General features: G+C 34.6%; 94 protein-coding genes and 4 tRNA genes (1 of these 98 running past the window's edge). 40 read left to right on the top strand and 58 right to left on the bottom strand.

Features of this window, described 5'->3' with window-relative positions; translation table 11 throughout:
- The 3 genes from AC07XU_RS16340 to AC07XU_RS16330 all read left to right on the top strand — a co-directional run.
- Nucleotides 1-81, top strand: the 3' portion of a protein-coding gene (locus AC07XU_RS16340; protein ID WP_494944704.1) for a sodium:solute symporter. It extends 1428 nt beyond the left edge of the window; the window shows 81 of its 1509 coding nt (coding positions 1429-1509); its start codon lies beyond the left edge, outside the window; its stop codon occupies nt 79-81.
- 110 nt (nt 82-191) lie between these two features.
- The gene (locus AC07XU_RS16335) at nt 192-899 is read left to right on the top strand and encodes an LOG family protein (protein WP_131552850.1); all 708 of its coding nucleotides are present in this window, start codon (nt 192-194) and stop codon (nt 897-899) included.
- Nucleotides 900-1052: 153 nt separating this feature from the next.
- Nucleotides 1053-1547, top strand: a complete 495-nt coding sequence (locus tag AC07XU_RS16330) for a hypothetical protein (RefSeq protein WP_494944703.1) — start codon at nt 1053-1055, stop codon at nt 1545-1547.
- Nucleotides 1548-1549: 2 nt separating this feature from the next.
- Here AC07XU_RS16330 and AC07XU_RS16325 read toward each other — a convergent pair whose 3' ends face one another.
- Both AC07XU_RS16325 and AC07XU_RS16320 read right to left on the bottom strand, forming a co-directional pair.
- The gene (locus tag AC07XU_RS16325; protein WP_494944702.1) at nt 1550-2140 is read right to left on the bottom strand and encodes a DUF502 domain-containing protein; all 591 of its coding nucleotides are present in this window, start codon (nt 2138-2140) and stop codon (nt 1550-1552) included.
- A 349-nt stretch (nt 2141-2489) separates the two neighbouring features.
- Nucleotides 2490-4946, bottom strand: coding sequence for a bifunctional UDP-N-acetylmuramoyl-tripeptide:D-alanyl-D-alanine ligase/alanine racemase (locus tag AC07XU_RS16320; protein WP_494944701.1), 2457 nt, complete (start codon nt 4944-4946; stop codon nt 2490-2492).
- A gap of 58 nt (nt 4947-5004) precedes the next feature.
- Here AC07XU_RS16320 and AC07XU_RS16315 point away from each other — a divergent pair, with 58 nt between their 5' ends.
- The 3 genes from AC07XU_RS16315 (at nt 5005) to AC07XU_RS16305 (ending at nt 5829) form a co-directional block, all read left to right on the top strand.
- Nucleotides 5005-5493: a regulatory protein RecX gene (locus AC07XU_RS16315; RefSeq protein ID WP_494944700.1), complete on the top strand. Its 489-nt coding sequence runs from the start codon at nt 5005-5007 to the stop codon at nt 5491-5493.
- Between the two features lie 124 nt (nt 5494-5617).
- A tRNA-Gly gene (locus AC07XU_RS16310) sits at nt 5618-5690 on the top strand.
- Between the two features lie 54 nt (nt 5691-5744).
- Nucleotides 5745-5829: transfer RNA gene (locus tag AC07XU_RS16305), tRNA-Leu, on the top strand.
- A gap of 329 nt (nt 5830-6158) precedes the next feature.
- On the opposite strand, the gene AC07XU_RS16300 is transcribed toward AC07XU_RS16305, so the two are convergent.
- On the bottom strand, nt 6159-6986 hold the full coding sequence (locus tag AC07XU_RS16300; RefSeq protein ID WP_494944699.1) for a hypothetical protein: 828 nt from the start codon (nt 6984-6986) through the stop codon (nt 6159-6161).
- Nucleotides 6987-7318: 332 nt separating this feature from the next.
- On the opposite strand from AC07XU_RS16300, the gene AC07XU_RS16295 reads away from it, so the two are divergent.
- From AC07XU_RS16295 to AC07XU_RS16285, 3 genes are all read left to right on the top strand, one after another.
- A complete protein-coding gene (locus tag AC07XU_RS16295; RefSeq protein ID WP_494944698.1) occupies nt 7319-7447 on the top strand; it encodes a hypothetical protein in 129 nt (42 codons plus the stop codon).
- A gap of 170 nt (nt 7448-7617) precedes the next feature.
- A complete protein-coding gene (locus tag AC07XU_RS16290) occupies nt 7618-9732 on the top strand; it encodes a glycoside hydrolase family 97 protein (RefSeq protein WP_494944697.1) in 2115 nt (704 codons plus the stop codon).
- Nucleotides 9733-10212: 480 nt separating this feature from the next.
- Nucleotides 10213-10626 carry an SRPBCC family protein gene (locus tag AC07XU_RS16285; RefSeq protein WP_494944696.1) on the top strand — a complete coding sequence of 138 codons (414 nt, stop codon included), beginning with the start codon at nt 10213-10215 and terminating at the stop codon, nt 10624-10626.
- 613 nt (nt 10627-11239) lie between these two features.
- Here AC07XU_RS16285 and AC07XU_RS16280 read toward each other — a convergent pair.
- From AC07XU_RS16280 to AC07XU_RS16230, 11 genes are all read right to left on the bottom strand, one after another.
- Nucleotides 11240-11833: a 2OG-Fe(II) oxygenase gene (locus tag AC07XU_RS16280; protein WP_494944695.1), complete on the bottom strand. Its 594-nt coding sequence runs from the start codon at nt 11831-11833 to the stop codon at nt 11240-11242.
- 120 nt (nt 11834-11953) lie between these two features.
- On the bottom strand, nt 11954-13357 hold the full coding sequence (locus tag AC07XU_RS16275; protein ID WP_494944694.1) for an efflux transporter outer membrane subunit: 1404 nt from the start codon (nt 13355-13357) through the stop codon (nt 11954-11956).
- Nucleotides 13358-13368: 11 nt separating this feature from the next.
- Nucleotides 13369-16545 carry an efflux RND transporter permease subunit gene (locus tag AC07XU_RS16270; RefSeq protein ID WP_494944693.1) on the bottom strand — a complete coding sequence of 1059 codons (3177 nt, stop codon included), beginning with the start codon at nt 16543-16545 and terminating at the stop codon, nt 13369-13371.
- 41 nt (nt 16546-16586) lie between these two features.
- Nucleotides 16587-17756 (bottom strand): efflux RND transporter periplasmic adaptor subunit, encoded by a 1170-nt coding sequence (locus AC07XU_RS16265; RefSeq protein ID WP_494944692.1) that lies wholly within the window; start codon nt 17754-17756, stop codon nt 16587-16589.
- A gap of 33 nt (nt 17757-17789) precedes the next feature.
- On the bottom strand, nt 17790-18374 hold the full coding sequence (locus tag AC07XU_RS16260; protein WP_494944691.1) for a TetR/AcrR family transcriptional regulator: 585 nt from the start codon (nt 18372-18374) through the stop codon (nt 17790-17792).
- A 155-nt stretch (nt 18375-18529) separates the two neighbouring features.
- Entirely contained in the window at nt 18530-19108 is a 579-nt protein-coding gene (locus AC07XU_RS16255) for a peroxiredoxin family protein (RefSeq protein WP_494944690.1), read from the bottom strand.
- A gap of 64 nt (nt 19109-19172) precedes the next feature.
- A complete protein-coding gene (locus AC07XU_RS16250) occupies nt 19173-20189 on the bottom strand; it encodes a WD40/YVTN/BNR-like repeat-containing protein (RefSeq protein ID WP_494944689.1) in 1017 nt (338 codons plus the stop codon).
- Between the two features lie 86 nt (nt 20190-20275).
- Entirely contained in the window at nt 20276-20707 is a 432-nt protein-coding gene (locus tag AC07XU_RS16245; protein WP_494944688.1) for a DUF2147 domain-containing protein, read from the bottom strand.
- Between the two features lie 90 nt (nt 20708-20797).
- Nucleotides 20798-21046 (bottom strand): hypothetical protein, encoded by a 249-nt coding sequence (locus AC07XU_RS16240; protein WP_494944687.1) that lies wholly within the window; start codon nt 21044-21046, stop codon nt 20798-20800.
- 56 nt (nt 21047-21102) lie between these two features.
- Nucleotides 21103-21549 (bottom strand): VOC family protein, encoded by a 447-nt coding sequence (locus AC07XU_RS16235; RefSeq protein ID WP_494944686.1) that lies wholly within the window; start codon nt 21547-21549, stop codon nt 21103-21105.
- Nucleotides 21550-21569: 20 nt separating this feature from the next.
- Nucleotides 21570-22064 carry a DinB family protein gene (locus AC07XU_RS16230; protein WP_494944685.1) on the bottom strand — a complete coding sequence of 165 codons (495 nt, stop codon included), beginning with the start codon at nt 22062-22064 and terminating at the stop codon, nt 21570-21572.
- A 120-nt stretch (nt 22065-22184) separates the two neighbouring features.
- On the opposite strand from AC07XU_RS16230, the gene AC07XU_RS16225 reads away from it, so the two are divergent.
- Nucleotides 22185-23153 (top strand): GlxA family transcriptional regulator, encoded by a 969-nt coding sequence (locus AC07XU_RS16225; RefSeq protein ID WP_494944684.1) that lies wholly within the window; start codon nt 22185-22187, stop codon nt 23151-23153.
- Between the two features lie 32 nt (nt 23154-23185).
- Nucleotides 23186-23764, top strand: a complete 579-nt coding sequence (locus AC07XU_RS16220) for a hypothetical protein (RefSeq protein ID WP_494944683.1) — start codon at nt 23186-23188, stop codon at nt 23762-23764.
- 114 nt (nt 23765-23878) lie between these two features.
- Here the strand turns inward: AC07XU_RS16220 and AC07XU_RS16215 are convergent.
- The 4 genes from AC07XU_RS16215 to AC07XU_RS16200 form a co-directional block, all read right to left on the bottom strand.
- Nucleotides 23879-23962: transfer RNA gene (locus AC07XU_RS16215), tRNA-Leu, on the bottom strand.
- A gap of 18 nt (nt 23963-23980) precedes the next feature.
- Nucleotides 23981-24745: an MBL fold metallo-hydrolase gene (locus AC07XU_RS16210; protein ID WP_494944682.1), complete on the bottom strand. Its 765-nt coding sequence runs from the start codon at nt 24743-24745 to the stop codon at nt 23981-23983.
- Between the two features lie 135 nt (nt 24746-24880).
- Nucleotides 24881-25531 carry an outer membrane lipoprotein periplasmic chaperone LolA1 gene (gene lolA1 / locus AC07XU_RS16205; protein ID WP_494944681.1) on the bottom strand — a complete coding sequence of 217 codons (651 nt, stop codon included), beginning with the start codon at nt 25529-25531 and terminating at the stop codon, nt 24881-24883.
- A 35-nt stretch (nt 25532-25566) separates the two neighbouring features.
- Nucleotides 25567-28140 (bottom strand): FtsK/SpoIIIE family DNA translocase, encoded by a 2574-nt coding sequence (locus AC07XU_RS16200; protein WP_494944680.1) that lies wholly within the window; start codon nt 28138-28140, stop codon nt 25567-25569.
- 561 nt (nt 28141-28701) lie between these two features.
- Here AC07XU_RS16200 and AC07XU_RS16195 point away from each other — a divergent pair.
- Nucleotides 28702-29358, top strand: a complete 657-nt coding sequence (locus AC07XU_RS16195) for an ankyrin repeat domain-containing protein (protein ID WP_494944679.1) — start codon at nt 28702-28704, stop codon at nt 29356-29358.
- A gap of 79 nt (nt 29359-29437) precedes the next feature.
- Here AC07XU_RS16195 and AC07XU_RS16190 read toward each other — a convergent pair whose 3' ends face one another.
- From AC07XU_RS16190 to pyrF, 4 genes are all read right to left on the bottom strand, one after another.
- On the bottom strand, nt 29438-29659 hold the full coding sequence (locus AC07XU_RS16190; protein WP_136876389.1) for a PspC domain-containing protein: 222 nt from the start codon (nt 29657-29659) through the stop codon (nt 29438-29440).
- A 3-nt stretch (nt 29660-29662) separates the two neighbouring features.
- The gene (locus AC07XU_RS16185) at nt 29663-30943 is read right to left on the bottom strand and encodes a DUF2851 family protein (RefSeq protein WP_494944678.1); all 1281 of its coding nucleotides are present in this window, start codon (nt 30941-30943) and stop codon (nt 29663-29665) included.
- Between the two features lie 361 nt (nt 30944-31304).
- Nucleotides 31305-32210, bottom strand: a complete 906-nt coding sequence (locus AC07XU_RS16180; protein ID WP_494944677.1) for a DMT family transporter — start codon at nt 32208-32210, stop codon at nt 31305-31307.
- Complete coding sequence (gene pyrF, locus AC07XU_RS16175; protein WP_494944676.1) at nt 32207-33037, bottom strand: orotidine-5'-phosphate decarboxylase; 831 nt, start codon at nt 33035-33037, stop codon at nt 32207-32209. The genes AC07XU_RS16180 and pyrF overlap by 4 nt, the downstream gene beginning before the upstream one ends.
- Nucleotides 33038-33305: 268 nt before the next feature.
- Here pyrF and rho point away from each other — a divergent pair, with 268 nt between their 5' ends.
- Entirely contained in the window at nt 33306-35102 is a 1797-nt protein-coding gene (gene rho, locus AC07XU_RS16170; RefSeq protein ID WP_494944675.1) for a transcription termination factor Rho, read from the top strand.
- Between the two features lie 89 nt (nt 35103-35191).
- The gene (gene pssA / locus AC07XU_RS16165; RefSeq protein ID WP_494944674.1) at nt 35192-35872 is read left to right on the top strand and encodes a CDP-diacylglycerol--serine O-phosphatidyltransferase; all 681 of its coding nucleotides are present in this window, start codon (nt 35192-35194) and stop codon (nt 35870-35872) included.
- A 74-nt stretch (nt 35873-35946) separates the two neighbouring features.
- Here the strand turns inward: pssA and AC07XU_RS16160 are convergent, their stop codons facing one another.
- Nucleotides 35947-36324, bottom strand: coding sequence for an Hpt domain-containing protein (locus AC07XU_RS16160; RefSeq protein WP_494944673.1), 378 nt, complete (start codon nt 36322-36324; stop codon nt 35947-35949).
- A gap of 19 nt (nt 36325-36343) precedes the next feature.
- A complete protein-coding gene (folK, locus tag AC07XU_RS16155) occupies nt 36344-36838 on the bottom strand; it encodes a 2-amino-4-hydroxy-6-hydroxymethyldihydropteridine diphosphokinase (protein ID WP_494944672.1) in 495 nt (164 codons plus the stop codon).
- 117 nt (nt 36839-36955) lie between these two features.
- Between folK and sppA the strand changes: the two genes are divergently transcribed.
- The 8 genes from sppA to AC07XU_RS16115 are packed head-to-tail and all read left to right on the top strand — an operon-like array spanning nt 36956 to nt 44523.
- Nucleotides 36956-38725 (top strand): signal peptide peptidase SppA, encoded by a 1770-nt coding sequence (sppA, locus tag AC07XU_RS16150; protein ID WP_494944671.1) that lies wholly within the window; start codon nt 36956-36958, stop codon nt 38723-38725.
- Nucleotides 38726-38785: 60 nt separating this feature from the next.
- Complete coding sequence (locus AC07XU_RS16145; RefSeq protein WP_494944670.1) at nt 38786-40465, top strand: helix-hairpin-helix domain-containing protein; 1680 nt, start codon at nt 38786-38788, stop codon at nt 40463-40465.
- A gap of 40 nt (nt 40466-40505) precedes the next feature.
- Nucleotides 40506-41492 (top strand): D-glycero-beta-D-manno-heptose-7-phosphate kinase, encoded by a 987-nt coding sequence (gene rfaE1 / locus AC07XU_RS16140; protein ID WP_494944669.1) that lies wholly within the window; start codon nt 40506-40508, stop codon nt 41490-41492.
- A 2-nt stretch (nt 41493-41494) separates the two neighbouring features.
- Complete coding sequence (gene gmhA, locus AC07XU_RS16135) at nt 41495-42049, top strand: D-sedoheptulose 7-phosphate isomerase (RefSeq protein ID WP_494944668.1); 555 nt, start codon at nt 41495-41497, stop codon at nt 42047-42049.
- A gap of 4 nt (nt 42050-42053) precedes the next feature.
- Nucleotides 42054-42548, top strand: a complete 495-nt coding sequence (gene rfaE2, locus AC07XU_RS16130) for a D-glycero-beta-D-manno-heptose 1-phosphate adenylyltransferase (protein ID WP_494944667.1) — start codon at nt 42054-42056, stop codon at nt 42546-42548.
- Between the two features lie 16 nt (nt 42549-42564).
- Nucleotides 42565-43548 carry a glycosyltransferase family 9 protein gene (locus AC07XU_RS16125; RefSeq protein WP_494944666.1) on the top strand — a complete coding sequence of 328 codons (984 nt, stop codon included), beginning with the start codon at nt 42565-42567 and terminating at the stop codon, nt 43546-43548.
- Nucleotides 43549-43550: 2 nt separating this feature from the next.
- Nucleotides 43551-44045 carry a SixA phosphatase family protein gene (locus AC07XU_RS16120; RefSeq protein ID WP_494944665.1) on the top strand — a complete coding sequence of 165 codons (495 nt, stop codon included), beginning with the start codon at nt 43551-43553 and terminating at the stop codon, nt 44043-44045.
- Nucleotides 44017-44523, top strand: a complete 507-nt coding sequence (locus AC07XU_RS16115) for a MepB family protein (RefSeq protein ID WP_494944664.1) — start codon at nt 44017-44019, stop codon at nt 44521-44523. Before AC07XU_RS16120 ends, AC07XU_RS16115 begins: the two co-directional genes overlap by 29 nt.
- Before the next feature lie 98 nt (nt 44524-44621).
- Here the strand turns inward: AC07XU_RS16115 and AC07XU_RS16110 are convergent, their stop codons facing one another.
- The 15 genes from AC07XU_RS16110 to AC07XU_RS16040 form a co-directional block, all read right to left on the bottom strand.
- Nucleotides 44622-45485: an AMP nucleosidase gene (locus tag AC07XU_RS16110; protein ID WP_494944663.1), complete on the bottom strand. Its 864-nt coding sequence runs from the start codon at nt 45483-45485 to the stop codon at nt 44622-44624.
- Nucleotides 45486-45634: 149 nt separating this feature from the next.
- A complete protein-coding gene (gene clpX, locus AC07XU_RS16105; RefSeq protein WP_494944662.1) occupies nt 45635-46873 on the bottom strand; it encodes an ATP-dependent Clp protease ATP-binding subunit ClpX in 1239 nt (412 codons plus the stop codon).
- 70 nt (nt 46874-46943) lie between these two features.
- Complete coding sequence (clpP, locus tag AC07XU_RS16100; RefSeq protein WP_136876355.1) at nt 46944-47633, bottom strand: ATP-dependent Clp endopeptidase proteolytic subunit ClpP; 690 nt, start codon at nt 47631-47633, stop codon at nt 46944-46946.
- A gap of 315 nt (nt 47634-47948) precedes the next feature.
- Nucleotides 47949-49295 carry a trigger factor gene (gene tig / locus AC07XU_RS16095; RefSeq protein WP_494944661.1) on the bottom strand — a complete coding sequence of 449 codons (1347 nt, stop codon included), beginning with the start codon at nt 49293-49295 and terminating at the stop codon, nt 47949-47951.
- Between the two features lie 142 nt (nt 49296-49437).
- Nucleotides 49438-49519: transfer RNA gene (locus AC07XU_RS16090), tRNA-Leu, on the bottom strand.
- Between the two features lie 455 nt (nt 49520-49974).
- The gene (locus AC07XU_RS16085) at nt 49975-50778 is read right to left on the bottom strand and encodes an ABC transporter substrate-binding protein (RefSeq protein WP_494944660.1); all 804 of its coding nucleotides are present in this window, start codon (nt 50776-50778) and stop codon (nt 49975-49977) included.
- Between the two features lie 142 nt (nt 50779-50920).
- Entirely contained in the window at nt 50921-53332 is a 2412-nt protein-coding gene (locus AC07XU_RS16080) for an ABC transporter permease (protein ID WP_494944659.1), read from the bottom strand.
- 128 nt (nt 53333-53460) lie between these two features.
- Nucleotides 53461-54165 (bottom strand): ABC transporter ATP-binding protein, encoded by a 705-nt coding sequence (locus AC07XU_RS16075; RefSeq protein WP_494944658.1) that lies wholly within the window; start codon nt 54163-54165, stop codon nt 53461-53463.
- A gap of 138 nt (nt 54166-54303) precedes the next feature.
- Entirely contained in the window at nt 54304-56700 is a 2397-nt protein-coding gene (locus AC07XU_RS16070; RefSeq protein WP_494944657.1) for an ABC transporter permease, read from the bottom strand.
- Between the two features lie 269 nt (nt 56701-56969).
- Entirely contained in the window at nt 56970-59342 is a 2373-nt protein-coding gene (locus tag AC07XU_RS16065) for an ABC transporter permease (RefSeq protein WP_494944656.1), read from the bottom strand.
- Between the two features lie 117 nt (nt 59343-59459).
- Nucleotides 59460-61853: an ABC transporter permease gene (locus tag AC07XU_RS16060; protein ID WP_494944655.1), complete on the bottom strand. Its 2394-nt coding sequence runs from the start codon at nt 61851-61853 to the stop codon at nt 59460-59462.
- 127 nt (nt 61854-61980) lie between these two features.
- A complete protein-coding gene (locus tag AC07XU_RS16055; protein ID WP_494944654.1) occupies nt 61981-64356 on the bottom strand; it encodes an ABC transporter permease in 2376 nt (791 codons plus the stop codon).
- Nucleotides 64357-64473: 117 nt separating this feature from the next.
- Nucleotides 64474-65172, bottom strand: coding sequence for an ABC transporter ATP-binding protein (locus AC07XU_RS16050; protein ID WP_494944653.1), 699 nt, complete (start codon nt 65170-65172; stop codon nt 64474-64476).
- A 154-nt stretch (nt 65173-65326) separates the two neighbouring features.
- Complete coding sequence (locus tag AC07XU_RS16045) at nt 65327-65716, bottom strand: hypothetical protein (protein WP_494944652.1); 390 nt, start codon at nt 65714-65716, stop codon at nt 65327-65329.
- A gap of 57 nt (nt 65717-65773) precedes the next feature.
- On the bottom strand, nt 65774-67018 hold the full coding sequence (locus AC07XU_RS16040; protein WP_494944651.1) for an efflux RND transporter periplasmic adaptor subunit: 1245 nt from the start codon (nt 67016-67018) through the stop codon (nt 65774-65776).
- Between the two features lie 387 nt (nt 67019-67405).
- Here AC07XU_RS16040 and AC07XU_RS16035 point away from each other — a divergent pair, with 387 nt between their 5' ends.
- The 3 genes from AC07XU_RS16035 to AC07XU_RS16025 all read left to right on the top strand — a co-directional run bounded on the left by AC07XU_RS16035 (nt 67406) and on the right by AC07XU_RS16025 (nt 70848).
- Nucleotides 67406-67891 (top strand): endonuclease domain-containing protein, encoded by a 486-nt coding sequence (locus AC07XU_RS16035; RefSeq protein WP_494944650.1) that lies wholly within the window; start codon nt 67406-67408, stop codon nt 67889-67891.
- Between the two features lie 117 nt (nt 67892-68008).
- Nucleotides 68009-69379, top strand: coding sequence for a sigma-54-dependent transcriptional regulator (locus tag AC07XU_RS16030; protein WP_494944649.1), 1371 nt, complete (start codon nt 68009-68011; stop codon nt 69377-69379).
- Nucleotides 69380-69462: 83 nt separating this feature from the next.
- On the top strand, nt 69463-70848 hold the full coding sequence (locus AC07XU_RS16025; protein WP_494944648.1) for a sensor histidine kinase: 1386 nt from the start codon (nt 69463-69465) through the stop codon (nt 70846-70848).
- 393 nt (nt 70849-71241) lie between these two features.
- On the opposite strand, the gene AC07XU_RS16020 is transcribed toward AC07XU_RS16025, so the two are convergent.
- Nucleotides 71242-72366: a toll/interleukin-1 receptor domain-containing protein gene (locus AC07XU_RS16020; protein WP_494944647.1), complete on the bottom strand. Its 1125-nt coding sequence runs from the start codon at nt 72364-72366 to the stop codon at nt 71242-71244.
- Nucleotides 72367-72818: 452 nt separating this feature from the next.
- Here AC07XU_RS16020 and AC07XU_RS16015 point away from each other — a divergent pair, with 452 nt between their 5' ends.
- Nucleotides 72819-74990, top strand: a complete 2172-nt coding sequence (locus AC07XU_RS16015; protein WP_494944646.1) for a bifunctional alpha,alpha-trehalose-phosphate synthase (UDP-forming)/trehalose-phosphatase — start codon at nt 72819-72821, stop codon at nt 74988-74990.
- A 124-nt stretch (nt 74991-75114) separates the two neighbouring features.
- On the opposite strand, the gene AC07XU_RS16010 is transcribed toward AC07XU_RS16015, so the two are convergent.
- From AC07XU_RS16010 to AC07XU_RS15990, 5 genes are all read right to left on the bottom strand, one after another.
- A complete protein-coding gene (locus AC07XU_RS16010) occupies nt 75115-76902 on the bottom strand; it encodes a glycoside hydrolase family 15 protein (RefSeq protein WP_494944645.1) in 1788 nt (595 codons plus the stop codon).
- A gap of 125 nt (nt 76903-77027) precedes the next feature.
- The gene (locus tag AC07XU_RS16005; RefSeq protein ID WP_494944644.1) at nt 77028-78296 is read right to left on the bottom strand and encodes a glucose-1-phosphate adenylyltransferase; all 1269 of its coding nucleotides are present in this window, start codon (nt 78294-78296) and stop codon (nt 77028-77030) included.
- Nucleotides 78297-78308: 12 nt separating this feature from the next.
- Nucleotides 78309-79715 (bottom strand): glycogen synthase, encoded by a 1407-nt coding sequence (locus AC07XU_RS16000; RefSeq protein WP_494944643.1) that lies wholly within the window; start codon nt 79713-79715, stop codon nt 78309-78311.
- Nucleotides 79716-79908: 193 nt separating this feature from the next.
- A complete protein-coding gene (gene cobA / locus AC07XU_RS15995; RefSeq protein WP_494944642.1) occupies nt 79909-80706 on the bottom strand; it encodes a uroporphyrinogen-III C-methyltransferase in 798 nt (265 codons plus the stop codon).
- Between the two features lie 100 nt (nt 80707-80806).
- Entirely contained in the window at nt 80807-81601 is a 795-nt protein-coding gene (locus AC07XU_RS15990) for a helix-turn-helix transcriptional regulator (protein ID WP_494944641.1), read from the bottom strand.
- A 152-nt stretch (nt 81602-81753) separates the two neighbouring features.
- Here AC07XU_RS15990 and AC07XU_RS15985 point away from each other — a divergent pair, with 152 nt between their 5' ends.
- From AC07XU_RS15985 to AC07XU_RS15945, 9 genes are all read left to right on the top strand, one after another.
- Nucleotides 81754-83943: a tetratricopeptide repeat protein gene (locus tag AC07XU_RS15985; protein WP_494944640.1), complete on the top strand. Its 2190-nt coding sequence runs from the start codon at nt 81754-81756 to the stop codon at nt 83941-83943.
- Between the two features lie 41 nt (nt 83944-83984).
- Complete coding sequence (locus AC07XU_RS15980) at nt 83985-84611, top strand: response regulator (RefSeq protein ID WP_494944639.1); 627 nt, start codon at nt 83985-83987, stop codon at nt 84609-84611.
- A gap of 86 nt (nt 84612-84697) precedes the next feature.
- A complete protein-coding gene (locus AC07XU_RS15975) occupies nt 84698-85441 on the top strand; it encodes a hypothetical protein (RefSeq protein WP_494944638.1) in 744 nt (247 codons plus the stop codon).
- Nucleotides 85442-85452: 11 nt separating this feature from the next.
- The gene (locus tag AC07XU_RS15970) at nt 85453-86766 is read left to right on the top strand and encodes an OmpA family protein (protein WP_494944637.1); all 1314 of its coding nucleotides are present in this window, start codon (nt 85453-85455) and stop codon (nt 86764-86766) included.
- A 10-nt stretch (nt 86767-86776) separates the two neighbouring features.
- Nucleotides 86777-87343: a hypothetical protein gene (locus tag AC07XU_RS15965; protein WP_494944636.1), complete on the top strand. Its 567-nt coding sequence runs from the start codon at nt 86777-86779 to the stop codon at nt 87341-87343.
- A gap of 56 nt (nt 87344-87399) precedes the next feature.
- Nucleotides 87400-88869, top strand: a complete 1470-nt coding sequence (locus AC07XU_RS15960; protein WP_494944635.1) for a hypothetical protein — start codon at nt 87400-87402, stop codon at nt 88867-88869.
- A gap of 3 nt (nt 88870-88872) precedes the next feature.
- Entirely contained in the window at nt 88873-89421 is a 549-nt protein-coding gene (locus AC07XU_RS15955; RefSeq protein ID WP_494944634.1) for a hypothetical protein, read from the top strand.
- Nucleotides 89422-89450: 29 nt separating this feature from the next.
- Nucleotides 89451-90026: a hypothetical protein gene (locus AC07XU_RS15950; protein WP_494944633.1), complete on the top strand. Its 576-nt coding sequence runs from the start codon at nt 89451-89453 to the stop codon at nt 90024-90026.
- A 21-nt stretch (nt 90027-90047) separates the two neighbouring features.
- On the top strand, nt 90048-90605 hold the full coding sequence (locus AC07XU_RS15945; RefSeq protein WP_494944632.1) for a DUF4082 domain-containing protein: 558 nt from the start codon (nt 90048-90050) through the stop codon (nt 90603-90605).
- Nucleotides 90606-90956: 351 nt separating this feature from the next.
- Here the strand turns inward: AC07XU_RS15945 and AC07XU_RS15940 are convergent, their stop codons facing one another.
- From AC07XU_RS15940 to AC07XU_RS15910, 7 genes are all read right to left on the bottom strand, one after another.
- Nucleotides 90957-92207, bottom strand: a complete 1251-nt coding sequence (locus tag AC07XU_RS15940) for a sulfate adenylyltransferase subunit 1 (protein WP_494944631.1) — start codon at nt 92205-92207, stop codon at nt 90957-90959.
- Nucleotides 92208-92348: 141 nt separating this feature from the next.
- Nucleotides 92349-93254, bottom strand: a complete 906-nt coding sequence (cysD, locus tag AC07XU_RS15935; protein WP_494944630.1) for a sulfate adenylyltransferase subunit CysD — start codon at nt 93252-93254, stop codon at nt 92349-92351.
- A 391-nt stretch (nt 93255-93645) separates the two neighbouring features.
- Nucleotides 93646-94371, bottom strand: a complete 726-nt coding sequence (locus AC07XU_RS15930; protein WP_494944629.1) for a phosphoadenylyl-sulfate reductase — start codon at nt 94369-94371, stop codon at nt 93646-93648.
- Nucleotides 94372-95883, bottom strand: a complete 1512-nt coding sequence (locus tag AC07XU_RS15925) for a TSUP family transporter (protein ID WP_494944628.1) — start codon at nt 95881-95883, stop codon at nt 94372-94374.
- Nucleotides 95867-96643 carry a uroporphyrinogen-III C-methyltransferase gene (gene cobA, locus AC07XU_RS15920; protein ID WP_494944627.1) on the bottom strand — a complete coding sequence of 259 codons (777 nt, stop codon included), beginning with the start codon at nt 96641-96643 and terminating at the stop codon, nt 95867-95869. The genes AC07XU_RS15925 and cobA (AC07XU_RS15920) overlap by 17 nt, the downstream gene beginning before the upstream one ends.
- Nucleotides 96643-98727 carry a ferredoxin-like domain-containing protein gene (locus tag AC07XU_RS15915; protein WP_494944626.1) on the bottom strand — a complete coding sequence of 695 codons (2085 nt, stop codon included), beginning with the start codon at nt 98725-98727 and terminating at the stop codon, nt 96643-96645. Before AC07XU_RS15915 ends, cobA (AC07XU_RS15920) begins: the two co-directional genes overlap by 1 nt.
- A gap of 1062 nt (nt 98728-99789) precedes the next feature.
- Nucleotides 99790-100233 carry an RrF2 family transcriptional regulator gene (locus tag AC07XU_RS15910; RefSeq protein ID WP_494944625.1) on the bottom strand — a complete coding sequence of 148 codons (444 nt, stop codon included), beginning with the start codon at nt 100231-100233 and terminating at the stop codon, nt 99790-99792.
- 91 nt (nt 100234-100324) lie between these two features.
- On the opposite strand from AC07XU_RS15910, the gene AC07XU_RS15905 reads away from it, so the two are divergent.
- A complete protein-coding gene (locus AC07XU_RS15905; protein WP_494944624.1) occupies nt 100325-102100 on the top strand; it encodes an aminopeptidase P family protein in 1776 nt (591 codons plus the stop codon).
- Nucleotides 102101-102472: 372 nt separating this feature from the next.
- On the top strand, nt 102473-102790 hold the full coding sequence (locus tag AC07XU_RS15900) for an HPF/RaiA family ribosome-associated protein (protein WP_494944623.1): 318 nt from the start codon (nt 102473-102475) through the stop codon (nt 102788-102790).
- A 455-nt stretch (nt 102791-103245) separates the two neighbouring features.
- Here the strand turns inward: AC07XU_RS15900 and AC07XU_RS15895 are convergent, their stop codons facing one another.
- Both AC07XU_RS15895 and AC07XU_RS15890 read right to left on the bottom strand, forming a co-directional pair.
- Complete coding sequence (locus tag AC07XU_RS15895; protein ID WP_494944622.1) at nt 103246-103590, bottom strand: eCIS core domain-containing protein; 345 nt, start codon at nt 103588-103590, stop codon at nt 103246-103248.
- Between the two features lie 169 nt (nt 103591-103759).
- A complete protein-coding gene (locus AC07XU_RS15890; protein ID WP_494944621.1) occupies nt 103760-104434 on the bottom strand; it encodes an arylesterase in 675 nt (224 codons plus the stop codon).
- 105 nt (nt 104435-104539) lie between these two features.
- Here AC07XU_RS15890 and AC07XU_RS15885 point away from each other — a divergent pair, with 105 nt between their 5' ends.
- The 3 genes from AC07XU_RS15885 to AC07XU_RS15875 all read left to right on the top strand — a co-directional run bounded on the left by AC07XU_RS15885 (nt 104540) and on the right by AC07XU_RS15875 (nt 108373).
- Nucleotides 104540-105229: an ABC transporter ATP-binding protein gene (locus AC07XU_RS15885; protein WP_494944620.1), complete on the top strand. Its 690-nt coding sequence runs from the start codon at nt 104540-104542 to the stop codon at nt 105227-105229.
- Nucleotides 105222-107762 carry an ABC transporter permease gene (locus AC07XU_RS15880; protein ID WP_494944619.1) on the top strand — a complete coding sequence of 847 codons (2541 nt, stop codon included), beginning with the start codon at nt 105222-105224 and terminating at the stop codon, nt 107760-107762. Before AC07XU_RS15885 ends, AC07XU_RS15880 begins: the two co-directional genes overlap by 8 nt.
- 176 nt (nt 107763-107938) lie before the next feature.
- Nucleotides 107939-108373 (top strand): hypothetical protein, encoded by a 435-nt coding sequence (locus AC07XU_RS15875; RefSeq protein ID WP_494944618.1) that lies wholly within the window; start codon nt 107939-107941, stop codon nt 108371-108373.
- 6 nt (nt 108374-108379) lie between these two features.
- Here AC07XU_RS15875 and AC07XU_RS15870 read toward each other — a convergent pair whose 3' ends face one another.
- From AC07XU_RS15870 to AC07XU_RS15855, 4 genes are all read right to left on the bottom strand, one after another.
- Nucleotides 108380-108877: a very short patch repair endonuclease gene (locus AC07XU_RS15870; RefSeq protein WP_494944617.1), complete on the bottom strand. Its 498-nt coding sequence runs from the start codon at nt 108875-108877 to the stop codon at nt 108380-108382.
- A gap of 233 nt (nt 108878-109110) precedes the next feature.
- Nucleotides 109111-111057, bottom strand: a complete 1947-nt coding sequence (locus AC07XU_RS15865; RefSeq protein ID WP_494944616.1) for an OmpA family protein — start codon at nt 111055-111057, stop codon at nt 109111-109113.
- A 15-nt stretch (nt 111058-111072) separates the two neighbouring features.
- Nucleotides 111073-112086: a PorP/SprF family type IX secretion system membrane protein gene (locus AC07XU_RS15860; protein ID WP_494944615.1), complete on the bottom strand. Its 1014-nt coding sequence runs from the start codon at nt 112084-112086 to the stop codon at nt 111073-111075.
- A gap of 11 nt (nt 112087-112097) precedes the next feature.
- Nucleotides 112098-115343 (bottom strand): DUF7507 domain-containing protein (locus AC07XU_RS15855; protein ID WP_494944614.1); only part of this gene is annotated, 3246 nt, incomplete at its 5' end.

Below are 115343 nucleotides of genomic sequence, written 5' to 3'. Positions count from 1 at the left end.
CTAATTTTAGTAAACGGATTGATTACCTTTATAGGCTTATTACTGATCAGTAAAAAAACAGATCAACAAACTAAGTTTTAAATGGTTTATTAGTTCATTCGCTCACAAGTTCATTTGTATTTGATGTACAATCATCTGTCTAATGAACCAATGAAACTGATGATACCAATGAACAAAATATTGTAAGAAAAATGACAAGTGAAGAAAAGATAAGAAGTGCTTTTGCAAATAAAGATTGGCAAGAGATAAAAGTTACTGATAGCTGGCAGATTTTTAAAATCATGGCAGAATTTGTTGATGGTTTTGAAAAGTTGGCTAAAATTGGTCCTTGTGTAAGTATTTTTGGCTCTGCTCGTACTGCAGAAACTAACCCTTATTACGAAATTGCTGTAGAATGTGGTAGGTTGTTAACAGATAGAGGTTATGGTGTAATTACTGGTGGTGGACCCGGCATTATGGAAGCGGGTAACAAAGGTGCGCACATGAATGGTGGTAAATCTGTTGGTTTAAACATCGATTTGCCTTTTGAGCAATTCCACAATAAATATATAGATCATAATAAGTTATTAGAGTTCGATTACTTTTTCATCAGAAAAGTAATGTTCATGAAATATTCTCAAGGCTTTGTAGTATTACCTGGCGGAATGGGAACAATGGATGAATTATTTGAGGCTATTACCTTAATACAAACTGGCAAAATAGCTCGTTTCCCAATTGTTTTGGTTGGTAAAGCATACTGGGGTGGTTTGGTAGACTGGATTAAATCAACCATGTTAGAAAAAGAGCATAACATACATGCCGAAGATTTAAATTTATTTAGATTGGTTGATACTGCCGAAGAAGCAGCAGAACATATTTTCAGGTTCTATGATAAATATGTGCTGAAACCAAACTTTTAACAAAAATCTTCATTTCGACGATAAGAGAAATCTATTTCGAATTATAAAGCCAACTGAAAAGTTGGCTATTTTTTTTGGCATCAATTTTTGAAAATGAGTATTATTTGTAACTAAAACTTACTTTTTTAATCTATATGTTAAATTATCAGCAAAATGGAAAAATATTATACTTGGAATAAAGGCATTTTTGATAGCAATTATCAAATTTTTGAAGCTGGGCAAATTAAAAGTACCATGTTTTTTGATACGTGGCGAAACGAAGCAAAAGTAATGGGTCAGCAAAACTCGTATTTATTTAGAAATGATGGTTTCTTTAACCCAATCACCCAAATTTATAATGATAAAAACGAAATTATTGGTACCATAACCTATGACACTTGGAAAACCAAAGGTTTGGTAATTTTAAATTCTGGAGAACAATTTACATGCGATTTTGTAAACATTTGGCATTCTAAATGGATCATCACCAACTTTGCCGATAAACAAATCAACTACGATTCTTCAACTTCACAAGGCACCGTGGTGGCAAATACAGACGATGAGTTAATGCTAGTTTCAGGATTTTATGTAAGAGAATATTTTACCAAAATGTTAATGGTTGTAATTTTAATTGCAGTATTTTTCCCAATTATTTTTAGGAGTTGTTAAAATTAAAATTGGCTTACACCGCCACTTACCACTAATTTCATAGCATCGGCAGCACTCATTTTTAAAGGCGTAATCTTTTCTTTACTCACTACGTAAACTTGTCCTGCAAACGAATAAGAAAAGGGAAAATACACGATTGCATCTCCTGGCAAATCTAATTTAGAAAGGTCGTTTTGAGTTAAAAAGCCAATTCGTTTAATACCAACTTCAGCTTCTACAAGCACCGGATGATTAAATTTCTTTTCATCACCAACAAAAGCTTCAGTTAAATCTTTAATTGATGAAAAGATAAAATTAAGCAATGGCAGTTTGTTCATTGTACGTTGAAACCAATTGTACATTGGTTCGGTTACAAAGTTGGTTACCACCACACCAGCAATTAAAATAATAAATAAAACCAGTCCTAAGCCTAAGCCAGGTATGTTTCTATTTTCGCCGGTTAATGGGTTTACACCAAAAATATTATTTATGTTTAACCAACTATCTACCGTTGTAACTGCCCAAACAACAATAAAAATGCTTAGGGCAATTGGCACTACAATTAACAATCCTTTAATTAGGTAATTTAAAAGCGCTCTTCCTATCCTATTCATGCTGCAAAATTAGGCAAATTATAATACAAAAAAGCCACTTTCACTTTCCCATTTTTTAGAAAGGCAAATTCAGTGCTTATTTTAAAACTTTGTCCTGCTGTTCATTTCAAGTCCTCGCTTCAACGCGAAGGCGTTTCACTGCGGGCTTTCCATTTCCATCAGGCTTACTAACCTTGGCCTATGGTACTATGAGGGGTTTTACTAGCACTTGCCTATTTAACTAGCCCCGATAGAAGCGGCATCTTTTGGTAGTCAAAACTTTAAAAACAGCAGTAACTATAACCAAAAGATATAGCGAATAGCGGGACCAAACTTTAATTTTAGCAGCAAAATTGCGCTTCAAAAATTTTTATTCGTAAAAATAAACACGTTTTACACGCTGAGAAATGTTAGTCAGTATTTCATAAGGAATGGTGCCTATCTGCTTCGCCAAATCAGCAATGGTGTATTGATCGTTAAAAACAATTACTTCATCACCAGTTTTCACATTTAAACCTGTAATGTCTAGCATGCACATATCCATACAAATTGAGCCAATTGTAGGCGCAAATTTTCCATTAATCAGCATTTTCCCCACACCATTACCGAAAGCACGATTATATCCATCGGCATAACCAATTTTTACGGTGGCAATTTTACCACCATGCGGCATTACTCCTTTTCGGCTATAACCCACTGTTTCGCCAGCTTTTAATTCTTTAATTTGAGTAACAGTGGTTTTTAAAATCGCTACTGTTTGCAATTTGTTATCGTTTACCAAGGCGCTATCAAAACCATATAAACCAATACCAAGCCTAACCATATCCATTTGAGCCTTCTTAAATCTTGTTATTCCGGAAGTATTTAAGGCATGTTTAATAGGTTCGTAGTCTAAATAATGAACTATGTTTTGGTAAGTTTGATCGAAATTTGCTATTTGTTGCTCGGTAAATTCATCATGAATATCATCTGCGCTGGCTACCAAATGTGTAAAAATAGACATTACCTTAAGCTGATCTTTATTGAGGATTGACAACAACTCACTAACGTCATCTTGTTCAAAACCTAGTCTATGCATACCTGTATCAATTTTTAAATGAATTGGATAATGCTTTTGTCCAGCGGGCAAAAAATGAAGAAAACTTTTAAGGATTTGAATATTGTAAATTTCTGGTTCTAGCTGGTGTTTTATCATAGCTTCGAAAGCAGACGGTTCTGGGCTCATCACCATAATTGGCAATTTTATACCAGCTTTTCGCAAAGCGATACCTTCATCTGCATAAGCTACGGCTAAATAATCTACTTTTTGATGTTGCAAAACATTAGCAATTTCGAAGCTACCACTACCATAAGAAAAGGCTTTTACCATTACCATAATTTTAACATCGCTTGACAACTGAGAGCGATAAAATTTTAAATTATGAGTTAATGCATTTAAATTAACCTCCAGCACAGTATCGTGAATTTTCTGTGTTAAAAGTTTGCTTATCTTTTCAAATTCGAACTTTCTTGCTCCTTTTATTAAAATGGTTTCATTGGCAAATTGGATTGTTTGTAGCTTATCGATAAAATCTGCTGTACTCGAAAAAAAAGACTTTTCTTGTAAAAAAAGATGGCCATAAGCTGAAATACCAGTGCCAATACCAACTAAACGGTCTATATTTTTTTGCTTCAGCAATGTTGCAATTTCAGTGTACAATTGCTGATTATCTTTACCAGTTTCAAAGATATCTGATAAAATAATTGTCTTTTTTGGATGTTGGTTTTGCGAGTTTAAAAAATCTAATGCAATCGCTAAAGATGAAATATCAGCACTGTAAGAATCATCAATAATTGAACAATTTTCAATTCCGTTGATTAATTCTAAGCGCATGCTTACTTTGCTCAGATTTGCCAATCGCTGAGCTGCATCATCTGCTGTGTAGCCTAAGGCCAATAAAGTTGCCCAACAAATAATACCATTTTCTATAGCTGCAGAATCTAAAAAAGGTATGAAACAACTAATTTCATTATCTTGATAATTGGCCTTGATATGGGTTTTACCATCAAGACTTTTAATTGAATTAATTTTTAAATCTGCCTCAGCCGATAAACTCCAAGAAAATTTCTTTTTGCCGGGTAAATTGTTTTTGTCAATACCAATAACATATGCTGGCGAATAAATAAAGTACGTTGCATTTGTAAAAAGTTTTAGCTTTTCATTAAGTTTCTCAGCTGCATTAGCAAAACCTTCTGCATGTGCTTCTCTAATATTAGTTAAAATACCGATAGTTGGATCAATAATATGAGCCAAACCTTGCATCTCTCCTACTTTTGAAATTCCCGCTTCAAAAATGCCTAAATTATGCTCTGGTTCTATTTGCCAAACACTTAAAGGGACACCAATTTGCGAATTGAAACTTTTTGGACTACGAACGATATTAAAATCTGGCGCTAGCAATTGATAAAGCCATTCTTTTACAATCGTTTTACCATTACTGCCGGTAATACCAATTACTTTTAACTCATTTAATTTTCTTTTATAAACAGCTAACTCTTGCAAAGCAACAACCACATCATTAACCACTAAAAAATTAGCATCAGCATATTTTTCCGCATAAGCGGTATCAGTAATTACAAAATTTCTAATGCCACTTTTATAGGCATCTGCGATAAAAGCATGCCCATTACGCTGCGCATTAATGGCAAAAAACAAACTTTCTGTTGGATAAATAACCGTTCTGCTGTCTATTATTAACGTTTTAATAGCTGCATTTGGCTGAGGAAGAAACGATTTAGCTTTTAATATTTGTGCAATATGAGCTACGGTAAACTGTTCTTGTATCATCAATTAAAAGATAAATGCATAAATGCTGTTAAATTTTTACGAATTTCAGCAATTAATTATGAATAGTCATAAAAATAAGCCGCTCATTTTAGATAAAAAAACTGCTTTACTTAAAGCTGAAAGTTGGTGTGCTTACCAAGAACGCTCACAGCAAGAAGTTAGAGATAAACTTTATGAGTATGGTTTGCACCAAAATGAGGTTGAAGAAGTAATAACAGAACTGATTGTTACCAACTTTTTGAACGAAGAAAGATTTGCCATGGCTTACGTATCGGGCAAGTTTAACATTAAAAAATGGGGCAGAATAAAAATAAAGCAGGGCTTAAAATTAAAGAGGGTGCCAGACAAGCTAATTCAAAAAGCGCTAAACAGTATTGATGGCGATAAATATTTGGCTAATATATTGGCTACTGCCGAGAAAAAATCAAAAGTTTTACCAGAAAAAGATCCGCTAAAAAGGAAATATAAGCTCATTACCTACCTCCAAACCAAAGGATTTGAAAAAGATTTAATTTTTGATGTACTGAAAGCCAATAACTTAAGCTAAAGTGTTAAATTTTTATTAAATTTTTCTTGACAGAAATATAAATCTGCGTATATTTGCATCACCAAAACGGAAAAGGGTTGTCAAAAACTCCGAAAGTTTTGAAACATCGGATGATGTTTATAATGCGAAAGTAGCTCAGTTGGTAGAGCACGACCTTGCCAAGGTCGGGGTCGCGAGTTCGAATCTCGTCTTTCGCTCTAAATGCCTTCCTACCAGGAGGCATTTAATTTTAAAAGCTTTATTGCTTTTAAGCTCGGATGGTGGAACTGGTAGACACGCAGGACTTAAAATCCTGTGCCCTCAACAGGCGTGCGGGTTCGATTCCCGCTCCGAGTACATTTAAAAAATCGAATTGAAACCTTAGAGAAATCTAAGGTTTTTTTGTTTGTTGTTATTCAAAACACCTATAATAAAATCAACAAGAGTATTTAAAGCAACCACAGCGAATGGTCCAATCACAGTAAGCTAATATTTGATAAGTTTTTCAGGCGGAAAAGTAAGTAGAGTTTAGCATCGCTCCTATTGGTGGTAAGTCAGTTAAATTCAGGACGCCAGTTTATCACGTAACGCTTTTGCTTTTTTCGTTCATTTTTCTTTCACATGATCAAAGAATAAAAAAGAAGTTGTCACAAAAATACCCCTCCAAAAAATGGAGGGGTATTTTTTTACTGCTTAAAAACAGAATAGTCTAAAGCTAATCTAAACTGACCGTCATTTAATGTAGGTATATTTTTGCCAGCAGATGCCTTAAAATATGAAAGTTTTATATTTACACGTCTTTCAACAAATATCCCCATCTCTAAACGCACACCTTGAGGGACTGAATTTGCTGTGGTACCAAAATATTCCGATAAACCGCTTTTGTCCATTGCAAACAATGCATATTTTGCTTGCAACCAAAATATACCTCCTTTTTTATATCCATCTTCTGGAGACCATGCTCCAGTTTGAAAATAAAGACCAGGATCTGCAAAAGCTACGGGCTTTATTAATGCCTCATTGTTTACTAAATTTCTGCCCGTTATAAGTTTTGCGCCCATCATACTATTAAATTTTAGAGAGGTAACTGCATCATCTTTTCCAAAAATCCTGAAGTAAAGGTTTCCATTTAGGTTGAGAAGGCCGCCAGAAGGACTAATTAAACTCATTATAGTATTTTTGTTTAATTGCTCTTTCCCAAAATCTCCTGATGTAGCTCCAATCAAAAGGTATACCGGAATAAAAAATTTATTAGGTTCTCCAATGTTAATTTTCAAGAATTGAGTTGTAGCTTGGAGTTGACCTTCAAATCCATAATCCAATAGGCCTCTACCGAAAAGTTCCACACCCTGCTGTTGAGGCCGAGAAACTACAACTATACTTTCCATTCCGTCTGGTGGAATTATTGTAGGGTTAGGTGTTGGTTTTTTACCAGCATATACCTCTACAATTTGAGAATAGCTTTGATAAGAAAATGTTAAACAAGCAATGAGAGCGATGAATTTTGTTTTCATGATTAATTTAGATTTAAATGTTAAATACTGTAAATGAATTAGTTAACACTAATATAAATATTTTAACTTAAAATTAAATTTTTTCTCATTTGTCAACAAATGATGTTTGTAGCGCATTTTTTTCCCTTATCTCTTTTTTAACCAGCAACTGAATACATCATAATTTATTCTCATTTTAACTTCAACACCAATTTCACCATTTTAAATTGTATAAATAATAAATGACTTGCTTCCACTTGATATAATATTAATAACAATAAATTTAAACAAGCTCACATTTCCTCCTCCCAAACAAAAAATATTTTTCTACCTTTAAAAAAAATTCAGATACTATGGGACCTCAATCACCAGAAGGTTTAACAACCTTAATTATTTTAGCTTCAGTTTGTGTGGTAATTTTAATCACTGCGTTTTCTTTAACTTTTTTTAGAAAAGCAGATACCAGCGACAAAAAACACTAATTGAATTAACCATTCAATTCATCTAAGAACATCAATTCACATTATCGATTGTCTATCGGTAATAAATACATAAAAGTATCTCTAAATTAAAATTGGGATACTTTTAATTTTCTTTCGGAAACGTTCCCGATTTCTGTACTTTTGGTTTTTATAATCTAACCAAACTCTACATGAAACATATTTTTAGCATCCTACTGCTATCCCTTTTCTTTTCAAATTTTGCAACTGCTCAACAGCTTAAATCGCCAAATGGCAATTTAGCGTTTACCTTTACTTTACTAAATGATGGTACGCCAACCTACCAACTTAATTACAAAAACAAAGCTGTAATTAAAAGCAGTAAACTTGGGTTAGAATTAAAAAACGATAAAAAATCTTTACTAAACGACTTTACTTTAGCAGATACAAAAACGAGTTCTTTTGATGAAAGCTGGTCGCCAGTTTGGGGCGAAGTAAAAACCATTCGTAACCAATACAATGAATTGGCTATTACTTTAAGTCAAAAGGAAAGCAACCGCCAAATCATTATTCGTTTCCGTTTATTTAATGATGGTTTAGGCTTTCGCTACGAATTTCCAACTCAAAAAAACCTTACCTACTTTGTAGTTAAAGAAGAAAAAACGCAGTTTGCCATGGCAGGCGATCATACTGCTTATTGGTTAGCTGGCGATTACGATACGCAAGAATACGATTATACAACCTCTAAATTTTCAGAAATTGGCGAATTAAATGCTAAGGCGGTTACAGCCAATTTATCTCAAAAACCTTTCTCTAAAACAGGCGTACAAACTTCGTTAATGATGAAATCTGCAGATGGCCTTTACATCAACCTTCATGAAGCAGCCTTGATTAATTATCCCGCTATGCATTTAAATTTGGATGATAAAAACATGATTTTCGAATCGTGGTTAACCCCAGACATGAAAGGCGATAAAGGTTACATGCAAGCACCAAGCACTACTCCTTGGCGTACCGTCATGGTAAGCGATGATGCTCGAGAAATATTGGCTTCAAAAATGATTTATAACTTAAATGAGCCTAATAAAATTAAGGAGACCAGCTGGATAAAACCTACAAAATACGTTGGTGTTTGGTGGGAAATGATAACAGGAAAAAGTTCTTGGGCTTATACAGATGATTATCCTTCAGTAGAACTTGGCAAAACAGACTATACCAAAGCCAAACCAAATGGAAAACATGGTGCTAACACCGCAAACGTAAAAAAATACATCGATTTTGCTTCGCTACATGGTTTTGATGGCGTTTTGGTAGAAGGTTGGAACGTTGGTTGGGAAGATTGGTTTGGTAATTCTAAAGATTACGTTTTCGATTTTGTAACACCTTACCCAGATTTTAATGTTACCGAAATAAGAGATTATGCCAAAGCTAAAGGTGTAAAAATGATTATGCACCACGAAACATCTTCGTCGGTACGTAACTACGAGCGTCATTTAGATACAGCTTATAAATTTATGAAAGCGAATGGTTATGATGCTGTTAAAAGTGGTTACGTTGGTGACATTTTGCCACGTGGCGAAAATCACTATAGCCAGTGGATCATCAACCATTATCAATACGCGTTAGAAAAGGCCGCCAAATATAAAATTATGGTTAATGCACATGAAGCAGTTAGGCCTACTGGTATTGCCCGCACCTATCCTAATTTAATTGGCAACGAATCTGCTCGTGGCACCGAGTATCAAGCCTTTGGCGGTTCTAAATCAAATCATGTTACCATTTTACCATTTACGCGTTTGCAAGGCGGACCAATGGACTACACACCGGGTATTTTTGAGATGGATATTAGCAAAATTAATCCGGGTAATAATTCTCAGTTAAATAGCACTTTAGCTAATCAACTAGCGCTGTATTTAACCATGTACAGTCCGCTGCAAATGGCGGCCGATTTGCCAGAAAATTACAACAGATTTCTTGATGCTTTTCAATTTATAAAAGATGTAGCAGTTGATTGGGATGACAGCAAATATTTAGAGGCAGAACCTGGACAATATGTTACCGTTGCTCGTAAAGCAAAAAACACAGGCAAATGGTTTTTAGGCAGCGTAAATGGCGAAACTCCTCGTACATCAAACATTACTTTAGATTTTTTAGAGCCCGGCAAAAAATATACTGCAACCATTTATGCAGATGCAAAAGATGCGCATTATAAAACCAATCCGCAAGCGTATAATATTCGAAAAGTTGTGGTAACTAACAAAAGTAAATTGGCACAATTTTGTGCTGCTGGCGGCGGTTATGCCATTAGTTTTGTGGAAAATAAATAGAGGGACCGTCATTGCGAGGAACGAAGCAATCTCCTTTATGATTTTCCTATCAAAACTGGCGTCTTTTTGCTATCGGCTGGTATCTCACCAGCCGAAACCATTAAACTCAATTCGGTAGTTGTATCGTATACTCAATAATCTGTCTATTTATTTGAAAATAAAAGTACAGTGCTATTGGCGGGCGACAGCCCTGCTATTGCCTATAGTTTTTTTGCCGATGGCAAAAAAAGCTATTTGGCGCTATCAGGTTTATGATTTAGGGCTTGTGCTATAAACCTGTCAAAATAACATAGAAACTTGCATTTTAGCCCCGACATACGCGAATTCCGAGTTTTCTTCGGCAGCAGCATTGGCGGGACTTATGTTAGTTATTAGCAGAAATTTGCGCTCCAAAAAAATCTCGATCGCCCTATTTTTGTCTTGTTTGACCTTTTTTATTTTTAAACGTAAGCTTAACTTTAACTTTTAAATAGAACATAAATGGAAAATACAGCAATAACAATTGAAGCTACGGTTAATGCACCAATAACTAAAGTTTGGGAATATTGGACTGAGCCGGAACATATTGAACAGTGGGCTTTTGCAGCCGATACTTGGCATGCGCCTTATGCCGAAAACGATTTAAGTGTTGGCGGTAAATTTAGCACCACTATGGCAGCAAAGGATGGTAGCGTAAGTTTCGATTTTTGGGGCATTTACACCGAAATTATTGAATATGAATTGATTGCTTATGAAATGGGCGATGGCAGAAAAGTTAAAATAACATTTAGTGAACAAGATGCTGAAACACACATTGTAGAGACCTTTGATCCAGAAAATGAAAATCCTTTCGAAATGCAAAGAGATGGTTGGCAAGCTATTTTAGATAATTTTAAAAAGCATGTTGAAGGATAAATTTAATGTGATGTTGAGCTTTTTGAAAAGAAATAATACATTAAAATTCTTCCGACAAGCTTACCATTGACGTTATTTATTAGGTGTTTGAAAATAAGCGCATTATTATAAAAAGCTTTGTTATTCCGAGGAACTACCTATCCCGATTTCTCTTGTAGTTTGGACACATCTTTTTGCTCATTGTTTTTTTGGCGATTTGGTAAGTTCAGTTCATATGTTGCTATCTTGTGCTAAGCACACGTCAACCCCCAGTTCCAGACTGATCAAAAAAACAGAAGCACAAAGGAACAAACAGCACTACCAAAACTTAAACGCAGTGGTTTTGTGTTAGAGTTGCAGATGCTTTGATTTATTGCCAACGAACAAAACGAAGTGCCGCTGTTTTTTGATGAGCGTTGGCCTGTGAAAAGGCACATAGCGGGATTGACAAGCATTTTTGCATACTTTTGATGCTTCAAAAGTTTGATGCCTCGCGGCATAGAGCGAAAAAAAGCTTAATATTTATGTCGACAGGATACGATTTCTCAGGAAGAAATCTCATTTATGAATTGAATGATAGAGATCCTTCTCCGCCGCGGCGGATCTGGACATGGCATGCTAAAATATGAGTCCATCAATTAGTTTTTAGCCAACCGGTAATGCTCATACGAGGTTCGTTTGTTACTAAAACTTCGTGAGCAAGCTCACTACTTTTAAAAAACACAGATTTACCATTTTTTGGCGATATATTTTGTTGACTATTTCCATGATGAATTCGCAATTCACCACCATCAACTGGTTTCCAATTTTGATTTAAATAAATCACCATTGAAAAAGCTCTACTCCCATTTGCTTGAAATTGATCGATATGCTTCTTATAAAAACTGCCCTTTTCGTAAAGCGTATAATGAAACTCATAATTGGTAATGCCAGTATAACAAGTTTCGTTAAGATACATTACAAAGGCATCTATTAAATCAAAAAATTCGTTTTCGTATTTATCATCGTGACTTCTATCTAACCAGTAAATTACATCACTTCTTATTAATTTATCGTGATTAACAACTGTTTGATTGCCCGTACCTGCTGGCAACATTAATTTAGTACGATAAAGGTTTACCAAGTTTTGTTTTAAATGTTGAGCCAAACTCTCGCTTAAAAAATCATTAGCTATACCAACCTTTTCTGCAATAAAACTATTAATTAGGCCATTAAATATATTTTCCAATAAACTGGATTTAATCGGCGACCGCCGATTGGCAAGGTAGGTTAAAATAAACCAGAAACAGCACAAAACAAAAAAGGTTCGTACTGCTACGAACCTTGATTGCTCATTTAATGATTAAAATTATTTCCAGCCACCGCCTAATGCACGATATAAATTAACCACAGCTTGCAGTTTTTGTAATTTATCGCTTACACCGCTAAGTTGTGCGGCTAATAAACTTTGCTCAGAAGTTAACACATCGGTATAATTTGTTGCCGAACTGTAGCGTAGCAACTCTTGCGTAAAATCTACAGCTTTAGTTAAAGAAGCAATCTGCTTAGCTCTTGTAGTTTCTTTCTCTGTAGCAGTTTGGTAGGCATAAAGCGCATTAGAAACTTCTTGTCCGCTGGTTAATAGCGTTTGCTGAAAGGTATAAAAAGCTTGTTGTTGTTGTGCTTGTGCCGTTGTTAAACGAGCTTTATTTTGTCCACGAGCAAAAATTGGCTGCGTTATACCACCAATAATATTATAAAATACAGAATTGTTAAAGAAATCTGCCATTTGTAGCGTAGCTAAACCACCGTTTGCAGTTAAAGTTAAAGATGGATAGAAAAATGTTTTGGCAACATTTGTATTTTCAAATGCAGCTCTAAAACTTAGTTCGGCTGCTTGCACATCGGGTCTGTTTTTTAATAACTGAGTTGAAACGCCTATTTGCAAATCGCTATACGGAGTTTGGGTATCTAAATCTGAACGTAAAATTGTACCAGGCACCCTTGCCAACAAAACATTCAAAGCATTTTCAGTTTCCCTAATATTTCTTTTTAAATCCGGAATGGTAACTTCTGCAGCATATAAATTTGCTTCGCTTTGCACAACTGCAGCACCGTTTACCAAAGCACCTTCTTTAAGTGCTTTCATGGTTTCTACATTGTTAGCTCTACTTTTAACGGTTTCTAAAGTAATTTTTAGCTGTTTATCTAAAGCCAACAAATTGTAATAAGCATTGGCAATATTGGCAATTAATTGTGTTTGCACAGCTCTTTTTGCAGCATCAGTTTGTAACAAATTGGCATAAGATGCTCTTTTTGCACTGCTTAATTTACCCCAAATGTCGGCTTCCCAACTTGTGCTTAATTGAGCACGGTAAGTTTGGGTTTCTAAATTTATGTTCACTCCTGGCGGAAAGTTTAGAGCCGCCTGAGATTGCTTTGCATCAGTAACCGAAACATCTGCTTGCAGCGTTGGTAAAAATGCAGCTCTGCTTTGTTGTAAGGTAGCTTGAGCAATTCTAATTCGTTCAATCGCTTGTTTTAAATCTAAATTTTCATTTAAACCTTGCTGAATTAGAGTTTGCAAATTGGCGTCATTAAAAAGATTTTTCCAAGGTAAATCTGCAATAGTTGTGGTATCATTTGTATTGCTATCGCGATACAAATTTTCTGTAGTAACCTTTGGAGTTTCGTATTTTTTTGTTACGCAAGCACTTAAAATTAATACGCCGAAGCCAATAATTACAAGTGAATGTTTATAGATCAATTTCATTTTTATAAATATTAATTTTCGCGATTTGTGTTTGCTAATGCTAATTCATCTTCTGATTCGATTTTAGCATCTTCATCAAATGGAGATTTGTTGCTCACTTTTTCTTGCAAAGTTTGGAAGATGATGAACAATGTTGGAATTACAAAAATTCCGAAAATAGTTCCAATTAACATCCCTCCTACAGCACCAGTACCAATTGATCTATTACCAGCAGCACCTACTCCAGACGACAACATCAATGGTAATAAACCTAAGATAAAGGCAAAAGAGGTCATTAAAATTGGTCGCAAACGTGCTGTTGCACCTTCAATCGCTGCATTTACAATCGACATTCCTTTCTTTCTTCTATCTACCGCATATTCTACAATCAAAATGGCGTTTTTGGCTAGTAAACCAACAAGCATAATTAGTGTGATTTGGGTATAAATATTATTATCTACCACAAATATTTTGTCGAATATAAATACACCTGCCAATCCGATAGGTAAAGAAATTAACACCGCTAGAGGCAAAATGTAACTTTCGTACTGTGCAGCTAACAAAAAGTAAACGAAGATTACGCACAATAAAAAGATAAATATGGTTTGGTTTCCTCCGGCCATTTCCTCACGAGATAAGCCTGAAAATTCATATCCATATCCAGCTGGTAAATGTATAGCAGCTTCTTCCTCAACTGCTTTTAATGCATCACCAGAACTAAAACCAGCTTTAGGCGCTCCTGTAACAGCAATTGAAGTGTACAAATTAAAGCGAGAAATAGCTTGTGGCCCATAAACCTTTGTTAAATTGATAAACTCACTGACAGGTGCCATTGCGCCTTTATTATTGCGAACAAAGATGCTATTTAGGTTTTCTGGGTTAGCACGATAAGATGCATCAGCCTGATACATTACCCTAAATTGCTTACCAAATTGGTTAAAGTTTGACGCATAAACACCTCCAAAATAACCTTGCAAAACACCCAACACATCAGTTACTGTTAAACCAGCTTGTTTTACTTTTGCCACGTTAACATCAATTTGATATTGAGGGAAATTTGGATTAAAAGAAGTTGATGCATACTGAATTTCTGGACGTTTAGCTAACGCAGCTAAAAAGGCGTTACCAACATCATTAAACTTATTGATATCGCCACCAGTTTTATCTTGTAACTGAAATTCGAAACCACCACTGGTACCAAAACCTTGGATAGTTGGTGGCGCAAAGAAAATGATTTTTGCACCTTTAATTCCGGCAGTTTTTGCAAACAACTCACCAATAATTTCTTTTACATCTCTTTTTCTTTCGTCCCAAGGTTTTAAACGGGTAATTACCATACCGTAAGAACTACCAGAACCACTGATCATACTTCTACCCACAATTCTTAAAGCACTTTTTACTTCTGGAATGTCGCGAACTATTTTATCAATCTGTGTGATAATAACATTTGTTTCTTCTTGCGATGTACCGGCAGGCAAAGAGATATCAGACATGATTACACCTAAATCTTCGTTAGGCACAAAACCTTTTGGTGTGGTATTCATTGTCCAAACTAAGATGCCCACAAAAGCTAAAATACCAACAATAGGAATCCATTTTTTGCGAGATAAAAATGAAACCGATTTTTTATATCTATTCGTCATTAACTCAAATGCAGTATTAAAACCTACATAAAAGCGTTGCATAAAGTTTTTTGGCTTATCGTGGTCTGCTGCATGAGGTTTTAACAACAAAGCACACAAAGCCGGACTTAGCGTTAATGCATTTACAGCTGACAAGATAATCGCGATAGCTAATGTTAAACCGAATTGTTTGTAAAAAACTCCTGATGAACCTTCGATAAAACTTACTGGGATAAATACCGCAGCCATTACTAAAGTAATAGAGATAATTGCTCCAGTAATGTCTTCCATTGCATCTACAGTTGCTTTTTTGGCAGAAGTATAACCACTATCTAACTTGGCATGAACGGCCTCGACGACTACAATCGCATCATCTACCACAATACCAATGGCCAATACCAAGGCAAATAAGGTTAATAAATTGATGGTAAACCCAAACATACTCAAGAAAAAGAAGGTACCAATAATAGCAACTGGAACTGAAATAGCTGGAATTAAAGTTGAACGTAAATCTTGTAAAAAGATAAATACAACTATAAACACCAATATAAATGCCTCGATTAGCGTGTGTATTACCTTCTCAATTGAGGCATCTAAGAAATCGTTAACGTTTACCAAAGAAGTGTAATGTATCCCTTTGGGAAATGATTTTGATGCTTCTTCTAATGTTTTTAAAGATGTTTCGATAACCTCTTTTGCATTTGAACCTGCAGTTTGGTTAATGGCAATACCAATTGATGAATTACCATTGTATTTTGAAGTACTTGCATAACTTAAAGCACCTAATTCAATTCGGGCAATATCTTTTAAGCGCAAAACTTGTCCGTTTGCATCTGCTTTAATAATGATATTGCTAAATTCTTGTTCGGTTTTTAACCTACCTGTATATTTGATGGTGTATTGGAAAGATTGGTCGCCTTGCTCACCAAATTGACCTGGGGCAGCTTCCACATTTTGTTCGGCTAAAGCCAAATTCACATCATTCGGTATTAAACCATAAGTTGCCATTACATCTGGCTTAAGCCAAAGTCGCATACTGTAATCCATTTGCCCAAATGAGCTTGCATCACCAACTCCAGTTATCCTTTTAATTTGAGGGATAATGTTAATGTTGGCGTAGTTCTGCAAAAATTTCTGATCGTACGCTGCATTATCACTATGAATAACAAAGATTAGCACATTACTTGCCTGTCTTTTGGCGGTAACCACACCAGAACGTGTTACCTCTGCGGGCAATAAACTACTTGCTCTGGCAACTCTATTCTGTACGTTAACCGCAGCTAAATCTGCATTTGTACCTAATTTAAAATTGACAGTAATGGTTGCTGTACCATCATTACTGGCGCTAGAAGTCATATAAGTCATGTCTTCAACACCATTAATTTGTTCTTCTAGTGGAATAACCACACTATTCATTACCACATCAGCATTTGCCCCTTGATATGATGCAGAAACTTGGACTGTTGGTGGTGCAATTTCGGGATACTGAGATACAGGCAAGGTAACCAAACCCAAAATACCCAGTATAACTATGATAATTGATATAACAGTTGATAAAACTGGTCTATCTATAAATTTTTTAAACATAATTTGAATTTACGATGTACGATTTTTGATTTACGATTAATCTATTTTTTAACTTCTGCGTAAACTGAATCGGTATTGAGTTCTTGAGGTTTGATTTTAGTATTGTCTTTTAAAGATTGGAAACCTTCTAGAACCACTTTATCGCCTGCTTTTAAACCTTTGGTAACTACATAAAACTTGCCTTTGGTAACTTGCATCACTTCTATCGGGGTGTTTATCACTTTTGCCGAGTCGCCTAGTACGTATACGAACTTCTTGCCCTGTAAATCTGTTGTTGATTTTTGAGGGAGTAAAATCACATCTTTTACATTTTGAGGAATACGAACGGTAGCACTTGCTCCATTTTTTAAAATAGATTTAGCATTCGGAAAAGTGGCTCTTAAACTTGCAGATCCTGTACCTGTATTGATTTGGCCGTTAATAGATTCTATTTTCCCATCTTGCGCATATATACTTCCATCGGCTAAAACTAAGGTCACAGGAGGGATATTTTTCATCTGCTCAGCTAAAGTTTTACCTTGATAAGTGTTAGAAAAATCTAACAATTGTTTCTCATTTAAAGAGAAATAAGCAAAAACTTTTGCTGTGTTAGATATTGTTGTTAATGGCTCAGCATTTGTACCACTTACCAAACTCCCAGCTTTAAATGGCAAACTACCTACTACCCCATTAACCGGACTAGTTATACGTGTATAACCCAAATTCACTTTTGCATTAACCAAAGCCGCCTTAGCCTGAGCTAATGCAGCTCTTCTGCTTTGTAAGGTTAATTGGGCAGCATCTAATTCATATTTGCTGATGATATCTTTATCAACCAAAGGTTTTGTTTTATTAACTTGCAACTGAGCGGCATTTACATCTGCCTCGGCACTACTTATTGCTGCACTTGCAGTTCTTACCTGCTGTTCGTATTGTGGTGCGTTAATGGTAAACAACAGCTGACCTTTTTTTACAACTGCTCCTTCATCAACAAAAATTCTTTCAATAAATCCATCAACCCTAGGTCTGATATCAACATTTTCTATGCCCTCTATAGTGGCAGGATACTCTGAGTCTAATGTGGTTGATTGAGCACTAACTGCAAAAACTGGATATTGTTGTGGCCCAGCTGCTGCAGCCGCAGCCTGAGCAGCTTTTTCATCTTTGCCACCACAAGAAGCTATAAAAAGCGCTAGAGATAAAAAAAATGTTAATCGGATTGTTGTTTTCATATTTATGCTAGGATTATTGGTGTGTTTCATTTTTTATTGATATATCATTTCGAAAATTAATTTCTTTCTATCTTTCATTAGTTTTAAATAATCTGTATCGTTTATATTATAGATAGATTTATTTAAACAGTTGGTGATTAAAGGATAAGCCATTAATGAAAATAAATTCATTAAAAATTGACGAGGATCCATTTTTTTAATTTTTCCAGCATTCATTTCATCACTTATTTCTGTTAAAAAAGCTTTAATTCTTACCTTTTTTTCTTCTGGCACTGCTTTATCCGTTCTATTTAATTCAGTGACGATATATACTTCCCGATAGGGAAATTTCATTGCCTGATCCATAAAAACATTTATAAGCTGCTGAAGTTTTTCTTTGAATGCTAATTGTGCGGTAAAAACATGATCTAACACTGCAGACATTTCTTCTCTTGCTTCTAAAGCAACTTGCTCAAAAAGAATATCTCTTGATCTGAAATAATAATTTACTAGCGTACGGTTTACGCCAGCCGCATCTGCAATATCTTGTGTGGTTGCATGCAACTTACCTTCAGAAAAAAATATCCGCTTTGCGGTATCTTTAATTAATTGTTCCGTCCCTGTATCTCGTTGCGCCATTTACAATTATGTTTAACATTTTTGTTAAACAACAAAGGTAAATATATGTTTCGCCAATGGATCTTTATATCAGAAAAATAGCCGATTTATGACAGAGGATTGATATAGGTTGAAACAAAAAACCCTGAAACTTTAATTTTTCAGGGTTCTATTTTTTATAAATTAGCTATTAAATTTTTAACTGAAGGTCGCTTCTTGTAATCTTTATCGAAGAAAACATATTTTATTTTACCATCTTTATTAATGATATAGGTTGCAGGAACTGGCAATACATAATCTGATTGTCCGTTTGCCATCGCAACATCTAAACCACCTTTTTTGTATCGATCTGCTAAACCTGGTTCCATTACATAATCAACTTTATAGGCTTTCATAATTTTATAATCTCTATCGCTTATGATACTGAATGAAGCTTTGGTTTTTGCAATGGTTTTATCAATACCAGCCGAAGTTTCTGGAGAAACACCAATAACATATGCGCCTTTAGCCGATAGCAATTGCAAACTATCTTGTAAATTTTTAATATGCTTATTGCAATGTGGGCACCATTGACCGCGGTAAAAAAACAGTACAACAGATTTATATTCGTGTAAGATTTTCTTAAGATCTATTTGCTTACCTGCGTTATCTTTTAAGTCAAACAAAGGTGCTTTATCGCCAATTTTTAACGGTGTTTGAGCAAAAATCTGCAAGGTTATTAACAAAGCAAAGCTTGATAACAATAGTTTTTTCATCTGATTTAAATTTTAAGTTTGGTTCTTAGTCGTAGGGATTTAGCAAACCTTACAAGTTTTTTTATTACCATATCAATTGAAAAATATTTCCTTTATTTCCTGTTAGCAAAACCAAACTTCCTTTTTTTGCCTTTTGCAGAGCATTAAAATTTTGTGAAGAAATATAATTCCAAGTATTACCGCCATCTAAAGAATAATCGGTGCCAGATGAACCTGTTGCAAAACAAATTTGATCAGTAAAGTAAGCTGCCGCAGAGCGATAACCTAAAACGGGTTTTGCTGGTTTTGACCAACTTTTACCCCCATTTTTAGTTATCAATACATTATTCTCATTCTCTTTATCCTTTAAATAATTTCCGCCAACGGCAATCCCTTTTTTTGAGTTTAAAAAAGCAATAGAAAATGGCCCTGTGCTGCTTTCTCCTTGCAAAATCGGTAACGGAAAAACTTTCCAGGTATGACCAAAATTAGCCGAATAATAAATGTTAGAAACAGCCCCACCTGTAGCAACCCAAACTTTACCGCCTGGGGCAGTTGTAATTGTTGTTCCACTAGCGGCAAAGCCAGCTTCACCCACTTTAAGTTCTTTTTTTAAGTGAGATGAAATATTTTGCCAAGTCATCCCACCATCTTCAGTTTTTAAAAGCTGCATTTTGTTCTTTATCGGGTCACCAAAAATTATTCCTTGCTGATTATCCCAAAATGCCATACCATCTAAAAATATTGCAGAGTCTGTATTTTTGTAAACTTCAGTCCAGTTTTTACCACCATCTACGGTTTTTAAAATATAAGCTGGCGAACCGGCATTTACTACTATTGCTTTTAATTTGTCGAAAGCTTCGATATCTCTAAAGTCTAATTTCTCGTAGCCTTTTGGCTGCATCCACTCCCAAGTTTTACCGCCATCTAGGGTTTTGCCAACGTAACCGCCACTACCACTTACCCACGCAACTGAGTCAGACAGTACAGATAAACCACGCATACTTGTATTTTTACCAGATGCTAATTGTTTAAGCGTAAAACTTTGCGCAAAGCTGATCAATGGTAAAATAAGTAAAAGTGACAAAAGACTTTTTTTCATGTTAATGGGTATTTTTGGAAGAAAATTATAAAACTGAGCATACATCGTTTTCGAAAACCTCAGATTGACATTACGTGAGTGTTTTGCTATTTTACTCGTTTCCAAGCTTCGGTTCTGCCTATTAAAGAAATACCAATAAAACCTCTCATATTAAGCTTATTAGCGCCTTCTAAAGTCATTTTACCGCTGTAAGTTTTACCTGTTTTTGGATCATAAACTTTTCCATCAACATATTCCTTATCCTCATAAACAAAGTCTTTTACAATTTCTAAACCCAAAATAGGTTTTGATCTTAAACTTGCAGTCGGATTTTTAACGTCTGTTTTAGGCTTTCCATTTTCATTAGGTTCCTTTATCCAAACTAATTTGCCGAAGTATTTATCGCCTTTTTTAAAAATTTCAATCTGCCCTTCTCCAGAAGAATTGAGCCATTTACCTAAAATATCATCCTTAGATTGGGCAATAACTAACTGTGTTGAGGCGGTAAATAATAATAAAATTAAGAATTTCTTTAGCATACAAATAGGTTTTAATGTATGCTAATTTAGCAATTCGATCGGTATTTTTAAACCAAAACTGAGATATGATTGTAGATCATAGAAAAATCATTACAAATTATCCGATGTTATAGGTTCAAAATCATCAGCTAATACCTCAGCATTAAATCCATTTTGTTTTAAAAGTGAGATCACTGAGAGATTATCAATTAGCTCAGTTTCCGATTTTATTCTCAAGATACGATCGCAATCCTCTAAATCGAAATTGGCTTGGTAATGATTAAATGTTTGATGGATTAACAATATGAGTTTATGAGCATCCAATTCATAAAAAACATTACTTTTAAAAACTTCAACCATGTTGTATCAATTAACCAAACCAAATTCTATAAAAAAATCCCGTCCTTTAAATATATTTATGATTTAAAGGCTGCGTTAAAACTGATCATCCACTGTGTGGCGTATTTATCTGTTAACATACCATAATAATCTCCCCAAAAAGTATTTTGCATAGGCATTTGTACAGTGCCACCTTCACTTAAGCCTGCAAAAAACCGATCAGCATCTCCCTCATTATCTACACTAATGCAAAGAGATACATTGGTTCCAAATTTAACTGCCTCCATATTTGCAGGCACATCTGTTCCCATAAGTGTGGTTGAGCCTATATTTAAAGCGATGTGCATAATTTTGTTTCCTTCGTCGTCGGCTATTCCTTCTGCACAACCATCCTCTAAATTTTCGCCTGCAGGCAAATCTTTAAAACGCATTAACGATATAAACTCACCACCAAAAATTGATTTGTAAAAATTAAAAACCTCTTCGGTATTACCGTTAAAGTTTAAGTACGGATTAACTATCATATATTTATTATTTAATTAATTTACATATAGTTTATGGCTTCATAACCTAATAATCTGCGCCATAAAGCGATTTGACCAATACAGTTGGCTTCACGATAAATATCAAATGAAGTCATTTCAAAAACCGAAAAGCTCATTCCAGGATAGGTTAAAATTTTATCTAATTCTTCATCTGTGGCATCCAATAATCTATCTCGTAAAATTGGCGTTATTTTTTTCCAATCCTTTTCATATTCAGACAATGCTGGATATCTTTCTAAATCCTGGATACCTTTGTGGGAAGCAAACAAATCATCTGCTCCAGATTTTAGATCTAATCCAAAAATGTTTGCAAGTTCATATCTTTCTTGAACCAAGCTACCTGCTAGCCAAGCAATGTGATTGGCTTTTGTGTTTAATCTTTCATGAGCATCATCATCACTAATACCTGCTAAAGCATTAATGAAATATGTGGTATGCATATCGTAAAGCACAATAAGTGCATACAATCGGTTACTTTTTGGTTTAATTTCCATAATATATTTTTATAAACTAAAGTTAAGCGAAATTAGTAGTTATAAGAACTGCTATTAAAGTCAAATATTAGGGGCATTTAGGCCAAAATTTTATAATTTAGTTAGAGAAAATTATAATTGATGAAAAGGATAGCGATTTTATTAAGTAAAAATTACAAGCTGCTTAGTGTTGCGGCAATTTTAGATGTGTTTGAAACTGTAAATAAAAATTACCGATTTGATAAGCTACCGGAGCCTTTTGACATTAAAATTTTAGCCGTACAAGATTTTGCTGAGCAACAAAAGGAAGCTTTTGGTTATCAATTACAAGAAATAAGCAAAGCAGAACAAATGGATCTTATACTAATTCCGGCTTTTACTACTGATGATATGGAACAAACGATCAAGGAAAATGTACGTTGTATACCAAATATCGTGCAGCAATATCAACAAGGAGCAGGTATAGCTACTTTTTGTACTGGTGCATTTTTACTTGGAGCTAGCGGATTGTTAAATGGTAAGATTGCCACAACTCATGTAGACGCAAGTAATGGCTTTGCAAATTCTTTTCCGCAGGTGAAACTTAAAGTTGATAAAACTGTAACGCAAGATGGACGATTATATACAAGTGGTGGTGCAACCTCATCATTTCATTTGCTGTTGCATTTAATACAAGAATTTTGTGGTAAAGAAATGGCTATTAAAATTGCAAAAATTTTCGCCATAGATATGGATAGAGATAAACAATCTTATTTCAGCACATTCATGCCATCAAGAAACCACAATGATGATTTGGTAGCTATTGCACAAGATAAAATTGAAGCTAATTTTCATGATGCTGCTACAATTGAAGAACTAATTAAGGATATACCTGCCAGTAGAAGAAATATTGTTAGACGATTTAAACAAATTACAGGCATTACTCCTATCGAATACCTGCAACAAACCCGTATAGAAGCAGCTAAAAAATTGTTAGAAAACACCAATAAACAAATGACCGAGGTAATTTTTAATTCTGGTTACAATGACCCAAAGGCTTTCAGAAAAATCTTTAAGAAAAACGTAGGCATGACTCCAACACAATACAGGGATAAATTTCAGGTAAGATAGATTCTTACAAAAAAATATGATAAATTCATTTTATGAAAATCTTCATCATTCTTATGTTTCTGCCATTTGCAGTTTTTGCACAAGCCGATAAAATTAAAGATAAACTATCATATGGAGTTTTGGATAGCGTTTATGGAACATCCATTGTAATCAAATACAGTACTGTAATTTTTGAAAAAAAATATAGCTCTAAACTAACGCAAAAAACCTTAAGAGATGGATTAGAGATTTTTCTTAAATCGCTGCCTAATTTTAAATTTTTAGACTCGAATTTACAAAGTTTTGATAAAATTAGAGGGGACCTTACAAATTTCATGATAGATTTTAGACTTTACGGAGGATCAAACCTAGGTACGGCATTAATTTTTAATCACCCCTTATCTGCCAATGTTTTTATTCTTGTTAACGATTACAGTTATACCGTTACCATTTCTAACATCACATTTAATAAGGTTAAAGTACTTAAAGATTATATTGGTGGTGATTATAAATTTGATGACTACCTAACTACAGACTATTGCACGAAAATTAAAAATGGCAAGCAGTATATAAAATCTGCTAAATATGTTGATCAGAGTTTTTCTCGTTATTTTTTATTTGTCAATGATTAAAAACCCCAATTGAGCTCTATTTTTTGCTCCAGGTTTTTAAAAAACATAGCTTGATATGCATGTTACAGGTAAGTTTATAAATATTAGAACCTTTTAAGATGAAAAGGTTTTTTGTACCCAAGAGGAGATTCGAACTCCCACACCCTTAAGGGCGCCAGCCCCTCAAGCTGGTGCGTCTACCAATTTCGCCACCTGGGTAGGTGTGCTACAAATATATCAATCTACTTCAAAACTTAAACCATCAAATGCCAATTTAATGTTTGCAGGCAATTCTTTTTCAATATCCGCATGTAAACCTAAATTATGGCTCATGTGGGTAAAATAAGTGGTATCAGCTCCTACGGTATTCGCAAATTCAATGGCTTCTGCTAAAGTAAAATGAGAAATATGATCTTCCTTTTGCAAGGCATTAATTACCAACACTTTGCTACCTTTTATCTTTGCCAAAGATGCTTCAGAAATTGTTTTTGCATCAGTAATGTAAGTAAAATCACCAATTCGGTAACCTTTAATAGGTAGTTTATAGTGCATCACATCTATTGGCGTAACTAAATTACCCTTCACCTCGAAAGGCTCATCTCCAACAGTATATAAGTTGATTAATGGCAATCCATGATATTTTACATCAGAGAAAATATAAGAAAATTCTCTTTTTAAAGCCTCTTGTACACGGGTATCTGCGTAAATATCAATGTGTTTTTTAAGGATATAGTTAAATGGCCTAATGTCATCTAAACCAGCAACATGATCCTTGTGCTCATGCGTATACAAAATCGCATCCAAATCCATCACACCAGCTCTTAACATCTGATACCTAAAATCCGGACCACTATCTATTACAATGGTGGTTTCGCCCATTTCCAAAAGCAAAGAAACCCTTAAACGTTTATCTTTATGATCTGCAGATTTACACACAGCGCAACCACATCCAATTACCGGAATGCCCTGAGATGTACCTGTACCTAAAAAAGTGATTTTCAAAATTTATAATAATAAGATGCTTCGATAAGCTCAGCATAACAATTGAATGCAGAGCAATTATACTTAAAAAACCACTAAAACAGAAAAGGTTTGAACAATTTGTCCAAACCTTTTCTCATTTTAATATCAATTTAATTAGCGTAAATCAACCACCTCTACACCAGGGTATTTTTTGGTATCAAAAGCGAAAGTAGTTTCTGGCACTTTTGCATTTGGAGTAAAAGTTTTTACGTTATAAGTATAAGTATTTCCGTTTTTCTCAAAAATAACCACATTAGCAATCTGCTTTAATGCTTTATCAATACTTAAACGAACCTTAAATACATTCTTTTTAGTATCTGTTGGAGATAAATCTATCATTTGGTAAGTTTTTGAACCAACTTTATTTTCTCCTGTATAGATGTATTTAAACCCTTTTTCGTAAATGGTAAAAATTTGAGCCGGATTAATTGCATCACTGCTGTTATCTACATTAGTAATCTGTACTTCCTTATCATTCTTCAAATAAGTCCATTGCACTTTACCATCACTAATCAAATCTTGGTTTGTCATCGCAACTTTATATTTATTAGCATTTGCTTTTACATATAAAGTACCTTGTTGTGTTTCTTTAACTTTTGCTTGTGCATTGTTTAAAGTAAAAGTAAAATCTGTTTTAACAATATTATAAGTACGGTATTTTTTACTTACTTCTGCTAAAATTGCTTTAGCTTTTGCGTCTGTTTGTGCGTTTGCAGTTAAACCTAAAGTGCTTACTACAAATAAGGCTAATATTATCTTTTTCATCTTTAATGTTTAAATTTTCCCTATCAGGATAATAATTATTGTCTCTTGCCTAGGTTATTCAAGAATTGTTCCAAAGCATACTGATCGGGCAATAAAACTTCTCTGGCCTTGCTTCCTTCAAACGGACCAACAACACCTGCTGCCTCTAATTGATCTATAATTCTACCTGCTCTATTATAACCTAGTTTCATTTTACGCTGAATTAATGAGGTTGAGCCTTGCTGATGTGTAACAATCAGCTGCGCTGCTTCTTCAAACAATGGATCTCTGTCATCTGGATCAAAATCTGCCTTATTAGATTCTGCGTTTTCATCAACGTATTCTGGTAACTGATATGCATCAGGATATCCTCTTTGGTTACCAATAAATTCCGAAATTCGATCTACTTCTGGTGTATCAACAAAAGCACACTGTAGCCTTATTAAGTCGCTACCAGTAGAAAGTAGCATATCTCCTCTACCAATCAATTGATCGGCACCACCACTGTCTAAAATTGTTCTCGAATCTATTTTAGACAATACCCTAAACGCCAACCTAGCCGGGAAGTTTGCTTTAATTGTACCCGTAATAATATTTACTGATGGTCTTTGTGTAGCTAAAACCAAGTGAATACCAATCGCACGAGCCAATTGTGCTAATCGGGCAATCGGAGCCTCAACTTCTTTACCAGCTGTCATCATTAAATCGGCAAACTCATCTACTACCAATACAATAAATGGTAAAAAGCGGTGGCCATTATTTGGGTTAAGCTTACGCTTGATAAATTTATCGTTATACTCCCTTAAATTCCTTACTTGTGCATCTTTCAACAAATCATAACGCTGATCCATCTCAATACACAATGAATTTAAAGTATTTACCACTTTTTTAGTATCTGTGATAATAGCATCAGCTTCGCCTGGTAACTTAGCTAAAAAGTGTCTTTCAATTCTGTTAAATAGCGTAAGCTCAACTTTTTTAGGATCAACCAAAACAAATTTCAGCTGTGCTGGATGTTTTTTAAACAACAACGAAACCAAAATAGCATTTATACCTACCGATTTACCTTGCCCAGTAGCACCTGCCACTAATAAGTGAGGCATTTTAGCCAAATCGGCAATAAACACTTCATTGCTAATCGTTTTACCTAAAGCTATTGGCAAATCCATAGTATTCTGCGACCACTTTTCGGTATTTAAAATACTTCGCATCGATACCATTTCTGGATGTTGGTTTGGTACCTCAATACCAATAGTACCTTTGCCCGGCATAGGTGCAATAATACGAATACCCAAAGCCGCTAAACTTAAAGCAATATCATCTTCTAAGTTTTTAATTTTCGAAATTCTAACACCAGGTGCTGGAATAATCTCGTATAAAGTAACCGTTGGACCAATAGTAGCTTTAATCTTATCAATTTCTATATTGTAATGATTTAAAGTTTCTACAATTTTATTTTTATTAGCTTCTAATTCATCAGCATTAACCGATATTTTATTAGAGCCATAATTTTCTAGCAAATCCAGATTAGGATATTGATAGCCGGATAAATCTAACTTTTCATCATAGTGCCCAAACTGCTCAACCAATCCATCAGCCTTAGCTTCTTCCTCGCTTTTTTCGACGGTAAAGCTTGGTTCTGGTACGACTTCAACTGGCGCAGCAGCAACAGTAACAGTTGGCGTTAACATTACATTAGTAGCCAATGGAGCCGCAATCACATCTTCAACCCTTTCAGTTTTTTCTTCAAATCTGCTTGGTGTTAAAACAATATTCTGTTCTTTTTTAGGTTCGTTTTTATATCTGTCATTAATACTAAACTCAACAGGCCCAGTTGGCTCTTCTTCTACCATCTTATTTTTCGCAGCCTCTTCTCTAATATCATTTACATAATCAGGCACTTCATTGTCTAAAAACACCTCTTTATTTCTCTCCGGAATTTTAAAATCGATGTTATAGGCGATAATTAAAATAGATAAACCTAAAAAAACGATTAGACCACCAACCCCGGCCTGCCCAATTTGAGCAATTAACAATTGATTGGTAAAAAAACCAAATTCACCTTCTACAAAATACGGTTGATCGGAGAAAAAGGAATGAGCAAAGCCAAAAGTTAACGATAGAAACAATAAAAAGAACAAACTATAGCCTAATACTTTTTCTATACCAAAAATTTTAACCTTAAATAACAGGCGGTAACCAATTACAAAAAATACAAATGCAAATAAAAATGAGGCAATGCCAAACCACTCATAAATAAACTGATGAGATAACAAAGCCCCAACTTTTCCCAACCAGTTCTGAATATCTGGTGCATCAATGCCATTACTTTTTAATTCGTTAGTTGTTTTAAATAAATTACTCCAACCACCATTTTTATCAATCACATAGCTCATATCTTCTTGCCATGTAAATAAATAAGAGGTAAAAGCCACTAAAAAATAAAGAGATAGAATTACAAAAAACAGACCTATTATTTTAATTAGTCTCCCGTTTTGAAAATCTAAAGTGGGTAAAATATCAACTTTTGCCCGGGGTGCTCTATTGGTAGTTTGCTTTTGCCCTCCTCTTGATGGCTCAGCTTCCTGTTTAAATGAATTTGACTTAAATGAATTCCCCTTTACCGGCATTTGACGTAATTATAATTAATCAACAAATATAAAATATATACTTGTTTGTGTTGTATAAACGATTACGATTTAAAGAAATTATTTTTTAAATAAAAGCATTGATGAAAACTTTTAACTTATGGTTATTAAACTTTCGCAGTAAAATACAGTCTTACATTTCGAAGCTGGATAAGAGTTTATTTAGATAGTTTTGTTTTAGGTTAATCCTGCTCCATTTTTATTGGGCAGGATTTTTTTTTGAAAAGCAAATTCCTTTTCTATCGCTTCCGAAAGTCCTGCTTTCGCTACAATTCCCGAAAAAAAATCGGGATATTTTCGCTTTATCAGGTTTAGTTTACGCAGGTTTGTACAATACACAAAGGTTGCAGATTGCAAAATCAACATTAAGAAATTAAGGTAATTAAGCCTTTATTTTGCTTAATGCCTTAATGTTAAAACAAAGGCAGTTTCAGTCCTTTAATTAAAAAGGGTTAATTTTTAAAAACTAATTCCACAGCTTTGATTAGCACAATCTCAAATAATTTTTGTTAATTTAAGCGTTAGATTTATTAAGGCGCTAAAATGGACATCTCGCAGCTCGAATCACTCATCGAAAATGATCAACTTGATCAGGTAATTGCATTATTATCTCAAAAGCCTGAGTTAGCTAAGCAAACAACCTCTCATCAAATATCACCTATTCTGTTGGCTTGTTATTACAAAAAGCCAGAAATTGCAAAAGCAATTGCAGAGTTTGTACCCGAACTAAATTTATTTGATGCTTGTGCAGTTGGTAAATTTGATGATGTTACACTACTGTTATTTAAGAACCCAGCTTCTGTTAACCAATTTTCTATAGATGGTTTTACACCTTTAGGCTTAGCATGCTACTTTGGCCATGAAGAAATTGCTCGTTTTTTAGTATTAAAAGGTGCCGAGGTTAATGTAGCAAGCAAAAATGGGTACAATGTTTTTCCAATTCATTCTGCTGTTGCGGCAAACAACTATAACATTACCAAAATGCTGTTAGATGCAGGTGCTTATCCAAATGTTTGTCAAAAATCTGGCGTTGCGCCATTACATTCTGCAGCTCAATTGGGTAATATAGAATTGATTATTTTATTGTTAGAACACGGTGCAGAAGTTACTTTAAGAATGGAGGGTGGTAAACTACCTGCCGACTTAGCTGCTGAAAAAGGCTTTACAGAAATTGCCGAAATTTTAATGCCTGATGATTAAAAGAGTATCAAGTAGCGAGTATCAAGTAGCGAGTATCAAGTATCAAGACTTTTAAGTCGTTAGAGCCTTTAAGTTTTGTTCAAATATCCCAAACTCTTAGCCTTACTTTTTTCATATAAGTCCTAATATCTAAAACTATAGCTGCTAAAAAGTAAAATAGAATAGGAAAACCTACTGCCAAAAAAGATGAATAAATAAAGAACAAACGTACTTTACTTGTCCTCATATTAAACTTATTAGCCAAATATGCCGAAACGCCAAAGCTTTGTTGTTCGAAAAAGGTAACAATACGTTGAAACATTTTTTACTGCTTTAATAGTTTAATTCCAATACCACAAGATAAGCATTTTTTTTCATTACAATATTTCTTTTTTAATTGTAAAATGCCTTGCGAATAAAATGCATTTTTTACTTTAACACCAGCATCTTGATATTGTTTAATAAGTGCATTGTTTTCTGCGGTAATATTTTCTAACAAATAAAAACTTCTCGTTACAAAATTTTCCTGACCTAAAGCTTTACCATAAGCAAACAAAAATAGGCTAATTGTATTAATTATAATGCTCTGAATAGATTTTTGACCTAATTGTAAGGCAACATTTTCTGCCTTTTTATTAAAATGATAATGTGTTTGCCAATAAGGGTTTACTGGTAAATTCTCAAAAAGTATTTGTGCATTTCTGTAATCTTTCATTACCAAAATTTTTGAGAAAAGATGATTTGAATTCACAATTAATGCAGCAAATTGAGCTAATCTTAAGGTTGGGAAGTTTTGTGGACGCATTCTAAGAAACTTCCAAAGTGAAACATCGATTGGTTTTAAACCATATTTCTTTTGCAAAAACTGATACTCGCTTTTCAATTGGTTGGGATATTCATCGTCAAAAGTTTGGTTTAAAAAACCTGCTTGACCGAAAATTAATGCTTCTATTTGCAGCGGATTATCTATGTGTTTAGCAAATAATTGCTGAGGCAGCGATTGTGCCAACATCTCCATTGGGGTAGCATTAACTTTAAAACCAAAATTGCGAGCCATAAAATGATAAAATGTTTCATCCCAGTCTCCTTTTAGTTCCTTTAGTTTTTGGTAAACTTCTGCAGATTTCTGTTCAAAACGCTCTACGAATACCCGTGCTAAAAATCCATCAATTAAAAATTCATCTACCAAGTTAATTTGTTTTTCGCATGGAAAATTATTCGCCGAACTTATGAGCTGCTGATAGTTAGCTAACAAATGAACTGGAAAAAGATCTTTCAAAATTAAGACTGGCAATATGGTACCATCTTGCCGATAAATTGGTTCATTATCTTCATAAACAACATGCAAAATAACATTCTCATATGCCATATCTTTTTGATGGTTATGCAAATGCCAATCTGAAGATTTGATGTGAATTTCTACATTACCTACCCAAGTAGTGCCGCCAATAATTAATTTAGCTTTAGTAAAATCTGGACCAGCATTTGTGTTTAACGCACCTTGTTGCAAAACTTCTACTAATTCTCCATTTGTAGTAAAAAGTTTTTGTGCGCCATACAAGCGAAACTGCCAAATGAAATGCAAAAATTCTTCTGAGAAGTTCATAGCTGAATTTATGCAATAATTAGCTGAAAAATAAATGTTTAAGAAAATTTAACCTAAAGTTATTGTGATTAAATTATAAGTAAAATTAGATTTGTTTAATATCTAAAAAGGTCGTCACCCTGAATTCATTTCAGGGTCTAAATTACAATTAAACAGCAATAAAGATGCTGAAATAAATTCAGCATGACGCGATGTTTTGGATCCGTAAAGTATCCTCAAGAACCACTAACTTCAAAAAATAAGCCCGATTGTAACGAAAAAACAAATTCTTTTCCAATGAAATTGGATGAAAAAGAATTTGTTTTGCAGAGAAAAGCGGGGCTACATTAGCCAAGTACTACTAACAGTCGCTTTCTAAAATTTAAGATACTACTTTTTGTTTGCCTTTGTAATTGGTGATAAAAACGCCAGTAATAATTAAAACTGTGGCAATTAACAAATCGTAAGTTATCACTTCATCTAAAATTAACCAACCTAAAAATATGGCTATAACGGTATTAAAGTAAGATAATATGGAAACCTTTGTTGCAGAAACCTTTTTTAGCGCATAGAGGTAGCAAAAATAACCTACAATTGAACCGAAAACGCCAAGATAAACAACTGCCAACAAGCTTTGTAAACTCCAATTATTTGGCTCTATTTTTTGCGAAAAAACGAAAGCAAAAATTAATTGTACAACTGCCGAAAAAGCGAATTGATAAAACAAATCGAGAATGATATTTGAGCTTTGTGTTGTATATTTTTTGGTGTAAATTGTACCTGTTGCCCAGCCCATTATGGCAATTGATAAATAAATGATCCCAACTTTATAATTAGGATCTAGCAAATCGTTTAAGCCATCTCTAAAAATAAATGCTACTCCTAAAAAGCCAATAAAAACACCAATTACACCCTTTAAAGTTAGCTTTTGCAGTCCAATAATTACACACCCAATAAAAACTACTATCGGATTTAGTGCATTTAGTAATGAGGTTAAACCACTCGGAATACTCTGTTCGGCAACGGTTGTCATGCCATTAGCAATAATAATCATTAATGAAGAAAGCAACATTTGTCTTCTTAAATGCGCCCAACTTACCCACTTTAATTGGTTTTGTTTTAGTAAAATAACCAGTAAAATTAAAGTAGCAATACCTTGGCGCATGGCAGTTACAAACCACGGCGGTATGGTGTGTACAGCTATTCTAATGCCCAAATAAGTTGTACCCCAAACAATGGCAACTGCTAATAAAGCTCCTATTAACTTAAAATCGGTTTTGGGGCTCATACTAATTTAGCGGCAACTAAAATTTGCTCCATTTCTTGTTGTAAAGCCAAAGCTTCTTCACGTGCTTTTTCGGCAAAATCTAAACCATTGCTGGCGTAAATTATACTTCTGGCAGCATTTACCAACAAACCACATTTCGAATTTAAACCATATCGGCAAACAGCACTTAAACTGCCACCTTGAGCACCAACACCAGGCACCAATAAAAAATGTTCTGGCGCCAACTGGCGGATATTTTGAAATTCCTCTGCCTTAGTTGCTCCAACAACATACATCATTTGATCACTGCTGCCCCAATTTTGAGAAGTTTTAATTACTTGCTCATATAATTTCTGATCGTCGCTTTGCTTAACTTGAAAATCTTGACTGCCTTCATTAGAAGTTAAGGCCAAAAGAATTACCCATTTATTAGGATGGTTTAAAAAAGGAGCTACTGAATCTTTACCCATGTAAGGCGCAACAGTTATAGAATCAAAGCTCATTTCTGAATTTTCTTCATTAAAAAAAGCTTGTGCGTACATGGCCGATGTGTTTCCAATATCACCACGTTTGGCATCGGCAATTGTAAACACATTTTCAGGAAAATGTTTCCAGGTATCTACCAAAGTTTGCCAGCCTTTAACACCCCTACTTTCGTAAAATGCGGTATTAGGTTTATAGGCCACACATAAATCATGCGTTGCATCTATTAACTGCTTGTTAAACTCTAAAATTGGATCGTTATATTTTAAAAGATGCTTTGGTAACTTATCTAAAACCGGATCGAGCCCAATACATAAAAATGATTTTTTCTGTTGTATTTGCCCAAAAAGTTGTTCCTTATTCATATTATGCACGAAATGATGCGCAAAGATGCCAAAATTAGCTGGTTTTTGGTAAGGCGATGTTTGCACAAAATGATTTTTTTTTAAACAATTTTCGATTTTAGTTGCTTATTAATTTTCAAATACATACAATTGTGCCATAATTCCCGAATGTTTATCTGAATATCCCAGAAAAATCTCAGCCATTTTACTTATTTTAAATGTTGCCAAAGCATTTTTTAGTTATATTTTTTGATAAGCTCAATTTAAAATTTCTCGACAATACACATAAATGTTTAATAAAACAGAATTAACTGAAAAGCTTACCGCAGAATTACGTGAGTTAGCAAAAAATGAAGGTATCGCAAATGCAGATGATCTGCGCAAAACAGACCTGATTGAACAGATATTGAAACAGCAAACTGGCAAAAGTGAAGTTGCAGATGCTAAGCCAGCAACTACCAAAACTAAGGTTGCTAAAGAAACTAGCGATAAACCTTTGGCTAAAAAGCGTGCTCGAATTAGTAAAGACGACAAACCACAACCAGCGCAGCCTGAGCGTGATAGAGTTACTTTGTTTGATGAGCCACAAACACGCTTACCAGAACCTGAAGAAACAAAAACTGAAAGCGTAGAAGTTGAGCCTCCGGTAGTTACCTTACCTCCAGATTTTGTAAGCGACCCAGAAAAAATGGAGACGATTGCTGAAAAATTACAAAACCAGGCTAACAAACCTGCAAATACTAATCAGCCGAACCAAAAAAGAGATCGTTTACCAAAAGAAGCAAGACCAGTTAAAGAAGCTAAACCTGCTGTTGTAAACGAAGAAAAATTAGCGAAGGAAGAAAAGCCAGCTAGAGAAGAACGAGTACCAAGAGAAGAAAACAATAACCGCCCGCAAAAGGGACAAAATAACCCTAACCAAAACGGTGGTAACCATAAACAAAACGAAACAAGCTATTCTAACTTAGATTTCGACAATACCATTACCAATGAAGGTGTGCTAGAGATTATGCCTGATGGATATGGTTTTTTACGTTCTGCAGATTACAACTATTTATCTTCACCAGATGATATTTATGTTTCACAATCGCAGATTAAATTATTCGGCTTAAAAACCGGTGATACCGTAAACGGAAGTATCCGTCCGCCAAAAGAAGGCGAAAAATATTTCCCTTTGGTAAAAGTAGTAAGCATAAATGGCCGTATACCAGCAGATGTACGTGACCGTGTGCCTTTTGATTACCTCACCCCTCTTTTCCCAACAGAAAAACTAAATTTATTTACCGATAGCAGCAACTACTCTACCCGTATAATGGATCTTTTTACTCCGATAGGTAAAGGTCAGCGTGGTTTAATTGTTGCACAACCAAAAACTGGTAAAACCAATTTACTAAAAGAAGTTGCTAATGCGATTGCAAAAAACCACCCAGAAGTTTATTTGATCATTTTATTGATTGATGAAAGACCTGAGGAGGTTACTGATATGGCACGTAGCGTAAGAGCAGAAGTAATTGCTTCTACTTTTGATGAGCCAGCAGAGCGCCACGTGAAAATTGCCAATATTGTACTTGAAAAATCTAAACGTTTGGTAGAATGTGGTCATGATGTGGTTATCCTTTTAGATTCGATTACACGTTTGGCTAGAGCTTACAATACAACTGCACCAGCATCAGGTAAAATTTTATCAGGTGGTGTTGATGCTAACGCATTGCACAAACCAAAGCGTTTCTTTGGTGCTGCTCGTAACATTGAAAAAGGCGGATCATTAACAATTTTAGCTACTGCATTAACCGATACAGGCTCTAAAATGGATGAAGTAATTTTCGAAGAGTTTAAAGGTACAGGTAACATGGAGTTACAATTGGATCGTAAATTATCTAACAAACGTATTTTCCCTGCTATTGATATCACCGCTTCAAGTACACGTAGAGACGATTTATTGTTAGATAGAGAAAATCTACAACGCATTTGGGTATTGCGTAATCACTTGGCAGATATGAACTCCCAAGAAGCTATGGAATTGGTACAAGCTCAAATTAAGGGCACCAAAACCAATGAAGAGTTTTTATTGGGAATGAACGGATAAAGTATTGAAAAGTTGGAAGGTTGAAACATTGGTTTTTGTTCAAATGCCTAACTTTACAACATTCCAACTTTTCAACCTTATAACTCAACATGAAAAAAAACATTCCTAATGCTATTACATGTGCCAACCTATTTTCTGGTTGTATTGGAGTAGTTTTTGCTTTTAAGGGCGAGCTAGAAATCGCAGCCTATTTTGTTTTACTTTCGGGATTATTCGATTTTTTTGATGGCATGGTTGCCCGTTTGCTTAACGTGAAATCTGAAATTGGAAAACAATTAGATTCATTAGCAGACATGGTGAGCTTTGGTTTTTTACCAGGAGTTGTCATGTTTCAACTGTTAAAGATGAGCGATAATGGTTCTGAGTATTTATCTTACCTAGGATTTTTCATTACCATATTTTCGGCATTACGTTTAGCCAAGTTTAATATTGATGAAAGGCAAACAGAAGATTTTATTGGTTTAAATACACCGATGAATACGCTTTTTATTGTCTCACTGCCATTTATTGCACATGATTACCCAGCGATAATAAATTCATCGATAGCATTAATTGCTATTGTTGCCATTACATGTTATTTATTGGTAAGTGAAATAAAGATTTTTTCTTTTAAACTGAGTGATACTAGCTGGGCGAAAAACAAATACAAGTTCGTTTTTCTTATAATATCATTAATATTGATAGGGTTCTTGAAGTTTGTTGCTATTCCTTTTATATTGATTTTATATATCAGTTTATCAATATTACACTTCAGAAGCATTAAGCAATAGACAAATTTTAAATTCTGGAAATATACATTTTGCATAAACGGCGCAAAGAAGTTTCCTTTAGGGAATTTTGTGGTTTAAAGTTTAGCTCGTAAAAGCACTTTCGCATCTTCTAATTGCTGATACAAGATTGGAACAAAATCTTTAACAACGCCAAATGCTGTTGGTATGCCATCAATCTCCTTCAATTCTCTAGCATTTCGCTCAATTTCTTGCATATGATCTCTCACATCCTCCCTACCGATATAATAAAAAGTAGGTTTCATTTTATGCGCACATTCAGAGGTAGCTTTCCAGTTTTCTGCTAAAATAGCTTGCTCTAAATCATCCATATAAATCGGTGTTTGTTTCTGAAAAGCATCTAACATCTCTAGCATAAACTCTGCACTATCGCCAGACATATCACGCAGATAAGATAAATCTAGTGGTTCGTTATTTTTATTCTTGTCTATCATTATTTTCAAATCTAACAAATTATCTCTTTTCTACAGCCAATGGATCGCATAATGTTTTTAACATTTGCAATACACTAAGGTTAAATATTGGATGGATAAAATTTGGAGCTATTTCGGCCAATGGTTCTAAAACAAATTTTCTATTTTGCATCTCGGGATGAGGAATGATAAGTTTATCCTCTTCATTTACGATTTGGTTTTCATAAAAAATAATATCTATGTCAATCATCCTAGCACCCCATTTCTCATGTCTAACTCTACCTAATTCGGCTTCAATGTTTAGTACACTTTCAAGCAACTGAATTGGAGTTAAGTGGGTTTCGATAGCAACTGCTAAATTTAAAAAGCCAGGTTGGTCGATTTTGCCCCAAGCCTCGGTTTCATAAATCGATGATTTTAAATAAATAAACCCTGCTTTTTCATTTATCGCATCAATTGCACTACTTAAAAACTGTTCTCTATTACCCAAATTGCTACCAAGTAACAAATAAGCCTTACTTAGGTCTAAACCCATATCTATTCTTTAATTATTAGCCAATATATAACCTTATTTTATCTAAAAGGCGATGTAAATTTACTATTAGATGCCATTCAGTTTTATATCTTTACAAATTAAATATTTACACTTCATATGAAAGAATTTTTCAAATATGTTTTCGCAACAGTTGTTGGTGTTGTTATCTCCACATTTGTTATTGCCATTTTATTCTTTGTAATTATTGTTGGTTCAATAGCCTCAATGGGCGACGAAGAAACAGCCGTAGTAAAATCAAATACTGTATTATTTTTAGATTTAGACCAAGCGATTACTGAACGTACTCCTGAAAATTCACTTTCTGGCATCCCTATTTTTGGAAGCTCTAGTGAAAAAAGCATTGGTTTTAATGACTTAGCAAAAGCCTTAAAAAAAGCACAAACAGATGACAATATTGAATGTGTATATATCAATGTGAGTTCTCCAAATGCTGGTATGGCAACAATGCTTGAAGTGAGAAATGCGATTATTGATTTTAAAAAATCGAAAAAACCTGTTATTGCTTATAGTGAGGTTTATACACAAGGAGCTTATTATCTAGCATCAGCAGCTGATAAAGTATATTTAAATCCGCAAGGAGCTTTAGAATTTAAAGGATTTAGCTCTGAATTAATGTTTTTTAAAGGCGCTTTAGATAAATTAGGCATAGAAGCTCAAATTATTCGAGTTGGTAATTATAAAAGTGCAGTTGAGCCGTTCATCAATACTAAAATGAGCGATTACAATAAGCAACAAGTAACTGCTTATGTTTCTGGCTTGTACCAAACATTTTTAAATGGTATATCTGAAACTAGAAAAATTAATAGAGATAGCTTGTTTGCGATAGCTGATAATTATAAAATTAGACAACCAAAAGATGCTTTAACCTATAAAATGATTGATGGATTAAAGTATAAAGATGAAGTATTAGACGAGTTTAGAAATATCACTGGCAAAGACAAAAAGAGTAATTTAAATACAGTTAGCATTAATGATTACGCTAAAAACTTACCTTCTGAAACTTCTTCGGGCAAAAATAAAGTTGCTGTAATTTATGCTAACGGAGATATTGTAGGTGGTGAAGGATCTGATGAGCAAATTGGATCTGAAAGAATTTCAAGAGCTATTAGAAAGGCTAGATTAGATGAAGATGTAAAGGCAATTGTAATACGTGTAAATTCTGGTGGCGGTAGCGCCTTGGCTTCTGATGTAATTTGGAGAGAAGTGGTATTGAGTAAAAAAATAAAACCAGTTATTGCTTCATTTGGTGATGTTGCCGCATCTGGCGGATACTATATTGGTTGTGCTGCCGATAGTATTTTTGTACAACCAAATACCATTACAGGCTCAATTGGCGTATTTGGTATCATCCCTAACTTCCAAAACCTATTAAATAATAAACTAGGTGTTACTTTTGATGGTGTTAAAACTGGCCAATATGCGGATATAATGAGTGTTAATAGACCTTTAACAGCTGGCGAACGTTTTATTATCCAAAATGATGTTAACCATGTTTATGATACTTTTTTAACTAGAGTTGCCGATGGTCGTAAAAAAACTAAGGCTCAAGTAGATAGCGTTGGTGGTGGCCATGTTTGGGTAGGTACAGATGCTGTAAAAATTGGTTTAGCTGATAAACTAGGTAGTTTTGATGATGCCATCAAGTCTGCTGCAAAAAAAGCCAAATTAAAAGATTATAAAGTGGTAGAATATCCAGAAAAAATTGATCCTTTTAAAGCTTTCTTTTCAAATGCTAAAGATAATGTGAGTGTATACTTTACTAAAAAAGAATTTGGCGAGCACTATTTAATGTACAAACAAATGCAAAAAGCAATCACATACTCTGGAATACAAGCTAAAATGGATTACGAAATTAAGATTAAATAACACCAGCCTCTTAAGTTGAGGCAAATCTAAATCGTAAATCTAAAATCGTAAAATCCGCTAATGGAAAATAAACCAATATCACGCACCCTACGTTTGCTTTCGCAGCTAATGGAACTGCATGAAGAGAATCCATTTAAGATAAAATCTGTTGCAAATGCAGCTTTTAAAATAGACAAGCTGCCTTTTGCAATAGCTCAAAAACCCACAGAAGATATTGATAAAATTGATGGCATTGGTAAAAGTATAGCCGCTAAAATTATAGAGCTTTTAGAAACTGGAACAATACAAGAATTAGAAGATATTTTATTAAGAACTCCTCCCGGCATAGTAGAAATGCTCGGTATAAAAGGTATTGGTCCAAAAAAAATCGCAACCATTTGGCATGAGCTGCAAATAGAAAATATTGGTGAGTTATATTATTCATGTAACGAAAACAGGTTAATAGAAGCCAAAGGTTTCGGACTAAAAACACAAGAAGAGATTAAAAGGATTATTGAGTTTAAAATGGCCGCCAATGGTAAGTTTTTGTATGCGCATAGCGAGCCGATTGTTAATCAGATTTACAGCAATTTAGCGGTTTGGTTAAACAAAGTTGATGACCACGCTTTGCTTGGGATAGCTGGCGATTTTAGAAGATTAAATGAGATTATTGAGGAAGCTGTTTATATCATTGGTACTGATGATATTGAAACTGTCAGTAATCAACTGTTAAGTTTTGAGCATTTGTCTTTCAAAAATATCGATCAGCATACATTCTCAGGGCACACAGAAAGCGGTTTACAAGTAAGGGCTATTTTGGTTAGTAAAGAAAACTTTTACCTACAATATTTTAAACTTACAGGCAGCGAAAAACATGTTGTTGAAGTTTTAGCACTAGCAGGCGAAGGATCTTTTATAAGCGAAGAAGAAATTTACAGCAAAGCTGGATTAGATTTTATTTTACCAGAATTGCGTGAAGGTTTAGACGAAATTGAATTGGCTAAGAATCATCAATTGCCAAATCTAATTAAACTAGAAGATTTAAAAGGAAGTTTGCATAACCACTCTGATTGGAGTGATGGTGTACACACTTTAGAAGAAATGGCTTTGTTTTGTAAAAACGATTTGAAGCTTGAGTATTTAGGTATTTGCGATCACTCAAAATCTGCATTTTATGCTAAAGGATTATATGAACAACGCGTTTATGCTCAGCACCAAGAAATTGACGAACTAAATACAAAGCTTGCTCCATTTAAAATATTTAAAGGTATAGAAAGCGATATTTTATATGATGGGTCATTAGATTACAGCAATGATATTCTAAAAACATTCGATTTTGTGGTTGCTTCGGTTCATAGTCAGCTAAAAATGACTGAGGAAAAAGCAACCTCTAGGCTTATCAAAGCAATAGAAAACCCTTATACAACTATTTTAGGTCATCCAACGGGAAGATTACTGCTTACACGAAAAGGATATGACATCGATTTTAAGAAAATAATAGATGCTTGTGCGGCAAATAAAGTAGTGATAGAAATTAATGCTAATCCGCTTCGCTTGGATTTAGATTGGCGTTGGCATCGCTATGCTCTAGATAAAGGTGTTTTGTTATCTATCAATCCAGATGCGCATAGAAAAGAAGGATTTTATGACATGCGCTTTGGTACTATGGTAGCAAGAAAAGGTGGATTAACATCAGCTAAATGTCTAAATGCATTTTCATTAGCTGAGATTGATACCTACTTTAAATCGAAAAAAGCATAATTAAGCTTATCAAAGCATAAATCGTATATTTGCGCTACACATGAATACGTTAGCAGAAAAATTATTACACTCAAGTTCTGGCAAGCCTGCTCCGCAAATACTTGTTATTGGCGATTTAATGCTTGATCATTATATATTTGGTTCAGCTACTCGCTTATCTCCAGAAGCACCAGTTCCTATTGTAAATGTTAAAAAAGAAACCAAAATTGTAGGTGGTGCGGCAAATGTTGCATGCAATTTAACTTCTCTTAATGCTAATGTTTTTTTAGCCGGAATTGTTGGTAATGACAACTTTGGCGATGAAGTTATCGATATTCTTAAAAGCCATAATATTGATACTTCTCTTATTACAAAAGATAATACACGACAAACAACCATAAAAACACGTGTTGTTGCCGGCAACCATCAAATTGTTAGAATAGACAATGAAGATACCCATCTAATTGATGAAATTCTTGAAAGTCAATTCTTGTCAGATATTTTAGAGGTAATCAAAGTTTCAGATATTATTGTATTATCAGATTACAATAAAGGTTTACTTACACCTTCACTTTGTGAAAAAATTATAACATTTTGTAAGGGGCTAGATAAAAAAGTAATTGTCGATCCGAAAGGGTTAGATTACAGCAAGTACAGCGGTACTTTTATCATCAAACCAAATCGTAAAGAATTAGCAGAGGCAGCAAAAACAGAAAAAATAAGCAACGATATTGATTTATTAGAAGCTGCAAATAAATTATTATTTCAAACAAATGCTAGCTATCTAATTGTTACATTATCAGAAAACGGGATAGCCATTTTTGCAAATGATCATCATCAAATTATACCTGTTGCAGCTACTGAAGTTTTTGATGTTACCGGTGCCGGAGATACAGTAATAGCAACCTTAGCCTATTGCATTGCATTAGGATTAACGGTTGAGGAAGCTGCAACAGTTGCTAATTATGCTGCATCAATTGTGATTAAACATATTGGTAGTGCAACCACAACTACTAAAGAAATTATTGCTGTATTAAAAGCTAATTAAATATGGTATTAGAAGAACTGAATCATCATCAAAATACAATTGCAAAAGTTATTGAGCAGCTAGTTCCAGACATAGAGACGAGTTGTAAAATGATTAATGATACCTTACTAGCAGGTGGTAAAATTTTACTTGCCGGAAATGGTGGAAGCGCTGCCGATGCGCAACATATTGCTGCAGAATTAACTGGCAGATATGTAAAAGAACGCAAAGCTTTACCTGCAATTGCTTTAACTGTAGATACATCTGCCCTAACTGCAATTAGTAACGATTATGGTTATGAAAGCGTGTTTTCAAGACAAATTGAAGCTTTAGCAAACCCCAATGATTTATTTATTGGTATTTCTACCAGTGGTAATAGTGCTAATATTTTAAAATCTTTAGAAAGCGCAAAAGCAATTGGCTGCAAAACTATCGGATTATCTGGAAGAGACGGTGGCAAGATGAACGAACTTTGCGACATTAACATCATCGTACCAGATGACGTTACTGCACGAATTCAAGAAATGCATATTCTCATTGGTCATATATTTTGTAAATCAGTAGACGAACAATACTAAACTAATGGTAGCTAAACAAAATTCAATATCAGAAAAAATTTTCTCCTTGCCAAATTTGTTGTTACAAGTTGATGAATGGAATAAAAACGGCAATAAAATAGTTTTCACAAATGGTTGTTTCGACTTGGTTCATCCAGGTCATCTATCTTATTTATTAGAAGCTGCACATCTTGGAGATAAATTGATAATTGGAGTAAATACAGATAGCTCGGTAAGAAAAATTAAGGGCGAAGAAAGACCAATTAACAACGAAGACAGTAGATTGCAACTTTTGGCAGCTATGTTTTTTGTTGATGCAGTGATCTTGTTTGAAGAAGATACACCAGCTGATTTGATTGAGGCCATAAAGCCAGCTATTTTAGTAAAAGGTGGTGATTATAAAATAGAAGACATTGTTGGTGCAAAAGAAACAATGGAGCGAGGCGGCATAGTAAAAGTTTTAGACTTTTTACCAGGTTACTCATCCACTAAAATCATCCAAAAAATTAAACAGCTTTAATCAAATTGATATTATATTGAAAGAGCCAAGCAAAATCCTTGTCATCAGATTTAGTTCAATCGGAGATATTATCTACACCACTCCTGTTGTACGCTCTTTAAAGAAAAAGTTTCCTAATGCCGAAATTTGCTTTTTAACTAAACCTGCCTTTAAATATCTCTACAAAAACAATCCTTATTTAAGTAAACTGTATTTATTAGAACCTAAACTTTTAGATACGATAAAAGTGATTAAGGAAGAAAAGTTTGATTTAATAGTCGATTTGCATAATAATCTACGTACTTCAATCATTAAAGTGCTAACTCAAATACCTGCTTTAACTTACAAAAAGGAAAGGTTAAAAAAGTGGTTGGCATTAAAGTTAAAGCTCGAAAGCTTCACCCCTAACAAACACCTGGTTAATCGTTATTTGGAAACGGTTAAATCTTTAGGCGTTATAAATGATGGTAAACCGGTAGACTATTTTTTAGAGAAGGAATATCAATTGGATCAATTTTTACCAGTTGATCATCAACTAAACTATGTAGCTTTTATAATTGGAGCTACTCATTTTACTAAAAGATTACCCAACCATAAAATTATAGAGATTTGCAAAGGTATTAAGCAACCAATTGCTTTAGTTGGCGGCAAAGATGTAAAGGCAAATGCTGATTTAATTGCTGAAGCTATCGGCGATAAAATTGTAAATTTATGTGGGGCGATAAATTTAGATGAATCCATTTTTATCCTTTCAAAAGCTGAAAAAGTAGTTGGATTTGATACTGGCTTAACACATATATCTGGTGCTTTTGACAGGCCTTTGGTTTCTATTTGGGGAGGTACTACTCCAGAATTACTGGGCGTACAGCCTTATCATATTTCAAATTCTTATATGGCAAGTGTTGATTTAGACTGCAGACCATGCTCAAAATTCGGATTAGAAAAATGTCCGTTAGGTCATTTCAAATGCATGGAAAACATTAATACTGAACGTATTGTTAACTATGTGAATTTACACTAATTATGAAACAACTTATTATTGTACGCCATGCAAAATCTGATTGGGGAAATCCGGATTTAAGAGACTTTGACAGACCTCTAAATAAAAGAGGTAAAACAAATGCACCTGAAATGGCGCACAGGTTAGTTAAGATCAAAATAAAGCCCCAACTGATTGTGAGTAGTCCGGCTCTAAGAGCACTTACTACAGCTAAGTTTTTTGCAGATACCTGGCAAATGCCATTAGCAGAAATAAAAGAGGAACCTAAAATTTACGAGGCAAACGTAAATACCTTGCTTAAAGTGATTAACAGTCTCGATAACAATTATGATGAAATCGCTATGTTTGGGCATAATCCTGGGTTTACTGATCTGGTAAATTACCTTGATGGTCATATTTATGAAATGCCAACTTGTAGCGTTGCCATTCTAGAATTTCCTTTTGATGATTGGGCAATGATTAGTGAAGGAACAGCAAAAGTTGTATTATTTGATTATCCTAAAAGCGGTGATGATTGAGGGGATTTTACCGAAAATTAATCAACTGTATGATCAATGCGGATTAAGTTTTTCCGAATTTCATAAGGAAAAGGAAAGCGCTCAATATGATGCTTGTACTTTTAAACTAGATGGTAAATTAATTATCTATCGCACTGCGAAAATTACCCCCAACAAAATCGGCCAATTTGTTACTTTTTGGAAAAGAAATGCAAACGGAATTACTGAGCCATTTGACATCAATGATAATTTTGATTTCTTTGTTATCACAACTCTAAAAGAAGAACTTATTGGTCAATTTATTTTCCCTAAATGGATGTTACATGCAAAGGGAGTTATTTCTGGAGAAAATTCAACTGGTAAAAGAGGAATTAGAGTTTATCCATCTTGGGATTTAACCGTCAATAAGCAATCTCAAAAAACACAGCATTGGCAGTTAGCTAATTTTGTAAACTTCGATGATGATAATCCAGCAATGCTGAAAAAACTATTCAAATAAAAAAGAGAAACTTATCGCTAAATTTCTCTCAGATATCTCTCCGAAAAAATCGGAGCAGGCTCTCGCTATGCTACGTTCGATATTGCGATTTTCTCTAATTAAAATCTCAAATGCTTAACTGTAGATCCACCATTTATTAATTGTTTTAACGAATCAATTCCAATTTTTAAATGACTATCAACATAATTTGTCGTCACAGAACTATCGCTCTCTGCGGTTTTAACACCCTCTGGTATCATCGGCTGATCTGAAACCAGTAACAAAGCACCAGTTGGAATTTTATTAGCAAAACCAGTAGTGAAAATTGTAGCAGTTTCCATATCAACTGCCATAGCACGTAATGTTTTTAAATACTTTTTAAATTCTTTATCATGCTCCCAAACGCGACGGTTAGTAGTATAGCAAGTTCCTGTCCAGTAATCTCTAGAGTGATCTCTAATGGTGGTAGAAATTGCCTTTTGTAATGCGAATGCAGGCAATGCTGGTACTTCTGCTGGCAAATAATCATTTGATGTTCCTTCACCCCTAATTGCTGCAATCGGTAAAATTAAATCACCCAGTTGATTTTTCTTTTTTAAACCACCACACTTACCTAAAAACAAAACCGCTTTTGGCGTAATTGCAGTTAATAAATCCATCATGGTAGCTGCCATTGCACTACCCATACCAAAATTAATGATGGTTATTCCGTTTGCCGTTACACTTTGCATAGGTTTATCCAAACCCATAATTGGCGCATTGTCATTCCATTCAGAAAACATACTTAAATATTTACTGAAATTTGTTAGTAGTATATATTTGCCGAAATCTTCTAACGGTCTACCTGTATAGCGAGGCAACCAATTTTTCACAATTTCTTCTTTAGATTTCAGACCTGATTTTACAGGCGATTCTACTTCTTTAACTTTTTTAGCTTTAGCTACAATTTTTTCATCTTGTTTTACTTCTTTTTCTTCGTTCATATAGTTGTACTCCTTTTTAATAATTCATGTTCATCACCGCTAACTCTTTTAAGGGTTTATTGTATCGCCTGCCAATATTTCAAGTTCGAAATTGCATAACGTAATATGTAAGTTAAAAAAAATCCCCTAGAATTTCTAGAGGATTTTTTTTATGCTGCTTTCAGTTTCTTAAAGTCTGCCTTTTCAAATTTCTCCATGGCATAATCTAATGTAATGTGCAGTTCTTTAACTCTAGTATCTGATGGGGTGTCGTACATCGCATCTAACATAATTGCTTCGCAAATGCTGCGTAGCCCTCTGGCACCTAATTTATATTCCATTGCTTTGTTTACAATAAAATCTAAAACCTCATCATCAAAAACCAATTTCACATCTTCATATTCAAAAAGCTTCGTGTATTGTCTCATTAACGAGTTTTTAGGCTCGGTAAGGATATTTCGCAATGCTTCAATGTCAAGCGGATTTAAATGCGTTAAAACTGGTACACGTCCGATCAACTCTGGTATTAATCCAAATGCTTTTAAATCTTGTGGAGTAATGTATTTATATAGATTTTTTAAATCTAAATCTACTTCATCCTTTTTTACCTTATAACCAACTGCTTGTGTACGTAAGCGATTGGCAATTTTACGTTCAATGCCATCAAAAGCTCCACCACAAATAAATAAAATATTGTTGGTATTAACAGGGATCATTTTTTGGTCTGGATGCTTTCTTCCACCCTGTGGCGGTACATTTACAACAGTTCCCTCTAAAATTTTAAGTAAGGCCTGTTGCACACCTTCACCAGAAACATCTCTAGTAATTGATGGATTGTCACTTTTGCGGGCAACCTTGTCAACTTCATCAATGTATACAATACCACGTTCTGCAGAAGCAACATCGTAATCTGCAGCTTGCAATAAACGTGTTAAAATACTTTCCACATCTTCACCTACGTAACCAGCCTCCGTTAAAACAGTTGCATCTACGATACAAAAAGGTACATGTAGAATTTTGGCAATTGTTTTAGCTAATAAAGTTTTACCAGTTCCAGTTTCGCCAACTAACATGATGTTAGATTTTTCAATCTCAACTTCATCTTTATCAATTTTCTGACTTAAACGTTTATAGTGGTTATATACTGCAACAGAAAGTACCTTTTTCGCATCATCTTGACCAATTACATATTGATCAATATGTGCTTTAATTTCGGCTGGTTTCAATAAAGTAAATGAATCATCAAAGGCTTTACCTTTTTTACTACCAAGTTCTTGCGCTAATAAAACATTTGCTTGAGTTACGCATTTATCGCAAATGTATGCGTCCATACCCTCTATAAGCATAAGTGTATCTTGCTTTGGAGAGTTGCAGAATGAGCAACGCGAATCTTTATTTTGTTTAGCCATTTTTTTTAGTTTACAATTAACAGTTTGCAATTAACAGTTTAGAACTGCCAATTGAAAACTGCCAACTGAATTATTTTTTAGTTGATCCTAACACCTCATCAATCATACCGAAACTCTTAGCTTCATCAGCTTTCATCCAGTAATCACGATCAGATGCTTTTTCTACCCAGTCATAAGTTTGACCAGAATGTTTAGAAATGATATCGTATAATTCTTTTTTCAATTTTAACATTTCTCTCAAGTTAATTTCCATATCTGAAGCAACACCCTGTGCACCGCCAGATGGTTGGTGAATCATTACTCTTGAGTGTGTTAAAGCGGCTCTTTTACCTTCGGCACCCGCAACCAATAAAACTGCACCCATTGATGCTGCCATACCTGTACAAATTGTTGCCACATCTGGTGTGATGTACTGCATGGTATCATAAATACCTAAACCAGCGTAAACAGAACCACCCGGAGAGTTGATGTAGATTTGGATATCTCTATGTGCATCAGTTGATTGCAAGAACAATAATTGAGCTTGAATAATGTTTGCATTGCCATCATATATAGCATCACCTAAAAAGATGATACGATCCATCATTAATCGTGAAAAAACATCCATTTGAGCAACGTTTAACTGGCGCTCCTCAATAATATATGGTGTCATCGATTTTGGAGAATTGTTAGTTGCTCCAATAAAACGATCAACGTTTAAGCCGTTAATTCTATGGTGTTTAACTGCGTACTTTCTAAATTCGTCTTTATCTATTTTCATTTTGCGATTGGGTTAGGCGTTTGTTGTGTCTTTTATTCTAACGTAAATTAGAACCTCTAGTTATCAAATCAAAATAATAATTCATCTTTGATTGTAAATTACAATTTGATGTCTTTAGCTGTGGAATTATCAAAGAACATACCAAGCGTTTTTTAATGACAATATAGCATATCGATTTTAAAAAAATCAATTGTATAAATTAAAAGCAGCCTTATGCTGCTTTTAATGAAAATTATATTTACCTAATTTGTCAGATGCGAGGGTAAATCATCCTTGAGATTCTTCATTGCGTTCAGAATGACAAAGAATACCACCTTACTTCATCTCAACAAACTTTTTGTAATCGATGTCTTTTTGGTTTAAAGTAGCAACCGATTGGATGTGTTCAAAAACTTTTAAAGCTTTTACTTCATCAAAAATGCGGTTAGCGTTTTCTTTTTCTTGCAAAAAGGTAGCTGTATATTGTGCCAACTGATCTTCTGGCATCGGTTGCGGACTGTACATTCTAAACTGTGCATCTAAGCGTTGCTTTGCAGTTTCGAAAACATCTTTATACTCAATTTTAATTTCGTTATCAGTAATGATTTTGTTCTCAATCAAAGTCCATTTTAAGTTCTTTGCGAAATCTTCATAACCTTGCTCCAATTCTTCATCAGTTAATTTTTCATTGGTAGCTTTCAACCACTTACGTAAAAACTCATTTGGCAATTGCATTTTGGTTTGCTCAGTTAACTGAGTATAAATATCGTTTTGCAATTTACGATCAGCATCTTGTTTAAACATGCTCTCAATTTCTTCGGTAATTTTAGCTCTAAAACCAGCCTCGTCACTTACTACACCTTCACCAAAAATCTTGTCGTAAAATTCTTGATTTAAATCAGACTCTTCTAAACGGTTAACATTTTTTACTGTTACCTTAAATTTAGATTGTAAATCTTTAGCATCTTCTTCACCAATGTTCAATAATTTTGCAATTACTGTTTCATTGCTATCAAAAGCTTTCTGTACATCAAGTTCTACAACATCATCTTTCTTTAGACCCACTAACGATTTTAAGATTTTTTTGTCAGTTACTAAATCTAAGCGAATAGAACCCGTAGCGTTAATACCACCTTCAAAAACTTCACCATCTGGAGATAGTTGAGCTAACTCAGCGTACAAAACATCACCTTCGGCAGCAACCTCTGGGTTTGTCATTTTGCCATAGCTCTTACGAATGTTTTTGATACGAGATTCTAAAGTTTCTTCATCAGCTTTTACGTTATATGCTGTAAATTTATCTTTAGAAGTAACTTCAACATCCACCTTTGGCGCTAAACCTAACTCGTATTTAAATTCAAACTCGTCTGTATTGTCCCATTTAAATTCTTTGGTATCATCCATTGCAGGCAAAGGCTGACCTAAAATTTCAACTTTGTTATCAGTTAAATATTTAGTTAAGTTTTCACTTAACATATTGTTTATTTCTTCAACTAAAATGCTTTTGCCATACATTCTTTTCATGTGTGCAACTGGCACCATTCCTTTTCTAAAACCAGGAAGGTTTGCTTTTTTAGCTTGATCTTTCAAAGCCTTGTCTACTCTTGGCGAATAATCTTCTGGTGCGATAGTAATTTTAACTACTGCATTTAAATCATCAATTTTTTCTTGCGTAATATTCATTTTAGCTATGAGTATTGAGATATGAGATTTGTGACAAATAACCAGTCTAATCGCACATCGATTTTACATTTAGTTCTTTTAACAATGTCTTTTTAAAATAAAACCGTCCCGATTTTACATCGGGACGGCCTTTATCTTTTTGTGCGGAAGAAGGGACTCGAACCCCCACGCCGTGAAGCGCCAGATCCTAAGTCTGGTGCGGCTACCAATTACGCCACTTCCGCAGTTAGGATTTATTAAGGACTGCAAAGATAGCGTTTTGCATCAATTTTCAAAAAGTTAAACGAATTTATTTTATAATAAAACTTGAAATTATTTGATACTGAAATTTGCAGTACGCTAAGTAGTTAATAACTAGAAGTTAAGGATTTAGAAAAGCAATCTCAGTAGTTCTTATTAATGTTGGTCGGGCTTTACGCTGCAATCTTTTTTGTTAACTGTAGTGAGTTTATTTAAGTTCGATCGAATATTTAAGGTAGTGGCTATTAATTAACAGATTTCTCCTCGCAAAAAGCTCGTTCGAAATAAAGTAACAAAAAAGGATTTCCGCTTCAATCCCGTTTAATTAACGCAGGTTTGTACAACTATTCTTGGTTGCAGACCGCCAAAAACCTGCATCTCAACTATTCCGTCATCTAAAGTAGACGGCAATTGAACTGTAAACCAATGAACTAATCTACTAACTAACCATCAATTCATCTTGTAAATGAAAAAGATAATTTACAGCTTTAACCAATCTGCTACCATACCAGCTAAACATTTCTCCATCTACCAACATTACTTTTGCACTTGGCAAAACAGATTGAATTTCTTCGATGTGTTTTTGTTTAAACGGATAGGGTTCTGAGGAAAGAAATACCATTTGGCATTTTGCAGTTTTCAGTTCTGAGAGTTCTATCTCAGGGTATCTGCTTTGTTGAACGATGTTGTTTAGACCAATCTTTCTTAAAACATCATCAATAAAGGTGTTTTTACCAGCAAACATGTAAGGATCTTTCCAAATGAGATAGGCAACCGTTTGATTAATGTTTTTTTCAACCGCCAAAGTTTGTAAATCTTTGAAACCAGCATTAATCAAATGATTTAAATAAGCAGCTTCTGGAGCTCGATCAACCAACTCTCCTATTTGAGTTATAGTTACCATTGCCTCCTCTAAATTGCTAATATCGCTCATCCAAACCGGAAATTCCTGCATCAACAACTCAACTTCACTTTGTGTATTCTCTTCTTTATTACCAATAATTAAATCAGGTTTTAAATCCCTAATTTTTTCTATCAATAGCTTTTTCGTTCCACCAATTTTGGTTTTAGAGGCAAACTTTTCTATCGGATGGATGCAAAATTTGGTGATACCGATTACTTCATCATCCAAACCTAAATCGAACAATAACTCAGTTTGCGATGGCACAATAGAGACTATCCTTTTTGGTGGATAATTAATTGTAATTGTATTGCCAAGCTGATCTGTGAAGGTTTTTTGCATAAGCCTCTCCTAAATCCTCTCCGCCAGTGGCGGAAGGACTTTTAGTTTGTTTTAAAATTGACTTCTACAAATATCATCATTTAGTTCGAATTGCATAGAAAATTTGCTGATCCTCCCCTCTGGGGAGGTTGGTGGGGCTTCTCTATTCATACTTTAAAGCATCGACTGGATTATTAACCGCAGCTTTTTTAGCTTGCAAGCTTACTGTAAAAACAGCAATAGCTACAGACGCAATTGTTGCAATGGCAAATGGCCAAAATGGTATATCAATTCTATAAGCAAAACCTTCGAGCCATTTTTTGGTAAGGATAAAAGCGATTGGCCAGCTAATTAAATTGGCAATAATTACCAAAATTAAAAATGAGCGGTTTAACATATTGATGATCTGAAAATCTGAAGCGCCCAATATTTTACGAATGGCAATTTCTTTGGTTCTTCGCTTTGCCATAAAAGTTGATAAGGCGAACAAGCCTAAGAGGGAAAGAACAACAGAGATAATGCTAAACAACACAATGATTTGCATTTGCTTACGAGTAGTTTCCATTGTTTTTTGAAATGCATCTTCAACAGAAGTATAAATCATTGGGAAGTTAGGATAGATCTTTTTCCACTCTGCCTCAATCGCTTTTAGCGCTGGTTTATAATTATCGCTATCAAACCTAATCAATAAATTATTGGTACTAGACATGCCACCTAAATACGTAACTCTATAAACTGTAGGCATAACCGCTTTATCAAATCCTTCATTGTTGTAATCTTTAATCACACCAATAATCTGAAAAGTATTCTTGTACTCCTTTATTTGTTTACCTACCACATTTTTGCCCAACATATTAGCTGCCGACTGGTTCAAAACCACTGTATTGATGGTATCTTGCTTATATTCTGGTGAAAAAATCCTCCCCTCTATTACCTGAACGCCTAAAGCTGGTAAGGCATCCATAGTTACGGTAACTGTATTTACGTTGTGTGCCTGATTATTATAGTTGATTTCACCCGGCACATTAAAGGTATTGCCCATTACTTGGGTGGTTGTAGCCACATATTTAACACCCGTAATTTTTTTAATTCGCTCTCCAATCTCATCGCCAGCTCTGTAATTTGTGGAGATATTGATTAATCTATCTCTGTTAAAACCTAAATCTTTATTGGCTACATAATTGGTTTGTTGGTACATTACACCAATGCCTATAATAAAAGTTACCGCGATGATAAACTGTACAACAACTAATCCGTTGCGCAAAGCAATACCTTTAAAACTATTTTCGTAATTGCCCTTTAAAACCTTAACAGGATTATATTTAGACAAAACCCAAGCCGGATAAAAACCTGCTAATAAAGTAATTAAAACAAAAAGCGCTATTAATTGCAATACAATGCTAAATAACTGTTCGCTACGCCAAAAACTTAGCGTAACATTAAAATGGTTGCTAAATGCTGGAAGCAGAACTTCTACCAAAATAACACAAATAAATAAAGCGACTATGGTTTGTAAAGCGGCTTCGATTAAAAACTGAATTACCAATTGCTTTTTATACGCTCCTAATACTTTTTTAACGCCTACTTCTTTGGCTCTTTGTACCGATTGAGCTGTAGCTAAATTTATAAAATTGATTATGGAAACTAGCAAAAGAAAAACAGAGAGCGCTATTATTGGTGTTATTCGATCTATCCAACTCTCATCAAAAGCTGGCTTTGCATAAGCATCTTGCAAGGGAATAATTTTTAAGCCAGGCGTTTTGCCATTTTTATAATAATCTGCATAAGTAATTTTTCTTTTAACAAATGATGATTTTTTATAATCTACATAAACCTTTTGCAATGTTTTATTCATTTGTGTGGTATCTAACTGCTCATTTGCCAAGGCATATATTTCGCAATGATTGGTATTATTGATGTGCTCTGGATCTTTTTCCCGATCTCCACTATGTGTAATTGCATTAAATTCAACGCTCTCTGGTGTTTTAGGATCAGCAACAACACCTGTAACCGTCATTATAGTGCCAGGATCATCACGCCACATTAATATTTTTAATTCCTTACCGAGAACTTGCTCGGTTCCGAAAATTTTAAGCGCCAAGCTATGTTTTAATACGATTGCATTTGGTTTGTTAATTGCAGTTAATCGATCTCCTTGAATAAACTGATGAGGAAAAACCTTAAAAAACAAAGAATCTGCATCTCTAACATTCTCCACAATAACTGGATTAGCGTTGGCAGGCTTTAAAGAAAAACCATCTCCCCAACCCTCTCCAATTTTGGTTACATATTTAAATTGAGGAATTTTTTCAGTCACCAAAGCCCCAATTCTAGATTCGTTTGTTTCCATCCAATGTTGTTTATTGTCTGGCGTAAAAAAATCATGGTGCTCTCTTAATTGATAAACATTTTTTAACTCTGGATTCCATTTATCATAGCTTGTTTCATGATTAACGAATAAAAGTAATAGTACAAAAGCGGTTAAACCAAGGGCTAAGCCACCAATATTTATAGCAGCATAAACTTTGTTTTTAAATAAGTTTCGCAGGGCGATTTTTAAATTGAGTTTGAACATCTTTTTAGAAATGAGAATTGAGATGTGAGATATGAGACGTGAGACGTGAGATAACCCCATCCTAAATCCTCCCCAGAAGGGAGGATTTTTGGTATGTGGTTGAAAAAATAATTACTGCTAACATTAGTTTAAGCTACTCCTCCACTCTGGGGAGGTTGGGTGGGGCTATCTTCTTTTATCACTCCGTCTTCAATAGTTAATATTCGGTTGCCGTATTGCGCATTTTTTTCGGAGTGTGTTACTTGTACAATGGTAATTCCATCTTCCTGGTTCAGTTTTTTAAACAATTCCATAATCTGCTCTGCTTGTGCCGATTGCAAGTTACCAGTTGGTTCATCAGCTAAAATAATTGAGGGTTGAGCAACCAAAGCCCTAGCAATGCCTACCAATTGTTGCTGACCACCACTTAACTGATTGGGGAATAAATCTTTTTTAGCCACCATATTAAAGCGATCTAAAATATCCGCTATGCGACTTTTGCGCTCTGAGCCTGGTATTTTTTTATAGAGTAAAGGAGCTTCGATATTTTCGGCAACTGTCATCTCATCTATTAAATGGTAAGCCTGAAATACAAAACCAATGTGGTTACGATACAACTCGATCCTTTGTCGCTCTTTCATCGCTGTAACATCTTCGCCCATAAAATGATACTGACCATATGTAGGTTCTTCTAACATGCCCAAAATATTCAACAATGTTGATTTACCAGCACCAGATGGCCCCATGATAGAAACAAATTCGCCTTGTTTTATGCTTGTAGTTACGTGACGAAGGATGTAACTTTTTACGCCTTTATTAGCGTAATATTTTTCTATGTTTTTTAGTTCGATCATAAGCCCCTCCTAAATCCTCCCAAGAAGGGAGGACTTGTGTTTGTAGTTAAAAAATTAATTTCTTCTGCTATTATTGTTTGTTCATTATGTTTTTGTGACTATGCCACTCCTCCCCTCTGGGGAGGTTGGGTGGGGCTTTTACTCGTATTTCAATGCATCAATTGTATTTGCTTTGGCAGCTCTGTAGCTTCTAATAGTGACTGTAAAAATGGTGATGGCCAAAGATATTATCGTGGCAATTACAAAAGGCCAAACACTTAAATCTATTCTATACTGAAAGCCTGATAACCATTGATTAATAAAAATATAAGCTATTGGCCAGGCTAATAAGTTCGCTATGAACACCATCCATAAAAACGAGCTATTTAACATTTTAACCAATTCAAAATTTGAGGCGCCTAGCACTTTTCTAATGGCTATTTCTTTGGTTCGTTGGGTTGCCACAAAAGAGATTAAACCGAATAAACCTATAAATGAAATAAATATTACTACACCTGCAAACACCTTAAACAAAGTGCCCATAATATGTTCTGTTTGGTAATAATTTTTAATTTCATCATCCATAAATTTAAGTTCATATACATAATCAGGAAAGATGATGTTGAAAGATTTTTCAATTTCTTTCATAGTAGCCATTAATTCTTTAGATTCTAATTTAATTGCTATGGAATTGTAATAGGTTTTACCAGAAAATATAGCAATTGGTGCGATAGCTTCATGTAATGAATAATTATTAAAATCTTTTACCACACCTACAATAGGTCCTTTATAGCCCCAAAGTGCAAGCGTTTTCCCAAGAGCATCATTTGCATTTTTAACATTTAATTTCTTTAAAAGAGTTTCATTTACTACAAACTCTTTAACTGTATCACTCTTCACCAATGTTCTACCAGCTAAAAGCTGTAAGCCGAAAGTTTTAAAATATGCTTCATCTCCTAGTTTAGTATTTAGCTGAAAATTTTGATTTTCGGAACTGTTGTAAGTAAAACTTGTTTCGTTATTGCTCTGAGAAGATGGTGGAGCACTGTTAAAAGAAACAATTTTTACGCCCTTTTTTGCCAAAATATCATTTTTAAAGGTGTTGTACTTTAATTGACTTAAGCTATCTTGTGGCAAACTGATCATGGCAACAGCACTGCTATCAAACCCTAAAGGCTTCTCTCTTATAAAGCTCATTTGTTTAATGATAACCAACGTACCAACAATTAAAATTGCTGTGATGGCAAACTGTACAACTACTAAAGTTTTGCGCAAACCATTACCTCCAGCATTTGCTGTGCTTACCTTGTTTTTTATAGCCAATGCCGGACTAAAACCTGACATAACCAATGCAGGATACAATCCTGCCAAGAAACTAACCACAATAAACATTACCAACAGAAATAGGCTGATGATTGGATTAGTAAATAACCCAAAAGATAAATCTGCGCTTAATAAGTTTTGCATACGAGGCAAAGCCAATTCAGTTAAAACACAGGCAAATAAAAGTGCAATTATCGTTATCAACGCTGTTTCACTTAAAAACTGCCAAATCAACTGTTGTTTTTTGCTTCCCATTACTTTACGCACACCTACCTCTTTACTTCTACTAACTGCTTGAGCAGTAGCTAAATTTATAAAATTGATACAAGCGGTAAGCAAAAGAAATAAGGCAATAATGCTAATCGCAATTAGCTGTTTGTATGTAGTAGTTGTTTGTGCAAAATTGCCATAATTTTCATCGTGATGAATATCATTTAAAGCTTGAAAGTTATGCCCAACCTTACCTGGAGCTTTGGGGTCATTTTCGTATTTATTTATAAATTTTTGCATTGTTTGACTCAACTCAGCAACAGATATCCCATGCTTTAACAATACGTAGCACTCAGAGCCAGAAGAAACAGAACCCCATTGTTTGGCGTTTCTATTATTATAGCTTTTATAGCTAAAAATTATGTTTAACGGAAAACTTGTATTTGGTTGATGATCTTCAATAATACCAGTTACTTTAAAATCAGCTTTGCTATTGTAACTTATACTTTTACCAATTGCATTTTGCCAACTACCGAAATAAGTAATTGCGGTTTTCTTGGTTAAAACAACGTTATTCGGTTCACTTAATGACTGATTTGGATTACCAGAAAGCCATTTATAACTAAAGATTTCGAAAAAAGATGGTTCGGCATAATATACATTTTCACTCACTTTAAGCTCTGGTTTGCCATTTTGTGAGCGTGCTTTTATAATACCGTATGTTTGCTGTATAGCAGCAACTTTTTCAAATTGCGAAAAATCATTTCTTACTGCTGGTGTAAGCGGTAATGGTACTCCTTGCGAATAAAAATCATTGCCATCTTTGTATTTCCACTGAGAAACGATACGATAAATTCTGTCGCTGTTATTAAAACCTTTATCATAGCCGGTTTCGTAGTTTACGAATATGAAGATAAGAATGCAACTTGCTAAACCAACAGATAAACCGAAGATATTAATAGCAGTGTAACCTTTGTATTTCCAAAGATTGCGTAGAGCGATTTTTAAGTTGAGTTTGAACATTTTATAAGTATCAAGTATTGAGTATCAAGTATCAAGACATTAAATTTTTGTACCAGTTTAGCTTATTGTGCCAATTTTATACCAATGAATTTTTTAAAACTTAAATTATTATAAATCAATAAATTAAAAATTAAATTAAATTAGAAATGTTCGTTATCGAACAATGTATGTGCGCTTGCGAACGGTTTTAAGGTTAAGGGTTGCAAATTGAAAGGCTGTAAGGTTTAGATGCTTTACCTTCATCCTTCAAATCATCTGCATTCCATTCTTTATTCGTATTTAAGTGCATCAACTGGGTTTGCTTTCACGGCATTTCTAGCTTGTATGGTTACAGTTACAATGGTTAACAATATGGTAATGATTGCACTTAATGCAAATGGTAAAAATGAAATATCAATTCGATAGGTAAAGGTTGAAAGCCATGTTTTTATCAGGATATAAGCCAAAGGCCATGAAATCACATTAGCAATTACAACTATCACAAAAAAAGAAGTGTTAATTAATTTAAAAATCTGCAAATCATTTGCACCTAATATTTTTCGCACTGCGATTTCTTTTATTCTACTATTGGTGATGTATTTTGCAAAAGCAAATAAGCCCAAAATAGCAATGAAAATGGTGAGTGATGTAGCTGCAAAAAACACAGATTGTAATTGTTCCTGTTTTTTGAAAAGCCTGCCATATAATTGATCTAAGAACTCATATCTAAAATCTTCTCCATCTAGCGGATTAATTAGCGACCATTTATCACGCAAAGTTGCCAATGTTTCAGACATGTTGCTCTCATCAATCTTTACCATTATTTGTGTTTTGTAACTGCCACAAGGATCTTTAATGGTATAAATTGTGGGTTGCACAGCACTTTCAAAGCCTTGGGTTTTAAAATCTTTAATTACACCAACTATTTTATAATCTATATCGCAACCGGTAATGGTTTTACCTATCGGATTTTTAATTCCGTACTTTGCCACAGCACTCTCATTTATAATTGCAGTGTTTATCGTATCAGTAATAAATTTATTAGAGAAAAATCGACCTTCTTTGAGTTTAATATCCAAGGTTTCGAAATAATCGAATTCTACATTTACAAAATCGATATTTGCTGTAGTACCATTAGCCTTATAGCTATTTATTCCATTTGTGCCACCGGGAATAAATGTAGCCACAGTTGCAGATTTTATTCCAGGGATCTGTAATAATTTCTCTCTCACTGGCTCAAAACTTACTGAACCATATTTTGAAGGATTATTAAAAAGGGTTAAATTTTTAATATAAACTACTTGGTCTGCTGTAAAACCTACATCTTGCGTTCGCATATATTTTAACTGCGAATTAATGGTTAGCAAGCTGATTATAAAAACAACAGCAATACAAAACTGAAAAACCAAAAGGCCATTACGCAGATAATAACTCTGTTTATGAGTATTAATGTTGCCTTTTAAAACTACTGCAGGTTTAAAGCTAGATAAAACCGTAGCTGGATAAATGCCGGCAATAAATGTTATTGTTATTAAGATTAAAGGTAATTGCCAAATTAAACCATTATCAAAATGCCAGATAGATAATGCTACCTGAAATAAATTATTAAAACTTGGCAAAGTTAATTCTGCTATTGTTAATGCCAAAATTACGGCTACCAAACATTGCATAAAAATTTCTATTAAAAACTGTGTTGTGAGTTGGTAGCGAAAGGCTCCCATTACTTTTTTAACGCCAACTTCTTTTCCTCGTTTGGCTGCTTGTGCAACGCTTAAGTTGGTAAAATTTATACAGGCAATTACCAGAATTAAAATGCCCAAAGTAGAAAGTGCTATTAATACTTTATATGGTGCATCATTACCTGCTTTAGGCCTTAAATGTATATTAGCTAGAGGATCTAAAAAAATAGAGGTGCTTTTTAATTCGATTACTTTTTTACTTTTTAGCAATTCTGCTTGGTATAAATTGCCGATTTTTTGTTCCAATAACTCTACATTTGTTTCAGGTTTTAACTGCAAATAGATAGAGTAATCATTCATGGCATAATTATCATTTTCACCTAACTTGGCTGCTATAGAAACTCCATCAAAATTGAAGTTAGAATGAGTATTATTATTTATTGAACCTGCAATAGTTCCCGTAATGCCCGAATTACTTGATCCAAAACCTACCATTTCAGGTTTATTATCCCTTTTTTCTGGAAATAGGACCTTCATACTTTCGGTACTTAAATAAGTAAGTCTTTCATCACCTTGTGGTTTTACTAAACCGCCATTTGGGTTAATGTTAAGTATTTTTGCGCCATCATAATCTACAGCAAGAATTCTTTTGGTAAAAAGGGTATTGTTTCCTTTTTTAATTGTCAACTCAAATGAGCTTTCTTTTACTAAGCCAACTAAATCAACTTCTGAAAAATTCTGCTTAATGGCCATGGCTAATGGTGCAGCAACATAATTAGTTTTAAATTCAGGATAGGTTACCCCAACAACATAAATATTTTCATAGTTTGGGTTCTTCTTATCAAAACTAGTTTCATAAGTTGCGTACATTACTACCAAAATAAAAGCAGCTAATGCAATTGCCAACCCACCAACATTTACAGCGGTAATGCCTTTGTTTTTCCAAAGGTTTCGCAGGGCGATTTTTAATTTGAGTTTGAACATTTCGTTAGATATGAGAGGCGAGATATGAGATTAGGGACGTAGTTTTAAAGATTTATGGTTGGAAGGTAGATGGCTGGAAGGTTTGGGCGCTTAGACGTTCATCCTTGCTTCCCTTCTCTACTCATATTTAAGTGCATCAACTGGGTTTGAACTTGCAGCCTTTAGCGATTGTAAACTCACAATTAAAATGGTGAGCATAAGGGTTAAAAGACCAGACAAAATATAAGGCATTATTGGCATATCAATTCGGAAAGCAAATTCTTTGAGCCATTGATTTAAAATTAAATAAGCAATAGGCCAAGCAATTAAATTTGCTATTAAAACCAAAGCAGCAAATCCTTTATTAAGTAATTTTAAAATATCTATTAATGATGCGCCGAGTACTTTTCTGATGTTAATTTCTTTACTTCTTCTTTGGGTTGTAAATGCTGCAATGGCAAATAAACCTGTTAAAGCCAAAGTAATGGTAACTATAGACAATATGCCAATTAATTTTCTTAACTGTGCTTGATTGGCCAACATGTTTTTAAATGAGTGATCTAAAAGGCTATATTTAATTGGAAATTCTGGCTCTAACTTAGTCCACATTTGCTCTATTTGATTTAATGCCGCTACAGATTGTTTTGGATCTAAATTAACGATTAAGTAACGTAAAGGGTTGCCTTTAATATATTGAAAAACAATAGGTTGATAACTTTTTTCTGGACTATAATGATTAAAATCTTTAACCAATCCTACAATATTTACATCAGTTCCACGAAATCTTAAAGTCTTGCCTACCGGATTGTCAATTCCAAAAGTTTTCGCTGCAGTTTCAGTAAGAATAATTGATTTTGTAGTATCTAATGGATTTGCCGCACTATAATCTCTTCCATCAATTATTTTCATTCCCATTGCATCAAAATACCCTGCATCAATAGAAATAAAATTGCTCGAAAAAGATTTGCCATTTACGCCATAACTATTTCCACCCATATCTTCACCCGGAATATGATCGGCTCTAGAAATAGAACGAATGCCCGGAATATCTTTTAAATTATTTTTAATTTTATGAAAGTGCTTATCGCTCATGTCTTGCATCAGATTAATTGCCAAAACCTGTTGTGGTTGGTAACCAAGATCTTTTTGCTGCATGTAATTTAACTGACTATTGATAATCCAAATTCCAGAAACGAAAACTACGGCTATCGTAAACTGCATTACAATTAATGTGTTTCTAACCCAATATCCTCTATTGCTGGTATTAAAGTTTCCTTTTAGCACAACTGCAGGCACAATATTACTAATAAGCAATGCTGGATATGCCCCTACCAAAAGAGTTATTGAAACCAAAGCGATTGTAATTTGTACCAGAATTTGCCCATAATCACTAAATCTTTCTAGTACAATAGAGGTTCCAAGTAAAGTGTTAAATGATGGCAAGCAGAGCTCTACTAAAATTAAAGCGACAACAAAACTAAACAAGCATTGAAGCGCTGTCTCCAATATAAATTGAATAGCCAATTGAAATTTTTGAGCACCCAGTACTTTTCTTACACTAGTTTCTTTAACTCTTCGAGTTGCCATGGTAACCGAAAGGTTAGTAAAATTTATTGCAGCTATAATTAGTACTAGAAAAGCAACTACAAGTGTAATGTACATGTATTTTCCAACTCCGTTATTTGCAAATTCATATTCTACATTGCTAGTAGTTAAATGAATATCTTTTACCGGTTGGATATAAAGTTCATTATTCTTAATAAATTCTATAAAGCTATTTTGTTCTTCAGCAGGTTGTTTACTCATTTCTGCTAACAAAGTTTCTTTTCTTACTGCATTTAAACTTTTGGCAGCTTGGGCCAAATCGGTATTTTTTATGAGTTTAACATAAGTGTAATAATTGTTGCTGTAGTATTCCGTTGATGAACTTTTATTAAACCTCCTAATCACGTTAAACTTAAAATGCGAAGGATATCGAGCTACATCTACCACAGCTTCAACTATAAAGCCTTCTCTGTTATCCATAGAAATAATTTCACCAACTGGATTTACATTTTTACCATACAGCAAATCGCTGTATTCTTTACTAAGGATAACTGATTGAGGTTTATTTAATGATTGTTTTACATCTCCATAAACCGCAGGGTATTGAAAAACCTTAAAAAAATTGCTATCGACTAATAAAATATCTTTTACATATAAATTTTTGGATTTGGTTTTCACTAGCATATCTCCATTCCAATAGTCTACTATACGAGTTGCTGCTTCTACAGTTGGAATTTTTTGTTTACTTATTGTAGCTAAATTACCTGGACTTAAAGCCACATCTTCGCCACCTGTAGAAGTATAATTAACTCTATAAATTTGCTCGTAATCATTATTCCATGCATCATAGCTACGCTGATAATTTGCATAGAGCATAGCCAAAACAAATATTGTTAAGGCTACGGCTAAACCTGCAATGCTGATAAAGGCATAGCTTTTATTCTTCCACAAGTTACGCAGGGCGATTTTTAAGTTGAGTTTGAACATCCTTTTAGTTTTGAGAAGTGAGATATGAGATTTGAGACATAGTTTTTATGTTGAGGGTTGGAAGATAGATGGCTGGAAAGGTTGGGCACTAAGACCTTCCACCTTCAAATGCTCTAACTTTCCTCCTTTATTCATATTTTAGTGCATCAATAGGATTTGCTTTCGCCACTTTTATAGATTGCATACTTACTGTTAAAGCTGCAATAATTACAGACAATCCGATAGCAATTAAAAAAGGAATAAATGAAATTGAAATCCTATACTCAAAAGCAGAAAGCCATTTATTGATAATAATGTATGCGATAGGAAACGCTATAATGTTTGATATGGCTACTAATTTGATGAAATCCTTATTTAATAAAGTAAGAATATTACTCGTACTTGCCCCTAAAACCTTACGGATACTGATTTCCTTTTTGCGTTGCTCTGCCATAAATAAGGCTAAACCTAACAAACCTAATGAGGAAATAAATATGGCAAAGCCTCCAAACCAATTAGAAAGTATGCCTAATAATTTTTCATCTTGAAACTTTTCTTCAAACGATTCATTAACAAACTTTCGGTTAACCGGATAATTTGGTTCTATTCCCTTCACTAAGTCATCAATAATTTTTAAAGAAGAGCTGATATTTTTATTGGGATTAAGCCTAATTAGAACAACTTCTGATCCTTGTAAAATACTTGGCGAAAAAATCATAGGAGCTACTTTCTGGTAGGCACTCTCTACAACAAAATCCTTTACTACACCAACGTTTATCCTTTCACTACCCCAAAATCTGATTTTTGCTCCGATTGGATTTTTAAGATGCATCATTTTAACAGCAGCCTCATTAAGCATAACGCTATTGGTATCATTTATTATATTTTGATGAAACTCTCTCCCAGCAACTAGGTCTGTACCTATAGTCTCAATAAAATCAGTTCCAATACCCCTGTTGTTAAATAAAATTAACTCATTTCTGTTTTTTCCTTCCCAAGATATATCTGTTGTATTATTTCCATTCGTAGTGATATCTTTGCTAAATAAAGTAAAATTCGATGCCGCTCCAGATTTCAAAATTTGTGTCTTTAGCAATTCGAGTTTATCTTCATTCCCCATTTTACCCTGTATTGCTATTTGTATTAAATTAGACTTATCATACCCTATTGGCTTATTTTTAACATAGTTAAGTTGCTGATATATAACTACAGTACAAACAATTAGACAAGCCGCAAAAACAAATTGACCTACCACCAAAACCTTTCTTACATTAAAAGATGAATCCGACTTCATTTTTAGGCCTTTTAATACTTTTATTGGCTCGAAAGAAGATAAATAGAGTGCCGGATAACTTCCTGCTGTGAGACCTGTAAATAATATTAAAGCTAAAAGAACAAACCAAAAATTACTACTTCTATAATCGATTGTAAGTTCGATATTTAAAAGATTATTAAAATATGGCAAACTAATTTCAACTAGAATAAAAGCAAAAACAGTTGCTATAAAAGTAATTAGCATTGATTCTAAAAAAAACTGATTGATTAAAGATTTACGAGAAGAACCAATAGCTTTACGAACCCCAACTTCTTTAGCTCTAGCTTCTGATCTGGCAGTAGAAAGATTCATAAAATTTACACATGCGATTAATAAAATACAGATAGCAAGTATTAGAAATATCTTAAGCTGATTTATTTTGCCTCCAACAGATATACCATTCTCAAAATCACCGTACAAGTGCCATTTAGCCAAGGGGTGCAATAAGGCCTCAGCAGTATAAGGATTTCCAATTTGATTTCGCTTATAAACACCTTTTATAGCTGCATTGGCCTCATTAAAAAATTTATTGTTTTCTAGCTGAACAACAGTTAAACACATATTATTACCCCAATTCGGATTTTTAGCCCATTGTTCTCTTTTTTCGAATAATGCCCACGGTAATAAACATTCAAAAACAATACTGTTATTAGCAGGCACATCCTCAATTATCGCCTCAACCTTTAAAACATCTTGATTTTCTAATTTTACCGTTTTATTGATAGGGTCTTCATCTCCAAATATTTTCTTTGCAAATGATTTAGTAAGAATAACTGAATTTACATCTTTTAAAACCTCGTTTGGATTTCCTTTAATAAATTTATGATCAAATATTTTTAAATAAGATGGATCAACAAAATTCACTCTTGTGGTAATTTTTTTATCTCCAACAGAAATTAATTTCGATGATGGATAAGTTGAATGGGAAGCATATTTAACACCCGGAATTTTTGTTTCAGCCTCTTTTGCCATTACATTTGGTGTCCAAGCCCAGCTAAAAACCTTACCATTTGCAGGTGCGTTCTGGTAAACCACATAGGTTTTATCGTAGTTTGTATATTGTTTATCGTAATTCCATTCATAAGCTACATACAATAACAAAATCATACAGCTTGCTAAACCAATAGCTAAGCCACCAATATTGATAAGCGAAAAGCCTTTGTTTTTCCAAAGATTACGCAGGGCGATTTTTAAGTTGAGTTTGAACATTTTTTAAGTATCAAGTAATGAGTATCAAGTATCAAGACATAGTTTAAAGTTTTAGCGATTGAGAAGTTGAGCCTTAGTCATTTAAACCTTCCACCTTCAAACCCTTTACCTTCCCTCCTATATCAGTTCTTCCGTTCTTCCTTTGTTTATTTTTTCAGAAATTACATGCCCATCTTTTAGGTTGATGATGCGATTGGAGAAACTAGCATCGTGGCTTGAGTGAGTTACCATCACGATAGTTGTTCCTGTTTCGTTTAATTCGCAAAGCAATTCCATAACTTCATTACCGTGTGTACTATCTAAGTTACCCGTTGGCTCATCGGCTAAAACTAACTTTGGCTTGGTTACTAAAGCTCTTGCAACTGCCACACGTTGCTGCTGACCACCAGATAACTGCTGCGGAAAGTGCCCAGATCGGTTAACGATATTCATTCTCCCGATAATATCATTTACCAATTTTTTACGTTCTGCCGCAGGCACTTTATTGTAAATTAAAGGCAGTTCTATGTTTTCGAAAACCGTTAATTCATCAATTAAATTAAAATTCTGGAAAACGAAACCCATATTTCTCTTTCTGAAATTTGATCTTTCTTTATCATTTAGCGTTAACAATTCAGTATCAATAAACTTATAACTGCCACTTTCTGGCTTATCTAAAAGCCCCATTACATTTAACAAAGTCGATTTACCACAGCCGGATGGGCCCATTATAGAGACAAATTCTCCTGCTTTTACATGCAAGTTTATCCCATTTAGCGCCGTAGTTTCAATTTCTTCGGTTTTATAAATTTTTTCCAGATTTTCTATTTTGATCATAATTTTAAGTATCAAGTATTTAGTATCAAGTATCAAGACCTGATAAAATTGTTAAATTGCTTTATTGTTAAACTGTTGTATTCCAATTCTCATATCTTAAAAGTTGGTGCTCCAGTCAACGCACCTGACATAGAGCTTAACCAACCTAAATTCTTTATCTCAAAGTGAGCATTACAGTTTTATCATCACCATTTTTCAAGTCTACATTAAACTCTTTTACTCCCAATTTACTATGATAAAATTTAAATTTATAGCTTCCAGCAACAACATTTATATCTTGTTGGTGATTTGAAATCGGTATTGTTACAAGAAGCTCTTTTCCAATAAAAGCTACCTTAGTTAGGTTGGCTGTGTTTCCATCAACTTTAAAGGAAATATGGGGCTTAGCAGATGTATTGTTAGCATTACCAGTAGTACTAGCTTTCATACTGTAACCTTTGCCATCAGTATTTTCTTCCCAAGTAGATTCGCTTTTAGTTTCTGTTTGCGCAAACAAAGTTGATGTTGTTAATGCCAATGCTGCAATGATCAATAGTTTTTTCATTTTATGTTTGTTAGGTTTATCCTTAATTCAAAATGTTTTAAATCTTACCTCTCACTTTTATTTACTAATTTCAATAATATCATACTGAGAGAATTGATCATAAGATGATGTGATGATTTCTTCATCTTTTTGCAAACCATCCAGTACTTCATAGTACAAGTAATTTTTACGACCAATTTTTACGTTTCTTTTGGTTGCTTTGCCATTAGCTACAACAAAAACCCAACTGCCGCCAGTACTTTGAAAAAATTGCCCCTGACTTAGCAAAAGCGATTTGCTATTGTCTGATAAAGTTAATTTAACCTGCATTGATAAGCCTCTTCTCAATTCATCAGGAGACTTTCCTTCAAACACTAACTCTATTTGAAATTGACCAGCAGTAACTTCTGGAATAACTTTCCTTACCGATAAGGCATAAGTTTTTCCGTTAAATTCACATTGTGCGGTTTGTCCTTCTTTAACACGGTTGATGTAATATTCATCTACTCCAGCTTGCAATTTGTACCCTTGTAAAACATCAATTTTACCAAGCATTTCATTAGCACCATAAGATTTTCCAATTACGGGATCATAGGATGATAAACGACCGGAAACTGGAGCTTTAATTGTCATGTTTTCTATATTCTGGCGGATAGTTTGTAAGCTCTCGTTCATTCGGCTAATTGATTGCTCAATTTGCTGTAACTGCATTACCCTACTTTGGTTTTCTTGTCTAACAGCTTGTTTCAACAACGCTTTTCTGCCTTGCAGGTATTCATAATCCTGACTTGAAGTGGCAAATTCTTGTTGCGTAATTACTCGCTTGCTAAATAAGGCACTATCAATTTTATATTTACGGGTTGATGTTCTTAAGCTATTTTCAACGTCCATCATGTCCTGACTCATAATCCTTTGGTTTTGCTCAAGATCTAATCTTAACTTTCTCAATTGATTAATTTGTTCGGTAATGCTAGTTTCACTTGCTGTATAACTTGATAACGCATTAGGATTTGCAATCCTTAATAACGGAGTTCCTGCAACCACAGATGCACCATTCTCTGTAAATATTTGCGCAACGGTACCTCCTTCAGATGAGCTTACAATAACGGAAGTAAGCGGAACAACGCTTGCATTTAACAAAACCACATCTTCAAAATCGCCATATTGCACTTTATTTATGGTTATTTTTTCTGCTTCTGCTTTATAAACTTTGTTTAATGATAAATTGTAGCCATAGCCAACCAATGCTACAAATACAAGTGCCGCAGCTATAATCACAATTGTTTTTTTATTAAATCTCTTTTTCTCTACTATTCTGTCCATTTGGATTTATGGTATTTATGCCATACCATTTGCCAAGTTTATGCCAATGGCGATAAAAATTTTAAGTACCTCGTTATCAATTAAATAAAAAATTATATTGAAATTTAATGTTCATTATCGAACAGTCATTGTGCAACATCGAACAGTTCAGGTAATTTTGTCGGGATTGTTATGGGATGGGTTAAAGGTTTTTAGGTTATCACCTCACCCCTTAATCCCCTCTCCTTGAAGAGAGGGGGGATAGGAGCAGAAAAACACAAACCATTAACTTTGATAGGCTAAGGTTAATTGACCAAAGTACCATAAATCCCTCTCTTCAAGGAGAGGGACAACACTGAAAAAACACAAACCACTGCATTTGATAGGGTGAGGTAAAAAATAATTATAATGGAAAATTACGGAGATGATCTATTTAAGGGTGCCAATGCAAAGCTTTTCGAGTTTTCAAAAGTTTTGAGAAAAACCCAAACTGATGCCGAAGACACGATATGGCAATGTGTAAGAAACCGACAAATTCTAGGTTTCAAATTTAGAAGGCAGCATCCAATAAATAAATATATTGCAGATTTTTATTGTAATGAAGCCCACCTAATAATTGAGATAGATGGTGGAATTCACAATATAGAAGGAAACCAAGAATATGATATAAATAGAACTTATGAACTTGAACAAATGGGAATAACTGTTATTAGATTTACAAATGAAGAAATTATAAAAAATTTAGATATTGTTTTGACAGAGATTAAAGAGCATTTGCAAAAAGCCTCACCCCTTAATCCCTCCGCCGCGGCGGAAGGGGGCAATGTGCAAAAATGTAAAGGTTTCAAACCCTATACCGCAAATCCCTCTCTTCAAGGAGAGGGACAGCACTGAAAAAACACAAACCACTGCCTTTAATAGGGTGAGGTAATACACACCAAATGGTGCAAAGCAAAACATCATTAATTCTCTGACTTAAACGAGGCAGGATGATGTAAAAAATTATAAGAAATGACAGAAGCAAATATTCTAGTAATAGACGATGATGATGATATCCTTTTAAGTGCTCGTTTGTTTCTTAAACAACACTTTAATCAGGTATTAACTTGCAAATCGCCAAGAGAAATTAATGTTCTATTGAGCAAAAATGAAGTTGATATTATTTTATTAGATATGAACTACCAAAAAGGCGCAAGTGATGGACGGGAAGGTTTGTATTGGCTGGAGCATATCCTCTCAATTGATAAAGATTATGTGGTTATATTAATGACAGCATTTGGAAATGTTGAGCTAGCTGTACAGGCCATAAAAAAAGGTGCTACAGACTTCATACTTAAACCCTGGGAAAATGAAAAGCTTTTTGCCACACTATCAGCCGCTGCTAAACTTCGTCAATCTAATAAAAAGGTTAATAAATTAGAAAAAATACATCATTCGTTACAAAAAGATCAGGCCCGCAAATTCGAAAACATTGTAGGTAATGATGATAGTGTACAAAATTTACAAAAAACATTAACTAAAGTTGCTCCAACAGATGCCAATGTTTTAATTTTAGGAGAAAACGGTACTGGTAAGCAAGTTTTTGCTTACGAATTGCATAGGAATTCTTTAAGAAGAAAACAGATTTTTATGCATGTAGATTTAGGTTCTTTAAACGAGAACTTATTTGAAAGTGAACTTTTCGGCTATGCCAAAGGTGCATTTACCGATGCTCGTGAAGATAAACCTGGCCGTTTTGAAATGGCCGATGGTGGAACCATATTTTTAGATGAAATTGGAAACCTATCCCTTTCCCTACAAGCTAAATTATTAAGTGTTTTGCAAAACAGAACAGTAACTCGTTTGGGCGAAAGTAAAGAGCGTAAAATAGATGTTCGACTAATTAGTGCTACCAATATGCCATTAAACGATATGGTTACTAAAGGTTCTTTCAGGCAAGATTTATTATTCAGGATTAATACTGTAGAGTTAATTCTTCCGCCGCTGCGTGAACGCGGGAATGATATTTTGCTATTAGCAAACCACTTTTTGCAAACATTTAACAACAAATACCATAAAACAATTAAAGCAATAAACGAAAAAGCTGCACAAACTTTGCTTAATTATAAATTCCCTGGTAACATTAGAGAGCTGCAACATGTAATAGAAAGAGCTGTTATTATGACAGATGGATTTGAGATTACAGCCGATGACTTGCAACTTTCACCGCAAAAGTTTGGCAATAACCAAGCGCTACAAACAGATATGCCATTAGATGAAATGGAAAAAATGATGGTTAGCAAAGCTATAGATAAACATAAAGGTAATATTTCTAGAGCTGCAGCAGAGTTGGGTTTAACAAGAGCAGCATTGTACCGCAGAATTGAAAAATTTGGACTTTAGAAAGAGAAAGCATCAAAGTTTGAAGGTGTAGAATTCAAAAAAATATCGAAATTTAAAAATATAAGCTAAAGCCAATAAACCTTATGCCTTCCAACCCTCAATTCTCTACATTGTTTCACCAAAGCTTTACCTTTCGTCTTATTTTACGTTTGGTGTTTATCAATTTGCTTGGTGTTGTATTGGTTTATCTTATTCGCAATACCCAATTGTGGTTTACCATATCAGGCGTAAGTTTAATATTATTGGGCAGCATAATTTCACTCTATTTTTATATCAATCAAATTAGAGAAGACATTAAGCGATTTATTTTAGCTGTTAAAACAAGAGATCATACTTTAAACTTTAAAAACAAAGCAACTAAAGGAAGTTTTCCTGAATTATACGAATCGTTCAACGAAATCATTAAGATCCATAAAGATATTCAGTTAGAACAAGACTCTATTTTTCAGCTCATTAAAACAATTTTAGAGCAAGTTCCAGTTGGAGTAATTGTAATAAAGACAAACAAATCAGAAAGCAAAAAATCAGAAATATCATTTTTTAACCAAGCTGCTAGCAATTTACTAAATGTACCTGCATACAGCTACTGGCACAGATTTGAGCAACATTTACCTATTTTTACAAATGAAATTGAAGGTATTAAAAATGGCGGCAAAAGGTTTATCGAACTTAAAATACAAGACAAGATTATTCAACTCTCTTTAGAAGTGATACCGCTCAATTTATATGGTGTAGATTATCAGATCATTTCATTTCAAAACATTAAAGATGAAATTGAGCAAAAAGAAACCGAAGCTTGGAACCGACTAATTGGTGTAATTTCTCACGAAATATTAAATTCTATCACACCAATCAGTTCACTTTCAGATACTGTTAATCAAATGATTACCAATAAAGAAAGTTTAAATGCAGAAGATTTGGCTGATCTAAAGCCTGCCCTACATACCATAAAACGCAGATCTGAAGGGTTACTCGATTTTGTTAAAGATTATCGATTGATTGCAGAATTACCGACACCAAATACGCAACAACACAGTATTGGAGAAATTTTACATCATGTTAAAGTGCTCATGCAGCCATTAGCTAGCACTAAAAATATCGAACTTCAAATATTACAAACAGCATCAAAAATAAGTTTATCTATCGATTTTAAGTTAATTGAACAGGCTTTAATTAACCTTATTACCAATAGCATTTATGCTTTAGAAAGTACCAAAAAACCCATAATCGAAATTAATTACCGTTTGGCCCACAACAAAGTTTATATAGATGTTAGCGATAATGGTAAAGGTATCGAGGCAGAAAATATCGAAAAAATCTTCGTCCCATTTTATACTACACGCAAAAACGGCTCTGGCATTGGCCTAACTATTACACGTAACATTATGAAAATGCATCGTGGTAATTTAGAAGTGGTATCAACCCCAAATTTAAAAACAACCTTCTCTCTGGTGTTTAATTATGCTTAGCAAACGTCATTCACAACTCGATTCGGTATCGTAATGTTTTAGTTAAGCATTGATGCGATAATTAAATTTCCTAAAAAAGTATTTGAAAGTTAAAGCCATTAATTCTTCGGTAACTCCTGCCCTGCTATTCGCTGCAATCTTTTTTGTGCTTCTGCTATCATTTTCGTTTTGTGCTAAAACAAACAAAAAAGTATTTACGCTCCTATCAGGCTTATCAACAAAGCAAGCTCAAAAAACACAGTCCAGCAAAGAATAAAAATAACTAAAAATAAATACTACTATTTGGTAGTCTTTATTTTATTTTTCTATATCTGATCCTGTTCATACACATTTATATTTATAAACGTAAAATCGAAATTTCCGAGTTTTTAAAACGAAATTGCCTAAAAGGTTCTAAAAAGGTAAGTCTTCATAAACGAAGCTATCATCTTCATCCCCAGCCCCATTTATTTCAACTAATTCGCGGATTTTCTTTAACAAAGCCTCTGGTAAGTCAAGTATTAGTTTCTTAATTTCAGGTATCAACTGCATTTCTCTTGGATTGCCACCTCCTGTAACTTCAGAAACTTCAATCAAACCCCTCATTTCAAACTTTCTAATTACTTTATCATAGTTTCGAGAAAGAGAATGATTTAAGCCCTCTATGTCCTCCCAATCGTGAATATATTTAATTTCTCCATCCATTTTCCATCCCACTCCAAACTTTGTTCTCGAGGTTTCTAAAACAAAATTCAACAATAACAATTCTACATCACTTATTTTACCTTTCTCAAAATCTTTTAAAAATTTAGTATAGACTTTAGGTAAATCTTCGTGGATAGCTTCCGCATCTTTAAAGCTTTCTTTGACATTAACTGCATTTTCGATAGTCTCTTCAAGTATTTTTGAGGATGGTTTTAAATCTTGTTTCTTGACAAACCCTTCAGATTTAGCAACATCTGTTGATCCCTCAATAAGGTTAATTCTATCAAATTTAATCTCTTTATTTATACCTCCGAACCTATCATTAGTAGGAGCATTTACAGGTTTTAAAGCTTCTGCCAGAACATCAACCTCACTTAAGAATTTTTTAACCCTCTGAGCTAAAAGCGCAAAATTTGTGGTTATTGCAAAATATTCACTTAACATTTGACAAAATTCGTTTACTCGATCCTCCTCATTCATCTTAAACCCTATTTCTCTGGGATCAATTGCTCCACTTTGAAAATGTTTTCCGCTTATTTGAAAATTAGGCAAAAATATCGCTGCATGTTGGTTTTCTATAATCCAAGCAGCACCCATTTCATTTAAGCACGCAATACTCTCATAATATTCGTCAGATAGCAAGTAAACAACAAAGCAGCCTTGGCTTATTTGCGCCTTTAACCAGTCAAAAATATTTTGCCCAATTGGAATGCCGAAAGCGGAATTACTTGTAAAAACTATTTCTTCGGCTTTTATGCCAATGCCGGTGAGCAACTCTACTAACGCAGTACCATATTCCTTATTAGCACTTGCATGTGATATAAATATTTTCATTAAATGAGTTTGGTGTAGTCTTTTGCCAGAAACCAAATCTAGGGAATATATTTATCCAAATCCTAAAACTTCTATCAAAATATTTCTCGACAAGAAAATAATCCTATTATTACTAAATTCAGTTTTAACACCTTTTAAGCTAAGTTTAAATTAAATTTAACCTGTTCGCCACTCTGTGAACTTGTTGTGCTTTCAACATTATTCTTATATAAGTTAAAAAATACAATCCAGCAAATATCAAAAAATAAATACTACTAATTTGGTAGTCTTTATTTTATTTTTCTATATCTGATCCTGTTCATACACATTTATATTTGGTTTAAGAAAGCGGTAACCCGGATGGGAACCGCTTTTTTCGTAAAATGCTATCTCCTTTTAATCTACTAATCTCAGATAAAATAAACAAAATTGCTCTAAAATCCTTTTTATAAGTAGTCCCTTATTTAAAAAGCATGAGAACAATAATTATTTCGAATAGACTTCCCGTTAAAATAGTTGAAGAAAACAATGAGTATACTTTCATCCCAAGCGAAGGTGGCTTAGCCACAGGATTGGGTGATGTGTACAAAAATGACAACTCTATCTGGATTGGTTGGCCAGGTATAGAAATACCTTTAGATAGACAACCAGAAGTAATAGAAAAATTAGCTGCTTTAAATTTGTATCCAATTTTCTTAACTCAAGAAGAGATTAACTTATTTTACGAAGGATTTTCTAATGAGGTTTTGTGGCCGGTTTTTCACTATTTGGTTACCTACGCCAATTATGAGCAATTATATTGGGATGCTTATCAGCAAGTAAATGAAAAATTTGCAACCGAAGCAATAAAATTAATTAACGATAACGATAAAATTTGGGTTCAAGATTATCAACTTTTACTACTACCAGGCTTACTTAGGGCTCAAAAACCTCAGTCAACAATTGGATTTTTTCAGCATATCCCTTTTCCATCCTATGAAATATTTAGATTAATTCCTTGGCGAGTTGAATTGCTAAATGGTTTAATTGGTGCAGATTTACTAGGCTTTCATACTTATGATGATGCTCGTCATTTCATCAGCACTGCTACCAGATTATTACCAGTAAATGCTATATCAAATGTGTTGGTTAATAAAGAGCGCCAAATTGTTGTAGAGGCATTTCCGATGGGAATTGATTTCGATAAGTTTGATGAATTAGCAAATTCTGAAACTGTTATAAATGATGTTAAAGATTTTGAAGACAACCATATAGATTTAACAACAATTCTATCTATAGACAGGTTAGATTACAGCAAAGGGATTTTCGAACGTTTAATGGCTTTCGAACTTCTCTTAAAAGCACATCCAGAATATATAGAAAAAATATCGCTTTATATGGTAGTGGTACCATCAAGAGATACGGTTGCACAATACAAAGAATTAAAAGAACAAATAGATCAAACAGTTGGCAAAATAAACTCAAAATACAGAACAGTAGATTGGAACCCGATCTATTATTTTTATAGATCATTTCCGATAGAAACACTTTCTACATTTTATGCAACAGCAGATATTTGTTTGGTTACGCCAATGCGTGATGGAATGAATTTGGTAAGCAAAGAGTACATCGCAAGTAGACCAAATGAAACTGGAGTACTCATTTTAAGTGAAATGGCTGGCTCCTCAAAAGAACTAACTGAGGCAATAATTGTTAACCCAAACAATTTAGGCGATGTTATGCAGGCAATAGTTGATGGAATAAATATGCCTCTTGAAGAACAGCAAAAACGGATGAAAGCCATGAGGGCTACCGTTAAAAAATTTAATGTTAAACATTGGGTAAACAACTTTATGCAAAAATTAAAAGAAGTAAAAGAATATCAAAATTCATTATTAACCAAGCATGCGATCAAAAACAGTTCGAGTTTAATCTTATCTAAGTATGAAAATGCTAATGATAGGGTACTTTTTTTAGATTATGATGGTACTTTAGTAGGCTTTGCTGGAAATATAGATGATGCTAAGCCTGATGAGGAACTATATGATTTAATTAGCAAACTTCTGGAAGACGCAAAGAATAGAATAGTTATAGTAAGTGGCAGACAGCACACTACTTTAGAAAAATGGTTTGGTCATTTGCCAGTCGATTTAATTGCAGAACATGGTGCTTGGCACAGAACAAACGGAGATCAATGGCATTCTTTACCTTTGCTTACCGACCAATGGAAACAAGATATCAATGCTATTTTAGAAACATATACCAACAGAACACCTGGCTCTTTTATAGAAGAAAAAAGTTACTCGTTAGTTTGGCATTACCGAAAAGTGGAAGAAGGATTAGGAGAACTGAGAGCAAATGAAATTACAAGTCATTTAAGGATGTTGGTTGCAGATAAAGGTTTGCAGTTAATGCCAGGTAATAAAGTAATTGAATTTAAAAATGTTGAAGTAAATAAAGGGAAAGCAACTTTAAACTGGTTGTATGGCAAAAACCCAGATTTTATTATGGCTTTAGGCGATGATCATACTGATGAAGATATTTTTAAAGCATTACCAGATGAGGCGATTACTATCAAAATTGGGAGTAATTTATCTGAAGCAAAATATTATTTAACCGACCATAAAGAAGTGAGAAAGCTTTTGTGGTCATTGGTTGGTTCATAAGTTGAATTGTCATCCGATGATTATCAGCAAAATTGCTTATTTCATCGGATGACTTATTTTGAGTTTTTTATCCAAATAAGAATTTGAACTTTATAAAAGCTCATCGGATAACAAAATTATTTTATTACAAAAATATTGGTCTATCCAATTTCATGGCAATTCGGTAAGCAGCGTTCATTAAACCAACATGACTGTAAGCTTGTGGAAAATTACCCCATTGACTTCCTGATTTAGCATCAACATCTTCACTAAACAACAATAAATGGTTACAGTGTTTAATGATGTTTTCGAATTCTTTTATCGCATCATCAACTCTACCAACACAAGCCAAAGCTTCAACATACCAAAAGGCACAAATTAAAAAGGTGGTCTTAGGTTTTCCGAAATCATCTTCATGTAAATAACGGTAAAACAAACCATCTTCGGTTTTTAATTCTTTTTCTAATGCAATTAAATGATCTTTCGCTCGCTGAGAATTTGGATCTAAATAGTGCATAACAATTAGTTGTAGTGTACTCGCATCTAAATGGTTACTACCTACTGCATTGGTATATACTTTTCTAGCGGGATCATAACAAGCCTCAATATGCGCAGCCGCTTTTTCAATTAATATGTTTGCTCTTTTCTCGAAATCTTCGTTTTTAATGGTTTTAGCCATTTTTAAAGCGGCATTTGCACCTGCCCACTGAAATAAATTACTATAACAATGTACGTTGGCTATGTTCCTAAATTCCCATATCCCTGCATCTTTCTCGTCAATGGTTCTTTCAATTTGCGTTAAAAGCCTATCAATCCATTGCAACGAATCACCTCTTTCTGAAAAAACAAAACGATGATCTGTATACAAGGGCAGCATCGAAATTAACACCTGACCGTAAATATCATTTTGTATATGTTCATAAGCCTGATTTCCAATTCTAATCGGCTGCTCACCTTCATATCCATGTAAATGATCTAAAGTGGTTTCCGTTATTTTTCTTTCTCCAGTAATACTGTACAACGGTTGGTACCTTAAATCATCAGCAAATGAAATGTCAGATAGATAGTTAAAATACTTTTCCATCTCCTCAAAATGCCCAATATGATTTAAAGAAGTTAGCACATAAAATGAATCTCTTAACCAGCAATATCTATAATCCCAGTTTCTTGTACTTCCCGGAAACTCTGGTAAACTAGTTGTACTTGCTGCAATAATGGCCCCAGTGTCTTCATACTGATGGATTTTTAAAACCAAAGCAGAACGAATAACCAAAGGTTGATAAAAACCTGCTATCGAAGAGTGTTTAATCCATGTTCGCCAATACACTGTAGTTTCACGCAAAAAGTTTTCTGCTGTGCTAATAATTGGTGCTTCCAGATTATAACCATAAGTTAAAATCAAATACTTTGTTTCGTTAAGTACAAATGCTTTCTCATCTAAAATATAATTAAGCGAAACGTTAGTACTCAATTGCATATGCTCATCACAACCTTGAAAATGGATATGGTTACTACCTCTATTGGCTCTCATTTCTGATCTGCCATAATCGCAAACTGGTTTACATTTTACGGTTATTCTCGGATTACCTTTAAGTGGCTCTATCTTGCGAATAAGCATTAAAGGTTTGTAATAACGTTCGTGGATATGAAAACGTGGAGCAAAATCAGTAATTCTATATTTACCATCCGCTGCAGTAACTTCAGTTCTTAGTACATTTGTATTTTCAATATATGATTGTTCACTAGCAAAATCTCCGGTAGGTTTAATAGAAAATTCCCCTCCTTTTTCCTTATCCAATAAGCTTCCAAAAACAAATGAGCTATCAAACCTTGGAAAACATAACCATGAGATATCAGTGTTTTCGTTTACATGTGCAATAAAAGCGCAATTTCCAATTATTCCTGTTTTATATAAATGTTGTTTTTCAGCCATATGCATTTCTCTTTATTATTTAACAAGAGAACCGGAAAAATGTTAGTCACAATGCAGAATTTTTGTAAATAAAAAAGCCTGCTCATAAAAAAATGAACAGGCTTAATTTTAGTGTGTGTTATTATTTAGATCTCAGTTCCACTTGGTAAAACTGCACCCTTTTTTATTACAACAATACCATCTTTAACTGCATACAATGGATAATCTCCATCTGGCAAATGCGAACCACCATTTATCTTAACATCGTTACCAATTCTACAATTTTTATCTACAATTGCATTGTTAATGAAACATCTATCGCCAATACCAATTAAAGAATTACCAGCATTAGTTTCCGACTCAATTTCGGCAAGAGTTTGGTACCTATCGCTACCCATTACATAAGCGTTTGTAATCACAGTATCTTTACCAACTCTTGATCTGATACCCAAAACAGCATGTTCAACTTTGCTAGCCTGAATAATACAGCCCTCTGCAATAATTGTTTTGTTTAATGAAGTACCCGAAATTTTTGATGGTGGCAACATCCTCGCTCTCGTGAAAATAGCGTGAGAACTATCGAACATATTGAACTGAGGAATTTCATCCGTTAAACCTAAGTTAGCTTCAAAAAATGATGAAATATTACCAATGTCCGTCCAATAGCCTTCATATTGATGGCTTAAAACTCTATTAGCAGCAATTGCACGTGGTAAAATTTCTTTTCCAAAATCTTTCTCATCAGGATTTTCATCTAAAATATTGATTAGAAAATCTCTGTTGAAAACATAAATACCCATAGAAGCCAAATAGTTTCTACCTACAGCTTGCATTTCTTCTCCAGTATCAGATATCCAATCTTCTAAACCTGTTTTGGGTTTTTCAATAAATGAAGTAATCATGTTATCTTCATCAGCTTTTAGAATACCAAAATCTGTTGCATCTTTTCCAGTAACCGGAATTGTTGCAATGGTTATTTCTGCATTTTTAGCAATATGCTCATTAATCATTACCTGAAAATCCATTTGATACAATTGGTCTCCAGATAGTATCAAAATATAATCAAATTCGTGACTAACAATATGGTGCATACATTGCCTTACAGCATCAGCAGTACCTTGAAACCATCCTTGATTTTGTACGGTTTGTTCAGCAGCCAAAATATCTACAAAAGCAGCAGAAAAGTGACTAAAATGATAGGTATTTTTAATGTGTTTGTTTAGCGAAGCTGAATTAAATTGCGTTAAAACGAACATTCTGTGAATGCCAGAATTTAAACAATTTGAGATCGGAATATCTACTAAACGATATTTACCCGCAATTGGAACTGCCGGTTTAGAGCGTGTTTGTGTTAATGGTGATAATCTAGATCCTTGGCCTCCTCCAAGAATTACACCCAATACTTTATCGGTCATATATATATAGTTTTACATTTGGTACAAATCAATATACTGTTGGGCTGCCCTATCCCATGAGTGATCTACTGTCATTATAAATTTACGAATTTCTTTTACTCTTTTTTGATCTAAAAACAGCTCGTAAGCTCTTCCTATTGCGTGGTTAACATCCCAAACACTAGTCTGATCATGACAAATTCCAAATCCCCCATCTCCAATATCCGTAACCGTATCTTTTAAGCCACCTATACGCCTAACAATTGGTATAGTACCATATCGCAACGCATACATTTGGTTTAGTCCGCAAGGTTCTACCCTACTTGGCATTAACAAGAAGTCTGCACCAGCATATATTTGGTGAGATAATGCTTCATTATAACCAATATAGGCATTGTATTTACCTTTGTGATAATGCGTAATTTCATTTAATCTATCCTCTACAGCAGGATCTCCAGAGCCTAATACTAAAATATTAATTTCTCCTTCACTTTGCTGCAACGCATTCCAAAAAATATCCGGTAATAAATCAGCCCCTTTTTCGCCAACTAAACGACCAATAAATGTATAGAGTGGTTTGGTTTTGTCTAAATTGAAAACATCGCAAAGCGCATCTTTGTTTGCTTTTTTTCCACTTTCTACAGTTCTATTTGTAAATCCCTTTGTAAGCATTGTATCTTTCTGCGGATTCCAAACTTCATTATCAATGCCATTTAAAATGCCGAAAGATTTACCTCGTTCTTGCGCTAACAAACTTTCTAAACCATTTGCCTTATAGCTAATCTCATCTAAATAACTAGGAGAAACAGTAGTTACTCGCCATGCGCATTTAATTGCAGAGGCCAATGGATTAATAGAATTGCCCCAATCTAATTTGCTAGAGTTGCGCAAATCGTAAGCTGGTAAGTAATGTAATTTGTCCCATCCAAACTGACCTTGATATTGCCCATTATGAATAGTTAAAATTGTAGGAATATGGCTTAAATGGCGATAAGCATGACTATTACTTACCATAAAAGGAATTAAGCCGGTATGATGGTCGTGACAATGTATCACATCAGGCTTATGTTCCCATTGTGCAATCCAATCTAAACTGGCAATTTGATAAGCTATAAATCGCTCTGTATCATCATCATACCCATAAACCCTTTCTCTATCTAATAAGCCTGCTATATGAACTAAAAATAAATCGAAACCTAGTTTATTGGTTTTTTCTCTAAATATTCTAACGGGAAGATTATTATAACCTAAACGCACCCAACCATCATAAACCACTTCAAATTCATTTTGATGCAAAAACTTAGTATCATAAGCAGGCATTACTACTTTAGCCACATGACCAAGTTTGTTTTGATATTTAGGTAAAGCGCCAACAACATCACCCAAACCGCCAACTTTTGCTACTGGGTAACATTCTGCACTAAAGTGTATAATCTCCATAATGAGGTGTTAAAAAAAACTTACTCAAAATAGGCATTAGATTGAGTATTGCAAACATTTTAAAAAAAAATAATTTTATATGGTGTATAAACAACTTAAAAATTAATTTGTAGGAAAAATTTTAACAAAAAAGAAAAAGCTCCGAAAAATCGGAGCCTTAAACAAAACAAAAAATAAATCTGAAATTATTCTACTAAAACTCTTCTTGAGCCATTATGGCATAAAATTCTTTAATTGCGTTAAATTGAGGATGTAGGGAAACAACATTACCAAATACCAATAATGCTGGTGATGCTAACTTTTTCTCTTCTATCAATTCTTCAATGGTATCTACTATACCTACTACCACATTTTCATTTTGGGCAGAACCATTTTCTATTACGGCAACAGGCAAATCGTACTTTCCTTCTGCTTTAAATATAGAAGCTATTTCTTTGATCTTTTCGATGCCCATTAGCACTACAATTGTTGCATTAGATTTGGCAGCTACATACAAATCTGGCGAAATATCGCCTTTGGCATTGGTACCAGTTACTACCCAAAAACTTTCGCTTAAATTACCGTAAACCATCGGGATTTTTTGCAAGCCTGGTACGCCCAAAGCACTTGATACACCAGGAACAATTTCTGTTGGTATGCTATATGATTCTGCTACGTCTATCTCTTCAAAACCTCGAGCAAAAACAAATGGATCGCCACTTTTTAAACGCACTACATGTCCGTAGTTTAATGCATAATCTATCATTAATTTATTGACTAATTCTTGAGAAAATGTCTCATCTCCAGAACATTTGCCCACATAAACTTTAATTGCATTTTGAGGCGCATGATTTAACAATGCCTCATTTACCAAAGCATCATACAATACAACGTTGGCAGTTGCCAAAGCTTTTACACCTTTTAAAGTTAACAAATCTAGATCTCCTGGACCTGCACCTACTAACGTTATTTTTGGTTCGATTTGAGTTTTTTCAATTTTGCTTAAAATCATGCCGCAAAGTATTAATGTATTTCAATAACACAAATATATATAATGTCTATGGAAATAGTAGAATTTATTTTAAAATATATATTTTTTATTAAATTGCTTATTACAACAAATTATTGTTCATCACAAAATGCATTAACTGTACCGATGTTTTAGTATTTGTCTTTTTTCTTAAATTTTTTTTGTGGTTTTCTACTGTGGAGTAAGAAATATTTAGCTCTTTAGCAATTTGAGGGCTGTTCAATCCCCTAAGCATTAAATTTAATAGTTGCTTTTCTCTATTAGTGATTTGAGGTAGTGCTATGTTTTTAATTTGCAACTCCTGCCCCATTGTTAAATGATAATATTCAGTTTTACCATCCACTATATTAATAAGGGTCATTAAAGTTGGCCGCTTATTAAAGTTAAAGTGAGATAAATCGGTAATCATCATTAAACCACAGGTTGCACAGGTTGCATTGTTTACATATAAACCAGGCATCTGTATTAAAACCCAACGAAATGCTTTTTGTGCATTTAACATTCTAGCATAAATATTAATCCGAATATTAGATTGTTGATCTAAGGGTAATTTCAAAATTCTATCCATTGCATATTGAATAGCTGATAATACATACAAACTATCATCTGGATGAATATTCTGCGCAAAAAATAAAGGAGATTGGTTTTGCCACTGTGATTTTGCAAAAGGAGTAAGTTCACCGATGTTATCACTAGCAATAGTAATTAACATATTTGTGTTATCACCAATAAACCAACAATATGGTCCTAAGGCAAAGTTATGCGCTTCTTTAATTTGAGTTTCGAAAAAAGCTTCATAATTAATTATTCCTAATTTATTGGCAGATTTTGCATTTTTTTCAAATTGTTCTGCAGTTAGTGGTTGTAAATTTTTCATAGCGTAGGTTAGATATACCTAAGATAAATATTTTTTTTAAGCAATTAAAAATGATAGATATCTACTATTTTTTCGTCTCTTATTAAGCATTAGATTTGATTGCATTAAACCGAACCTTTGCTAAAATAAATCAATACACCAAACAGCTATCTATGTTATTTCGCGGGTTTTTAAGCGTGTTTTTTATCATTGTTGTTATATCGCAAAATAGCTACGCCCAATCACAAGCTTCTTTAGCGCAAATGTTGGCTAAAGCAGATGGACAATTATCAATTGGCAATTACAACCAAGCATCAGCTCTGCTTAAAGAAGTTTTAGCACAAGCAACTAAAACCAAAAACAAAAAACACGAAGCTTTGGCCTACGATATGTTGGCAGAAATTAGCATCAAAAAACGTGAGTTTAAAGATTATAAAACTTATGATGCCTTTGCTAATCAGTTAGCTGTACAACTTAAAGATACCACGTTATTTATAAGCTTAAATAACAGAAAAGGCATTTATTATATGGAAGAAGGCCAAAACGATATGGCTGCAATGCATTATAATACTGCTTTAAACTTAAGTTTATTAAAAAAGAACACCAAAAAACTAGCAGAAATATATAGCAATTTAGGCTCTCTTTTTTTAGCCAAAGGCGATAAAGATAAAGCGATTAGCAACTTTTTTAATGCTTTAAAACTTTACGAATTAAACAATAATGAGCGAGGAATTGGCGAAACCTACAGCAACATTTCGTCTGTTTATTATTTGATGGGTAAAATTGATGATGCCATAAATTACCAAAAAACAGGAATATCAACTAGAGAAAAAATTAATGATAAACCTGGCCTTGTAATAGCCAATATGAACATTGGGCAACTTTATCTTATCAAGAAAGAAAACACACTTGCCAAACAACATTTATCTGCAGCAGTAACTTATGCCGAACAAACTCAAAACGACAAGTTAATCGCAAGCTCGTATGCGGGGATGTCTACCTATGAAATTATAAGTACCAAAAATTTTCAGGCCGCCTTAAAATGGCAAACCAAAGCTATTAACCTTTGCGAAAAAATAGATGACAAGCAGCTTTTATCGCGATTATATGTATCTGCTGGCAATGTGGCAAACAACATTAATGATACCACCACTTCAGTTTTATATTTTAATAAAGCATTGGCACTGTCAAAAGCCATCCAAAACAAAGAGAACATCAGTAATGCTTACGAAAAACTGAGCAATTTTTACAACACTAGAGGCAATTTTAAGAAGGCATACGATAATTACAAGCAACACATTTTATATCGCGATAGCATTAACGAAAAAAGTAATCTCTCAAAAATTGAAGAAGTTAGGGTAAAATATGAAACGGAGAAAAAAGATGGAGAAATTTTGAGATTAATTTCTTCTGAGCGTTTGAAACAACTTCAAATTGAAAAACAGAATGCCCTAATTGCTGGCAATGTTTTATTGGCAAAACAAAAGCAGAGCGAAATAGAATTGCTATCTAAAGAAAGGCAATTACAGGATTTTAGGTTGAACGAGCAGAACGAAAAAATTAAAATTCAAAACTTAAACACCATTAATAAAGAGCAGCAATTGCGTTTGGTTAAAGCAGAGCAATTGGCAAACGAACAGCAATTGATTAACGAAAAATCAACACGAAACCTGTTAATTGTAGGCTTTTTAATGTTGTTAGGATTAATTTATGGGGTTTTTAATCGCTACCAGTTAAAGAAAAAATTAGAACAACAAACAGCGCTTTTATCAATCAGAAATAACATCAGCAAAGATTTACATGATGAAGTTGGCAGTACATTAACCAGCATAAATATTTTAAGTAATGTTTCTCAACAGGCAATTGATGTGAATGCTTCTGAAGCCAAAAAAATGTTGCAAAAAATTGCATTTCAAAGTAAAACTATACAGCAGAGCATGAGCGACATTGTTTGGAGTATACAACCCAACAATGAAAAAATAGAAAATCTGGCTATTAGGATGCGAGAGTTTGCAGCTCAAACATTAGAACCTTTACATATTAATTTGCTTTTTGAGGTAGATGATGACTTGCAGAAAATTTCACTACCTATAGAATACCGCAAAGAAATTTTACTGATTTACAAAGAAGCATTAACCAACATTTGTAAACATGCTAATGCCCAAAAGGTTAACATTAGTTTTAAAAAGACCAATAAAAACAGCGCTGAACTTATCATTACAGATAATGGCACTTGGAAGGGCGAAACATCTGGAACAGGTTTAAGAAGTATGAAAGAACGAGCTTTTGCAATAAATAGCCAGTTAAAAATAGAGCATCAAAATATTGGAACCGAATTGCACCTATTAATTAACTTACCCTAACATGGGATACAATTAATATAAAAATCAATAAAACCCAACACATGGCTATTAATGTTTTGATTTTTGAAGACAACAATAATTTACGTTTTAGTATTGAAACGATGCTAGAATGGAATGCCGATTTTAATTTAATTAAGGCAATGCCAGATGCGAATTCGCTAGATGAAATTTTGAAAAAGCACCATGCTGATGTTATTCTTATGGATATTGATATGCCAGGTTTAAATGGAATTGAAGCGCTAAAGAAAATTCGCCAACAAAACCTAGAAGTGCATGTAATTATGCTTACTATTTTTGAAGATGAAAATAACATTTTCGATGCCATTTGTGCTGGCGCCAACGGTTATTTATTAAAGAAAAATTTTGACCAGGTTCCTGCAGCAATAATGGATGTAATGGCAGGTGGTGCCCCGATGACAAGCAGTATCGCTAAAAAAGTACTTTCATTTGTGCCCAAAAAACAAACTAATCATCAAAATACCACAGAATTATTAACCCAAAGAGAAACACAAATTTTAGAATACGTGATAAAGGGTTTTAGCTATAAAATGATAGCTAGCGAATTGCAGATCTCTATTGAAACCATTCGCAGTCATATTAAAAAAATATATAAAAAGATGCAAGTAAATAGTGCTACCGAGGCTATTTACAAATATAATCAAGGATAGGGTTATTGTATCCCCTCACCCTTTTATGGTATTGATGGCTGTTGAGCAAGCAGCTAAATTTGACTTATCAACTTAAAAATCAAACCATGAAAAGACTACTTATTCTACTAACTCTCTTTATTGCCACTAACCAAATGGTTAGTGCACAAAAATGCGATTGTAACCCGAACGGATTTAACCCTTTTGTATTTTCATATCAAAAAACCAATCAAACGGTTAAAGGCGGACATCAGTTTAGTGTTAAATGCAATACTCCAGTAAGCCTAAATGGTGGTTACAAATGCAATTATACAAACCCAGTTTGTGACGTAAAACTTAATGCAAGATTAACAAACGCAGCTGGAGATGTGATTAAAACCTACTCAAGCTTTAGTTTCCCTTTTAAGCATGAGTTTGAAACTGACGGGAATTATGTTCTAGAGATTTTTCCAGTTTGTGGTGGCACAAAATGCCCTAGTGTAAAATTCTTTTTCGGAGTTAGCTGTGATGAAGAGATAGCTTGTGGCTGTAATGAAAAAACCGGCTGGGACAATATCTATGCTTCAGTAGATCAAGTTTCAAAACAAATTAAATGTGGCGAAACCATTGATTTAAAAGTAGGAATGCCCTTTGCACTTAAAGGTGGTTATAAATGCGAAGGCAATTGCGATGCAGTTTTAAACGCTAAACTCACCAATTTAGGTACCGGCAGAGTTCAAAATTTCGCCAATTTTAAAATGGACGGCGTAAACTCACCATTTCCGGTTGCAGGCAAGTACAAACTGGTTATTTATCCGCTTTGCGGAAATAAAAAGTGTAAAACCTGCACGCTATATATTACTGTAAACTAAAAAGCTAAACCATGAAAACTAAGCTATTGTTATTGTTAATACTCATCAGCGGGTTCTGCAAAGCACAAATAAATACAAAAGAGATTAAACGCACTGCCGAAGGTAGAGTGAATGAAAGTTTAAATAAGGGTGTTAATGCTGGCATTGAGAAAATTGAAAAAGGCATCGTCAATATTTTTAAAGGTAAAAAAGCCAAAAACATCGTAAGCACAGATACTTTAAGCAACACAGAAACACCGCTATCAAATGAAGAAGTGAGTGAGCCTTCTCAACAAAATTCAGATATTTTAAGAAAGTTTGATTTTGTGCAGGGCGATAAAATTTTAGTGTTAGAAAATTTTACACAAGATAATTTGGGAGATTTTCCGGCCAAGTGGAGCACTAACAGTGGTGGTGAAATTGTTGAGCTAAATGGCGAGAACTGGTTTAACTTAGGTAAAAACGGTGTCTTTATGCCTCAATTTATCAATAACTTACCTGATAATTTTACATTTGAGTTTGATGTAACTAGCAGTGCCAATTTTAATTTTTACAGCAATCCGCTAAGCTTTTCTATTGCCGAATTAGCGAAACCCGCTACCGATTATGTGAAGTGGAAACAGTTTAATCGTTTAGGCAGAAATGGCATAGAATTAGGTATCCATCCAAAATCAGTTTCTACATCAAATAGCAAAGGTACTACCAACTACCAAATTTACCTTAATGGCAATTACGGCGTTAAAAACAAAGCGATGCAAAATGAGTTCATCAGCGATATAAAAGCCACGGTTCATGTAAGCATTTGGCGCCAAAAAAACAGATTAAGGGTTTATTTAAACCAAGAAAAAGTTTGGGATTTACCAACTGCTTTTATTGATGGCAAAAAATACAACAGCATTTTGTTTCAAACCGGAAATTTTAAAAAAGAAGAAGACAAATATTACATCAATAATTTGAGGTTAGCTGTGGGTAATCCTGATACCAGAAACAAGCTACTTACCGAAGGTAAATTTGTATCATCAGGTATTTTATTCGATGTAAATTCTGCAACCATTAAAATAGAATCTTATGGTTTAATTAAAGCTATTGCCGCTATTCTGCAAGAAAACCCGAGCTTAAAAATTAAAATAATTGGCCATACAGATAGTGATGGCGAAGAGAAAGAAAACTTAAAACTTTCTAAACAACGTGCCGAAGCGCTGAAAAATATGTTAAACGCAGATTTTGGAATTACTAACACCAGAATGCAAACCGATGGCAAAGGAGAAAGCCAACCAGCTATGCCAAATACCAGTGAAATTAATAAAGCCAACAACCGTAGGGTTGAATTCATTAAAATTAAATAAATCAAATACCATGAAAAAATTAGCACCTATCGCAATGTTGATGATCTGCTTCATCAGCTTTGCTAACGCACAAAAGGGCAAAAAAGACGATGTTTTTAACAATCCGAACAATAAAGCAGCAAGAATACTCCCTGATTTAAATATATTATTAGTACCACAACTACGCAATGGTGGTAGCGAGTCGGTTTATCAACCTGTAGCTGGCGTAACGGGTAGAATAAAAATACCTGTAAATCTGATAATTAAAAACATCGGCTTTGCAACCTCAAAACCAAGTAAAGTGGTTTTGTATGCTCATTATCAAAGAAACAGAACTTTATCTGAGATAGAACATGGTATGGAGGAAGGTGCATTTAATGATGCAGCCGTTTCTGAGCCTATGTTTTTAGAAGCCTTGCCACAGGGAAAAGAAATTGGAAGAAAACACGCTTTCACTTTTAATCGATTTCCAAATTTGGCACCAGGTAAAAAAGTGAAGCTAAAAGCAGTTATTACACATCCAGGAATAAATGGAGAATTAAATACTGACAATAATACATCGAGAGAGTTTGAAGTGATTTTAACAACCGAAAATTAATGCCATAATTTTAAAATTTAGATTATTACAACCAATAGCCCCAATTAATTATCACCATGAAAAAAATATTATTTATTCTTTTAATACTTCCTCAGATATTATTTGCTCAACTTAGGTCGGGGCAGTATAAACTCGCCTTAGTAACCAATGCTTACAGAATGGAAGTTACTAACGGTAACTTTATTCGTGTTGCAGAAGACTGTAGAGCTCGAACTTATAATTGCGGTAACCAAGTATGGCAAGTAACAGGGCTAAGTGGAGTTGACAATAGTTATTCTATTTCATTAGTAGGTAGCGGTGGTAAATATTTAACTTGGGATTATCCAGTAAATGGGGTGCACAAGTTACAAATCTCATTACAAAACAGATACCCAACTGCTAAACTAAAACACCAAAAGTTCGTAATTGTAATGGGTGATAAACGAAGTTATCAAATACAACCAGCGATAGAAGATAGAGAGGGTCAAAATAATTATTTTTTGGGTGCTACACTTGCTTCGGGTGCACACCATGCGGTAGGTTTTTATAAAGCTACATCTGATAATCCAATAAAAGAAATTAGTAATGAATGGGTTCTTGCACCGCCAATTACTCCATTACCTGCCCAAAGCAGTCCGGCTGTTGTAGTAGCGCCTCCATCAGATAATAAAATTGATATTGATATTAAAACTGGCGCTGATAACTTGGAGCCAAAAAGCACTCAACATCATCCAGAAATAAGGATAATATTAAAAGATAGACCCGACATTATTAAACAAAATATTAATGATGGAAGAGAATGGCCAAACAATTCTATCAAAAGAATTTCTATTCCATTACCCGCTGACATCACCGTAAATGACATTAAAGAGCTGCATGTTTATCGCAAAAGAGATGGTTTACAATACGTTTGGCAACTTGGCGAAAAAGATAATTGGAATGTTGATAAAATTTCTTCTACCGCACGACTAAAGGTTAATGGAGTTATGAAAACCTTTAAATTTTCAGATTTTATTAGTCCGATGGGTAGCTCGCAACCACTGTTTAGATTTATTTACGAAGGCGGAAATGGAAGAACTGAGGGCCAATTTTTTAAAGGTGTTTTAGGTTATACTGACCCAACTAATTACGCCAGAAATACTACTAATACCTCAGCAAATCCAGTATTTAGAATAGAAACTTTAACTGGCGGAGATGATTTGCGTGGTGGTAACGACAACCTAAATGTATTGATCAGATTAAAAATAAGACCCGTTAGAAACATTGCAATAAATAACATTAACAACCGTGAGAATTGGGGAAATTTTACTGAAAAAACCGTAACAAAAACCATAACAGCCGCACCTTTTACTTTTGATGATATAGAAGATATTGTGTTAAGACATACCGGCGGAGGTGGTATTGGCGCTGATAATTGGTACTTAGACAAGCTTAAAATTACTTTAACTATAGCGGGAGAAACCAGAGTTTTAGTAGACCAAGTTGCTGCACCAATCCATTATTTTACAGGCGATAGCCGTTCTAAAATATTTCAAATTTTAAGGTAGTTAATGATGAAAAAGCTTTTAATGATGGCAGCACTGCTGGTTAGCGTGGTAAGCGCTACCGCACAAAAAGATAAATTTAACCCTGCAGTTGCAGGCAACCCTAATAAATCTGTCTCAAGAGCTTTACCAGATTTAACTTTCGAGTTGGTTCCCGTACTTGTAGGTTCTGGCAATGGCATAGAAATAGTAGAAGGCATACCGGGTAGGATAAATATTCCCATCAACTTTATGGTGAAAAATATTGGCTTAGCAACTTCTAAACCTACTACTATTTATGCCGAATATAGGTTTTTAGGCACACAAAGAGTGGGTAACGACATGCGTGAAAGTGTAATACATGTTCGTTCGGATGTAATGCCCTTGCAAGCTATAGAACCTGGAAAAGAAGTTTTGCGAAAGCAAAATTTTACCTTTAAAACTACACCAGCGCAAGCTTATGGTAAGCCTTTAAAATTAAGATTAGTTATTGTAGTAGCCGGCTTAAATAACCAAAATGAATTGTTGGTTAGCAACAATACTTCTGATGAGTTATCGATAAAATTTGAAAAATAGCTATTTTCTTGACTCTTATAAAACATAATATGAAACTTTTAAAAACATCAGCTTTGCTAATTTTAATTGGATTGGCAACGGCAACCTCGGCTCAAAAAAAATCAAATGAACAAAGCAAAAATGCTCCCTGCCCATTGCCACAATATAAAAAGGGACAAACATCGGCTCAAGTTAATGAAGAAACCAGAAAGTATGTAGAATGTAAAAAGCTTTTAGAAGCCAAACGAAGAGAGGAGGCTCAAGAAGCTGAGAAAAGACGACAAGAAAAATTACAACAACAAGAAGAGCAAAAAGAAAGAGATAGGCTAAATAGACAAATTGATCAAGAAAAAAGAGCAGAAGAGAAGCGAAGAGAAAATGTACGTAGAGAGGATGAGCGTCAACGCAATGCCCTAAATGCTCAAATTGATAGAGAAAAAAGAGCAGAAGAAATACGCAGGCAAAGAGAACAAAACACCAACAGACAACCGCAAAGAACATCATCGCCACAAAGAAACGACCCCGAAAAGGAAGCAGCACAGCAAGCCAGAGAAGAAAGACAAAGATTAGCTAGAGAAAGAGCAGCCGAAGAAAGAAGAAAAAAGCGAGAAGCTGAGGGAAATTGATAAATCATATTAAAAGCTTTAATGAAAAAGTTAGTGTTATTTTGGGTTTTAATTAGCATATCAATAAGCTGTACTTTACTTAAAAATGGCATCAGCTATGCCGGTGAAGAAGGTGTGTTTGCTAAGCATTATTTCCAATACCCAACCAATTGTAGAAAAGTTGAATATGGCGAGCCAAATTTAGAATTGGGGATTGAATTTAGACCTCATAAAAATGGACGTATACGAGGTATTAGGATAAAAAACCCGCAAACAGGCAATTTGAGGTTATCGCTTTGGGATGCAGATGAACAAAAATTACTGAACACCTTTACTTTTAACAACAATAACCCAAGCAAATACAATTTTATTTATTTCCAAATTCCGCTACAGGCCAATAAAACCTATTGCTTAACAGTTAATGTAAGAGCCTATTATTATCACGCTTTAACATTTGATAAATTACCATTAACCCTACCTGAAATTACCTTAACAAATAGCGTTTATGCTGAAGGAATTTACCAGCGCTACCCAGCATTTAAAGTAGATCAAGTAATACATGGTTTAATTGATTTAGACTTTGATTGGGAAGTGAAATGATTTTTTTGAAGCGCAGATGAAGTACTTCTATTAATGTTAGTCCCACTTTACGCTATATTCCCGATAAATCGGGATAAGCCGCTTCAATTGGGGCTAAAAACGAAGGCTAGTGCTAGTAAAACATAAATAGTTGCAGAAAAAGAAGTACAACAAACCAGATTGAATGAAAATCCTTTTTCATTAGCCAATTTAGTCATCCGATTAATAATTTGCTGCTGCCCATATTCATCAGTCAACTATCGTTAAACCACAAAAAGATTGAAATGAAAGCGGGACTACCGTAACCGATGCCCCGCTGAAATTGCTTTTCCAAATAATAAGACTAATGAACTATTGAACCAATGTCCTAATCTACTCTACCGAAGCTCTAAACATTAATGCGCCAACAGTTAAATTTGTACGGCTATCAATTAAAATTGCTGATCCATTTGCACGGTTATCGCCATATAAATCGAAGGCCAAAGCATCGGCTGTTTTAACAATTACACGTCCAATATCATTCAATTTAAATTCATCAGCGGCATGTTTTTCCAAGGTATTGATATCCACTTTGTGCAAAATCTCGTTGATTTTACATTTGGTAATTTTGCTATTATGCTGAATTAAATACATAATCGATGTATCTAAAGCTCGGGTATCCATCCAACATAAATCTGCTTCAATTAGTTTAGACTCTATTGGCAAAGCCGATGAATTAACCAAGGTATCTCCTCTACTGATATCAATATTATCTTTTAAGTGAATAGTTACAGATTGACCAGCTAATGCCTGCTCCAATTCATTTTCGAAAAATTCGATTTTACTGATGGTAGAACTTGTACCAGCAGGTAAAACTGTAATGCGATCATTAACTTTAAAAGTGCCACTTAAAACTCTACCTGCGTAACCACGGTAATCGTGTAGTTCATCTGTTTGTGGCCTAATTACCCATTGTACAGGCATGCGAGCTTTGGTTGTTTTGTCTTGCAAATCGGTATCAACCTGCTCCAAAAAGTGCAATAAACTTTTTCCGCCGTACCAATCCATATTTGCAGATGGTTGCACAATGTTATCGCCTTTAAGTGCGCTAACCGGAATGTAAGTAACCTCTTTTAAGCCCAAATTTTGTGCTAAAGCTTTGTATTTTTCTTTAATGGCATTAAAAACAGTTTCGCTGTAATCCATCATATCCATTTTGTTTACCGCAACTACAATATGTTTAATGCCTAGAAGCGAAACCAAGTAAGAATGGCGGATAGTTTGCTCTACAACTCCGTTTCTAGCATCAATTAAAATAATGGCCAAATTAGCGGTAGAAGCACCTGTAACCATGTTTCGGGTATATTGTATATGTCCGGGAGTATCGGCAATAATAAATTTTCGCCTTGCGGTTTGGAAATATTTATAAGCCACATCAATGGTAATGCCTTGCTCACGTTCGGCTCGTAAACCATCTGTTAAAATGGCTAAATCTATGGTACCATCATCATTTTTGCGATTTGAACTTTGCAAAGCTTCCAATTGATCTGCTAAAATAGAATCGGTATCGTATAACAAGCGACCAATGAGGGTACTTTTGCCATCATCTACACTGCCTGCGGTAAAAAATTTTAGTATGTTCATTTTGTTTTTAGTATTGAGATATGAGTATCAAGTATCAAGACTTTGCAAGCTTGTTACCAATACTATATATTAAATTTTTTTAATGAATTATTAGGGCTCATACCAAATCTTGATACTTGATACTCGCTACTTGATACTCCCTTAAAAATACCCCCCTTTTTTTCTGTCTTCCATTGCGGCTTCAGAAACTTTATCGTCTAAACGGGCGCCACGTTCCGAGATTTTAGATTCACTGATTTCTTGAATAATGTCATCAATCAAATCGGCATCAGATTCTACCGCAGCGGTACAAGACATATCGCCAACGGTACGGAAACGCACTTTTTTGCTTGTAACTACATCATCATCATCCATATTTAAAAATGGAGATGCAGCCATTAACTGACCGTTACGGGTAATACAATCGCGTTGGTGTGCAAAATAAATACTTGGCAAAGCGATGTTTTCACGGCGGATGTAATTCCAGACATCAAGCTCGGTCCAGTTGCTAATTGGAAACACCCTTACGTTTTCACCTTTGTGGATTTTACCATTGTAAATATTCCATAACTCGGGGCGTTGGCGCTTTGGATCCCATTGTCCGAACTCATCTCGTACCGAGAAAATACGCTCTTTTGCACGAGCTTTTTCTTCATCTCTTCTGGCACCACCAATGCAGGCATCGAACTTATGTTCTAAAATGGTATCTAAAAGTGTTACCGTTTGTAAAGCATTTCTACTTGCATTTTTGCCGGTTTGCTCAATTACTTTTCCTTCATCAATAGATTGTTGTACAGAACCAATAATTAGTTTCTCGCCAATTCTAGCCACCATTTCATCACGGTATTGAATGGTTTCTTCGAAATTATGACCAGTATCTATATGCACTAATGGGAAAGGAAATTTTCCTGGTCTAAATGCTTTTTCTGCCAAACGCACTAATGTAATCGAATCCTTTCCGCCAGAAAACAGTAATGCTGGTTTCTCAAATTGCCCAGCTACTTCACGTAAAATATGAATAGCTTCTGCTTCAAGTTCGTCTAAATAATCAAAATTGTATTCGCTCATTTGTAAATGTTGTAATGTTTTAAAGTTGGAATGTTGTAAGGTTGAATTACAAGTTCCAGATATTCTCTTGTTGCCTTGGTTCGTGTCCTCACGAACCAATTTATTTAATACTTCTTATTTTGCTTCATGGAGACAGAAAAACAAAATTATATTCCTCCCCCAGCACCCTCCAAAGGCCGACACCCCTCAGAGTTTCATAGCTAATTATATCGCCATGTTTTGTTTCCCCACAAACCATTTTTTATATTTCATTTCGTGAAGACACGAACCGGGGACTGTATTTTATCAAGCACCTCGCTGTAAGATTGCTTCGTACCTCGCAATGAAGATGGTTTAAGTCCTTCAGCTTTCTTCAAACCTTCCATTTTACCTCTCCCATCTTCCATCCTATTTATTCCTTGCTAGCGACAACCTCTTCTGCCGTATTGTGTAATCCACATTCCTTTTTACTTTGATCTTCCCACCACCATCGGCCTGCTCTAAAATCTTCGCCGGGCTGTACAGCTCTTGTACATGGGGCACAGCCGATACTCGGAAAACCTTTATCATGTAAAGTATTGTACACGATGTTATTGTCTTTAATGTATTTTTTCACCTCTGTTAAACTCCAATCGAATATGGGATGAAATTTAACGAGTTGATTTGAAGCATCATATTCTAAATCTTGCATATCTTCTCGGTTTGCACTTTGCTCTGCCCTAATTCCGGTTACCCAAATCTCGTTTCCAGATAAGGCACGTTTTAACGGCTCAATCTTACGGATATGGCAACATTCCTTTCTATTCTCAACAGACTCATAAAAACTATTTGGCCCTTTGGTGTTCACCATTCTTTCTAACAAATCTGCCTGTGGATAATAAGCATGAATGGTTTGTTTGTAGACTTCCAAAGTTCTGTTCCACACGTAATAAGTTTCAGGGAACAACCTTCCTGTTTCTAGCGTAAAAACTTTAATTGGGATTTTATTGGCAAAAATCAAATCAGTAATAACTTGATCTTCCCAACCAAAACTGGTGCTAAAAACAATTTTGCCTTGGTATTTTTTGGTCAAATACCAAAGTTTTTCAACAATGGTTAAACCAGTCAATTCTTGCTTTAAATTTTCTAATTCTTCCATTTATATTAATTTTAAAATAAATATAATCACACTGCGCAAACTCACTAACATTACAATTATGCCAACTGCTACCATAATTGTTTTTGCAGAAATTTTGTTTGATACTCTTGCAGCAATTGGCGATGCCAAAGCACTTCCAATAATTAAACCTACAACCGCTTCCCAATACCTACCGCCTAACATCGTAAAAAAAGTAAGTGAACTTAAAGTGGCAATAAAAAACCTAGATATTTTTACCGTTCCTAATGAAAATAATGGGTGCCGGCCGCCTGCAATTAGGCTAGACAAAACGATTGATCCCCAACCTCCGCCAAATGCGGCATCAATAAAACCACCAACAAAACCTAATGGAGCAATTTTTTTGATTTTTTGAGCGCCTGTTTTTTTGTTTTTGATGTTAAATGCTTTCAATAAAATAATACCACCTAAACACAGCGTGTAAACACCAACAATTGGTTTTACATAGGCGCTATAATGTTCAAGTGAAGATAAAATATAAGCACCTAAAACGGCTCCTATTATAGCTGGGATGATTAAAATTTTAAAAAGTTTCCAATTTACATTACCCATTTTATAGTGCATCCAACCAGCAATACCATTACTTAATACTTCTGAAATATGAATTGCCATACTTGCTGATGCCGGAGGCAAACCCATTGCCAATGAAAAAGATGCGGTAGTTACGCCATAAGACATGCCGATGGCTCCATCTATCATGGCAAAAACAAATCCAGCTCCCAAAAACCAATAAAATAGAGGATCGATATCTATTAAAAAAGTTTTAAATGCTGGCTCTGTATTCCATAGTGTTAAACCTGCAGTGTAAATAAATAATACTGCTGAAACCCAAATTAGCCATTTGATATTCCGCTCTGCGAAGCTTTTTTTATTATTTACTAAACCCTGTGTAACCTGATTTAGCTTTTTCACTTTCGATGCAAAATCACCTTTTAAGGTTTGGCGCAATGCACTCATGTTTTGCAAAGTATCATCTAACTCTGCCGGTATTCCTTCATTTAAAATTTCTTTTAAACGTTTAGCAATGGTAGGCGATTTACCATTGGTAGAAATTGCAATTTTTAAATCTCCTTTTTGAACGATAGAACCTAAATAAAAATCACATAAATCTGGCTTGTCGGCTACATTAATCAGCAATCCTTTTTGATGTGCATCAGTTCTTATAATTTCATTTAAAACGTTATCATTGGCAGCTGCAAATACGATATCTACTTCATTTAAGTCATCTATATCATAGCTTTTTTGTGTAATTTTTAGGTTTGGATAATTTTTAGCCAACTCAAAAATCTCTACATTAATTTCTTTGGCAACTAATTTTACATCAGCCAGTTGGCTATTATTTAAAATTGCTGTTAGTTTCTCCAAACCAATGTTTCCACCACCAATTAATAAGGTACGCAACTTGTTCAGTTTTATAAAAACCGGAAAAAGTTGGTTCCCTTTTTCTTCAGCAGAAAAAGCTACATCAATATCAATTTTAGGAGATGGCAACATATTGTTTAATCAACTTTTTAAATGATGGATGTAAAGAAACTACCTCACCAAAAATTAACAATGCTGGTGCTTGTATTTTTTCTCTTTTAGTAATTTCTAAAATAGAGCTAACTGTACCAACCACTAACTTTTCATCTTCTGATGAACCGTTTTGCACAACCGCAGCTGGTAAATTATGGCGGCCTTCTGCCTTAAATATTTCTACAATTTCTGCCAGTTTTTTTAATCCCATTAAAATAATCACTGTCGCGTTAGATTTTGCAGCTTGGTAAATATCATCAGACAATGCGCCACTAGAAACCGTGCCCGTAATAACCCAAAAACTTTCACTTAATCCGCGATGGGTAACAGGAATTTGTTGCAAACCTGGAACTCCAATAGAACTAGAAATACCAGGGATAACTGCTACAGGAATATTATACGAATCTGCAAAATCCAATTCTTCGTAACCTCTGCCAAACACAAACGGATCGCCACCTTTTAAACGTACCACATGACCATAATTCAACGCATAATCTACCATCAATTTGTTAATGGCATTTTGTGCAAAAGAATGTTCGCCAGAGCGTTTGCCAACATACACTTTAATCGCTTCGGCAGGTGCGTGAGTTAACAAAGCTTCATTAGTTAAAGCATCATACAACACCACATCGGCAGTTTGCAGGGCCTTTACGCCTTTTAAAGTCAACAAATCTGGGTCGCCGGGACCAGCACCTAGTAAGGTTATTTTTGGGATTATATTTAAGTTTCTATCTAACATTATACTGTTGCCCTTAGGACTTTTATTTTATTTAAAAAATCATTTGCTTCTCCAAAATATCGTTGAGCAAACTCCGCAGATGGTTCATTTTTATTAATTTGAAGCACTAGATCGGCAAAAGAACCACCAAAATTGAACTCACCACTCTCTACAAAATGGTTATCAAATTCTCTTATTACGCCAACTTGTGTGCTGCTGTTAATTCCTTTATCTAACAATAAAGATTTTGCTGCATTTACCATGGTGCTATAGCTGTGGTAAATCGAATCCGAATAGGCTTTATTTTGCAAAGTTTCATTTGCCCAACCTAATTTTTCTTCGGCTTCTAACAACAGTGTAGCAACCAAATCAATTACCACACCTGCACATTCGCCTACGCCGATTGCAGTTACAAAAGTCTCTTCGTGCCCCCAGTCTACAAACTCTTCTGCTTTTAAATTTGCTAAATCACCAAGTGGTTTTAGTAACTGATAAAAATGATCTTTACCTTTTCTATCATAATATTGATGGAAATTTTCTTCGCCTAAATTGTTAGTCTTAAAATCATTCAATAAAAAATGTAAAACCTGTGGCGCTCTTTTAGATGGCACTTTAATCACTCTTTCGGCAACTCTACCAACACCATTTCCAACCGTTCCGCCACCTAACATTACCTGCACCGCTGGCACAACCTTTCCTTCTGCCTTTACCGAACTGCCATGAAAACCAATTTCTGCTAAACCATGCTGACCACAAGAATTCATACAGCCAGAAATTTTAATCTTGATGTTTTTCTCGTAAATAAATTCTGGAAAATCCTCATAAATCACCTCTTCCAAAACCTCAGCTAAAGTCATGCTGTTCGAAATCCCTAAATTACAGGTATCGGTACCCGGACAAGTGGTGATATCTGCCAAACTATCGAAACCTGCATTGGCAAAGCCGATATCTGATAGTGCTTTGTATAAAGATGGCAATGCTGATTCTTGCACAAATTTTAATAACAATCCCTGATTTTGGGTAATGCGAATTTCATCGGCTACGTAAGGTCTCACCGCATTTACGAAAGCTCGTACTTTATCGGTTTTAATATCGCCAACCAAAACTTTTACGTAAACACCAAACAAACCACCTTGCTTTTGCTCAAAAACGTTTGTAGCCAACCAATGCTGATAATGGTTTTCGTTTTCTAAAACAACTTCAGCATAATCTTGTGTAAATGGATAGCTAGGCAACGGAACCGTAGTTAAATCTATTTTATAAGTTTTTACTTTATTGGCTGTTCTTTCTTCATCAACCAAACGTAAAACCTCATCTAAACCTAATTTTTGCACTAAATATTTTAAACGAGCTTTATTTCTGTTGTTGCGTTCGCCATGTCTATCGAAAACACGTAAAACCGATTCAGTAAACGGAATAAGCTGGTCTTCTGGTAAAAAATCATTGATGGCACTCGCTAAAAATGGCTGTGCACCTAAACCGCCTGCAAATAAAACCTTAAAACCACGCTCTCCAGCTTCATTAATTTTAGGAATAAAACCTAAATCGTGGATATAACTGTAGGCGGTATCTTTATCACTCGAAGAAAAAGAAATTTTAATTTTCCGTCCCATTTCTTGGCAAATTGGATTGCGCAAAAAATAAGCAAAAACCGCTTGTGCATAAGGAGAAACATCAAAAGGCTCATCAGGGTCAATGCCCGATGTTGGTGATGAAGTGACATTTCGAACTGTATTTCCGCAGGCTTCACGCAACGTGATATCATCTTGCTCTAGCTTTGCCCAAAGTTCTGGCGTTCTATCTAAACTAACATAATGCAACTGAATATCCTGACGCGTAGTTAAATGCAAATTACCACTTCCGTATTCATCGGCAATGTCGGCAATACGCAACAATTGTTTAAAATTCACTTTACCAAAAGGCAATTTTATACGGATCATTTGCACACCAGGTTGGCGTTGCCCGTAAACTCCTCTTGCTAAACGTAAACTTCTAAAACGTTCTTCATGTATTTTTCCAGAACGAAAATCATTGATTTTTTTCTCCAGATCGATAATATCTCTCTCCACAACCGGATTTTCTAGTTCTGTTCTAAAACTTTGCATACAAAAAATTTGATTTAAGAATTCGAAGTAGACAGCCTACTTCTGCCATATTTTATTTGCTTATTAAAGTAAAATAAGCGAGCAAACAAAATATGATGTTGCAAATATATAAAGTATATAGACTTAGTCGTCTTTTTATTTTAACTTTTTTTCAAATTCAGTAGTTTATGAAGTATGAGGCTGTTAAAAAAATTTGAAAAGGAATGGTATATGCTTTAGGCAACCGGCAGTCCTGCTATTTGCTGCCTGCCTACCGCAGGCAGGCAATCTTTTTTGTTTGTTCTTTTAACTTCGCTACCGATATAAAATCGGCTAACGTCAGGATAACAAACAGAAAAGGATTTACGCTCTTATCAGGTTTAAGATTTAAGGGTTGTACATTATGGCTAAACCTCACCCTTGCAACATTTTGTGGTTGGGCTACTATTGTTTTTCCCTCCCCTAAAGGAGAAAGAAATTAAGCAAGTGCTTTTAGCCCTAATGTAAATCGTAAGGTTAAAAATTGTTGAAAGTGTTCTGTGTGCAACAGACCAAGGTTGCAGTTTATTATATACCCTCACCGCCTCGCTTCGTGTCTTCACGAACAGAAACATGGGCGAGATTGATGAAACCTATACAATCAAATATCCTCCCCCTGCCCTTCCAATAAATCGGACTAAACTCTCCAAAGGGGGACTGCATGATAATATCTTGAAAATAAAAAATAAGCTTAATGTGTTCTGTGTGCCACAGACCAGGGTTTTTCACTATGTAAGAAATATAAGTTCATTTAAGTCGTGGCTTATCATCCAAATGGTAATTTAAATCTTGATGCTGGCAAAAACCTAAATAGTTGCAAATGAATTGCGTTTTAGCCCCGACATACGCGGAAATACCCGGTTCTTCATCGGGGATTGAAGCATTGGCGGGACTGATGCAGCCGATGAAATACTGAAACTGCGCTTCTAAATAATTTTAACGGCTACTAAAATATCCTTACCCTGCCCTCCGATAAATCTGAGTAAACTCTCCAAAGGGGGACATAAATAATGCACCAGAAATTAAGTCTCAGAAGATACCAACTTAAACTAAATCTGGGTTGATGGCAGTTTTTTCTCGTTCGATGATGTTGGCTATGCTGGTTTCGCCTAGCACTTTAAGCGAAGCATCTCTAACATCGATAAAAGCTTTACGGATACCGCAGGTAACCTCATCATGGCATTCTTCGCAGCGGTGGTAAAATTTTAAGCTGGCACAGGGCACCATGGCTATTGGTCCATCGGTAATGCGTAAAATATCTACTAGGTAAATATCTTTCGGATCTTTATTTAAACTATAACCGCCCCCAGCTCCTTTTTTGCTGTAGAGGTAACCAGCGTTGCGTAAATCTAACAGAATTTGCTCTAGAAATTTTTTAGGAATATGCTCTTCTTCGGCAATACGGGCAATTTGCATTGGTGGTTCGGTAATGTTTTTACCTAATATTACCAGTGCCTTGATGGCGTATTTTGTCTTTTTTGATAGCATATATACAAAGCTAATAAAAAAGTTGTGAGTTGTGAGTGGTATATGTAAGATTTTGGTTGACTATAAACTTTAAAACTCTCACATTTGTTGCATGACTTACATTGAAAAACTAACCGCCATTCGACAGCAAATGAAACAGGATGGCGTTGCAGCATATATTATTCCATCTGCCGACCCACATATTAGTGAATATTTGCCAAGCCACTATAAATGTATTCGTTTTGTAACTGGCTTTACAGGCTCTGTAAGCACTGTTGTAATTACAGCAGACTTTGCAGGTTTGTGGGCCGATGCTCGCTATTTTGAACAAGCTGAAGAACAATTGGTGAATAGTAGTTTTGAGTTGGTAAAGTTGAAAGTTCAAAACAATCCCGAATATATAACTTGGTTAAGTGAGGTTTTGCCACAAGGTGCTAAAGTTGCTTTTGATGAAAAGCTAGTTTCTGTTGTGTTGGGCGATTTATTGCAACAACAATTGGCATTTAAACAAGTAGAATTTAAACATCAGGATTATTTAAGTGCCATTTGGGAGAATAGACCTGAATTGCCTAATCAACCAGCTTATTTAATTGATGAGAAATATATCGGTCAATCTGTTGCTGAGAAATTAGTTGCTGTAAGAAATGTAATGAAACAAAATCATGCGAATTACCATTTAATTTCATCATTAGATGATATGGCTTGGCTTTTTAATATGCGTGGTAGTGATGTAAGCTACAATCCAGTGGTTTTGAGTTTTGCATTAATTACAACTGAAAAAGCAGCAATTTATATCGACAAAAATAAATTTACTGAGGCTAATTTGACTGATTTAGCTAATAATGGAGTTGAAGTTTTGGCATACGAATCAGTGGGTGATGCATTAGCCAACATCCCTTCTGAAAATACAATTTTAATAGACCCAAAAAGGACTTGCTTTGCATTATACAAATTGATCCCTGCATCGGTTCATAAAGTTTTAAGTATTAATCCTTCTACTTCATTAAAGTCAATTAAAAACGAAGTAGAAATTAAAAATACACGTTTTGCGATGCTTAAAGATGGTGTTGCCGTCACTCAGTTTTTAAAATGGGTAAAAGACAATGTTGGCCAAATAGAAATGACCGAAATTTCTGCGGCAGCAAAATTAAGGGAATTTAGAGCTGCGCAAGATGGTTTTGTAGGTGAGAGTTTTAATACCATTGCAGCATACAAAGCACACGGAGCATTGCCTCATTATGGCGCAACCGAGCAAAGTGATGTTACTATAAAAGCCGAAGGTTTGTTTTTGGTTGATTCTGGCGGGCAATACAAATACGGCACAACTGATATTACACGTGTGATCCCAATGGGAAATAATACTGAAGAGGAAAAAACAGATTACACTTTAGTGCTTAAAGCAATGATTGAGGGCTGTAAAACGCGTTTCCCGAAAGGTACATGTGGGTACCAAATTGATGCCATTACCCGCCGACCAATGTGGGATTACGCCTTAAATTATGGCCACGGAACTGGGCATGGTGTTGGTTATTTCTTAAATGTACATGAAGGTCCGCAGGTTTTTAATGCCACAGCTACTGCAGTTCCAATTGAATTAGGCATGATCACTTCGATTGAACCTGGCATTTACCGTCCGGGCAAACATGGTATAAGGATAGAAAATTTAGTGTTAACGGTAAAAGATGAGGTAAACGAGTTTAATGATTTTTATGCTTTTGAGGCTTTAACCTTGGCTCCTATTGATACTACTTTGGTTAAAAAAGAATTATTGGAACAAGCGCATATCGATTGGTTAAATAATTACCATACATTGGTTTATGAGCAGCTTAGTCCGCTTTTAAGTGAAGAGGAAAAGGTGTTTTTAGCAGAAATGACGGTTAAGTTGTAAGAAGTTGGAAAGTTGGGAAGTCGGGAAGTTAGGAAGTTAGGAAGTTTGAGAGTTGGAAAGTCGGGAAGTTAGGAAGTTAGGAAGTCCGAAAGTTTAGGGTCTATGAATGCAACAATAATATCTTGCGTATTTCGCTTTGGTCTTTAGCGTTTAGCTTTTTAAACCACCTAAGAAACCTAAGAGAACCTACGAGCGTTTGTATTACGTATTACTTTCTTCGCTTCAGTCCTTTAGATTTGATTTCGCAGGCTTTATTTTCTACTGTATATGAAGTGTTTAGCATTAAAATGCTGCATTTTACTTTTGCTCAACAAACAAGCGATAAATTTTGCTGTTATTTAATCATTATACATATCTAAAATTAGAACCATTATGATTATTCAACTGAACACTGATAAAAATTTAACGATACACAGCGAATACGAAGCGCAGATTACAGAAAAGTTAAATGTAGAATTAGAAAGATATACTGATTACATTACCAGAATTGAAGTTCACATGAGCGACGAAAATGGCAGCAAAGGTGGTGTAAATGATAAAAAATGTTTGTTGGAAGCGAGATTAGAAGGTAAGCAACCTATTGTAACCAGCGATTTAGGTGATACTTATGACATTGCTTTAAAAGGTGCTACTGAGAAATTGAGAAATGCTTTAAATACCACTGTGAGCAAAATGAAAGAAAAGCATTAAGCTCAGATAAATACAATGAAAAAGACCGATTTATTCGGTCTTTTTTTGTTTGGGCTATGCATTATTTGGCATCAAAAAACGTGATATATAATTTTATTTATTTTTATACAGATGAGTTGAACAGTTATAAATTGACTAGCTTAGAGCATGAACTTAAACAATTACATTAATCGTATCGTCCTAGGTGGTGATCCAGATGAGGAAGAAGAAACAAGTGACAGTGCTGGTGGATCAGCAGGATAAGCAAACAAAAAAATAATCAATCAACCAAAAGAATCATGAATTTAAACAATTACAACAATCGTATCATCCTAGGTGGTGATCCTGATGAAGAAGAAGAAGACGAAACTACAGACAGCGCAGGTGCAGCTGCAGGATAAAACAAAAAAGACCGAGATGATCGGTCTTTTTTTGTTTGCTCGTCATTCTGAGCTATTGAGAATATTATTTGATAATTAACTTTGTTCTCTCTGTAACATCTCAAAAGCCTTAGCCCCCATTATATCAGCTTCATTTTCTAATCTATGATCGATATTGGTTGCATCATTTTCATTTTGTTGTATGGGTTGCACTCGTCCTTGTTTTTGCTGCACCACATGCCAAGCTTCATGAGGCAAATGTTTTGTCTGACCATCTGCCAAATGATTATCACTACCTTGGGCATAAGCATATGCCTCTAATTGTGCAGGTTTGACAGAGTTATAATGAACTTTCACATCGTCTAAGTTTTGTCCTGAAAGGCTTTCGATACCAGCTTTTAAATTATCTGGTAGACCTGTTTTGTTTGGTGTTTTAGACATGACATTGTGTTAATAGATTGAATTATCAATAAAGCGAAGTTAATATTTAAAAAAAGAATTGCACATAATTCTAATTACCACAGAATGGAACATAAAAACCTAGCAAAATTTGATTGAGCCTGTGAACCAGATACATATCAAAATTTTCAAAGTCTAAATTCTTAGCTCTTTACAAAACCCCCTTCAACTTCACCCAAACATTTTCTGCTAAAATTTTATCACCTTCGGCAGTTGGATGAATACCATCTGGCTGATTTAAAGCTGGTACACCACCAACTTTATCTAATAAAAACGGAATTAAAACCATGTTATTTTTAGCCGCCAATTTCGGAAACATTTCTTTAAAATCGTTAGCATAAGTACTGCCCATATTGGGTGGAACTTGCATACCCGCTAAAACCATTTTCACATCAGGATATTTACTTTTTACAGCATCGATTATCGCCTGTAAATTTTTAGTAGTTTCTGCAACTGCAAGTCCTCTTAAACCATCATTTGCGCCTAGCTCAAGGACAAAAACATCAACTTTTTGTTTCAATAACCAATCTATACGGCTTTTGCCTGCGGCAGATGTTTCGCCACTTAAACCTGCATTAATAACTTTATAAGGTAATTTTAACGAATCTATTCTATTTTGTATTAACTCTGGATAAGCCTCAGAAGGATCTAAACCATAACCCGCAGTTAAACTCGTACCAAAAAACACTATATTTTTTGTAGTCATGTTTTTATTCTTTACTGCCAAAGTATCTGTTTTGGTTTTTTGGTTGTCATTTTTCGAGTTACCACATGCGCTAAGCATGGCCAACAAAACAATAGCAGGCATTAAACGTTTTCGTAACATATCTAAATTTTATCAATCTAATTCACAAACCTATTATCTTTAACAGGTTATCACACATAAATGTTTGTGCTCAAATATAGTTAAAAACTTAAAACACGATTACCATTGGAAAGCATCCTCGACATCAAAAACGTAAGCAAAATATATCAAAGCGGCAATCATTCACTCACTGTGTTAAATGATATCAATTTTTCAATTTCTAAAGGTGAAACAGTAGCCATTACTGGTCCGTCTGGTAGCGGAAAAACAACTTTGCTTGGCTTATGTGCGGGTTTAGACAGGGCTAGTTCTGGTTCTGTTGTTTTAAGTGGCGTGGCTTTAGATCGTTTAAGTGAAGATGAAAGAGCTGCAGTTCGTAATCAATATGTAGGTTTTATTTTCCAGAATTTTCAATTGTTGCCAACCTTAACCGCGTTAGAAAACGTAATGGTGCCTTTAGAGTTAAGGGGCGAAAAAAACAGTAAATCATTCGCTTTAGACTTATTGGCAAAAGTTGGTTTGGCAGATAGAGCCGACCATTATCCTGTACAATTATCTGGCGGAGAGCAGCAACGTGTTTCATTAGCAAGGGCATTTTCTAACAAACCTGCCCTACTTTTTGCCGATGAACCTACTGGAAACTTAGATGCCGAAACAAGTGAAAAAATCATCAAACTGTTGTTTGATTTGAATAAAGATGCTGGTACAACCTTGGTTATTGTTACCCACGATTTAGATTTGGCAGCAAGAACCAATCGAATTATTAAAATTAAAGGCGGACAAATTATAGCCAACGAAACTCCTCAACATGTTTAAGAGCGAAATCCCAAAATCACAAATTGGTTTTTCTTGGCTGTTAAAAATGGCTTGGAGAGACAGTAGAAAAAATCGCTCTCGCTTATTACTTTTCATCTCGTCTATCGTTTTAGGTATTGCGGCTTTAGTTGCGGTTTACTCTTTTAAAGATAACCTAGAGAACGATATTAACAATCAGGCTAAAGAATTAACTGGCGCCGATTTAATTATCGAAAGTAGGAGAGCAATAACACCTGCCACTCTTAAAAACATCGAAAATTTAGGAGACGAAAGAGCTACAGAACGAACTTTTGCTTCAATGGTTTACTTTGTTAAAAATGGTGGAAGCAGGCTCATCCAAATTAAAGCCTTAGAGGGAAAATTCCCATTTTATGGTAAAATAGAAACCAAGCCTACGCAAGCTGCAGGCAACTTTCAGGTAGATAGAAATGCGTTGGTAGATCAAACTTTAATGTTGCAATACAATGCTAAAGTGGGCGATTCGGTAAAAGTGGGTGATTTAAAATTTAAAATTTCGGGCATTTTAGAAAAAGCGCCTGGCCAAACTGGTATTTCGGCAAGTGTTGCGCCAATTGTGTACATTCCGCTTAAATATCTAGAACAAACAGGTTTAACCAAAATTGGCAGTCGCATTACCTACCGTTTTTATTACAAGTATCGCAATGCGGATGAATTGGCAAATACCATTAAAAAGTTAGAACCTAACCTTGAGAAAGATGGTTTAGATATAGAAACCGTAGCTTCAAAAAAGGAAGAAACCGGCAAATCTTTTAGAGACATGAGCAGGTTTTTGGCCTTATCTGGCTTTATAGCTTTGCTACTGGGTTGTATCGGTGTTGGTAGTGCTATCCATGTTTACATACAAGAGAAATTGAGCACCATTGCTACTTTACGTTGCTTAGGTTTAAAAGCCAAACATGCTTTTTTCATCTACCTTATACAAATTTCTATTATCGGATTTATTGGAGCCATATTAGGTTCTGTTTTGGGAACATTGATACAGTTTTTACTGCCAATAGTGCTTAAAGATTTTCTTCCAGTAGAAATTACCATGCAAGTTTCGTGGTTGGCCGTAGCTCAAGGAATTATTTTAGGATTAATTATATCGGTACTGTTTGCTTTGCCATCGCTGCTAAGTGTTCGAAAAATATCGCCCTTAAATGCAATTAGAGCTTCATTTGAAAACAGACAAGCTAAAAGAGATCCGTTGTTGTGGTTTGTTTATGTACTTATGGCGTTGTTTGTTTTTGGCTTCACTTATTTACAAATGAGATCTATTGTGCAAACAATTGCATTTACGCTAGCCATTGGTGTTGCCTTTTTATTGCTGTTTTTATTTTCTAAAACTTTGATGTTTTTGGTTAAGAAGTTTTTACCATCTGCATGGAGTTATTTATGGCGACAAGGTTTTGCTAATCTATATCGTCCAAACAATCAAACCTTAATGTTAACGGTTTCAATTGGACTGTCGACTGCATTTATTGCCACTTTATTTTTTGTACAAGGAGTTTTAATTAATCGAGTTACACTATCATCTGGTGCAAACCAGCCTAACATGGTGATGTTTGATATTCAGAACACGCAAAAAGAGGAATTAAACAAACTTACTAAATCTTATAACTTACCATTAATGAACCAAGTTCCCATAATCACGATGAGGATCGAAGAGATTAATGGTAAAAAACTTGAGGCAGATAGCAGCAATGCCCGAGCCTTTAGAGGGGAAATTAGGGCTACTTATCAGGATAGTTTAACTGCGGCCGAAAAATTAATTGATGGAGTATGGACTGGAAGAGTGAATGAAGGTGCTACAACTATTCCGATATCATTAGAACAAGGCTATGCGAACAGAATAAAGGTGAAAGTGAAAGATAAAATCCTTTTTAATGTTCAAGGGATGTTAATTGCAACCGTTGTTGGCAGTATAAGAGAGGTAAACTGGGGAACGATGCAAACCAATTTTAGGGTTGTTTTTCCGGCTGGAGTTTTAGAAGCAGCGCCACAATTTCATGTGTTAATGACAAGAGTTCCATCTAAAGAGGTTTCTGCTAAATACCAAGGTGATGTGGTGAATGCTTTCCCAAATATTTCGATGATTGATTTAGATTTAGTGCTTAAATTACTAGATGAATTACTGGATAAAATTGGTTTCGTAATTAAATTTATGGCAGGTTTTAGTATGGCCACAGGGTGGGTTGTTTTACTTTCATCAGTACTTACAAGTAAAAACCAACGCACTAAAGAAAGTATTTTATTAAGAACTTTAGGCGCAAGCAAGAAGCAAATTTTGGCCATAAATGCGGTTGAATATTTCTTTTTAGGCTTTTTTGCCGCAGGAGCGGGATTAGTTTTAGCAATAAGTGGCAGCTGGTTATTGGCAAAATTCAGTTTTGAAGCTAGCTTCTCGCCTCCACTATTACCTGTTTTGGCTTTGTTTAGTATAGTTGTAGGCTTGGTAGTTATTACTGGAGTTTGGAGTACAAGAAGCATTCTAAATCAACCTCCATTAAAAATTTTGAGAAACGAGGGCTAAATAGTTGTATTCTTTTCAGGATTTTTTCTGAACACAGAAACATTGAAAATCTGTATTTCTATAATCTAATTCGATATTTGACTGTTGAAGTAAGTTTAAACACTTAAAATATTATAATTACAAAAACCTTACTTTTTTCTAGCATAAATGGCATGGCTATTGCTAAAAATGGCTAAATGAATATCTTTAGTAAGCTTTCCCATCGTTCTAAATTCTACTTTATATTGTTGATTTTGTTTGTTTGTACAAATAATGTTAATGCAACATATTACGGATGTAACCTAGGAAATGATATTTACCCGAATGCAACTGGCGGGGTAAACGCTGGTGGATATCCTACTTATTATAACAGCGAGCCCATTCCAATTAGATGGTGGGATGAAGATCCCAAATGCGGTATCAGAGACAATAAAATTAGCATGAGATCTAACACAGAAGATAAATGCGAGGTTTTAGGTAACAATTGGGGTGTTGTGTATAAATATAATCCGGCAGACAATAGTTGCAAACCTACACCTGTTCCTATTGACGACTATATTGTACCAATTATGCTTTGTATAGGTTTATTTGCTTTTCATCAATTAAAAAGAAACACGATCCTAACAACATAATTCATATTAATGATTGTAAGGAATTTTAATTGATCTCGAAGTTTCGATAAATAACAACACTTGATTTACACAAGCTTTTAAGTTAGTTTTAACTTCATGTTCCCAAAAGCGCATTACAGTATATCCTAATTCGGTTAGTTTTTGATTTACAAATTGATCTCTTTGTATGTTTCTTTCTATTTTAGGATACCAAAAATTTTGATTTGTTTTAGGTTTCACGGTGTTCCATTTGTAACCATGCCAAAAATCTCCATCAACAAATACTGCTAATTTATATTTTTCAATTACCAAATCTGGCCTACCTGTTAAATCTTTTCTGTGCAATCTAAAGCGGATGTTTTTTGCCCACAAAGCTCTACGTAACAACATTTCCGGTTTGCTGTTTTTACCTCTTATCTTAGCCATGGTTTTACTTCGCAATTTTGTAGTATAAAACCCTGCACCTTCCTCAAACCTAGGTACTTTGATCTTATTATCTTCTACTAAATTAATTTTGTAAACCATTGCTTAAAAAACCAACAAAAAGCATTAATGTTTAAGATCAATATCATTTAAACAAAAAAGAACCAGCTTTCGCTAGTTCTTAATTAAAACAAATCTTTAAGTAATGATCACATTCAAAAAATATCAAAAACAATAAAAGCTAAACACAAGGCCGCTATAACTATTAAGCCAATAGCTATCACCTTTTCTGTTTTCGTTTTCATCACAACTGATTTCATCTTGAATTTTAAATGTTAATACTTCGTAATTTTAAACTCTGTACGTCTATTCGCTTGGTGCTCTTCTACAGTACAATTTACGCCGTTACTACATTTATTAAGTAGTTGTGTTTCGCCGTAACCTTTAGCAGTCATTCTATCTCTGGCAATACCTCTGCTAACTAAATAATTTACAACAGATCTTGCTCTTCTTTGTGATAAGTCTAAGTTATAAACGTCTACACCTCTACTGTCAGTATGTGATCCTAATTCAATTTCTAATGATGGATTATCTCTCATCGTACGCACCAATTCATTTAAAATTTTGGCAGCATCAGCTCTAATGTTATCCTTATCAAAATCATATAAAATATTTTTCAGTTCAATAGTTTTACCTATTTCATATAAAGGCTCTAATTTTAAATCTGCTGATAAAGTCTGTGATTTGGCAATTCCTACGGTTGATATCGACATAGAATCAGCATAAAATTTTTCTTTTTGAGCTAATACTTGATAAGTCTTTTCTGGAGAAATATCAAATAAGAACGTACCAGTTTGCGTACTACTTTGACGAGCCACAATTTGCTGCCCATCTCCATACAATGTTACGCTTGCAGCTGGGATAATTTCACCATTCTTTTTGTTAACCACGTTACCTTTTAGTGCTAAAATAAGTTTTGGTGCGATATAGTTATAAGTAAAACTATAAATATCATCATTACCTACACCACCTTTTCTATTTGATGATAAATAACCTTTTGCAACATCAGCACTGTTAGTAGTCATTAAATAACTAAAATCATCAGCTGCAGAATTTAATGGATATTTTAAATTTTGTGGCTTTGTCCAATTCAGTTTTTCACCCTTAGCACCAAATATATCTAAGCCACCCATACCTGGCCATCCATTGCTTGAAAAATACAAAGTGCCATCAATATTAATCATTGGAAACATTTCATCTCTAGCTGTATTGATGTTAGCACCAGCATTTTTAGGTGCTCCCCAAGTTCCATCGTTTTGTAATTCACAAAACCAAATATCAGTACCGCCTAAGCCGCCTTGCATATTAGATACAAAGTATAGTGTTTTTTCGTCTGGACTTAAATTTGCATGACCAACAGAGTACTTTTCTACATTGTTGTATGCAAATGATTTTTCTTCTAATTTTCCATCCTTTAGGGTAAAAATATACAACTCCAAATTGGCCGTAGAATATTTAAAACCACCTTTTCGCTCAACTTCTAAAGTTTTACCGGTAGTTGTTCTGGTTACATAAAAAACATCTCCATTTTTATTAGTGGCGATGGGTCCGATATGGTAATTGCCATTATTAAAGATAGAAGCTTCTAATTTTGGTGAGCTCAAAGCATTATCAGCAGCTCTAGCAGCATCATAAATTCGAAGATAAGGTCTGCCAGTTCTACCATATACATTTTTTGATTTAACATCAGGCTCGCTCACAAAAAATAAAGAATTTTTAATTGGATAAGCACCAAAATTTGACAATGGTGTATTTACTCCTGCCTCATTTTTTAATTGATGAATGGTTGGGTTAGCAATCCAAGTCATTGCAGAATCACATCCAGCTAAATTTAACTCCACTGATTTTTGATCTCCTGTTAAAGTAGAATAGCTCTGAAAAGCTTTTTTAGCTTCAACATATTTAAGATTAGATTTTAAAGATTCTCCGTACTTAATTAAATTTTCTGGCTTGCTATCTTTATTGGCTACAACCCTTGCATACCAGTTTTCTGCCGCTTCAAAATCTTGCAGTTTGATATAGCAATAAGCCAAATCTTCCATATCAACTAGTTTTGGAGATTTAACATCAACTAATTTTTGGTATAGGTTTGCGGCCTGAAAGTATTGATATTCATCTAAAAGTTTCCTTGCCCTATCACGTAGATTAAACTGTTCTTGAGCAAAAGCTGAGGAAAACGTTGTAATTGCTATTAAAACGATAATGATATATTTCTTATTCATAATTGATACGAGCGCTTAAAAGAATCTTGGACTTAACAACCTACTAAAACTCCTCGGAAATGTAATTCCTAAGGTTATCTCATGTGTGCCATTTTGCGTTTGGGCCAAACTGTTTAACAAATAATCATAGGAATACCCTATTCTTAATTTATTGTTCACATAAAATTGTGCTACGCCTGCAAGAGAGTTTGTGTTGGTAAGGTTAAGATCTCTGCTGTATTGTTTATTCCATAAATTTAACCCAGTACGATAAGAGCCTCCTATCCATACTTTTTCGCCGAAGATAAACATCGCACTTAAATCTAAACTTGTAGGTCCTTTAAAATCCTCTTTAAGCAAAATACTTGGTCTAATTCGCAAATCATCAGAAATATTACTGATCATACCAGCAATCACATACACATGTCTTTTCCGCTTCAAATTTTCCGAAGTTCCAGAATTCCAATTAAACAATCCGTTATCGCTATCGCCAGAAAGTAAATCCATTACAGAAGCACCTACATAAAATTTAGGCGTATAGTAATAAACACCAAAACGAGCATCAGGTACATAATTGTTAATTTGTCCGGCCGGAAGATTTCTATCTTCACGATCAACAGGGTTGAGTTGCGTGCCATCTAAGCCGTAGTTAGTTACACCTAAGGCTAAACCAAAGCTCAATCGTCTGCTGTCTTCTGCATCTAACCTAAGTCTATAAGCAAAATTGGCATAGGCCGATGTAGAAGATTGAGGACCAAGTTTATCACCAGATAACTGAACACCAACACCCATCCTTTTGGTAACAGGATCAACAATTCCATCAAAAGAAATCTGACCTGTTTGCGGTGCTCCATCTAAGCCAGTCCATTGGCTGCGTAATGCCATTTGCCCAAACCATTCTTCTTTATACCCAGCATAGGCTGGATTTACGCTCATCGCATTAAAGATATATTGCGTGAACTGAATATTTTGCTGAGCATTTGCAGGCTTTATGCCCGCAAACACTAAACTTAATAAGATAATTGATTGATATATATAATGCTTTTTCATTACTATTTCTTTTATCGTTTAACTAAAACCCAACCTTTGGCCGTGGTAAAACTTGTGCCTTTGTATAACCTTGCTGTATAATAATAAGTACCCTCATTCAATCTTTCACCGTTCCAATCATTCTTGTAATTCTTATTAACATAAACTTGGTTTCCCCAACGATTAAAGAATTCTACTTCAATTCTATCGTAGTTATTTGAACCTACAATTATCCAAACATCGTTTTTACCATCTCCATCAGGCGTAATTACGTTACCGAAGAATAAACCTTCTACCAATACATTTACAACTGCAATGTTGGTGTAATTACCGTAAGCGTCTTTTAAACGATAAGTGAATGTTTCCGTTCCGGTAAAGCCATCATTTGGTGTATACGTAATTGTGCCATCGCTGTTGATTTTAACCGTTCCGTTTCTTGGCTGACTAACAATTTCGATGGTTGTTAAATCAAAAGGAGCAACATCTTTAGTATCATTATTTATAATCGGAATAATTACTGGTTTACTAAATGTTGTTGTTGCGTTATCATCAGCTGCTTTAGGTGCACTAGGTGTTACTGTAATCGCAACAGTTGCAGGATTTGAAGTTTGTCCATTACTATCTTTAACGGTGTAAGTGAAAGTATCAGGACCAGTGTATCCTGGCGTTGGTGTATAAGTAACTGTTCCATTTGCATTAACAGTAACCGTACCATGTAAAGGTGGAACTGTTATGATCACACTACCAACAACTATTGGTGAGCTGCCAGCAACATCATTTGTTTGGATGTTAATTACAACCGCATTGTTCTGTAGCGTAGTAGCAATATCATTAGTTGCAACTGGAGGTTTACCTAAGCCTGTTACTGTTGGGGTATTGTTGGTGTAATTAGAACCAGAAATATCTGTAACGGTTGATCCACCAGGTACATTTGCACTTACTGTTGCAGTATTTATCACATTACCTGCTGCTATATCCGCCGCAGTTATGGTATAGTTTCTTACAACAGTTGTTGTAGCGCCTGGCAATAGAGTGCCAGATACTGATATGGTTCCGGTGCCTAATTTAGCATCAACGAGAGTGATGTTGCTTAGGCTTACATTACCCATATTTCTAATGGTAAATGTATATTGTATTGAGTTGCCTAATACAAACGCTCCTCCAGCACCAGTACCTGTATTTGTTACAGCTTTTAATAATGCTATAGCACCAGTTTGACCAATTGGAGTTACCGTACATGATGCACACGCAGGAACTGGAGCTACTATTGGGTAAAGCGGGCTAGTTGGCGACAATGGAGTTGGATCTGTTGAGTTAACAACAATGTTGTTTCCTCTTGGATCTTTTGCCGTTACAGTTGCCAAATTAAATACTCCTTTATTATCTATATCTGCTTGTGTTAAGATATGATAACCTGTAAATGTTGTGCCGTTACTTGCACCTGGTGCCAAAGTTGCCAATGGGCCACCTAACATTGTAGCATTCGGATCAGTAATTACCACATTGGTTAAGGTTACGTTTCCTGTATTAGTTACAACAAAAGTGTAATTAACTCGATCACCTACATTCACAATGCCATCACCATTCGTATCAGCATAAGCACCATCTTTGGTTAAGGTAATGCTCGGAGATTGAATTGTTGGTGTAACTGTGCATGAAGGACATACAGGAGTTGGTGGTGTAACCGGATAATTTGGACTACCTGGAGCTAATGGTGTAGGATCTGCAGATGTTGTAGTAACATTTTTATTTTTAGGATCCTTAGCAGTAGCAGTAGCTAAATTAAATACTCCACCGTTATCAATATCACCTTGTGTTAAGATGTGATAGCCAGTAAATGTACTTGTATTTTGAGCACCAACAGCTAAGCTAGCAATTGGGCCACCCGTCATTACCGCATTTGGATCTGTAACCACAATATTGGTTAAGGTTACGTTTCCTGTATTGGTAATTACAAAAGTATAGTTAATTCTATCTCCAACATTTACTTTGCCATCTCCATTGGTATCAACATAAACTCCATCTTTTAATAGGCTTAATTTGCCTTCTTGCACAATTGGTGTAATGGTACAAGTTGGACAAGGTGTTACCGGTGGAGTTACTGGATAGCTTGGATCTGTTGGTAAAATAGGGCTCGGATCATTTGATGGTGTAGTTACATCATTACCTTTTGGATCTTTACCTGTAGAAATAGCCACGTTAAATACTCCACCATTATCAATATCACTTTGTGTTAAAATGTGATAAGCTTTAAATGTGGTGTTATCATTCGCTCCCGCTGGTAAATTAGCAATCGGACCACCTGTTACAATCGCATTAGCATCGGTGATACTGATGTTTTTGATGCTTACGTTGCCAGTATTAATCACATTAAATGTGTAATTAATTCTATCCCCAACATTTACTTTTCCATCGCCATTGGTGTCTGCATAAGTACCATCTTTAACTAACCTCATACTTGGTGTTTGTACAATTGGTGTAACGGTACAAGTTGGGCATGGTGTTACAGGTGGTGCAGCCGGATAGTTAGGATCAGTAGGTAAAATTGGTGATGGATCATCAGACCTTGTAGGTGGAATATCATTTCCTCTAGGATCTTTACCTGTTCCAACAGCCACGTTAAATACTCCCCCATTTTCTATATCTGTTTGAGTGAGCACATGGTATGCTGTAAATGTAGTATTATCAGTTGCTCCAGCAGCTAAAATAGCGATTGGACCACCTACCATTGTTGCATAGGCATCGGTAATGTTTATGTTAGTAATAGCTACGTTTCCAGTATTGATTACATTAAATGTGTAATTAATTCTATCGCCAACATTAGCTACTCCATCGCCATTTGTATCAGCATAAGTACCTTTCTTTAATATTCTCATACTAGGTGTTTGAGGCAATGGAGTTACGGTACAAGTTGGACAAGGCGTTACTGGCGGAGTAACCGGATAACTTGGATCAGTTGGTAATGTTGGTGTTGGATCATTTGAAGGAGTTGTAATCTCATTTCCTTTTGGATCCGTTCCTTTTACAATTGCCACATTAAACACGCCAGCATTATTTAAATCTGCTAATGTGATGGTATGATAACCGGTAAACGTAGTGTTGTCTACCGCTCCTGCTGCAAGTGAAGCAATCGGCCCACCAGTAATCGTTGCATTGGCATCAGTTACCATAACATTCTTAAGTATTACGTTACCTGTGTTGGTTACCACGAAGGTATAGTTGATGCGGTCGCCTGCATCTACCTTGCCATTTGCATTGAAGTCGTTGTAGGTACCATC

This window comes from Pedobacter sp. GW456-11-11-14-TSB4 (genome assembly GCF_059424425.1).
This window is presented reverse-complemented; position numbering and strand designations above follow the sequence as displayed.

Bases quoted from the DNA above. Each gene is read 5' to 3' on its own strand.
- AC07XU_RS15975 (WP_494944638.1), top strand. From the start codon at position 84,698: ATGAAAAGACTACTTATTCTACTAACTCTCTTTATTGCCACTAACCAA.
- AC07XU_RS16050 (WP_494944653.1), bottom strand. From the start codon at position 65,172: ATGATCAAAATAGAAAATCTGGAAAAAATTTATAAAACCGAAGAAATT.
- pssA (WP_494944674.1), top strand. From the start codon at position 35,192: ATGAAAAAAAACATTCCTAATGCTATTACATGTGCCAACCTATTTTCT.
- cobA (WP_494944627.1), bottom strand. From the start codon at position 96,643: ATGTTAGATAGAAACTTAAATATAATCCCAAAAATAACCTTACTAGGT.
- AC07XU_RS16325 (WP_494944702.1), bottom strand. From the start codon at position 2,140: ATGAATAGGATAGGAAGAGCGCTTTTAAATTACCTAATTAAAGGATTG.
- AC07XU_RS15960 (WP_494944635.1), top strand. From the start codon at position 87,400: ATGAAAAAAATATTATTTATTCTTTTAATACTTCCTCAGATATTATTT.
- AC07XU_RS15955 (WP_494944634.1), top strand. From the start codon at position 88,873: ATGATGAAAAAGCTTTTAATGATGGCAGCACTGCTGGTTAGCGTGGTA.
- AC07XU_RS16080 (WP_494944659.1), bottom strand. From the start codon at position 53,332: ATGTTCAAACTCAATTTAAAAATCGCCCTGCGAAACTTATTTAAAAAC.
- AC07XU_RS15910 (WP_494944625.1), bottom strand. From the start codon at position 100,233: ATGCTATCAAAAAAGACAAAATACGCCATCAAGGCACTGGTAATATTA.
- clpP (WP_136876355.1), bottom strand. From the start codon at position 47,633: ATGAAAATAGATAAAGACGAATTTAGAAAGTACGCAGTTAAACACCAT.
- tig (WP_494944661.1), bottom strand. From the start codon at position 49,295: ATGAATATTACGCAAGAAAAAATTGATGATTTAAATGCAGTAGTTAAA.
- AC07XU_RS15965 (WP_494944636.1), top strand. From the start codon at position 86,777: ATGAAAAAATTAGCACCTATCGCAATGTTGATGATCTGCTTCATCAGC.
- AC07XU_RS16075 (WP_494944658.1), bottom strand. From the start codon at position 54,165: ATGATCGAACTAAAAAACATAGAAAAATATTACGCTAATAAAGGCGTA.
- AC07XU_RS16145 (WP_494944670.1), top strand. From the start codon at position 38,786: ATGGAAAATAAACCAATATCACGCACCCTACGTTTGCTTTCGCAGCTA.
- AC07XU_RS15990 (WP_494944641.1), bottom strand. From the start codon at position 81,601: ATGAAAAATTTACAACCACTAACTGCAGAACAATTTGAAAAAAATGCA.
- AC07XU_RS15945 (WP_494944632.1), top strand. From the start codon at position 90,048: ATGAAAAAGTTAGTGTTATTTTGGGTTTTAATTAGCATATCAATAAGC.
- AC07XU_RS16005 (WP_494944644.1), bottom strand. From the start codon at position 78,296: ATGACCGATAAAGTATTGGGTGTAATTCTTGGAGGAGGCCAAGGATCT.
- AC07XU_RS16010 (WP_494944645.1), bottom strand. From the start codon at position 76,902: ATGGCTGAAAAACAACATTTATATAAAACAGGAATAATTGGAAATTGC.
- AC07XU_RS15875 (WP_494944618.1), top strand. From the start codon at position 107,939: ATGAATATCTTTAGTAAGCTTTCCCATCGTTCTAAATTCTACTTTATA.
- AC07XU_RS16335 (WP_131552850.1), top strand. From the start codon at position 192: ATGACAAGTGAAGAAAAGATAAGAAGTGCTTTTGCAAATAAAGATTGG.
- rfaE1 (WP_494944669.1), top strand. From the start codon at position 40,506: ATGAATACGTTAGCAGAAAAATTATTACACTCAAGTTCTGGCAAGCCT.
- AC07XU_RS15895 (WP_494944622.1), bottom strand. From the start codon at position 103,590: ATGTCTAAAACACCAAACAAAACAGGTCTACCAGATAATTTAAAAGCT.
- rho (WP_494944675.1), top strand. From the start codon at position 33,306: ATGTTTAATAAAACAGAATTAACTGAAAAGCTTACCGCAGAATTACGT.
- AC07XU_RS16185 (WP_494944678.1), bottom strand. From the start codon at position 30,943: ATGAACTTCTCAGAAGAATTTTTGCATTTCATTTGGCAGTTTCGCTTG.
- AC07XU_RS16065 (WP_494944656.1), bottom strand. From the start codon at position 59,342: ATGTTCAAACTCAAATTAAAAATCGCCCTGCGAAACCTTTGGAAAAAC.
- AC07XU_RS16195 (WP_494944679.1), top strand. From the start codon at position 28,702: ATGGACATCTCGCAGCTCGAATCACTCATCGAAAATGATCAACTTGAT.
- AC07XU_RS16200 (WP_494944680.1), bottom strand. From the start codon at position 28,140: ATGCCGGTAAAGGGGAATTCATTTAAGTCAAATTCATTTAAACAGGAA.
- AC07XU_RS16190 (WP_136876389.1), bottom strand. From the start codon at position 29,659: ATGTTTCAACGTATTGTTACCTTTTTCGAACAACAAAGCTTTGGCGTT.
- folK (WP_494944672.1), bottom strand. From the start codon at position 36,838: ATGGGTTTAGACCTAAGTAAGGCTTATTTGTTACTTGGTAGCAATTTG.
- AC07XU_RS16220 (WP_494944683.1), top strand. From the start codon at position 23,186: ATGAAAATCTTCATCATTCTTATGTTTCTGCCATTTGCAGTTTTTGCA.
- cobA (WP_494944642.1), bottom strand. From the start codon at position 80,706: ATGATTTTAAGCAAAATTGAAAAAACTCAAATCGAACCAAAAATAACG.
- AC07XU_RS15870 (WP_494944617.1), bottom strand. From the start codon at position 108,877: ATGGTTTACAAAATTAATTTAGTAGAAGATAATAAGATCAAAGTACCT.
- AC07XU_RS16265 (WP_494944692.1), bottom strand. From the start codon at position 17,756: ATGAAAACAACAATCCGATTAACATTTTTTTTATCTCTAGCGCTTTTT.
- AC07XU_RS15905 (WP_494944624.1), top strand. From the start codon at position 100,325: ATGACTTACATTGAAAAACTAACCGCCATTCGACAGCAAATGAAACAG.
- AC07XU_RS15925 (WP_494944628.1), bottom strand. From the start codon at position 95,883: ATGTTGCCATCTCCTAAAATTGATATTGATGTAGCTTTTTCTGCTGAA.
- AC07XU_RS16060 (WP_494944655.1), bottom strand. From the start codon at position 61,853: ATGTTCAAACTCAACTTAAAAATCGCCCTGCGTAACTTGTGGAAGAAT.
- AC07XU_RS15950 (WP_494944633.1), top strand. From the start codon at position 89,451: ATGAAACTTTTAAAAACATCAGCTTTGCTAATTTTAATTGGATTGGCA.
- AC07XU_RS16260 (WP_494944691.1), bottom strand. From the start codon at position 18,374: ATGGCGCAACGAGATACAGGGACGGAACAATTAATTAAAGATACCGCA.
- AC07XU_RS16230 (WP_494944685.1), bottom strand. From the start codon at position 22,064: ATGGAAATTAAACCAAAAAGTAACCGATTGTATGCACTTATTGTGCTT.
- pyrF (WP_494944676.1), bottom strand. From the start codon at position 33,037: ATGAATAAGGAACAACTTTTTGGGCAAATACAACAGAAAAAATCATTT.
- AC07XU_RS16240 (WP_494944687.1), bottom strand. From the start codon at position 21,046: ATGGTTGAAGTTTTTAAAAGTAATGTTTTTTATGAATTGGATGCTCAT.
- AC07XU_RS15930 (WP_494944629.1), bottom strand. From the start codon at position 94,371: ATGGAAGAATTAGAAAATTTAAAGCAAGAATTGACTGGTTTAACCATT.
- AC07XU_RS16085 (WP_494944660.1), bottom strand. From the start codon at position 50,778: ATGCAAAAAACCTTCACAGATCAGCTTGGCAATACAATTACAATTAAT.
- AC07XU_RS16245 (WP_494944688.1), bottom strand. From the start codon at position 20,707: ATGCTAAAGAAATTCTTAATTTTATTATTATTTACCGCCTCAACACAG.
- AC07XU_RS16180 (WP_494944677.1), bottom strand. From the start codon at position 32,210: ATGAGCCCCAAAACCGATTTTAAGTTAATAGGAGCTTTATTAGCAGTT.
- AC07XU_RS16320 (WP_494944701.1), bottom strand. From the start codon at position 4,946: ATGATACAAGAACAGTTTACCGTAGCTCATATTGCACAAATATTAAAA.
- AC07XU_RS15970 (WP_494944637.1), top strand. From the start codon at position 85,453: ATGAAAACTAAGCTATTGTTATTGTTAATACTCATCAGCGGGTTCTGC.
- AC07XU_RS16225 (WP_494944684.1), top strand. From the start codon at position 22,185: ATGAAAAGGATAGCGATTTTATTAAGTAAAAATTACAAGCTGCTTAGT.
- lolA1 (WP_494944681.1), bottom strand. From the start codon at position 25,531: ATGAAAAAGATAATATTAGCCTTATTTGTAGTAAGCACTTTAGGTTTA.
- AC07XU_RS16110 (WP_494944663.1), bottom strand. From the start codon at position 45,485: ATGAACGAAGAAAAAGAAGTAAAACAAGATGAAAAAATTGTAGCTAAA.
- AC07XU_RS16300 (WP_494944699.1), bottom strand. From the start codon at position 6,986: ATGAAAACAAAATTCATCGCTCTCATTGCTTGTTTAACATTTTCTTAT.
- AC07XU_RS16045 (WP_494944652.1), bottom strand. From the start codon at position 65,716: ATGAAAAAACTATTGATCATTGCAGCATTGGCATTAACAACATCAACT.
- AC07XU_RS16285 (WP_494944696.1), top strand. From the start codon at position 10,213: ATGGAAAATACAGCAATAACAATTGAAGCTACGGTTAATGCACCAATA.
- AC07XU_RS16070 (WP_494944657.1), bottom strand. From the start codon at position 56,700: ATGTTCAAACTCAACTTAAAAATCGCTCTACGCAATCTTTGGAAATAC.
- AC07XU_RS15865 (WP_494944616.1), bottom strand. From the start codon at position 111,057: ATGAATAAGAAATATATCATTATCGTTTTAATAGCAATTACAACGTTT.
- AC07XU_RS15915 (WP_494944626.1), bottom strand. From the start codon at position 98,727: ATGCAAAGTTTTAGAACAGAACTAGAAAATCCGGTTGTGGAGAGAGAT.
- clpX (WP_494944662.1), bottom strand. From the start codon at position 46,873: ATGGCTAAACAAAATAAAGATTCGCGTTGCTCATTCTGCAACTCTCCA.
- AC07XU_RS15985 (WP_494944640.1), top strand. From the start codon at position 81,754: ATGTTATTTCGCGGGTTTTTAAGCGTGTTTTTTATCATTGTTGTTATA.
- AC07XU_RS15940 (WP_494944631.1), bottom strand. From the start codon at position 92,207: ATGAACATACTAAAATTTTTTACCGCAGGCAGTGTAGATGATGGCAAA.
- AC07XU_RS16295 (WP_494944698.1), top strand. From the start codon at position 7,319: ATGGGACCTCAATCACCAGAAGGTTTAACAACCTTAATTATTTTAGCT.
- AC07XU_RS15900 (WP_494944623.1), top strand. From the start codon at position 102,473: ATGATTATTCAACTGAACACTGATAAAAATTTAACGATACACAGCGAA.
- AC07XU_RS16290 (WP_494944697.1), top strand. From the start codon at position 7,618: ATGAAACATATTTTTAGCATCCTACTGCTATCCCTTTTCTTTTCAAAT.
- AC07XU_RS16235 (WP_494944686.1), bottom strand. From the start codon at position 21,549: ATGATAGTTAATCCGTACTTAAACTTTAACGGTAATACCGAAGAGGTT.
- AC07XU_RS15980 (WP_494944639.1), top strand. From the start codon at position 83,985: ATGGCTATTAATGTTTTGATTTTTGAAGACAACAATAATTTACGTTTT.
- AC07XU_RS15890 (WP_494944621.1), bottom strand. From the start codon at position 104,434: ATGTTACGAAAACGTTTAATGCCTGCTATTGTTTTGTTGGCCATGCTT.
- AC07XU_RS16015 (WP_494944646.1), top strand. From the start codon at position 72,819: ATGAGAACAATAATTATTTCGAATAGACTTCCCGTTAAAATAGTTGAA.
- sppA (WP_494944671.1), top strand. From the start codon at position 36,956: ATGAAAGAATTTTTCAAATATGTTTTCGCAACAGTTGTTGGTGTTGTT.
- AC07XU_RS16030 (WP_494944649.1), top strand. From the start codon at position 68,009: ATGACAGAAGCAAATATTCTAGTAATAGACGATGATGATGATATCCTT.
- AC07XU_RS16120 (WP_494944665.1), top strand. From the start codon at position 43,551: ATGAAACAACTTATTATTGTACGCCATGCAAAATCTGATTGGGGAAAT.
- cysD (WP_494944630.1), bottom strand. From the start codon at position 93,254: ATGAGCGAATACAATTTTGATTATTTAGACGAACTTGAAGCAGAAGCT.
- AC07XU_RS16275 (WP_494944694.1), bottom strand. From the start codon at position 13,357: ATGAAATTGATCTATAAACATTCACTTGTAATTATTGGCTTCGGCGTA.
- AC07XU_RS16315 (WP_494944700.1), top strand. From the start codon at position 5,005: ATGAATAGTCATAAAAATAAGCCGCTCATTTTAGATAAAAAAACTGCT.
- AC07XU_RS16020 (WP_494944647.1), bottom strand. From the start codon at position 72,366: ATGAAAATATTTATATCACATGCAAGTGCTAATAAGGAATATGGTACT.
- AC07XU_RS16025 (WP_494944648.1), top strand. From the start codon at position 69,463: ATGCCTTCCAACCCTCAATTCTCTACATTGTTTCACCAAAGCTTTACC.
- AC07XU_RS16255 (WP_494944690.1), bottom strand. From the start codon at position 19,108: ATGAAAAAACTATTGTTATCAAGCTTTGCTTTGTTAATAACCTTGCAG.
- AC07XU_RS16000 (WP_494944643.1), bottom strand. From the start codon at position 79,715: ATGGAGATTATACACTTTAGTGCAGAATGTTACCCAGTAGCAAAAGTT.
- rfaE2 (WP_494944667.1), top strand. From the start codon at position 42,054: ATGGTAGCTAAACAAAATTCAATATCAGAAAAAATTTTCTCCTTGCCA.
- AC07XU_RS16270 (WP_494944693.1), bottom strand. From the start codon at position 16,545: ATGTTTAAAAAATTTATAGATAGACCAGTTTTATCAACTGTTATATCA.
- AC07XU_RS16040 (WP_494944651.1), bottom strand. From the start codon at position 67,018: ATGGACAGAATAGTAGAGAAAAAGAGATTTAATAAAAAAACAATTGTG.
- AC07XU_RS16160 (WP_494944673.1), bottom strand. From the start codon at position 36,324: ATGATAGACAAGAATAAAAATAACGAACCACTAGATTTATCTTATCTG.
- AC07XU_RS16035 (WP_494944650.1), top strand. From the start codon at position 67,406: ATGGAAAATTACGGAGATGATCTATTTAAGGGTGCCAATGCAAAGCTT.
- AC07XU_RS16250 (WP_494944689.1), bottom strand. From the start codon at position 20,189: ATGAAAAAAAGTCTTTTGTCACTTTTACTTATTTTACCATTGATCAGC.
- AC07XU_RS16330 (WP_494944703.1), top strand. From the start codon at position 1,053: ATGGAAAAATATTATACTTGGAATAAAGGCATTTTTGATAGCAATTAT.
- AC07XU_RS15860 (WP_494944615.1), bottom strand. From the start codon at position 112,086: ATGAAAAAGCATTATATATATCAATCAATTATCTTATTAAGTTTAGTG.
- AC07XU_RS15880 (WP_494944619.1), top strand. From the start codon at position 105,222: ATGTTTAAGAGCGAAATCCCAAAATCACAAATTGGTTTTTCTTGGCTG.
- gmhA (WP_494944668.1), top strand. From the start codon at position 41,495: ATGGTATTAGAAGAACTGAATCATCATCAAAATACAATTGCAAAAGTT.
- AC07XU_RS16055 (WP_494944654.1), bottom strand. From the start codon at position 64,356: ATGTTCAAACTCAACTTAAAAATCGCCCTGCGTAATCTTTGGAAAAAC.